At 35.3% G+C, this 115,343-nt stretch carries 107 protein-coding genes, 2 tRNA genes and 9 pseudogenes (2 of these 118 only partly in view); 54 read left to right on the top strand and 64 right to left on the bottom strand.

Features of this window, described 5'->3' with window-relative positions; all coding sequences use genetic code 11:
* From AAGD74_RS06080 to AAGD74_RS06055, 6 genes are all read left to right on the top strand, one after another.
* Nucleotides 1-646, top strand: partial view of a nitronate monooxygenase gene (locus tag AAGD74_RS06080; RefSeq protein WP_341810614.1) — the 3' portion only. 383 nt of this gene lie to the left of the window's left edge; only the last 646 of its 1,029 coding nucleotides appear in the window; its start codon lies beyond the left edge, outside the window; it ends in the stop codon at nt 644-646.
* A gap of 123 nt (nt 647-769) precedes the next feature.
* Nucleotides 770-2,170, top strand: a complete 1,401-nt coding sequence (locus AAGD74_RS06075) for a hypothetical protein (RefSeq protein WP_341810613.1) — start codon at nt 770-772, stop codon at nt 2,168-2,170.
* Nucleotides 2,171-2,264: 94 nt separating this feature from the next.
* Nucleotides 2,265-2,639 carry a hypothetical protein gene (locus tag AAGD74_RS06070; RefSeq protein WP_006279398.1) on the top strand — a complete coding sequence of 125 codons (375 nt, stop codon included), beginning with the start codon at nt 2,265-2,267 and terminating at the stop codon, nt 2,637-2,639.
* A gap of 44 nt (nt 2,640-2,683) precedes the next feature.
* Entirely contained in the window at nt 2,684-5,038 is a 2,355-nt protein-coding gene (locus tag AAGD74_RS06065; protein ID WP_338482658.1) for a type VI secretion protein, read from the top strand.
* The gene (locus AAGD74_RS06060; protein WP_341810612.1) at nt 5,019-7,829 is read left to right on the top strand and encodes a hypothetical protein; all 2,811 of its coding nucleotides are present in this window, start codon (nt 5,019-5,021) and stop codon (nt 7,827-7,829) included. The genes AAGD74_RS06065 and AAGD74_RS06060 overlap by 20 nt, the downstream gene beginning before the upstream one ends.
* Before the next feature lie 121 nt (nt 7,830-7,950).
* Nucleotides 7,951-8,436 (top strand): hypothetical protein, encoded by a 486-nt coding sequence (locus AAGD74_RS06055; RefSeq protein ID WP_236514438.1) that lies wholly within the window; start codon nt 7,951-7,953, stop codon nt 8,434-8,436.
* Here the strand turns inward: AAGD74_RS06055 and AAGD74_RS06050 are convergent.
* Nucleotides 8,433-8,924: an SH3 domain-containing protein gene (locus tag AAGD74_RS06050; protein ID WP_007551030.1), complete on the bottom strand. Its 492-nt coding sequence runs from the start codon at nt 8,922-8,924 to the stop codon at nt 8,433-8,435. The genes AAGD74_RS06055 and AAGD74_RS06050 overlap by 4 nt on opposite strands.
* A 70-nt stretch (nt 8,925-8,994) precedes the next feature.
* Here AAGD74_RS06050 and AAGD74_RS06045 point away from each other — a divergent pair, with 70 nt between their 5' ends.
* On the top strand, nt 8,995-10,359 hold the full coding sequence (locus AAGD74_RS06045; RefSeq protein WP_341810775.1) for a pyruvate dehydrogenase complex dihydrolipoamide acetyltransferase: 1,365 nt from the start codon (nt 8,995-8,997) through the stop codon (nt 10,357-10,359).
* Between the two features lie 93 nt (nt 10,360-10,452).
* Here AAGD74_RS06045 and AAGD74_RS06040 read toward each other — a convergent pair whose 3' ends face one another.
* Nucleotides 10,453-11,835, bottom strand: coding sequence for an IS66-like element ISWen3 family transposase (locus tag AAGD74_RS06040; protein WP_007548562.1), 1,383 nt, complete (start codon nt 11,833-11,835; stop codon nt 10,453-10,455).
* Nucleotides 11,836-11,918: 83 nt separating this feature from the next.
* Here AAGD74_RS06040 and AAGD74_RS06035 point away from each other — a divergent pair, with 83 nt between their 5' ends.
* On the top strand, nt 11,919-12,743 hold the full coding sequence (locus AAGD74_RS06035) for a hypothetical protein (RefSeq protein WP_007550761.1): 825 nt from the start codon (nt 11,919-11,921) through the stop codon (nt 12,741-12,743).
* 45 nt (nt 12,744-12,788) lie between these two features.
* On the opposite strand, the gene AAGD74_RS06030 is transcribed toward AAGD74_RS06035, so the two are convergent.
* The gene (locus tag AAGD74_RS06030) at nt 12,789-14,009 is read right to left on the bottom strand and encodes a P-loop NTPase fold protein (RefSeq protein WP_077190565.1); all 1,221 of its coding nucleotides are present in this window, start codon (nt 14,007-14,009) and stop codon (nt 12,789-12,791) included.
* A 3-nt stretch (nt 14,010-14,012) separates the two neighbouring features.
* Nucleotides 14,013-14,618 (bottom strand): recombination mediator RecR, encoded by a 606-nt coding sequence (gene recR, locus AAGD74_RS06025; protein ID WP_010963080.1) that lies wholly within the window; start codon nt 14,616-14,618, stop codon nt 14,013-14,015.
* A 357-nt stretch (nt 14,619-14,975) separates the two neighbouring features.
* Between recR and AAGD74_RS06020 the strand changes: the two are divergent.
* The 4 genes and pseudogenes from AAGD74_RS06020 to AAGD74_RS07330 form a co-directional block, all read left to right on the top strand.
* Nucleotides 14,976-15,628 (top strand): annotated as a pseudogene (locus AAGD74_RS06020) (IS630 family transposase); the annotation flags it as partial.
* Nucleotides 15,629-15,700: 72 nt separating this feature from the next.
* A complete protein-coding gene (locus tag AAGD74_RS06015) occupies nt 15,701-15,955 on the top strand; it encodes a transposase (protein WP_251371788.1) in 255 nt (84 codons plus the stop codon).
* An 89-nt stretch (nt 15,956-16,044) separates the two neighbouring features.
* Nucleotides 16,045-16,449 carry an IS3 family transposase gene (locus tag AAGD74_RS06010; RefSeq protein WP_338482321.1) on the top strand — a complete coding sequence of 135 codons (405 nt, stop codon included), beginning with the start codon at nt 16,045-16,047 and terminating at the stop codon, nt 16,447-16,449.
* Nucleotides 16,450-16,602: 153 nt separating this feature from the next.
* A complete protein-coding gene (locus AAGD74_RS07330; RefSeq protein WP_081600772.1) occupies nt 16,603-16,767 on the top strand; it encodes an IS3 family transposase in 165 nt (54 codons plus the stop codon).
* Nucleotides 16,768-17,007: 240 nt separating this feature from the next.
* Here the strand turns inward: AAGD74_RS07330 and AAGD74_RS06005 are convergent, their stop codons facing one another.
* The 3 genes from AAGD74_RS06005 to rpmE all read right to left on the bottom strand — a co-directional run bounded on the left by AAGD74_RS06005 (nt 17,008) and on the right by rpmE (nt 19,591).
* Nucleotides 17,008-18,471: a hypothetical protein gene (locus tag AAGD74_RS06005; RefSeq protein ID WP_186809127.1), complete on the bottom strand. Its 1,464-nt coding sequence runs from the start codon at nt 18,469-18,471 to the stop codon at nt 17,008-17,010.
* An 83-nt stretch (nt 18,472-18,554) separates the two neighbouring features.
* On the bottom strand, nt 18,555-19,349 hold the full coding sequence (locus AAGD74_RS06000; RefSeq protein ID WP_077188301.1) for an NAD kinase: 795 nt from the start codon (nt 19,347-19,349) through the stop codon (nt 18,555-18,557).
* 38 nt (nt 19,350-19,387) lie between these two features.
* A complete protein-coding gene (rpmE, locus tag AAGD74_RS05995) occupies nt 19,388-19,591 on the bottom strand; it encodes a 50S ribosomal protein L31 (protein WP_007548602.1) in 204 nt (67 codons plus the stop codon).
* 128 nt (nt 19,592-19,719) lie between these two features.
* Between rpmE and fabD the strand changes: the two genes are divergently transcribed.
* Nucleotides 19,720-20,700 carry an ACP S-malonyltransferase gene (fabD, locus tag AAGD74_RS05990; RefSeq protein ID WP_155969147.1) on the top strand — a complete coding sequence of 327 codons (981 nt, stop codon included), beginning with the start codon at nt 19,720-19,722 and terminating at the stop codon, nt 20,698-20,700.
* A gap of 39 nt (nt 20,701-20,739) precedes the next feature.
* Here fabD and gpmI read toward each other — a convergent pair whose 3' ends face one another.
* From gpmI to AAGD74_RS05970, 4 genes are all read right to left on the bottom strand, one after another.
* Complete coding sequence (gene gpmI / locus AAGD74_RS05985; RefSeq protein ID WP_341810611.1) at nt 20,740-22,260, bottom strand: 2,3-bisphosphoglycerate-independent phosphoglycerate mutase; 1,521 nt, start codon at nt 22,258-22,260, stop codon at nt 20,740-20,742.
* 33 nt (nt 22,261-22,293) lie between these two features.
* A tRNA-Asn gene (locus tag AAGD74_RS05980) sits at nt 22,294-22,365 on the bottom strand.
* Between the two features lie 843 nt (nt 22,366-23,208).
* Nucleotides 23,209-23,946: a hypothetical protein gene (locus tag AAGD74_RS05975; protein WP_012673220.1), complete on the bottom strand. Its 738-nt coding sequence runs from the start codon at nt 23,944-23,946 to the stop codon at nt 23,209-23,211.
* Between the two features lie 869 nt (nt 23,947-24,815).
* Nucleotides 24,816-25,952 carry a cysteine desulfurase family protein gene (locus tag AAGD74_RS05970; protein WP_338482438.1) on the bottom strand — a complete coding sequence of 379 codons (1,137 nt, stop codon included), beginning with the start codon at nt 25,950-25,952 and terminating at the stop codon, nt 24,816-24,818.
* Between the two features lie 155 nt (nt 25,953-26,107).
* Here AAGD74_RS05970 and AAGD74_RS05965 point away from each other — a divergent pair, with 155 nt between their 5' ends.
* Nucleotides 26,108-26,806: an alpha/beta hydrolase gene (locus AAGD74_RS05965; protein ID WP_341810610.1), complete on the top strand. Its 699-nt coding sequence runs from the start codon at nt 26,108-26,110 to the stop codon at nt 26,804-26,806.
* 238 nt (nt 26,807-27,044) lie between these two features.
* Here the strand turns inward: AAGD74_RS05965 and AAGD74_RS05960 are convergent, their stop codons facing one another.
* Entirely contained in the window at nt 27,045-27,719 is a 675-nt protein-coding gene (locus tag AAGD74_RS05960) for an ABC transporter ATP-binding protein (RefSeq protein ID WP_077188294.1), read from the bottom strand.
* Between the two features lie 194 nt (nt 27,720-27,913).
* The gene (locus AAGD74_RS05955; protein WP_265040754.1) at nt 27,914-28,369 is read right to left on the bottom strand and encodes a HesB/IscA family protein; all 456 of its coding nucleotides are present in this window, start codon (nt 28,367-28,369) and stop codon (nt 27,914-27,916) included.
* 47 nt (nt 28,370-28,416) lie between these two features.
* Here AAGD74_RS05955 and AAGD74_RS05950 point away from each other — a divergent pair, with 47 nt between their 5' ends.
* From AAGD74_RS05950 to tnpC, 3 genes and pseudogenes are all read left to right on the top strand, one after another.
* Nucleotides 28,417-29,616, top strand: a complete 1,200-nt coding sequence (locus AAGD74_RS05950) for a deoxyguanosinetriphosphate triphosphohydrolase (RefSeq protein ID WP_341810609.1) — start codon at nt 28,417-28,419, stop codon at nt 29,614-29,616.
* Nucleotides 29,616-30,698, top strand: coding sequence for a bifunctional diaminohydroxyphosphoribosylaminopyrimidine deaminase/5-amino-6-(5-phosphoribosylamino)uracil reductase RibD (gene ribD / locus AAGD74_RS05945; protein ID WP_338482442.1), 1,083 nt, complete (start codon nt 29,616-29,618; stop codon nt 30,696-30,698). The genes AAGD74_RS05950 and ribD overlap by 1 nt, the downstream gene beginning before the upstream one ends.
* A 112-nt stretch (nt 30,699-30,810) precedes the next feature.
* Nucleotides 30,811-32,182: pseudogene (gene tnpC, locus AAGD74_RS05940) on the top strand (IS66 family transposase).
* A gap of 143 nt (nt 32,183-32,325) precedes the next feature.
* Here the strand turns inward: tnpC and rpe are convergent.
* The gene (gene rpe, locus AAGD74_RS05935) at nt 32,326-33,006 is read right to left on the bottom strand and encodes a ribulose-phosphate 3-epimerase (protein ID WP_077188290.1); all 681 of its coding nucleotides are present in this window, start codon (nt 33,004-33,006) and stop codon (nt 32,326-32,328) included.
* Between the two features lie 102 nt (nt 33,007-33,108).
* Complete coding sequence (locus AAGD74_RS05930) at nt 33,109-33,537, bottom strand: zinc-ribbon domain-containing protein (protein ID WP_236515113.1); 429 nt, start codon at nt 33,535-33,537, stop codon at nt 33,109-33,111.
* A gap of 75 nt (nt 33,538-33,612) precedes the next feature.
* On the opposite strand from AAGD74_RS05930, the gene dapD reads away from it, so the two are divergent.
* Complete coding sequence (dapD, locus tag AAGD74_RS05925; protein ID WP_077188288.1) at nt 33,613-34,443, top strand: 2,3,4,5-tetrahydropyridine-2,6-dicarboxylate N-succinyltransferase; 831 nt, start codon at nt 33,613-33,615, stop codon at nt 34,441-34,443.
* A gap of 6 nt (nt 34,444-34,449) precedes the next feature.
* Here dapD and AAGD74_RS05920 read toward each other — a convergent pair whose 3' ends face one another.
* A complete protein-coding gene (locus tag AAGD74_RS05920) occupies nt 34,450-34,734 on the bottom strand; it encodes a DUF2610 domain-containing protein (protein ID WP_010962783.1) in 285 nt (94 codons plus the stop codon).
* Nucleotides 34,735-35,106: a hypothetical protein gene (locus AAGD74_RS05915; RefSeq protein WP_077188297.1), complete on the bottom strand. Its 372-nt coding sequence runs from the start codon at nt 35,104-35,106 to the stop codon at nt 34,735-34,737.
* A gap of 101 nt (nt 35,107-35,207) precedes the next feature.
* Here AAGD74_RS05915 and AAGD74_RS05910 point away from each other — a divergent pair, with 101 nt between their 5' ends.
* Nucleotides 35,208-36,257, top strand: a complete 1,050-nt coding sequence (locus AAGD74_RS05910) for a class I SAM-dependent methyltransferase (RefSeq protein WP_338482445.1) — start codon at nt 35,208-35,210, stop codon at nt 36,255-36,257.
* Between the two features lie 70 nt (nt 36,258-36,327).
* Here AAGD74_RS05910 and AAGD74_RS05905 read toward each other — a convergent pair.
* Both AAGD74_RS05905 and AAGD74_RS05900 read right to left on the bottom strand, forming a co-directional pair.
* Nucleotides 36,328-37,160, bottom strand: a pseudogene (locus tag AAGD74_RS05905) (IS5 family transposase).
* A 71-nt stretch (nt 37,161-37,231) separates the two neighbouring features.
* A protein-coding gene (locus AAGD74_RS05900; RefSeq protein WP_265029945.1) for an IS630 family transposase occupies nt 37,232-38,243 on the bottom strand; the annotation gives its coding sequence in 2 pieces (ribosomal slippage) (nt 37,232-37,780 and nt 37,782-38,243; 1,011 coding nt in all).
* Nucleotides 38,244-38,341: 98 nt separating this feature from the next.
* Here AAGD74_RS05900 and AAGD74_RS05895 point away from each other — a divergent pair.
* Nucleotides 38,342-39,174, top strand: a protein-coding gene (locus AAGD74_RS05895; protein ID WP_341810592.1) for an IS5-like element ISWpi1 family transposase whose coding sequence is annotated in 2 segments (ribosomal slippage) — nt 38,342-38,711 and nt 38,711-39,174 — 834 coding nt in all. Because the reading frame shifts where the segments join, the coding sequence is not laid out codon by codon here.
* Nucleotides 39,175-39,550: 376 nt separating this feature from the next.
* Here AAGD74_RS05895 and AAGD74_RS05890 read toward each other — a convergent pair.
* The 5 genes from AAGD74_RS05890 to AAGD74_RS05870 all read right to left on the bottom strand — a co-directional run bounded on the left by AAGD74_RS05890 (nt 39,551) and on the right by AAGD74_RS05870 (nt 46,096).
* On the bottom strand, nt 39,551-41,518 hold the full coding sequence (locus tag AAGD74_RS05890) for a porin (protein ID WP_338976770.1): 1,968 nt from the start codon (nt 41,516-41,518) through the stop codon (nt 39,551-39,553).
* A 207-nt stretch (nt 41,519-41,725) separates the two neighbouring features.
* Nucleotides 41,726-42,547 carry a 3'-5' exonuclease gene (locus tag AAGD74_RS05885; RefSeq protein WP_341810608.1) on the bottom strand — a complete coding sequence of 274 codons (822 nt, stop codon included), beginning with the start codon at nt 42,545-42,547 and terminating at the stop codon, nt 41,726-41,728.
* A complete protein-coding gene (gene era, locus AAGD74_RS05880) occupies nt 42,540-43,424 on the bottom strand; it encodes a GTPase Era (protein WP_077188232.1) in 885 nt (294 codons plus the stop codon). Before era ends, AAGD74_RS05885 begins: the two co-directional genes overlap by 8 nt.
* Nucleotides 43,425-43,674: 250 nt before the next feature.
* The gene (gene cydB, locus AAGD74_RS05875; RefSeq protein ID WP_015589177.1) at nt 43,675-44,697 is read right to left on the bottom strand and encodes a cytochrome d ubiquinol oxidase subunit II; all 1,023 of its coding nucleotides are present in this window, start codon (nt 44,695-44,697) and stop codon (nt 43,675-43,677) included.
* Complete coding sequence (locus AAGD74_RS05870; protein WP_338482490.1) at nt 44,690-46,096, bottom strand: cytochrome ubiquinol oxidase subunit I; 1,407 nt, start codon at nt 46,094-46,096, stop codon at nt 44,690-44,692. The genes cydB and AAGD74_RS05870 overlap by 8 nt, the downstream gene beginning before the upstream one ends.
* A 765-nt stretch (nt 46,097-46,861) precedes the next feature.
* Between AAGD74_RS05870 and AAGD74_RS05865 the strand changes: the two genes are divergently transcribed.
* Nucleotides 46,862-47,479 (top strand): superoxide dismutase, encoded by a 618-nt coding sequence (locus tag AAGD74_RS05865; protein WP_151807956.1) that lies wholly within the window; start codon nt 46,862-46,864, stop codon nt 47,477-47,479.
* Nucleotide 47,480: 1 nt separating this feature from the next.
* Nucleotides 47,481-48,752 (top strand): pitrilysin family protein, encoded by a 1,272-nt coding sequence (locus AAGD74_RS05860; RefSeq protein WP_338482488.1) that lies wholly within the window; start codon nt 47,481-47,483, stop codon nt 48,750-48,752.
* Nucleotides 48,753-48,758: 6 nt separating this feature from the next.
* On the opposite strand, the gene AAGD74_RS05855 is transcribed toward AAGD74_RS05860, so the two are convergent.
* The 3 genes from AAGD74_RS05855 to nuoE form a co-directional block, all read right to left on the bottom strand.
* Complete coding sequence (locus tag AAGD74_RS05855; protein WP_010082444.1) at nt 48,759-49,076, bottom strand: hypothetical protein; 318 nt, start codon at nt 49,074-49,076, stop codon at nt 48,759-48,761.
* Between the two features lie 191 nt (nt 49,077-49,267).
* Complete coding sequence (gene tgt / locus AAGD74_RS05850) at nt 49,268-50,482, bottom strand: tRNA guanosine(34) transglycosylase Tgt (RefSeq protein WP_010082445.1); 1,215 nt, start codon at nt 50,480-50,482, stop codon at nt 49,268-49,270.
* Nucleotides 50,483-50,983 carry an NADH-quinone oxidoreductase subunit NuoE gene (gene nuoE / locus AAGD74_RS05845; protein WP_010962799.1) on the bottom strand — a complete coding sequence of 167 codons (501 nt, stop codon included), beginning with the start codon at nt 50,981-50,983 and terminating at the stop codon, nt 50,483-50,485. It lies immediately after the preceding gene.
* Between the two features lie 224 nt (nt 50,984-51,207).
* Between nuoE and AAGD74_RS05840 the strand changes: the two are divergent.
* Nucleotides 51,208-52,524: pseudogene (locus AAGD74_RS05840) on the top strand (hypothetical protein); the annotation flags it as partial.
* A 58-nt stretch (nt 52,525-52,582) separates the two neighbouring features.
* Nucleotides 52,583-53,415 (top strand): IS5-like element ISWpi1 family transposase gene (locus tag AAGD74_RS05835; protein WP_236514306.1). Its coding sequence is split into 2 segments (ribosomal slippage): nt 52,583-52,952 and nt 52,952-53,415, totalling 834 coding nucleotides; the frame shifts between segments, so codons are not numbered across the junction.
* 314 nt (nt 53,416-53,729) lie between these two features.
* Here the strand turns inward: AAGD74_RS05835 and AAGD74_RS05830 are convergent.
* The 6 genes from AAGD74_RS05830 to AAGD74_RS05805 form a co-directional block, all read right to left on the bottom strand.
* On the bottom strand, nt 53,730-54,149 hold the full coding sequence (locus AAGD74_RS05830; protein WP_077188498.1) for a YqaA family protein: 420 nt from the start codon (nt 54,147-54,149) through the stop codon (nt 53,730-53,732).
* A 6-nt stretch (nt 54,150-54,155) separates the two neighbouring features.
* Nucleotides 54,156-55,529 (bottom strand): cysteine--tRNA ligase, encoded by a 1,374-nt coding sequence (cysS, locus tag AAGD74_RS05825; protein ID WP_236515131.1) that lies wholly within the window; start codon nt 55,527-55,529, stop codon nt 54,156-54,158.
* Nucleotides 55,522-56,178: an exopolysaccharide biosynthesis protein gene (locus tag AAGD74_RS05820; protein WP_015588796.1), complete on the bottom strand. Its 657-nt coding sequence runs from the start codon at nt 56,176-56,178 to the stop codon at nt 55,522-55,524. The genes cysS and AAGD74_RS05820 overlap by 8 nt, the downstream gene beginning before the upstream one ends.
* 90 nt (nt 56,179-56,268) lie before the next feature.
* Complete coding sequence (locus AAGD74_RS05815; protein WP_010962397.1) at nt 56,269-56,925, bottom strand: exopolysaccharide biosynthesis protein; 657 nt, start codon at nt 56,923-56,925, stop codon at nt 56,269-56,271.
* A gap of 166 nt (nt 56,926-57,091) precedes the next feature.
* On the bottom strand, nt 57,092-57,259 hold the full coding sequence (tatA, locus tag AAGD74_RS05810) for a twin-arginine translocase TatA/TatE family subunit (protein WP_338482705.1): 168 nt from the start codon (nt 57,257-57,259) through the stop codon (nt 57,092-57,094).
* A 128-nt stretch (nt 57,260-57,387) separates the two neighbouring features.
* The gene (locus AAGD74_RS05805) at nt 57,388-58,161 is read right to left on the bottom strand and encodes an ABC transporter ATP-binding protein (RefSeq protein ID WP_341810606.1); all 774 of its coding nucleotides are present in this window, start codon (nt 58,159-58,161) and stop codon (nt 57,388-57,390) included.
* Between the two features lie 147 nt (nt 58,162-58,308).
* Here AAGD74_RS05805 and AAGD74_RS05800 point away from each other — a divergent pair.
* Nucleotides 58,309-58,385: transfer RNA gene (locus AAGD74_RS05800), tRNA-Arg, on the top strand.
* Nucleotides 58,386-58,486: 101 nt separating this feature from the next.
* Here AAGD74_RS05800 and uvrC read toward each other — a convergent pair.
* The 11 genes from uvrC to def all read right to left on the bottom strand — a co-directional run bounded on the left by uvrC (nt 58,487) and on the right by def (nt 70,754).
* Nucleotides 58,487-60,304, bottom strand: coding sequence for an excinuclease ABC subunit UvrC (gene uvrC, locus AAGD74_RS05795; protein WP_338482707.1), 1,818 nt, complete (start codon nt 60,302-60,304; stop codon nt 58,487-58,489).
* Nucleotides 60,288-62,405 carry a glycine--tRNA ligase subunit beta gene (gene glyS / locus AAGD74_RS05790; protein ID WP_338482708.1) on the bottom strand — a complete coding sequence of 706 codons (2,118 nt, stop codon included), beginning with the start codon at nt 62,403-62,405 and terminating at the stop codon, nt 60,288-60,290. The genes uvrC and glyS overlap by 17 nt, the downstream gene beginning before the upstream one ends.
* Before the next feature lie 3 nt (nt 62,406-62,408).
* Nucleotides 62,409-63,248 carry a glycine--tRNA ligase subunit alpha gene (locus AAGD74_RS05785; protein WP_077188493.1) on the bottom strand — a complete coding sequence of 280 codons (840 nt, stop codon included), beginning with the start codon at nt 63,246-63,248 and terminating at the stop codon, nt 62,409-62,411.
* Nucleotides 63,249-63,292: 44 nt separating this feature from the next.
* Nucleotides 63,293-64,051, bottom strand: coding sequence for a hypothetical protein (locus AAGD74_RS05780; protein WP_006279670.1), 759 nt, complete (start codon nt 64,049-64,051; stop codon nt 63,293-63,295).
* Nucleotides 64,052-64,197: 146 nt separating this feature from the next.
* A complete protein-coding gene (hemB, locus tag AAGD74_RS05775) occupies nt 64,198-65,193 on the bottom strand; it encodes a porphobilinogen synthase (RefSeq protein WP_264705545.1) in 996 nt (331 codons plus the stop codon).
* The gene (gene nuoH, locus AAGD74_RS05770) at nt 65,186-66,211 is read right to left on the bottom strand and encodes an NADH-quinone oxidoreductase subunit NuoH (protein ID WP_236515135.1); all 1,026 of its coding nucleotides are present in this window, start codon (nt 66,209-66,211) and stop codon (nt 65,186-65,188) included. Before nuoH ends, hemB begins: the two co-directional genes overlap by 8 nt.
* Nucleotides 66,195-68,264, bottom strand: a complete 2,070-nt coding sequence (gene nuoG / locus AAGD74_RS05765) for an NADH-quinone oxidoreductase subunit NuoG (RefSeq protein ID WP_338482710.1) — start codon at nt 68,262-68,264, stop codon at nt 66,195-66,197. Before nuoG ends, nuoH begins: the two co-directional genes overlap by 17 nt.
* Nucleotides 68,249-68,461, bottom strand: coding sequence for a hypothetical protein (locus AAGD74_RS05760; RefSeq protein ID WP_338482711.1), 213 nt, complete (start codon nt 68,459-68,461; stop codon nt 68,249-68,251). Before AAGD74_RS05760 ends, nuoG begins: the two co-directional genes overlap by 16 nt.
* Nucleotides 68,462-68,527: 66 nt before the next feature.
* Nucleotides 68,528-68,734 (bottom strand): hypothetical protein, encoded by a 207-nt coding sequence (locus AAGD74_RS05755; protein ID WP_338976968.1) that lies wholly within the window; start codon nt 68,732-68,734, stop codon nt 68,528-68,530.
* A gap of 669 nt (nt 68,735-69,403) precedes the next feature.
* On the bottom strand, nt 69,404-70,225 hold the full coding sequence (locus AAGD74_RS05750; RefSeq protein WP_338482713.1) for a uracil-DNA glycosylase: 822 nt from the start codon (nt 70,223-70,225) through the stop codon (nt 69,404-69,406).
* Nucleotides 70,215-70,754 carry a peptide deformylase gene (def, locus tag AAGD74_RS05745; protein ID WP_006279678.1) on the bottom strand — a complete coding sequence of 180 codons (540 nt, stop codon included), beginning with the start codon at nt 70,752-70,754 and terminating at the stop codon, nt 70,215-70,217. The genes AAGD74_RS05750 and def overlap by 11 nt, the downstream gene beginning before the upstream one ends.
* Before the next feature lie 138 nt (nt 70,755-70,892).
* On the opposite strand from def, the gene ftsA reads away from it, so the two are divergent.
* Both ftsA and map read left to right on the top strand, forming a co-directional pair.
* Nucleotides 70,893-72,131: a cell division protein FtsA gene (gene ftsA / locus AAGD74_RS05740; RefSeq protein WP_338482714.1), complete on the top strand. Its 1,239-nt coding sequence runs from the start codon at nt 70,893-70,895 to the stop codon at nt 72,129-72,131.
* A gap of 132 nt (nt 72,132-72,263) precedes the next feature.
* A complete protein-coding gene (map, locus tag AAGD74_RS05735) occupies nt 72,264-73,046 on the top strand; it encodes a type I methionyl aminopeptidase (RefSeq protein ID WP_006279681.1) in 783 nt (260 codons plus the stop codon).
* Between the two features lie 27 nt (nt 73,047-73,073).
* Here the strand turns inward: map and AAGD74_RS05730 are convergent.
* Nucleotides 73,074-74,147, bottom strand: a pseudogene (locus AAGD74_RS05730) (MFS transporter); the annotation flags it as partial.
* Nucleotides 74,148-74,205: 58 nt separating this feature from the next.
* On the opposite strand from AAGD74_RS05730, the gene AAGD74_RS05725 reads away from it, so the two are divergent.
* From AAGD74_RS05725 to AAGD74_RS05715, 3 genes are all read left to right on the top strand, one after another.
* Nucleotides 74,206-75,038, top strand: a protein-coding gene (locus AAGD74_RS05725) for an IS5-like element ISWpi1 family transposase (protein ID WP_341810605.1) whose coding sequence is annotated in 2 segments (ribosomal slippage) — nt 74,206-74,575 and nt 74,575-75,038 — 834 coding nt in all. Because the reading frame shifts where the segments join, the coding sequence is not laid out codon by codon here.
* 422 nt (nt 75,039-75,460) lie between these two features.
* Nucleotides 75,461-76,405, top strand: coding sequence for a 16S rRNA (cytosine(1402)-N(4))-methyltransferase RsmH (gene rsmH, locus AAGD74_RS05720; RefSeq protein WP_006279684.1), 945 nt, complete (start codon nt 75,461-75,463; stop codon nt 76,403-76,405).
* Complete coding sequence (locus tag AAGD74_RS05715; RefSeq protein ID WP_006279685.1) at nt 76,402-76,707, top strand: hypothetical protein; 306 nt, start codon at nt 76,402-76,404, stop codon at nt 76,705-76,707. Before rsmH ends, AAGD74_RS05715 begins: the two co-directional genes overlap by 4 nt.
* A gap of 51 nt (nt 76,708-76,758) precedes the next feature.
* Here AAGD74_RS05715 and AAGD74_RS05710 read toward each other — a convergent pair whose 3' ends face one another.
* The gene (locus AAGD74_RS05710) at nt 76,759-77,058 is read right to left on the bottom strand and encodes an NADH dehydrogenase ubiquinone Fe-S protein 4 (RefSeq protein WP_006279686.1); all 300 of its coding nucleotides are present in this window, start codon (nt 77,056-77,058) and stop codon (nt 76,759-76,761) included.
* Between the two features lie 145 nt (nt 77,059-77,203).
* On the opposite strand from AAGD74_RS05710, the gene AAGD74_RS05705 reads away from it, so the two are divergent.
* Both AAGD74_RS05705 and pth read left to right on the top strand, forming a co-directional pair.
* Nucleotides 77,204-77,815 carry a 50S ribosomal protein L25/general stress protein Ctc gene (locus AAGD74_RS05705; RefSeq protein ID WP_338482721.1) on the top strand — a complete coding sequence of 204 codons (612 nt, stop codon included), beginning with the start codon at nt 77,204-77,206 and terminating at the stop codon, nt 77,813-77,815.
* Nucleotides 77,815-78,363 carry an aminoacyl-tRNA hydrolase gene (pth, locus tag AAGD74_RS05700; protein ID WP_338482722.1) on the top strand — a complete coding sequence of 183 codons (549 nt, stop codon included), beginning with the start codon at nt 77,815-77,817 and terminating at the stop codon, nt 78,361-78,363. The genes AAGD74_RS05705 and pth overlap by 1 nt, the downstream gene beginning before the upstream one ends.
* On the opposite strand, the gene AAGD74_RS05695 is transcribed toward pth, so the two are convergent.
* Nucleotides 78,347-79,330, bottom strand: a complete 984-nt coding sequence (locus tag AAGD74_RS05695; RefSeq protein WP_341810604.1) for an IS481-like element ISWpi4 family transposase — start codon at nt 79,328-79,330, stop codon at nt 78,347-78,349. The genes pth and AAGD74_RS05695 overlap by 17 nt on opposite strands.
* Nucleotides 79,331-79,343: 13 nt before the next feature.
* On the opposite strand from AAGD74_RS05695, the gene AAGD74_RS05690 reads away from it, so the two are divergent.
* Nucleotides 79,344-79,583 carry a hypothetical protein gene (locus AAGD74_RS05690; RefSeq protein WP_341810603.1) on the top strand — a complete coding sequence of 80 codons (240 nt, stop codon included), beginning with the start codon at nt 79,344-79,346 and terminating at the stop codon, nt 79,581-79,583.
* Nucleotides 79,584-79,775: 192 nt separating this feature from the next.
* Here the strand turns inward: AAGD74_RS05690 and ubiH are convergent, their stop codons facing one another.
* On the bottom strand, nt 79,776-80,924 hold the full coding sequence (gene ubiH, locus AAGD74_RS05685; RefSeq protein WP_077188488.1) for a 2-octaprenyl-6-methoxyphenyl hydroxylase: 1,149 nt from the start codon (nt 80,922-80,924) through the stop codon (nt 79,776-79,778).
* A 540-nt stretch (nt 80,925-81,464) separates the two neighbouring features.
* Complete coding sequence (locus AAGD74_RS05680; protein ID WP_338482200.1) at nt 81,465-82,415, bottom strand: IS481 family transposase; 951 nt, start codon at nt 82,413-82,415, stop codon at nt 81,465-81,467.
* Between the two features lie 52 nt (nt 82,416-82,467).
* On the opposite strand from AAGD74_RS05680, the pseudogene AAGD74_RS05675 reads away from it, so the two are divergent.
* Nucleotides 82,468-82,887: pseudogene (locus tag AAGD74_RS05675) on the top strand (IS5-like element ISWpi1 family transposase); the annotation flags it as partial.
* A gap of 210 nt (nt 82,888-83,097) precedes the next feature.
* Here AAGD74_RS05675 and AAGD74_RS05670 read toward each other — a convergent pair.
* Both AAGD74_RS05670 and AAGD74_RS05665 read right to left on the bottom strand, forming a co-directional pair.
* Nucleotides 83,098-84,102: an Mrp/NBP35 family ATP-binding protein gene (locus tag AAGD74_RS05670; protein ID WP_338482725.1), complete on the bottom strand. Its 1,005-nt coding sequence runs from the start codon at nt 84,100-84,102 to the stop codon at nt 83,098-83,100.
* A gap of 7 nt (nt 84,103-84,109) precedes the next feature.
* The gene (locus AAGD74_RS05665) at nt 84,110-84,508 is read right to left on the bottom strand and encodes a hypothetical protein (protein WP_077188486.1); all 399 of its coding nucleotides are present in this window, start codon (nt 84,506-84,508) and stop codon (nt 84,110-84,112) included.
* 474 nt (nt 84,509-84,982) lie between these two features.
* Here AAGD74_RS05665 and AAGD74_RS05660 point away from each other — a divergent pair, with 474 nt between their 5' ends.
* From AAGD74_RS05660 to AAGD74_RS05630, 7 genes and pseudogenes are all read left to right on the top strand, one after another.
* Nucleotides 84,983-85,246 carry a transposase gene (locus tag AAGD74_RS05660; protein WP_338482282.1) on the top strand — a complete coding sequence of 88 codons (264 nt, stop codon included), beginning with the start codon at nt 84,983-84,985 and terminating at the stop codon, nt 85,244-85,246.
* Between the two features lie 51 nt (nt 85,247-85,297).
* The gene (locus tag AAGD74_RS07325) at nt 85,298-85,720 is read left to right on the top strand and encodes an IS3 family transposase (RefSeq protein ID WP_410529912.1); all 423 of its coding nucleotides are present in this window, start codon (nt 85,298-85,300) and stop codon (nt 85,718-85,720) included.
* A 3-nt stretch (nt 85,721-85,723) separates the two neighbouring features.
* Nucleotides 85,724-85,885: a DDE-type integrase/transposase/recombinase gene (locus tag AAGD74_RS05650; protein ID WP_010082071.1), complete on the top strand. Its 162-nt coding sequence runs from the start codon at nt 85,724-85,726 to the stop codon at nt 85,883-85,885.
* Entirely contained in the window at nt 85,878-86,042 is a 165-nt protein-coding gene (locus tag AAGD74_RS05645; RefSeq protein WP_010082072.1) for an IS3 family transposase, read from the top strand. The genes AAGD74_RS05650 and AAGD74_RS05645 overlap by 8 nt, the downstream gene beginning before the upstream one ends.
* Before the next feature lie 58 nt (nt 86,043-86,100).
* A pseudogene (locus tag AAGD74_RS05640) lies at nt 86,101-86,758 on the top strand (IS5 family transposase); the annotation flags it as partial.
* 364 nt (nt 86,759-87,122) lie between these two features.
* Nucleotides 87,123-87,272 (top strand): transposase, encoded by a 150-nt coding sequence (locus tag AAGD74_RS05635; protein WP_410529902.1) that lies wholly within the window; start codon nt 87,123-87,125, stop codon nt 87,270-87,272.
* Between the two features lie 27 nt (nt 87,273-87,299).
* Nucleotides 87,300-88,132, top strand: a protein-coding gene (locus tag AAGD74_RS05630; RefSeq protein ID WP_236514306.1) for an IS5-like element ISWpi1 family transposase whose coding sequence is annotated in 2 segments (ribosomal slippage) — nt 87,300-87,669 and nt 87,669-88,132 — 834 coding nt in all. Because the reading frame shifts where the segments join, the coding sequence is not laid out codon by codon here.
* Nucleotides 88,133-88,261: 129 nt separating this feature from the next.
* On the opposite strand, the gene AAGD74_RS05625 is transcribed toward AAGD74_RS05630, so the two are convergent.
* Complete coding sequence (locus tag AAGD74_RS05625) at nt 88,262-90,178, bottom strand: ATP-dependent helicase (protein WP_341810602.1); 1,917 nt, start codon at nt 90,176-90,178, stop codon at nt 88,262-88,264.
* A 392-nt stretch (nt 90,179-90,570) separates the two neighbouring features.
* Between AAGD74_RS05625 and AAGD74_RS05620 the strand changes: the two genes are divergently transcribed.
* The 8 genes from AAGD74_RS05620 to ccmE are packed head-to-tail and all read left to right on the top strand — an operon-like array spanning nt 90,571 to nt 97,687.
* A complete protein-coding gene (locus AAGD74_RS05620; protein ID WP_006279581.1) occupies nt 90,571-91,158 on the top strand; it encodes an NADH-quinone oxidoreductase subunit J in 588 nt (195 codons plus the stop codon).
* Complete coding sequence (gene nuoK / locus AAGD74_RS05615) at nt 91,149-91,457, top strand: NADH-quinone oxidoreductase subunit NuoK (protein ID WP_006012916.1); 309 nt, start codon at nt 91,149-91,151, stop codon at nt 91,455-91,457. The genes AAGD74_RS05620 and nuoK overlap by 10 nt, the downstream gene beginning before the upstream one ends.
* A gap of 4 nt (nt 91,458-91,461) precedes the next feature.
* The gene (gene nuoL, locus AAGD74_RS05610; RefSeq protein ID WP_049973600.1) at nt 91,462-93,309 is read left to right on the top strand and encodes an NADH-quinone oxidoreductase subunit L; all 1,848 of its coding nucleotides are present in this window, start codon (nt 91,462-91,464) and stop codon (nt 93,307-93,309) included.
* Nucleotides 93,310-93,312: 3 nt separating this feature from the next.
* The gene (locus AAGD74_RS05605) at nt 93,313-94,755 is read left to right on the top strand and encodes an NADH-quinone oxidoreductase subunit M (RefSeq protein ID WP_338482630.1); all 1,443 of its coding nucleotides are present in this window, start codon (nt 93,313-93,315) and stop codon (nt 94,753-94,755) included.
* The gene (locus tag AAGD74_RS05600) at nt 94,752-96,116 is read left to right on the top strand and encodes an NADH-quinone oxidoreductase subunit N (protein WP_236514391.1); all 1,365 of its coding nucleotides are present in this window, start codon (nt 94,752-94,754) and stop codon (nt 96,114-96,116) included. Before AAGD74_RS05605 ends, AAGD74_RS05600 begins: the two co-directional genes overlap by 4 nt.
* A gap of 17 nt (nt 96,117-96,133) precedes the next feature.
* Entirely contained in the window at nt 96,134-97,177 is a 1,044-nt protein-coding gene (locus AAGD74_RS05595; RefSeq protein WP_006279586.1) for a biotin--[acetyl-CoA-carboxylase] ligase, read from the top strand.
* Nucleotides 97,174-97,311 carry a hypothetical protein gene (locus AAGD74_RS05590; RefSeq protein WP_006279587.1) on the top strand — a complete coding sequence of 46 codons (138 nt, stop codon included), beginning with the start codon at nt 97,174-97,176 and terminating at the stop codon, nt 97,309-97,311. Before AAGD74_RS05595 ends, AAGD74_RS05590 begins: the two co-directional genes overlap by 4 nt.
* Nucleotides 97,295-97,687: a cytochrome c maturation protein CcmE gene (ccmE, locus tag AAGD74_RS05585; RefSeq protein WP_006279588.1), complete on the top strand. Its 393-nt coding sequence runs from the start codon at nt 97,295-97,297 to the stop codon at nt 97,685-97,687. Before AAGD74_RS05590 ends, ccmE begins: the two co-directional genes overlap by 17 nt.
* Nucleotides 97,688-97,761: 74 nt before the next feature.
* Here ccmE and AAGD74_RS05580 read toward each other — a convergent pair whose 3' ends face one another.
* From AAGD74_RS05580 to AAGD74_RS05570, 3 genes are all read right to left on the bottom strand, one after another.
* Nucleotides 97,762-98,205: a hypothetical protein gene (locus AAGD74_RS05580; protein ID WP_341810601.1), complete on the bottom strand. Its 444-nt coding sequence runs from the start codon at nt 98,203-98,205 to the stop codon at nt 97,762-97,764.
* A 46-nt stretch (nt 98,206-98,251) separates the two neighbouring features.
* Complete coding sequence (locus AAGD74_RS05575; protein WP_077188373.1) at nt 98,252-98,638, bottom strand: hypothetical protein; 387 nt, start codon at nt 98,636-98,638, stop codon at nt 98,252-98,254.
* 143 nt (nt 98,639-98,781) lie between these two features.
* A complete protein-coding gene (locus tag AAGD74_RS05570; RefSeq protein WP_265029924.1) occupies nt 98,782-99,153 on the bottom strand; it encodes a hypothetical protein in 372 nt (123 codons plus the stop codon).
* Between the two features lie 150 nt (nt 99,154-99,303).
* Here AAGD74_RS05570 and AAGD74_RS05565 point away from each other — a divergent pair.
* Nucleotides 99,304-100,136 (top strand): IS5-like element ISWpi1 family transposase gene (locus AAGD74_RS05565; RefSeq protein ID WP_236514306.1). Its coding sequence is split into 2 segments (ribosomal slippage): nt 99,304-99,673 and nt 99,673-100,136, totalling 834 coding nucleotides; the frame shifts between segments, so codons are not numbered across the junction.
* A 10-nt stretch (nt 100,137-100,146) separates the two neighbouring features.
* Here AAGD74_RS05565 and AAGD74_RS05560 read toward each other — a convergent pair.
* Together AAGD74_RS05560 and AAGD74_RS05555 are read right to left on the bottom strand one after the other, a co-directional pair.
* Nucleotides 100,147-100,242, bottom strand: a pseudogene (locus AAGD74_RS05560) (TIGR02217 family protein); the annotation flags it as partial.
* 190 nt (nt 100,243-100,432) lie between these two features.
* A complete protein-coding gene (locus AAGD74_RS05555; protein WP_341810600.1) occupies nt 100,433-101,191 on the bottom strand; it encodes a DsbA family protein in 759 nt (252 codons plus the stop codon).
* Nucleotides 101,192-101,617: 426 nt separating this feature from the next.
* Here AAGD74_RS05555 and AAGD74_RS05550 point away from each other — a divergent pair, with 426 nt between their 5' ends.
* The 3 genes from AAGD74_RS05550 (at nt 101,618) to AAGD74_RS05540 (ending at nt 105,491) form a co-directional block, all read left to right on the top strand.
* Nucleotides 101,618-103,498 carry a DUF3857 domain-containing protein gene (locus AAGD74_RS05550; RefSeq protein WP_338482626.1) on the top strand — a complete coding sequence of 627 codons (1,881 nt, stop codon included), beginning with the start codon at nt 101,618-101,620 and terminating at the stop codon, nt 103,496-103,498.
* A gap of 47 nt (nt 103,499-103,545) precedes the next feature.
* Complete coding sequence (locus AAGD74_RS05545) at nt 103,546-105,024, top strand: UbiD family decarboxylase (RefSeq protein WP_077188460.1); 1,479 nt, start codon at nt 103,546-103,548, stop codon at nt 105,022-105,024.
* 290 nt (nt 105,025-105,314) lie between these two features.
* Nucleotides 105,315-105,491 (top strand): hypothetical protein, encoded by a 177-nt coding sequence (locus AAGD74_RS05540; RefSeq protein WP_179945710.1) that lies wholly within the window; start codon nt 105,315-105,317, stop codon nt 105,489-105,491.
* Here AAGD74_RS05540 and AAGD74_RS05535 read toward each other — a convergent pair.
* Both AAGD74_RS05535 and AAGD74_RS05530 read right to left on the bottom strand, forming a co-directional pair.
* Nucleotides 105,488-106,438, bottom strand: a complete 951-nt coding sequence (locus AAGD74_RS05535; RefSeq protein WP_338482200.1) for an IS481 family transposase — start codon at nt 106,436-106,438, stop codon at nt 105,488-105,490. The genes AAGD74_RS05540 and AAGD74_RS05535 overlap by 4 nt on opposite strands.
* Nucleotides 106,439-106,491: 53 nt before the next feature.
* Nucleotides 106,492-107,120: pseudogene (locus tag AAGD74_RS05530) on the bottom strand (IS5-like element ISWpi1 family transposase); the annotation flags it as partial.
* 286 nt (nt 107,121-107,406) lie between these two features.
* Here AAGD74_RS05530 and AAGD74_RS05525 point away from each other — a divergent pair.
* On the top strand, nt 107,407-108,789 hold the full coding sequence (locus tag AAGD74_RS05525) for an IS66-like element ISWen3 family transposase (protein ID WP_007548562.1): 1,383 nt from the start codon (nt 107,407-107,409) through the stop codon (nt 108,787-108,789).
* Between the two features lie 308 nt (nt 108,790-109,097).
* Here the strand turns inward: AAGD74_RS05525 and ubiA are convergent, their stop codons facing one another.
* The 5 genes from ubiA to AAGD74_RS05500 form a co-directional block, all read right to left on the bottom strand.
* Nucleotides 109,098-109,955, bottom strand: a complete 858-nt coding sequence (gene ubiA / locus AAGD74_RS05520) for a 4-hydroxybenzoate octaprenyltransferase (RefSeq protein WP_077188461.1) — start codon at nt 109,953-109,955, stop codon at nt 109,098-109,100.
* 3 nt (nt 109,956-109,958) lie between these two features.
* Nucleotides 109,959-110,357 carry a ribosome-binding factor A gene (locus tag AAGD74_RS05515; RefSeq protein ID WP_006279769.1) on the bottom strand — a complete coding sequence of 133 codons (399 nt, stop codon included), beginning with the start codon at nt 110,355-110,357 and terminating at the stop codon, nt 109,959-109,961.
* Nucleotides 110,358-110,366: 9 nt separating this feature from the next.
* Complete coding sequence (infB, locus tag AAGD74_RS05510) at nt 110,367-112,691, bottom strand: translation initiation factor IF-2 (protein ID WP_338976928.1); 2,325 nt, start codon at nt 112,689-112,691, stop codon at nt 110,367-110,369.
* Nucleotides 112,692-112,700: 9 nt separating this feature from the next.
* On the bottom strand, nt 112,701-114,272 hold the full coding sequence (gene nusA / locus AAGD74_RS05505; RefSeq protein WP_006279771.1) for a transcription termination factor NusA: 1,572 nt from the start codon (nt 114,270-114,272) through the stop codon (nt 112,701-112,703).
* 88 nt (nt 114,273-114,360) lie between these two features.
* Nucleotides 114,361-115,343: the final stretch of an efflux RND transporter permease subunit gene (locus AAGD74_RS05500; RefSeq protein ID WP_320157274.1), read on the bottom strand. The gene runs 2,083 nt beyond the window's last position; only the last 983 of its 3,066 coding nucleotides appear in the window; its start codon lies beyond the right edge, outside the window; the stop codon is at nt 114,361-114,363.

Genomic DNA, 115,343 nt, shown 5'->3' with positions numbered 1-115,343 from the left:
GAAAAGGTTAGTAAAAATGGGAGTAGATGCATTAATAATAGAAGGAATGGAAGCAGGTGGGCATATAGGTCCAGTTAGCACTTCTGTTCTTGCACAAGAGATATTGCCTCATTTTAAAAATGAACAAATACCAGTGTTTGTTGCAGGTGGAATAGGAAGAGGTGAAATGATAGTTAATTACCTGGAAATGGGAGCAAGTGGCTGTCAAATAGGTACATTATTTGTCTGCACTAATGAGTCAATTGCCCACAAAAATTTTAAGGAAGTGTTTATTAAATCGGCCGCACGTAATGCAATACCTTCTGTACAGATAAGTGCTGATTTTCCTGTAATTCCTGTAAGAGCTATAGCCAACAAAGCAAGCGATGACTTCATGAAGCGTCAAAAAGAAGTTATTGATGAATACCAAAAGGGACAGATCTCAAAAGAAGATGGGCAGCTTGAAATAGAAAAGTTCTGGGCTGGAGCTTTAAGAAGGGCAGTGATTGAAGGAGATGTTGAAACAGGATCTTTAATGGCCGGCCAAAGTGTTGGCATGGTTGATAGGGAAAAGCCTGTAAAAGAAGTAGTGGATATGTTAGTTCAACAAGCAAAGAATCATATTAATAGCAAATCTGTAGAAGTAGAAAGCCCAGAAAGCAAATAGTTAAGCGACCTTCCAATAAGCAAGTTGCCGCAATTATTTATAATATGGCATAATTGCCCAGTTTTAATGTAAAATTAACGCTAAAGAGGTATCTATACATTTTATTATGTATGGAGGAATGTTATGCACAGTCCCTTTAAAAAACCTAAGAGTAAGGAAGGAGATATTAACCAACAATTGAGCAACACTATATACAAAAAGGTAACAGCAGAAAATTATCAAGAAAATCAAGATGAGACTTCCAAAGAATGCAAAAGGTTGTTCAAGCAGGGAGCTAGTCCTAAAACATTGGCTGAATTGGAAAAAATACTGAGAGAACGACAAAATGAGCAGGCTATTGCAAAACACTTAGAGTCATCCAAGCAAGGAACTAGTCCTGAAGCATTAGCTGAGTTAGAAAAATCAGTGGGGAAAAAAAGAGAACATTATAATAATTATATCCAACACTTTCTTCCAGCGTTGAAAGCAGAAATAACAGAGTCAAAAAAACTAGACTCAAAAAAAAAGGCAGCAATAGTACAAACAATTTGGGATATTACTAACAGGAGCAGCAGTGTAAGCTCAATACCAAATGCTGTTGAAGAAAATATTGAAGATCAAATGCAGCTAAAACATATTGAAGAGCAAAACAACACACAAGAAACACCCTTGAATGTAGCTGAGAAAAAAAGTGGTGATAATAAAATACTTAGTAATTCAGATGTTACAGAGGAAGTGTTTGAAAAATATAGCAAGGTTGTGAAAGAAATAGAGGAGAAGCAAACTTCTAAACTCAGTAGTGGCAATGACTCAGATAGTGGAATAGACTCACCTGGACTGAGTGAAAAAAACTCGATATCACCAATAAATAGTAGAAAAAACAGTTTAACATCAATAGCAAGCACTTCATCTGAGGAAAGTTTAAACTCAACATCGAGCTCTGTTGAAGGAGATAATGGCTTACAACCAGAGGATGAAGGAGAGACAAAATTAGCACACCTAACTAAAACAAGGTCCAAAGGGCCAAGTGGACGAAGATCTCCTTCTAAATATAATAAAAAGATTGAAGATCAAGTTGAGAAAGAGTCACCACAGGTGTCATCCCAGTGCGTGACACTGGGATCCAGAGAAAAAGAAAGTATGGATACAAATAGTCAAACTACTCAGATGACAGGCAGCCAGGCAAAAGATTCAATGCAACCCGAAGAAAAAAGGGACAGAAAAAACGCCATTACAATCGTGCAGAAATTTCCTTTGAATAAGAAAAAGGGTGAAGATACTCCACTTGAAAAACAACCCAATAACAGAAATCTTCACGTTGCATTTGTAGCAGGTTGTGCTCTCTCCACAATAGGGTGCATTGTTGCAGGAGCAATGACATCAGGGTTGATAGGAGCAGGACTACTTGCTATGGTTGCAGTGCTTGCTATAGCAGCAGTAGCTGAATTGCATTCAAACTTCCTATCAAGTAAATTAACATCCATTAATGTGAGTCCTCTTGTTGATGATAAGAGCTTACAGCATGTTCGCAGCGGTAAAAATTAAATATGTGTTACTTGTAGTGGATAAGTGAATTCAGTTCTTGCCTATTGATATAAAAGTTGTTATATTTGAGGAATGTTTAAAAGGTGTTTAGTTGATGCGCATTCAATTGAATAAAGTTTTGGTTTTTATAGCCTTATTAAGTTTCATTTTTGCATCATATTCTAGCGAAGCAAGTTCGGCGAGTGATGAATTAAAGGGTATACAAGAAACGGTAAAAAATTTTATTTCTTCATTTTCAGTTAAAGATACTGTAGAAAATATGAGTCCTTCAACAATCATAGGGTTGTGTATAGCTGCAGTGATACTTGCAGTAGTGTTCAGAGGTCTAATCTTTTTTATGATAATGTTTGGTGTACTGGTCCTGGTGTTCGGTAGTACAGAAAAGGCAACAGACTACTTAAAAGAAAAATTTAACTTTGCAAAAGATATAAAATTACAATCCGATAGCGAAAAAAAAGATAAAAATTAAGATAGTATTTTTATCTTTTTTAATTATCTTTATTGAATACGCATATGCAGTTAAAAGTACCAACAGTTAACTCTAAGCTTAAAAAAAAGAACAACTTAGCATTACTAGAAAGCATTGATTTAGATTTTGTTCCTTATGCTTGTCATTACGATGAAGAAACCATACTAACAAAACAGGGAGAATTGTTAAAAATAATCAAGTTAGAAGATTATTCTTCTGTTGATAACTACAGCGACCTCAGAACTGAAATTAGAAAAAGCATATCAAAAAATATTAATAGCCTGTATTTTACCGTTTGGATTCATACCGTTAGAAAGCGCAATAAACTGAGCTTGAAATGGAATAAAACTGAAGACTTCTCTGACAACCTACATTCAACGTGGTTTAATAAACTAACTGATAGTAAATTACAGTATATAAATGAACTATACATTGTAATATTGTTTAGCGATTTTGGCAAGCATACTAATAATTCGTTTTTTTTCAATAGAATAAAGAATAAGCATAAGTTGTCTTTACAAGAAAGCCATCAGGAGTTGCAAAAGATAACTGACGTAATTCAAAATGATTTAGGACCTTTTGGAGCTAAAAAACTGAGTCTAAGGTTTAGTGAAGGTAAAATATATTCTGAAATGATAGAATTTCTCCACTATATTGTTACATTAACGCACAAAGATTATCCAATACATGAAAGGGACCTGTCGCAATATATTAGAAATTTTAAAATAGCTTTTGGTTTCAATACGTTTCAAACAATATTTGAAAATCAACAGAAATTTGGCTCTATTTTCAGCATAAAAGAATACCGGGAAATCTCTTTAGGTAATATAGATAGATGCTTGCAGCTTGAATCTGAATTTATCATTACAGAAATAATGATATTTACTAGTAATAACAAAGCAATAAAAGAATTTAAAAAACAAATCAACATGCTGCAAATTAGTGAGGATAATACCTTACTTAAAAGCTCAGGAATTGAAGAAATAATAGAGCTTGAAAAGACCTCTAGTATAGACTTCTGCCAACAGAAAATTATTTTTACAATATTTGCAGATGATAGGAATAAGTTAGCTGAAAGTATTAGTGATTTATCTTCTATAATGTCATTAGTTGGCTTCATGATGTTTAGAACTGATTTACATATGGAAAGTCATTTTTGGGCACAACTTCCAGGCAATTTTGCTTTTATTACGCAACCGAAAAATATCTTAACAAAATACGCTTGCAGCTTTGCTATGCTGCACGATTTTACGTCAGGTACATTAAAAGGAAGAAGGTGGAAAGAAGCGGTAATGATTTTTTTCTCAAAAAAAGGAAATCCTTACTTCTTTAATTTTCATGGAAAAAGAAATAATGGCCATACTACGATACTCGGAGCTCCAAATTCAGGCAGAACTTCACTCATTAATTTTCTATTATCAGAATCAAGAAAGTTTAACCCAAGAATTGTCATATTGGATAACACTGGAAAATCAATAATTTTTACTAAAGCAGTGAGTGGTAAATATTACATAATCGATCCAAAATATAAGGACAAAAGCCTAAAATTTAATCCACTAAACATTGAAGATAGTGCTTCCAATCGCAATATGTTGGTTGAACTGATCAGAAGAATGGTAGCCGATACGAGCTTGGTGGACGTAGAAGAAAAGATAAGAAAAATTGTGGATTCTATATTTGCTATACCCAAGGAATCACGTTCTATTTCACAAATTTCTGAGGTGCTCTTGCTCCTTGGGGGTAAGATAAGTAGATGGTGTGACGATGGTGACTTTGCTTACTTATTTCAAGATGGTAATGAATCAGATATTGACTGGGAAACAAAAATTATATCTCTCAACACCGCAAACCTTACAAAACAAAAGGAATGTATGTCCGTGATACTTTACTATTTTTTATATTCTTTTGAGGCAAAATGTGATGGCTCGCCTGCAATACTTGTTTTGGATGAAGCATGGGAGATAAGTAATATTTTTCCTACAGAGAAAGAGTTTGATAACTGGATGCAAAGAATGACGGAACTAAATGTTGCAGTAATCCTAAGTACTGAAAATTTAAATCTCGCATTTGCTAGCAAATTTACTCAATATTTAGATAAACATGTTGATACAAGAATCTTGATGCCGAACGTCAATGCAAATAGATTATACATGAAAGCATTTTCTTTATCAAAAGAGGAGCTGAATATAATTCTGCAGACGCCAACGCAGGAAGGTTTATTTTTGATAAAACAGTATAAAGGATTAGTAACTTTAAATTTAGATTTAAAGAATATGCAAGAAATACATGTACTTTCAGCTAACAAAGAGACGATAAAGTATATGTACGAGGCAATAAAGGAAAAAGGAGAAGAAGTTAATGAGTGGTTACCGGTATTTTATGAGAAGTGTAAGGCTTAATTTCTTATTGATATTTTTTTTGATACTTGGTCTTTCGTATCAAGGATATGCTGATTGTCCAACATTTGTAGAAAGTAATACTTGGTTGGAAGCAATAGTTGGTGGAGATTGGGTAAAGGAAATTAAGGTGCAAGCAATAAAAGATCAAGGAGTTGATGGTTACTTTAATCCCAAAATTAGAGTATGTGCTTATGATGGACAAAGTTATTGTTATGACTTACAAAGTGGGGAATCCTGCCGCCAGATATATGGAACGCAAGGTACAGGAGCTGGAGTTTCTGCTGCAGCTTTTATTGATTGGGAAGGGGATAAAACAAAAGCTGGAGGAGAAATTGCTCGGGGTCTTAAATGGGAATGGGCAGACGGTGTTACTGATGAGGAAAAAAGAAGATTCGCTAACTCTCCTAAAATATGTGCTTGCAGTCAAAAAGGGGCTTGTATGTCAGGAATTTCTTCATGGGGTTCTAGAGTATTTTCGGGTGAGAATATTTTTCGTTCTGGGGAGATGGAAAAAGTCTGTGATACCTGCTACCAAACGGCAGTAAAATGTGCTCCCGTGCCACTTGCACCTAGTCCCCCTCCATTTTGCGAGCAACTTGCAATGTCACCTCCACAAGTTAGAATTGTTCCTATAACAGATAAAGACAATGATTACTTTAATCCTAAGGTTAAGGTAATCATTGGTGATCTGAAAGGAAGAGACGGAGAGATTGGAGAAAAATTAGATTTCCCTAAAGGGTATGGAGAAAATAAAGCTGAGTGGCGCTCTATTTTAGACAAAGATGGCATCACGTACTACTTCAAAACCTATAGAAAAAAGGGCCAGCTCTGTGCTGAATACCTTGGAACTCAAAGTATAAATGAACAAAATCCACAGTTCGTCCGCTGTTTTCCTGCACCACCTGCTCCAGAACCTGAGATAGTGGAGATAGTAAATAAAAATACATTGAAAGTAGAAATGAAGATGAGTGAGAGCACTTGTGCTAAAGCACATGGAACCTATAGTAATGGTTCCTGTACTTTTAATGTTAATACTGACCTCAACCATCCTATAAACATTGGCCCCCTATCTTTAAAAGTAGTAAAACCAGCAATAGTAGCAAAAACAACTGATAGTAATATTGATAATATTATAGAAGGTATATTAGAAAGTAATCCGCAACAATTTAAAGTTCTGAAAGAATATGGCTATGTTCCTGATGTGCAAATTAAATGTTCTAAAGGCGGAAGTTTTTATAGTTTTAATGATTTTGAGAAAAAGTTAAAAGACAAATCTATTCAATGTGAATTTAATAACTCTGGGCAGCCGGAGATAGAAGTAAAGTATAAAGGAAATTCTAACAGTAAAATGCTTTGTCTTTCTGGATGGCAGCCAGAACCAGAGGAGTTTGTTCTTAAAAGAGAAAATAAAATAATACCACTAAAATTAATGGGAACAAGATATACTAAATACAATGCTGTTTACTCCAAGGAATCAAATCAGTTCTATTATCTTCCAAGCAAGGAAATAGTTTACCCTTTGAAAGAAACTCAAGAGAGGTTGGATAAAATAATATTTAATAAGCAAGAGTATGTTTTCTTCCCTGATGAAAATGAGCAGAAGAAGGGAGAATGCAGTTACTGTGTAAAAAGAAATGATGAGATAGACGATACATTTAAATCTAGTAAAGGACTGAAAGTAGTATACAAATTGACGGATGTAGAGCATAGAGAAAAATGTAATCAAGGTGATGATGGTTGTATCTGCTTTACTGGAACATGCAGCCGTTCAACACGATATGTAGACAAAGAAAACACTCAACCTTTTTATACAAAGATTTCACAAAATACAAATGGCGTTGTCACACAACAAGAAGCACCAATTAAAGCAAACAGAACGGAGGTCTTTTACGCTGATAAATTGTGTAGGTTCGATTTAGAAGGTCTCAAAAAGAAATTAAAAGAAAAATTAAAAGAGATAATCAAGGAACATCTGAAAAATAAGAAACCAGATCTTGAAAAAAATAATGAAAAATCCTATGATCATAAAAATAAAGATGTTTATACAGATGACTTATCAATAAAATTTGATCGTATTAAAATAGAAGCGTGGGGAAGTGGTGAAGCAGGTCATATACAAGGTAGTGGCTGTGACAATCAAAAATGCCATTCTACTGAAAGCAGAGTAGGGATGCCAGGAGATTATATTAAAGCTAAACTGAAAATCGATCCTAATTATCCTATAATTAAGGTGCAAGTCACAGAGGGAGGGGGTAACCAGGAAAGTAACCTCTCAGATAAGGACGGGGGACCTGTTTTCATAGAAATGTGCAATTCGCAGAAGCAACATTGCCAGCAACTGATTACTGTTGCAGGTGGAGGTGAGTATAGAACATACGGTGGTAAGGGTTATGAGGAAACAGTAATTCATAAGCAAGATTTAAAGCTAGAGGAGAAAATTGTAAAGGCAGATAAACTGAAGTCTACACAAGACAATCAAATAGCATATATAGAAAATGGTGAAATCAAGTATGAAACAGTAGAGTGTGGAAGTGGTTTGAGAAGCAGTAGATCTGGTGCAGGTGGCTGCATTAATAAAAGCAAAGGAATTTATGGTAAAGGCTCTCCAGGGTATGTGAAGATTAGACCTATTATAAAGGAATTTGACGAAGAAGAAATAAATGCTGCTATTAAAAAAGTAATAGAGGATCTATACGATCTTGAAACTATGACTGATTTTTTGGTAGGGGATCTTAACGTGAATATAAGTGGGATAATTAAAGAGGAACTCAAAAAAGAATTGTTAAGGTAAAAAGATATAACTCTGAAAATTATGCTCTCGTTTTAATAATTAATTAAAGTAAAGCATGTAGTAAATGGTGTAATTGCTGTATCTTAACAAAAAGGTATAACGAATGTAAGGAGGGTACTTTATGTCTCTAAAGAATAAAATTTCTGAGCTAATAGAACAACAATTTAGCATTAAATACCATGACAATTATTTGGCTTACGCTATACATAAGTGGGCTGCAAGCGAAATATCTAATTCTATTGCTTTTTGCATAATTGGTTGTGGAAATTGCAAGATTGGATATCAAGATGCTGCAAATTCGTTCAACATAACAAAAGAAGAAATTGAACAAGGCAATATTGCAAGCATAGAAAGTAAAATAAAAAATGAAGCTGAAAAATCAGGTAGCGAGTTTTCTGAGTTGATTTCTAGAGTGGATCAATCGCTAAAAGAGCAGAGTGAAAAGTCTATTGTACAAATTTTAGATTCATCCGCTGAGGAGATGTTAAGGAGTTTCTGTGATAACCCTGTACAGTCTCCAGAGCCTCAAGAACCCTCTGCTTCATCTGAAGAGCATGCTACAGAAGGCCCAGAAACTAGTGTTAATTCAGATCTTTTGTCAACCTAATCAACCCCATATATATGTTTTTTTTGTACCCATGCTTTGCGTTTTGGGGTGGAAAGAAAGCACCATTCTTCGTTGCATTTTTCTATCTTCATCACAACAAACTTGTCTATTTTCATAGTAATCTTGCTGTCTACACTCTGTTTTTGATATCCATAAGTATCTTCTTTTACAATCGCGTAGCGCTTATCACTAAGAAGATTGCCTTTGATCCATCCGCAGTCTTCATCTATATCGCAGACCTTTTTCCAACTCTCAAACTCTTCTATCACTTTCAGGGGCAGATTTTTGCAAGTGTATATCCATTTTACAGGATAGTGAAACCCTGGCCCCGTTCTCATGTTGATCTTATTTGATTTGGTTGAAACAAAGTTGTTAGCAAACAAGCTATGGCTAAATAATAAAAACAATAGGATAATAGTACTGAACCAAGATCCCAGTGTCACGCACTGGGATAACGTGAGGGATAGTGTAACAGACTTATTCATCATAATTCACGATTAGGTTGACATAAGATAAAGAGTAAATTAAAAATTGAATAGATCTTTAAATGCAAAATCAATGCCTATAGAAATATTAATGCCTGCTCTTTCACCGACAATGAGCAAAACTGGAGGAAAAATTGTAAAGTGGCATAAAAAAGAACAAGACAAAGTTGAAGTAGGCGACGTAATTGCTGAGATAGAGACTGATAAAGCCATAATGGAGTTTGAATCTATAGATGAAGGAGTTTTAGCAAAAATTTTAGTAACAGAAGGAACAAGTGGCGTGCCTGTAAATCAACCAATAGCTTTAATGCTGGAAGAAGGAGAAGATGAAAGTGCACTTGACAACTATACTTCAACTTCCATCAATAGTGCAGTTAAAAAGGAAGTGACAAAAAGTGCTGTTGATAATCAAAAATCAGAACACCGAGATTTAAACGGAAAGCCAATAAGTCATTCTTCGGTGTCATTCCAGCGCGTGACGCTGGAATCCAACCCCTCAATGTCATCCCAGTGCTTGACGCTGGGATCTGGAAAAGAAGAATGGATCCCAGTGTCAGCTACTCAGATGACAGAGGGTTATGCAGAAGGTAGAACAAAAATAAGCCCATTAGCTAAGAAAATAGCTCAAAATGAAGGGGTTAATGTGCAGCAATTAAAAGGTACAGGACCATATGGTCGCATAATTAAGGCTGATGTGTTGGAGTTTTTAGGCAGTGGTATACATACTGAAAGTCCTGAGAAAGATACCATAGTTGAAGTAAGCAACATGCGCCAAGTGATAGCACAGCGCCTGACTGAATCAAAACAGAATGTTCCACATTTTTATTTAACTGTAGATTGCCAGGTTGATAAGTTAATATCGTTAAAAAACGAGATTAACTCAGCAGATGAAAACAATAAAGTAACAATTAATGATCTAATCATAAAAGCTGCAGCTTTCAGCATGAAAAAATTTCCTGATATAAATTCTTCGTGGATAGATAATAAAATACTGAGATATTCAAATATAGATATTTCAATCGCTGTGGCACTTGAAGATGGGCTAATTACTCCTATAGTAAAAAATGCTGATAAAAAGGGTATTTTATCTATATCAAAAGAAGTGAAAGATTTAGTAAGCAGAGCAAGATCTGGAAAATTGAAACCTGAAGAGTTTCAAGGAGGAGGGTTTACTATCTCCAACTTAGGGATGTTTGGTATAAAAGCCTTCAGTGCTATAATCAATCCGCCGCAATCTTGCATTATGGCAGTTGGTGCATCTAAAAAACAACCAATTGTTATGAATGAGAAAATAGAAATAGCAGAAATAATGACAGTAACGCTCTCTGTTGACCATAGAGCAGTTGATGGGGCACTCGGAGCAAAGTTTTTAAATGCCTTTAAGCATTATATAGAGAATCCTCTGGTGATGCTTATTGAAACTGCGGTAATCTATTAGCATTGTTATTACAAAATTAATACCTCTAAGTTTATACTTTTATTAGTTAATAGGTTTAGAGGTAAAAAAATGGTATCCGTTCAGGAGAGTGGTTTAAGAAACAATAGATAGGAGATTTTGGAAAGGATTGAGACCCCTTTGTTTCCAAGTTAAGTATAATGAAATTATCCGCTCAAGGAATGTATTTCCCCGCTTTGATTGTGTAAAATATGAGTTTTTGCGATAAACGACATAATGCCGAATTTGCCGTTCAGCGTGGTTATTTGTCAGCGGAATATTTTCTGGGTCATCTAAAAATTTCCACATCATTCTTTCAGATCTCAGAACATTTTTTGCAACTCGAGAGGCTCCAATTGCTTCAGGTAAACGAGATATCTCCTTCAAGTAATACTTTGTACGTTTTCTTAATTTTCTGGCACGTCTGACAAACCTCAAAACATCTATCTCACTTTTTAGTAAAGCTTTTTTTAGTGCAAATAATTCAGTGGCCACGTTTCTCAAGTAACAACCCAGAACTTTAACTTCAATATTCCAACTATGTGCTAATCTTTCAAAATCTCTTGATAAATGTGCCCAACAGATTTGCCTGTTTTTATCGGCAAAATAATTGTATGCTGCATACCTGTCAGTTATTACCAAGCTATTGCGATTGCAGAATTTACTATTTTGTAAAACTTTCATTCCTCTTGACTCTGTAAATTTTACAAAACTTGCCGTATTGCTTGCAAACATCCAACACCAAGCGAGTTTACCTTTGTTATAATGGCTCGTTTCATCAATATGTAGAACTTTACTCCTACTTATCTCTTGTTCGATCTGCTCATACATTTTTTTGCATTTTGAAGCAACTCTATGTTCACTATTTGATATGCTACCGACGCTTATGTTCAAATTGAAGATATCATTTACGACACTCGCTATTTCGCGTTTTGAATTTTTGTAGAATCCGCTGAACGCTGCAATTATTGACTTAACCCTTGGACCAAATGTATCTGGCGTAACACCTTCCGGTAACTTGCTACTTCTTCTCTTTCCGCATCTCCGACAACGGCCATGTTCTAACTGATATTCCACTACATAAGGCTTGATTTCTGGAAGATCAACTTTCTGATGAATATATGGTTTTTCACATATTGCAATTTCTCCTCCGCATTCGCAAGTATTAGGCAACTCTATCTTTACTACTTTATCTGCATCCATGTTGGCGCGAAAACTTCCTTTATGACCAACCTGACCGCCAATATTCCTTTCGCTTTTCGGCTTATTCTTTTTTATTTTATACAACTCTTTGGAACTTGGTATTGATGAATTTTTTGAGCTTAAACCGAGTCTTTCTCTTAACTCAGCATTTTCTATCTTTAAAGCCTTATTTTCTGCTTTTAAACTTTCATTCTCTTTTTCCAATCTTTCTATTTTTGCTTCTAACCTTTCTATTTTTTGCTGTAAATTTTTGCAAAGTTCTAAAAGGTTTACCATATTACTTCACTTTTGCTCTATGATTATCTTTTTAGATCACCTTGTCTACCTTATTCTGCCACTCCGCTGAACGGATACAAAAAATGAATACTACAGTAGAAAAAAATAATCCAAAAATTTTTCCTCAAAATGAAGGAAAGATTAACTCAAAAGGCATGGTTGCCCCACCTGTTCCTCCGAAATCTTCCCAAGCTAAATTTGCTGGAATAAAAGCAATTTTTGAGCGAAATGTACCTCATTCTCAAGCAAATGATAGTAATAAAACAGTGAGTAGCAATCTTGGAAGAACATTTGGTCCAACAATGCAAAAACTCATGGAAGACAACATTCATAGCACTCCTAACAAACAACGCCGCAATTCAGGGGATAGTGGTATCAGTGATATTAGTAGCAGCACTTCTGATGATGAGGATAGAACAATAAAAGATAAAATGATGGAAAATGTTAAGCAGGATAACCATCAAAAAAGCTTTGATTTACATAAAGTACAAGCAACTGATGAATTAGAAACCGTAAAATTTCTCAAAACGCTAAGCAAGAAAGAAAGAGAAAAACTTGGTTTTTCTCCTAAACAGCAAAATAACCAAAAGGTTGAGACTAGCAAAAAAACTTATAATCCACTTGATTGGAATCCAATCTATCAAGGTAAAAAGCTCTTTAGCTTAGGCAATATGTCGAGTAATTCGTCTTCATGTAGTGAAAAAAGCAATATTTCAGATGTAAGCGATAAGTCTAATAATTCAAACATTGTTAGATGTAATATTACTAGGAGTAACAGTAAGGAAGACCTTCGTAAACCTGATGCTTCACATAATGACAAATCTGCAGGTAAAAAATTATCTAATGTCAATGTAAGCGAATTAATCAGAAAGTTTGAACAAGGTAATGACATAGTAAAAGGGCGTTAATCAAATGTTACCCTATCTTTGTATATGTAAAGGTAGGGTATCTTTTCAAAATAGTATATCCTTTATAGCTTTGTTAATTTTTGACTCCCTCTCTGCAAAAGCAGTTTCTAGAGAGGTTTTAAGTTTTTCCCATTCTTCTTGACCATTTAGAACTAAAGATTTATATTCATTTTCAATTTTTTCCAATGCTCTTTGATATGAAAAACCTAATTCCTCATATATATCAATATTTATCGATTGCAGTATTACCAAAAATGAAAACAAATTCGGATCAGGTAATTCTTCTCTTGTGTGATTCAGAAGACACAGCTTTATTTTTTTTACGCAGTATTCTATTGTTTTTAACGATAGTGACAGGCTTTCTGTATAAAATATAAAACTATCTACAATCAAATTTTTTGACTTTTTCGGTAATTTAATATTTTCAAATAGTTCTTTTGTAAATTTTTCTATCGGTTGTTTTGGCAAATGTAAAGAGAGATCAGTAAAAGATTTTAGGTCAAAATTTGGTCCAAGTATTGTGCTGATTGCTCTTTGTACATTACTCTTATCTTTACTTACAGAAATAATGAAAACCAGCCCCTCCACATCAAGCATATACTTTATAGATTCCAAAAAATCGACAACGAATTTAGGACGGCACACATCAAGATTATCCACCATTATATAAATGTTTTTGTCTTTTCTGATTTTATTAACCACATCCGCTAACTGTGTTTTAAAATCTCTAGTACTCTCTTTTCTTCTTTGGAGAAGACTTAATTCACTCAAGACAAAACCTATGTCTTTTTTATCAGCCTCTTTTGCAGCATCAAGAAATACTGAAAGCATAGCAAGTGGAGATTTACTGATCAGCTTTCCTAGTGTGTTTAGAGAAAATAGCTCTTGGTTTATGTTCTTGAACTGTTGTATAACACTTCTTTTTACTTTATACGATACAAATAAATCTTCAAATAGGAAATTTAAAAAAGAAGGCAGTGGTTGGTCCAATGCATTGATATCCCATGCACTATAATAAGCTGCAATTTCATTTTGCTGTTTTAACTCTTTTACCCATTCTTTCAAAAAAAACGTCTTGCCCCATCCATCATATCCTTCCAAAGATATTATTGTAAAAGACTGATCAATTGTTTTAATTATAGTGTTGAATTTACCTGAAAATTGCTTATAGTTTAGGTGGTCATTTTCCCAAGCCACCACTTTAAGTGGTGGCACTATTTTTTTCTTTTTGAATGTTATTAGCGATATAAGTTTTTTTAAGCACATGTCTTATTTTATATTTAACTCATATTCTTGTCTTGAAGTAAGTGCTATCCTCAGCGTTCCTTCATCAAGATAGTCAATTTCTCCGCCCATTGGTATGCCGCAAGCAAGGCGTGATATTTTCACATCCAAATTTTTTAGCAATTCAATTATATATTGTGCAGTAACTTGGCCCTCTAATGTCGGATTAATTGCGATAATTATCTCTTCAATTTTAGACTCTGTCACTCTTTTCAGAATAGTGTCAAGGTTGAGTTCTTTTGGACCTATGCCATTTATTGCAGACAATCTGCCACCCAAAACATGGTATAAACCTGAATATATATTTCCTTTTTCAAACGCCCATAGATCACCTAATTCTTCTACTACACACAGTAACTTAGTGTCACGTTTTGGGTTAGTACAAATAGAACAAGGTGACTTAGTATCTAGATTTCCGCAAACTTCACACTCTATTATAAGATCTGCTAGCTCTTTAATCAAAGATGCAAGTGGTAGCATAACTTTTTCTTTGTTTTGGAGTAAATGTATAACTAACCTGCGTGATGATGATGGCCCTAAACTTGGCAATTTAGAGAAAGCATGAACTAGATTCTTTATGTTAACGTTCATTCAATAAATTCAGAATAGGCAGTCAAATGGTAACATCAAACCCTTTGTAAAGAAAGTGGTAAGTTTCTCTTGATCCCACTTTGATCAGCTATAGAAAAAATTTTTTACTTTAACGAAAAAAATTACTTCCGCACACTTAAAGCCTGATTATAATAGACTTCTTGCATAACCCAAACTAAGTAGAAAAAAGGTATCATCCAAGTAGCTGACACTGGTTCCTTTATGACGGCAGTACCTTCTCCTGTCATCCGAGTAGCCGACTACTTGGATCCAGGAAATTTAACTCTACCAAGTATAGCTCTTTCCATAAAAGTCCGGATGTGATAGGATAAGGGTAGATGATGATAAGGAGGTTGAATGCCAGCAGCATATAGTTATGATTTAAGAAAAAAAGCAATGGAAGCGCTAGACGAAGGAGAAAGCAGAGAAACAGTGGCAGCAAGATTTAAGATTGGACGAACTACTTTATGGGAGTGGCAGCAAAGAAGAAAAGAAACAGGAGACTTTCAATCAAAAAAACTTGGAAATGGGGGTTACAATCACAAAATTACCGACTGGGGTACCTTTGCCAAATTTGCCAGAGAACACGGAGGAAAGACTCTATCGGAAATGGCTAAACTTTGGAACAACGTTAGTATCCAAACGATCTATCGAGCCCTTAAAAAAATTGGATTTACGCGCAAAAAAAGACATATGGATACAAGGAAAGAAACGAAGAAAAACGTGCTGAATTTTTGAAAATTATAGCGACAAAAGAACCTAAAAACTTAGTGTATATAGATGAGTCTGGCATTGATAACACCGAAGACTACCCCTACAGATATTGCCAGAAAGGACAGCGGTTTTATGCCTTAAAATCTGGAAAGAAAACTCAACGAATCAGTATGGTTGCAGCCTTAAGTGGAAGAAAGATAGTTGTTCCGTTAACCTTTGAAGGCCACTGTAATATGGATGTTTTTAATGGATGGTTTGAGCAATTTTTGACACCGATCTTGGAACCTGGACAGACTGACCTTACCCAGAAAAAGTGGAGAGAAAGAAAGGAGTTTTTTCGGGTAAAATAAAATTTTGGAGGATTAGAAATGGCAAGAGAATATACGGCAGAATTCAAATTGGAAGCTGTTAAGCTGGCAAATGAACAAAGAAAGGTAGGTCAACCAGTTGCAAAAGTAGCAAGAGATCTAGGAATAAGGGATAGTGTATTAGGAAAATGGATGAAGAAATATAACGAAAAAAAGTCAGCGGCAAATGCATTTCCAGATGTAGCACCTTATGACAAAGAGAGATTTGATTTACAGAAAGAGTTAGCAAAAGTAACAAGAGAAAGAGACATTTAAAAAAAAGCCCTGGCCAGTCAAAAAGAGTAAAATATTTTTTCATAAAAGAGCATAGTAAACACTATAAAGTGCAGGAATTATGTAGGGTTTTGAATGTATCTGCTAGTGGCTACTATAAGTGGACTACAAGGAAAATAAGCAGTAGAGAATCAGCAAATAAAGAGTTATTAGCAGATATTCAAAAAATATATCAAGCTTTTAAATGTAGATATGGAGCTCCTAAAATTCATGCTGAATTGAAGGCTTTGGGTAAAAGTTGCAATTTGAAAACGGTGCAAAGTATTATGCAGAAAAATGACATCAGGGCTATACTGAGAAGAAAGTTTAAAATTAAAAAACAACAAACAGATAATAGAGCTGTAGCTCCCAATATACTAGATCAAAACTTTATTGTTGATCAACCAAATAAAGTATGGGATTACTTACATCAAAACCAAGGAGGGATGGCTATATTTGGCAGCAATAATCGATCTATATTCACGCATGGTAGTTAATGAGCAGTTCAATAAATAAACAATAGGTTATGGACTCTTTATTAATGGCCGTTAACAAGCGTAAACCTGCCAAAAATCTACTATTACATAGTGATCAAGGTTCACAATATACTTTGCAAGGTTATCAATATCTCTTATCCATAAAAAACATAGATGAGTCATAAAGGTTGTTGTTACGACAATTCTGTTGTGGAAAGCTTCTTCAGTTCTCTAAAAAGGGAGTTACCAATAGACACCTCTCGGCACTCTAAACAGCATATCAAAACTGCTATATTTGAATATATAGAAATTTTTTATAACAAACAACGTCACTATTAACTATTGCATTCCTGAGCATTTTGATTCATCATTCTCTTTGTGAAAAACATTCCAAACTTTCTCTCCACTTTTTCTGGGTAAGGTCAGTCAGCTACTTGGATGACAGGGGAGGGAGGTGCTACCCTGACAATCGTCATCCCGCTACGTGTTAGCGGGATCTAGAGATATCGCGAATGAATCGCGGTATGACGGTCTGCAGCGGTATGACGTAGGGCTGCACTAGCTATATCATGCATTTTATTAACCGACACTATAAACAACATCCTTACAATTATGAGATTGAACCACAACTTGCTCAAGCGTTAAGCTGCTGCGTTTAGCGTCTTTACCGTGGTTTTCCCCAAGAACATTTGTTCTTTCGTGTTTTATTTCTTCAATGAATTTCTTGTTAACGCTTTCAGGGTCAATCTTTTCCTGCGAATATATAAGATTAGTGCAATTTGTTTTTCTATAATAATGTATGCCAAAACCCACAATGAGTAATGCAAGTATACCAGAACCTATAAGTAATGATAATCCTATGTTATTAGTCAAAGGGTTTTGGTAAAATTTTTGTACACCATTAACACCATGTGTTGCAAGTAGCCCTAGAGGAAACGCTATATTTGCAGCAACTACACCAGTAAATAATGCAGTAAATATTGGTCTGTCGTTAATTACTGATTTTATTTTATTAGTTCTAGTAATTACTTTTTCGTCAATGTTAGTGAAGCCTTGTTTAGCTTCCCAAGCATTAAGTACAAAATTTGAATGAGTGCCATTGCTATATTCCAGTCTTACAGATTTTATAGCTTTATCTTTTGGCTGGTGCTCCAACACCTCAGCTAAAATTTTATCCGCATCTTTTTTTTGAATGGAATGTTCTTCAGTATCTATAAATTGCCTTGTTGCAAAAAATATTGGACCAATTGTAAGCAATGCAGCAAGTGCGATAACTGGTATAGTGATATATTTTGGGCTGTTTGTAAAAAATGCAATAAATTTTGCTTTATCTTGTAAATATAATAAAGCTGCAGATATACTGAGTATAATAGCACTTGCACCAAAAATTATAAAACCCTTCTGCTGCATGGCATACTTTGCTCTTGGCAAGAATCTGTTTGTTTTTTTATTTGTTGTGCTACCTATATCAGAATTTAGTGACAAAGACTCTTCAGAGTCATCTTTGCTTTTATACGATGGTAAAGTATTTGAAGACGCACCTAAATCATCTTTTGAGTTTTGACCACCTATTCCACTGTCTAAACTCTTTTTCGAAGATTTTGCATTTGGGTCTATAGCTGCATAAATATGTTCTTCTGATCCATTACCAGATAATCCTCCTAAACCTAAACTTGCTGTTTGTGATACCCAATCATGAGTCTCACCTTTTGTTTCTTCTAGGGAAGGAGGTAGTACTTCAGTACTAAGACCAAACAAATTTTTGTCTTCTTTGTCTTGTAAACCTGGAGCTTTTGGCAAAATCGGTGGTGCTCCATCACCATCTTTTTGTCGATTTACAGATGCATAAGTAGGATCCACTTCCTCATCATCTGATTCTTCATGTGACATTCCCTGCACACGTGGTACTACATTCAGTACACTTGAGATAGCATTTCCTGCTTCTTCAGGGGATGGTGGATCTTTTAGTGTTATCTTGCTATTGTCACCTGTTTGTTCGTAAGAAGTTAATTTTACTGTTGATTTTTCGACTGACCCATGCATATTCACTCCAAAGTTAATTACTATGCTGCATTGATTACGCTATAGTTATTAAGATATAGTAAATACCAATTTACGGATAATTATTAGTATAGAAATTGTCTATCAAAGATTCTTTCATTCAGAGGGTAATCTTTGTCAAAAAGCAAAGTGATTGTGTTCTCATGGTCTTTTTGTATTTTTATCTGTGATATATCATGAAATTCTTTGTAATCTGATACTACAAGTGCTGGACGGTTTTTTGTGTCGTTAATGTCAATTTGTACGATTGTATCGTTTGATATTAACGCTCCATTCCAATGCCTTGGGTAATAGCTATTGATAGAGGTTAATGCAAGTAAATTTGAATTTAGCGGCAAGATTGGGCCACCGGCAGAGAAGTTATATGCAGTGCTACCTGTGGGAGTAGATAATATTACTCCGTCCCCTCTAAATTTTTCTACTTTTAGCTTATCATTAATAGTGATATTCATTTCTACTATTTGGTTTGCTTTTCTAAAAACATATACCTCGTTTACCGCTATGTAGTGATACCTCTTGCCACTTGTGTCTGTTGCTTCCATTTTTAGCAAAGTTAACTGAGTTGAAGTTGCATGTTCTATATGATCAATTAAATCTTCACTGCGGCTAAAGCATTTATTCATCAAAAACCCAACATTGCCGGTATTTACCCCATACACATGCATGTTTTTATTTTCTATAACGTAATTATGCAAGGTACGCAGCATAAAGCCATCACCGCCAACAACTATCAGTAGATCAATTTCGGACTTATTTTCTTCTGTTATATTGATAAAATTAAGTTTCTTTAATAGTTTAGACACTTCCTGCGATTTTGGTGATGGAGAAACAACATAGCCTATATTTTTGTATTTATGCATGCTTCAGTAAACTCTCTAAAACTTAAAGAGGAGGAAAATTAGAAAATGCTTCCATATTTATCGTTAAACTTAGCTAATTTGCTAGTTTTACTTGCTAACCCGCTTGTCAAACTTCCAGTCCATGCAGGGTGAGTAAGAGGATCTCTATCAAGTTTTACCCTATCTCCCTCCTTTCCATAAGTGGAACGAGTTTCAAACTCTTGACCGTCTGTCATAACTATAATAATTTTATGATAATTCATTGTTGTTTATAAATTTTTAGTCAGTTAATATTCTAGTGAACTTAATTCACTAAGTCAATCATTATTCTAAAATATTGACAAAAAATAAATAAAGTAGTATATTTAATAAGGAATAAATAATAACTATCATGATTTTTGCTTTCCCCGGTCAGGGCTCTCAGTTTGTAGGAATGGGAAAGAGCTTATATAGTGAGTTTTCTGTTGCAAGACAAGTATTTAATGAAGTAGATAGCATATTGGATAGAAAGCTGTCTCATTTAATCTTCAACGGTCCTATTGAAGAATTAACCATTACAGAAAACGCTCAGCCAGCTATAATGGCAGTATCAATTGCAATGCTACGTGTTATGGAGCATGTGTTTGGCAAATCTCTTTTCACTGATCACAATGTTAAATATGTTTGTGGGCATTCAGTTGGCGAATATACAGCGCTGTGTGCTGCAGGAGCGTTAACGCTTGAGTCTGCAATCAAGCTGCTGAAAGTTCGCAGCGAAGCAATGCATGAAGCTTCACTGAAATGTAAAGGCGGAATGGTTGCGTTGCTTGGAGCAGAGATAAATGAAGTGGAAGATATATTGAAATCAGTTCAAATTGACGGAATTTGTGAAATTGCAAACGATAACGGTGGCGGACAAGTGGTTATAAGTGGCACTAGAGAAGCTCTTGAAATGTTACCCGATTTATTCAAAAACTCGAGTGTGAGGAAACTAATTAAATTACAGGTTAGTGGGCCTTTTCATTCATCTCTTATGAAACCTGCTGATGAAAAAGTTTTGGAGTTTTTGAAGGGTATTAAAATAACCCGTCCTATAGTTCCTTTGATATCAAATGTTACAGCTAAAGAGGAGAGTGATCCCAAAGTTATAAAAACTTTACTCGCCAAGCAAGTTGTAAGCAGAGTGAAATGGAGAGAAATGGTTTTGTATATGTCAAGCCGTGGCATTAACAAATTTGTTGAAATTGGCCCTAATAAAGTTTTATCTAATTTGGTCAAAAGAATTGACCAATCTATCAGTACAAAAAATATAGATAGTATTGGTGATATTGACAGCTTCTTTAATGAATCATTAGTACTAACAGCGAAAAATTTAAAAGTTGGATTAAGTTAAAACACATCTATTTGATGTCATTCCGGTGCATAACGCTGCCTAGCTGGAATGACAGAGGGTAATGCAAGAAATCAACGAACTGCCTGTCATTTCGTTTGGTTTTTTAATTCCAAGTAGCTGTAAAATAGTAGGGGCAATGTCAGATAACCTTCCGTCTCTTAGTTTTAGATTATCGCAAGACACAATAAATGGCACTTTATTTAGAGTGTGTGCTGTATGAGGTGTATTATTTTCTTCATCGAACATACATTCCACGTTACCATGGTCTGCAGTAACAATTAATGCGGTGTTGCTTGACTTTTTAACAGCATTCAGCACTTTCGCAAGACAATCATCTACAGCTAGCACAGCTTTCTCGGCTGCTTTTATATTACCTGTATGCCCTACCATATCAGGATTAGCGTAATTTACAACTATCAGTGCGAATTCTTGGGAGTGAATTTTTTCTACAAGCTTTTCTGTGAGCTCGAAGGCTGACATTTCGGGCTGCAAATCGTAAGTTTGAACTTTTGGTGAGGGAATGAGTATTCTTTCTTCACCAGAGAAAGGTTCTTCTTTTCCACAATTGAAAAAGAAAGTCACATGAGCGTATTTCTCGGTTTCGGCGATACGTAATTGTCGTAATTTATTTTCTTCTATTGTTTGTCCTAGAGTATCAGCGAAAGAAGTAGGAGGAAAAATATAAGGAATTTTGAGATCTTCTTTATACTTCATCATACTTAAAATTGAAGAGAATTTTGCTACCTTAGCGTAATCTGTTTTGCCAAGCAAAATACTTGCTAATTGTATCATTCGATCAGCACGAAAGTTAGCCAACAGCACTCCATCTTCTGGTTTTATACCTTGATAATCACCTATTACTGCGGGCCTGATAAACTCATCAGTTATGTTATTTTGATAGTTATTCTCAATCAACGATACTGCATTATCATGACAAGGTGCCTTTGCAAATGCGATAGCCTCATAAGCTTCGATTGTTCTCTTCCACCTGTTGTCACGGTCCATAGCATAGTAACGCCCAGAAACAGTAGCAATTCTTGTGTCATTTCCCTTTATACTCTTTGTAAATTCTTGAATGCATTTTTTTCCTGAATTTGGCAATGTGTCTCTGCCATCTAAAAATGCATGTATCACCACTTTTATTCCATGCTGTGATATTTTATTTGCTAAAGTTGAAATATGCTTTTGATGCGAATGAACACCGCCATCTGACACTAATCCCATTATATGGCATACTCCGTTCTTACTTTTTAGATTACTAATAAAACTTTGTAGATTTGCATTGTTTTCTATTGTTCCAATCTCTTGATTAATGCGCTGAAGGCTTTGTATTACTACTCTACCACTGCCAATATTCATATGGCCAACTTCTGAATTACCTATTTGACCACCAGGTAACCCCACATCAGCTCCACAGGCGGATAAACTGCATTTTGGATAATTAGAGCTAATATATTGCCAACAGGGTGGATTTGCGTTGCTGATAGCGTTGTATTTATTATTCTCTATTCCATTTCCCCAGCCATCTAGTATACATAAAACCACTGATTTAATGTTCATATAAAATCAACACTAGAATTTGACAGAGAAACGCTCCCCGGGCCGGATTCGAACCAGCGACCAATTGGTTAACAGCCAACTGCTCTACCACTGAGCTACCGAGGAATAAACCGTTTTTAATTTACCATGTTGAACGTTGGTTGTAAACGTTTTTTGTGTAGACTTTAAGTCCAACTGGTCACAGAAACGAAAAAACTTACTTGACAAACTCCGCCAGCCCTCTTATCATGAAACTGAAGCTATTTATTTATCTTCGCAATCTGTGCAGGTTAATGACAAAAAACTTAGGGTATTTGGCGTCTCATGTTTAATTTTTCGCACTACGTGCACCGCATGTCTTTAAAAATTTTTAGGTTTTTACCTATATAAGCCGAAACGCGCTTACAAAGCGTTTAAGACAGCAAAAAACGTCAAATTGACAAGGGAGAATTTGAATACTAGCTATCCTAGGGTTTCTTTGCCTTTTTTCCTGCTTGGTAAATTTCTTAAACACTTGCGGTGTAGGTTAGTTGCAAGTTAAAAGCAGCTAAATCGCTCTTAATCAAGCGTTTTAGAATAAAAAAACGCCGATATTTTAGTACATGGTAAATAGCCAACCACCACGGGGCTTCTTTTGCCTTTTTTTTATTTAGTAAATTTCTTAAATATTTATGGCTAAAGCAATTTAAGAGACCGAAAATGGTGTCATTTCAGTGCCCCTGTAATGTCATCCCAGTGCCCTGACTACTTGGATCCAGGAATTTTATTAAGTTGGTGAGCATAAAAATAGCTGTTTTACGTTAAAATACAATGTTTTGATGATTATGGAAAGGCTGGATTCCAGTGCTTGGCACTGGAATGACATCCTCCCTTATGGAAATTGCTCTCAAATCACAATGTTCGTACAGCTATGGAATGAATCGCGGTATGACGATTCGCGGCGGTATGACGTCTGGCCTGCACTATAAGCTAATCATCATCTCCAAATATAGAGCTAATTTTTTTGCCCCCAGGAGAAAATTTATTAGTCCAACTGCTTTGCACTTTGGTTACGTCTTTAGTGGCAGTTTTATTGCTGTATTCCTTGATTTCCTTATCTATTCTCTCCATCATTTGTGAATCAAGGTAGCTCTTTTTCCATTGGCCAGTAGCAAGGAACACTTTGTTTAAGTCTTGAGTGCGGATTAAGTATTCTTTATCTTTAGGGTAAACCTCCTGCGCCCAAGCAAATAGCTCAAAATAGCGTGCAAATAATTCAGATGCACGTGATTTTGCAGTTTGATAAGCCTGTATCTCCTTAAATATAACTTGGCCGATAATTTTCTGCACAAGAATATTTGCTTGCTTTAGGTTCTGCTCAATATCCTGGTAAACTTTATGGAGGAATTCCTGCTCCAAATTTAAGTTCAGTTCATTTTCAACCATGTGTGAAAGTTCATGCACTATAATGTATGGGTTTGACTTCCTCAGTACAATAACATATCTATTTACACTGGAAGACCTGATTGTCTTACACACTCCCTCTTCCATATCCACTAATCCCTCTTGGTATATTTCAAATGAGAGCCTATTTTGCTTTATTAGTGATAAAGTGAGGTTTAATGTGTTTCTAAACTTCTCAAATTGATAGAGATATTCGACATACCGTATTGCATTTTCACTGCTTCCTACTTGAGTTGCTTGTTTTATTAAATTCCTGATTAGCATACCTTATTATTAAAGGAATTTTTTTTATACTCAAGAATTGATTGGCTACAAAGTGTTTTTAGGAAGCCTGATTGCATAGCTAAAGTAATTCATGTTTACTGATAACCGTCATAACGCGATTCATTCCATAGCTGTACGAACATTGTGATTTGAGAGCAATTTCCATAAGGGAGGATGTCATTCCAGTGCCAAGCACTGGAATCCAGCCTTTCCATAATCATCAAAACATTGTATTTTAACGTAAAACAGCTATTTTTATGCTCACCAACTTAATAAAATTCCTGGATCCAAGTAGTCAGGGCACTGGGATGACATTACAGGGGCACTGAAATGACACCATTTTCGGTCTCTTAAATTGCTTTAGCCATAAATATTTAAGAAATTTACTAAATAAAAAAAAGGCAAAAGAAGCCCCGTGGTGGTTGGCTATTTACTATGTACTAAAATATCGGCGTTTTTTTTATTCTAAAACGCTTGATTAAGAGCGATTTAGCTGCTTTTAACTTGCAACTAACCTACACCGCAAGTGTTTAAGAAATTTACTAAACAGGAAAAAAGGCAAAGAAACCCCGTAGTAGCTAGCATTCAAATTCTCCCTTGTCAATTTGACGTTTTTTGCTGTCTTAAACGCTTTGTAAGCGCGTTTCGGCTTATATAGGTAAAAACCTAAAAATTTTTAAAGACATGCGGTGCACGCAGTGCGAAAAATTAAACATGAGACGCCAAATACCCTAAGTTTTTTGTCATTAACCTGCACAGATTGCGAAGATAAATAAATAGCTTCACTGTTATGATAAGGGGGCTGGCGAAACTTGTAAAGGAATTTTTTACATCTAATTTATAGCTCCCTGCATGATATCACGTATTATCTATACCAAGGAGTTCTGCTTGTAGATATTATACCAACAATCCACTATTTTTTTTATGTCTTGTGGTTTAGTTTCTGGACCTATACTGATTCTAATTGAACACTCTGCTTGCTCTTTTGTTGCCCCCATTGCAAGCAAAACATGGGAAGGCTCAACTTTTCCAGAAGAACATGCGGAGCCATTACTAACTGCAATATGATTCAAGTCAAAATGCATAAGCTGCACATCACTCTTTACTCCTGGCATATAAATAAAACTTGTGTTTGGCAGCCTCTTAGAGTTTTTACCGAAGATTCTTATGTCACTGGCAAGATTTAATAATTCACACTCTAATTGATCACGTAGCTCCTTTACTTCATCCATTTTTGATAGAAGGTCTGGAATATTTTGCAGTGCAGCAGAAAGGCCTGCAATCGCAACAATATTTTCCGTACCACCACGAAATCCCTTCTCTTGTCCACCACCTATTATAATAGGTTCTATCGCAAGTTCTTTATTGAATATTAAAACTCCACTGCCTGCTACACCGCCAAATTTATGGGCGGATAAAGTGAGTAAATCCACTCCTAAATCTTCCACATTAACTTTAATTTTCCCAACACTTTGAGCAGTGTCAGTGTGGCAAATTGCTCCAAACTTGTGTACTATTTTAGCTATTTCCTCAATAGGTTGAATAACTCCGGTTTCGTTATTTGCCATCATAACTGAAACTATTGCTTTGTTTCCTTTAAGTTCGCTTAGAATTTTTTCTAGCTCTAAAAAGTCAACAATGCCCTCCTGATTAACAGGTATTATATATGGATTACATGCAGAATTAAGAATTGAAGGATGCTCTATAGCTGAAATTATATGCAGGTAGCCTGCTATTCCTCTCATAACAAGGTTATTCGCTTCAGTTGCACCAGACGTAAAAACTATTTCCTTATCACTTGAAACGCCAATAGCACCACGTACGTTATCTCTTGCATCCTGAAGAATCTTCCTCGCTTCTTGTCCTCTCTTATGTAGTGATGATGGATTGAGCGTTTGTTTTGACAAGACCTCAAATATACTTTTTTTTACATTTTCACTAATTGGAGCAGTTGCATTGTAATCAGCATATACGCAACCACTATTTTCTAAAGAGAATGGATTCATCTGTCACTTAAATAAGTTTACCATCAACTATAGCCATAACTATGTACGTTAGCTTTAACACGATAAAAAATTTATTGCAAAAACAGCGAAATTAATACATAATTAATAACTCACGTCATCAATACCTGTCAAGCAGGTTCTTATTAGGAGTTATCATGGTTGAAGTTTTTTTAAATAATGCAACAAGAAAGATAGAAGGTGAATACCACCAAAGCAAAGATGCCAACGCGCCGGTTGTGCTGGTTTTACATCATCATCCTCAATATGGTGGTAATATGGATAGTAAAATTGTACATAGTACATATACGTCTTTTATCGATAACAATTTTTCTGCATTGAAAATTAACTTTCGTGGTGTGGGAAAATCTACCGGAACTTTTGATAAGGGTATAGGAGAATTAACTGACGCTGCGGTAGCCATTGATTGGCTTCAGGAACATAATCCTAGCAATGTTCCAATTTGGATCGCTGGTTTTTCTTTTGGAGCATGGGTGGCTATGCAGCTAACAATGCGCCGCCCTGAGATAGTGGGTTTTATTGCTCTTTCTCTTCCGGTAACTAAGTACGATTTTTCTTTTCTTTCTCCCTGTCCAGTTTCTGGGCTTATAATACAAAGCAGTAATGATACAATCTCAGAAGAAAGCGATGTAACAGAATTAGCAAAAAGGTTGATAAATTCAGTAAGAAGTGATCACATGAAATACCATATAATGGATGATACTAATCACTTTCTAAAGGATAAAGAAGAGGAAGTGACTCAAATCGTGGACAATTATATAAAACTGCGCTTGAATGGTGCAACTATTTCTTTTCAAAAGGTCAAAAAAGAGGTAAGGGTAAAAGAATATGCCTAATCTTTACAAACAAGAGAAATGAGTGTAGTAATATAAATGAAAAGGTTTTGTTATGTTTAAAAAGCTGTTATTTTTTGTTTTAGCTGTGTTTATGTTATCGGGGTGTTCCCTAAGTAAACAGCGTAAGTTAAAAAGTCCGTGTATAAAAAGCAATGAAAGCATTTCATGCGAGTTGTACTCTGTTAATGATCATTGGTTAGATAAGTATAAGGCATAGAAATTATGCTATTTTTCCTATTCACAACTTCACTAATGATCGATCTCTCAATTGGAAAATGCAGTCTGCCTTTTCTGCAAGGAGATGATTGTGTGTTACTATAAGCATAGAGCTGTTATTTTCCTTTACGTATGAATGTAGCAGTAAAAACACGTTAAAAGAATTTGTTGGATCTAAGTTTCCTGTTGGCTCATCTGCAAGTAAAAGCTTTGGAGAATTTACAATGCTTCTTGCAATTGCAACTCTCTGCCTTTCCCCACCCGAAACTTCAGATACCATGCTACTTGCTTTGTTTTCCAGACCAAATTTTTCCAACATTGCTTGCGAATTTTTTTTTGCTTCAGCTTTGCTTTTTCCTGCAATGAGTTGAGGAAGCATAATATTTTCCAACACCGATAACTCTTGTAACAAATAGTGAAATTGATAAACAAAACTAAGAAAATTTCTTCTTACATGAGTTTTATGCTTATTACTGGCTTGTGTGCAATTTATTCCATCTATCGTAACTATACCTGAAGTTGGCTTATCCAATAAGCCTGCGATTTGCAATATAGTTGTTTTCCCTGCACCTGAATTGCCAATCAGCGCTACTACTTGCCCTCTTGTAACACTTAAGTTGATATCCTTTACAACAACAGAATTGTCCTTGAAGCTTTTATCTACAGAAGTTAGTTCTAGTGCTACATTACCACCCATGTTTAAAAGACCTATAACCATACAAATGTTGTGCTTGCATAGCAAATGATAGTGCATGACCAGTAAAAAAGAAATAGAAGAATAAACCTCAGTGTCAAGTATACAACTATATGAACGTTGTGACTTGAGAGCACCCTCCACCAGAGAAGAGTGTCATCCCAGTGCTTGACACTGGGATGACATCAAATTTTTGACTAAACTGAGAAGCTGTTGCCACAACCACACTGGGATTTAGCAAAGGCATTCTTTATTTGAAAACCAGAACCACTGAGATCCTCAGTATAATCTATAACTGAGTTATTTAAAAATTTTGCTGAACAATTATCAACCATTAATACAGGATTGCCATTTTCATCATTAATTACTATATCTTTACCTTTTTCGCTAAAACTGGAGTGGCTCCTATAGTCCTCGCTTTCTTCATCATCTTCATCTTCGTCATCAAACTCATCATCGTAATCATCGTCTTCATCATCCAAAGATAGATTTTTATTCATTTGATCCATAAGAAAATTGTATTTGAAGCCAGAACATCCACCACCTGAAACTGCAACCCGTAAAATGGAACTCTTATCCCCTTCCTGCTCTGCAAGAGAGTGGATTTTTTTTAGTGCATTATCAGTTAAGTTGATGTTGTAATTTGTTGACATAGTAACCACCGTTTATTATTGATAACTTATTATAGTAGAAATTTTACATGTCAAACAATAATTTTCTATTAAATTATGCATGTTTTCCAAGCAAAACAAAAGGGAGATACTTCAAAGAGCCAGAAGATGAGAATCGCAGCTGCTTTCAGCGTGATAGGGACCGTATCATTCACTCTAATGCGTTTAGAAAGTTGGAGTACAAAACACAAGTTTTTATCAATTATGAGCACGACTACTATCGCACTCGGCTTACTCATAGCCTTGAAGTTGCACAAATTGCAAGGTCCATTGCGCGTAGACTTGGCTTAAATGAGGATATCACTGAATGCATAGCGCTCGCACATGATCTTGGTCATCCTCCATTTGGTCATGCAGGTGAAGATGCTCTAAAGAAATCAGTTCAAGATTTGAATCTTGATAACGAGAAGTATGAGTTTGATCATAATGTTCAAGCTATAAGGATTTTAACTTATCTTGAACAAAAACATGCTGATTTTGATGGTATGAATCTAAGTTGGGAGGTGATTGAAGGAGTTGCAAAACATAACGTTCCCTTGCTTGGTCAAAACGCGGAGTCTTCTACAAGTAATCAGCTGTTATTAGAATACAACAAAAAATATGATCTAAAACTTGAAGAATTTTCAAGCATTGAAGCTCAAGTTGCTTCAATTGCCGATGATATTGCTTACAGTGTTCACGATCTTGATGATGCACTCAGGGCGAATTTAGTAACCATCGAAGATTTGCTGAATGTTCCTTTAATTGAAAAAATTTTTAAAGACATAAGGAGCAGATATTCAGAATTGCCTCAGAGCAAACTCATACATGAATCACTGAGTGGAACTATAGGAACTATGATAAGTGATGTTGTTTCTCAGACTGAAAGAAATATTGAAGATCACAAAATAAAAAGCGTAGAAGACGTAAGAAGTCTAAATAAAATGCTAGTCACATTTTCACCAGAAGTTGCGAATGCTACAAAAGAAATGAAAAGATTCAACATGGAGAAAATATACAGAAGCTATAAACTGAGTAGAACGATGAACAAAGCAAAACGCATAATACAGGAACTCTTTCAATGTTTTTATGAAAACCCAGGATTACTTCCCACAGAGTGGAGCAAACTCGCTTGTGAATCTCAGCGTTCAGTAATAATATGTGACTATATCTCAGGTATGACAGATAGATTTGCTATACACGAGCACAGAAGAATTTTTGATACCTCATACGAAATGACTTCTTTCTAATGACTGATGATCATTTCATGTCAATTGCATTAAGGCTTGCAGAAAAAAATCTTGGAAATGTTGCACCAAATCCTGCTGTCGGGTGTGTTATTGTAAAAGATGGTACAATTGTTAGTGAGGGATATACAGGGATTGGTGGGCGTCCGCATGCGGAGGTAGTCGCTTTGCAAAACGCTAAAGATTCAACTCATGGCGCAACTATATATATCACTCTTGAGCCATGTTGTCATCACGGAGTCACGGGGCCTTGCACTGCAAAAATCATAAAAGCTAGCATAAAAAGAGTAGTAATTGCAACTATTGACCCAGATAGTAGAGTTTCAGGCAGAGGCATGAAAGCTCTGAAAGAAGCAGGAATTGAAGTTGAGCAAGGTATTATGCAAAAAGAGGCAAAAGAACTGAATGTCGGTTTTTTCACCACTAAAGAATTACATAGACCATTTATAGCTTGCAAAGTCGCAACAACTCTTGACGGAAAAATCGCAACATTTACAGGCGATAGCAAATGGATAACAAGTGAAAATACGAGAAATTGGGTGCATGAGCTTAGAGCAAAATATGATGCAATTATGATTGGCAGCAATACTCTTATTAATGATGATCCACTCTTAACTTGCAGATTACCAGGACTTGGAAGTAGATCGCCAATAAGGCTAATTATAGATAGCCAAGGGAGATTAAAGGAAGAGCATAACATTGCAAAGACTGCAGACAAAGTAATAACTTGGGTCATCACAAATAAAGAAGTAGAGAAAAAAATAAAAAACATTAACTACTTAGTAGTTAATTCAAGCAACGCAGGTAAGGTTTGCCTAAAGGACATGGCATTAAAACTTGTTTCAGAAATTGGTATAACAAGATTATTAGTTGAAGGTGGAGGAGTGTTAATCACAGAACTATTAAAGTGTAATTTAATCGACAGGTTGATAATATGCCGCAGTGGTAAAATTTTAGGCAATGATGCCACTCCTTTTGTAGGAGATTTAGGGATTCAATTCATTAACAACTGTTATCAGTTTAAAAAAACAAAGATAATAGAGTTTGGTGAGGATATAGTTGAGGTTTGGGATAGGTCGTCATAATCCTTACATACTCAAACAGTAAAAAAAAGGTATCCGTTCAGCGGAGCGGTAAAATAAAAAGTAGACAAGGAGTGCTAAAAACATAATATCACAAGTAGTATGTGTGGTAAATATGTCTGATCTACTAGCTAGTCTTCTCAAGCTCTGTGAAAGCTTTAAAATAGAGATAGAGCAACTAAAAGCAGAGATAAAGAGGTTAGAGATAGAAAACGAAAATTTTAGATCTGAGAATAAGGCGCTAAGAATCGAAAATGCTGAATTGAAAGAAAGACTAGGTCTGAATTCACAAAATTCATCGATACCGAGCTCAAAAGAGTTATACAAGCTAAAGAAGAAAAAGAAAAAAAGTGACAGGAAAATAGGGGCACAGATTGGGCATGAAGGAAAGTATCGCCCTAAAATGGAAGCAGATGAAGTGGTGAAAATAGAGTTCTTGCGAGTGCGGAGGAGAAATTGCGATATCGAAAGAGCCATACATTCATCAAAAAGTTGATTTGCCAGAAATTAAGCCTTATGTTGTGGAATACCAATTACAGAATGGCCGCTGTTGCAAGTGTGGAAAAAGAAAAAGTAGCAGGCTACTAGAAGGTGTTACTGCGGATACATTTGGTCCAAAAGTTAAGTCAACAATCGCGGCGCTGAGCGGATTTTACAAGAACTCGAAAAGAGAAGTAGCAAATATTATAAAAAATATTTTCAACCTGGACATCAGTGTTGGTAGCGTGTCAAATAGCGAGGCTAGAGTTGCAGAAAAATGCCAAGAAGCATATGAGCAAATCGAGCAAGAAGTAAGTAAAAGTGAAGTTCTGCATATCGATGAAACGAGCCATTATAACAAAGGTAAACTTGGTTGGTGCTGGATGTTTGCCAGTAATACAGCAAGTTTTATAAAATTGACAGAGTCAAGAGGAATGAAGGTTTTACAAAATAGTAAGTTCTGCAATCGCAATAGCTTACGACAGGTACGCAGCATACAACTACTTTGCCGATAAGAACAGGCAAATCTGTTGGGCACATTTATCAAGAGATTTTGAAAGATTAGCACATAGTTGAAGTTAAAGTTCTGGGCTGTTACTTAAGAAACGTAGCCACTGAATTATTTGCACTAAAAAAGGCCTTGCTAAAAAATGAGATAGATGTTTTTAGATTTACCAGACGTGCCAGAAAATTGCGAAAACGTACAAGGTATTACTTGAAGCCGTTTACCTGAAGCAATTGGAGCTTCTCGAGTTGCAAAAAATATTTTGAAATCTGAAAGAATAATGTGGAATTTTTTAGATGACCCAGAAAACATTCCGCTGACAAACAACCATGCTGAACAGCAGATACGGCATTATGTCGTTTATCGCAAAAATTCATATTTTACCCAATCGAAGCGGGGAAATGCATTCCTTGAACGGATAATTTCATTATACTTGACATGGAAACAAAGGGGTCTCAATCCTTTCCAAAACCTCTTATCTATCATCTCTCACACCGCTTAGCTGAACGGATACAACCCAAGAAAGGTTTTTCTACGTCATACCGCCACGGTATCTCAGCATAGATTCCGCTAACGAGTAGCGGAATGACGAATTTGTTGTTTTTCAAATTGTAGGTAAACCTAAGCCACTTTAGCTATATAGGGTCACAACGATGGATTTTTAAGATCATTTACGGCCTTCTTAATATCTTCAGCCTTGAATATCGCCGATCCCGCAACTAAAATATCTGCACCTGCTTTTATTATATCAGCTGCGTTAAAAGAGTTAATTCCACCATCTACTGAAATTTGTGTTTTAAGGTTACGCTCTTGTATCATTTTTTTTATAGTAGATATCTTGTTCAACTGTGAATGAATAAATTCCTGCCCTCCAAAGCCAGGGTTGACTGTCATAATCAGCACAATATCTAGCTCATGTATTATATATTCAAGCACACTTGGGGAAGTTGAAGGAACAATTGAGACTCCAGCTTGAATCGGTTTTTTTGCGTCGTTTACATTTTTGTATGACTTTATCTTTCTTATCAACCTCTCAAGGTGTATCTCTGCTTCTGCATGTACAGTAATAATATCAGCACCAGCATTTATAAAGCTTTCAATGTGGTTACCAGGAGATTTGACCATTAAATGCACATCAAAAGGAAGATTGCTGTATTTACGTATTGCAGAGACAACGCTAGAACCAATTGTAATATTTGGAACGAAATTCCCATCCATAACGTCTATGTGTATGTAATCTACACCTAAATCGCTAATTTTTCTTACTTCTTCTCCTAATTTTGCAAAGTCTGCTGAAAGTATAGAAGGTGCAATTTTAATACTCATGAGCTGCCTTTTTTACTAAAAAATAACTTATTTTTAAACTCTGTCACCCTAAACACCATCTAAGTAGCTAGAGAAGCTGGATACCGATATCGGTATGCCTATTTAACTAGATCTTAAATTAGATAAAAAAAGGTAGTCTTGATAAAACTTATTTACAGCAAGTTTTTTTACATTTGGACTTTCTGTTTGTTCTTTTTTGTACCCTAATTTATAGCTTATTGAATCCTTGTATAAACTGATCGTTTTGTATGCTTTGTTCATCTCTCTAGGAAAGATGCCATTAGCAATTACAATGCATAACCCTGTAGCTGTTGCAAAAGCTAGAGTGGTAAATGCTAGATTTTGTAAAAAATTCCTTCCACTAACTTTTTTTTCCTGTATATTAGCAGAGTGCTGTTTGTTTGACACTTCTTCTAGATATTCATGCCATATGTGATTGCAGTGCGTACACTTTACCTTTCTTCCAGATGCACCAATTTGCTCGGGGGATACTAAGTAAGTTTTAGTACAACTATTACATTGTATTTTCATAGCACTTACATATAAAGTAGTAACAAGCTCAAATGATACAGAGCTACAAATTTAATATCAATATATATATAACAAATGGAAGGTTTGCAACTAAAAAAAACACAGAGTGAGATAGAAAATATTTGGAAAAATAGAGAAAAATTTAATGACTGTAATCTAAAGAAAACAGCAAGAATAGCAATTAAAGAGGTAATTGAGCTCCTTGATAGTGGCAAAATTAGAGTAGCAGAAAAGCTATCAAGTGGAGAATGGGTAGTACATAAGTGGATAAAGCAGGCAATATTATTACATTTTCTCACCGAAGAAAATAAAATAATAGATAATACTAATTGCTGGTTTGATAAGATCGGTAACAAGTTTAGTGAATGGAATGAGGAGAAATTTCGCCGGTTAAAAATTAGAGCAGTTCCTGGGTGTTTTGTTCGCCGATCTGCTTATATAGGTACAAATGTTGTTCTAATGCCAAGTTTTATCAACGTTGGTGCATATGTTGATTCAGGAACAATGATAGATACCTGGTCAACGATTGGTAGCTGTGCGCAAATAGGAAAAAACTGTCATATTTCCGGTGGAGTGGGAATAGGTGGAGTTCTTGAGCCTATTCAAGCTTCACCTGTCATTATAGAAGATAATTGCTTTATTGGAGCACGTAGCGAAGTGGCCGAGGGTGTGGTAGTGAGAGAAGGATCAGTCCTTGGCATAGGCGTGTTTATTGGGGCATCAACAAAGATTATTGATAGAGAAACTAGCAAGGTATTTTACGGCGAAGTGCCACCTTATTCTGTAGTGGTACCAGGGTCTATTCCATCTAAAAATAATATTTCAACCTATTGTGCAGTCATAGTAAAAAAAGTGGATGAAAAGACGAGATCGAAAATCTCTATAAATGAAATATTGAGGGATTAAACTATCTTACTCCTTGTCGTCACTTTTTTTATCATTATTACTAACCACAGTAATGGCATACGCGCATAACTCTGAGAAAGAGACTCCATTTTCTTGAGATAGTTTATATAATTTTTGTAGACTTTCTTTTACTTTATTAGGAATATTCCCTCCACGTTCTTTTACAAGCCAGGAATCTTGATGATGAATTGGATGAGCATCACTTTTTGGATTTCCTATGTATATTGCAAAAGGTGAACTTTGTCCTTTGAAGTCACATTGTACAGTAAATTTTTTTATAGATTCAGCCATCTAAAGACCTCTACTTTTCTTTTTGGTCGATTTTATAGCAGGTGGAAGAGGTGGTTTCTTTATAAAATCTTGTCTATTGACAACACTTTCTCTACCTTCCAAAGCTCGGCGAACATCAGCTCTGCTTAATTGCGACTCTTTTGCTACCTTCATTCCATGCTTTGCCATAATATTAGCATATGCTAGTACTTTTTTTACCAATGCTAGATCACCATCTAGCATTTGAACTAGCACTTGAAACACTTCCGCTAAAGTTAGCCCATCAGCATTTATAACCTTGTTTTCTATAAAATTGACAGCTTCTTCAAATTTGTATTCAATACTATCATCTTGAGCTATAAGGGCAACATAATCGGTGTTTTTGTCGTCCATAACTGAAGCACTATTACTCACAAACTTAAGTGTATACTATATATATAAATACTCTACTATTTTATATTATGGCACGCTATAGTTAAACATTTATTAATAACATGCTCACTTATATACACGAATTAATTGACAAAAGTCAAGGATCAATATCCATCAGTGATTTCATGAATGCCGTTTTGTACCATGAAAAATACGGCTATTATACAAGTAAATTACCGCTTGGTAAGGATGGTGATTTTACTACCGCACCTGAGATCAGCCAATTATTTGGTGAAGTAATTGCAGTTTGGATAATGCATACATGGGAAAAATTAGGAAAGCCATCAAAATTTTCTCTAGTTGAACTTGGGCCAGGCAAAGGAACACTCATTCACGATATAATAAGAGTCACTAAAAAATACAGCAGCTTTTTTAATTCGATGTTGATCCACTTAGTTGAAATAAGCCCTACTTTACGGAAGATACAAAAGGAAAAATTAAAAAGCTTAGATGTTAATTGGCACAAAAATATTGACAACCTACCAGAACAACCAACCATTTTTTTAGCAAATGAGTTCTTTGACGCTCTTCCGATAGATCAGTTTGTATATCATGATGAGGGGTGGTATGAAAATATGGTGACAAAACAAGATGATGGCAGTCTCTTGGTGTCATGCCAGTGCGTGACACTGGAATCCAGAAAAAAAGAATCATGGATTCCAGTGTCAGCTACTCAGATGACAAATGGAAAATTTTTTAATGGTGCAGTGGTGGAAATATGTTCAGTTGGGGTTGAAATATTAAAAAAACTTGAGAAGAAGATATATAATAATAAAGGAGCTGCTTTGATTGTAGATTACGGTTATGTATACCCCGCATATAAGAGCACTTTGCAATCGATAAAACAACATAAGTATGCTAATTTTCTTGAGAATGTTGGTAATAGTGATATTACCGCACTTGTGAACTTTCAAGCGTTAAGAGATTCATTAAAGCATGTAGATTGTGAGATTTTAACTCAAAGGGAATTTTTATATCTTTTTGGCATAAAAGAAAGAACCCAGGCTTTAATGAAAAGCGCAAGTGATGAACAAAAGAATAGGATCTTTAGTGCATTCTTAAGGTTGACTGAAAATATGGGCACTCTTTTTAAAGCAATGCTATTGATATAGCTAACCCAAGAAAGGTTTCCCTACGTCATACCGCCGCGATATCTCAGAGGTTGTCCGGAAACTAGTAAATTCAAGCATATTCCCTCTTTAACATAACCCTACTCATAGCTAGGTATATGAAATTCTCAGTGGATGTTGTGAGTAAATCATACTCCTTCGATAGCCTTCTATTCCTATTAACCCAAGCAAAAGTCCTTTCTACAACCCATCTTCTTGGCTGTACTTTAAACCCTTGTTCTCTTGTTGGTAGTAGCTCAGGTGGCGTATCTTTGTGCACCCAAAATCTACATGGAGGCCTTGTAACAATTTCAATATCTATGTCATATTCTTCCTTTATGTGATTCTTTAAATTTCTTCCTTGGTATCCCATGTCAGCCCACATTTTTTTAACTTTAGTATATTTTGTTCTCATATTGTTTAATGCTATTTTAATACCATCTCTATCATTTTCGTTAGCAGCGCCTACGTAACAACCTAGTATAAAACCCTGAGTGTCTGTAATTATATGCCTTTTTCTACCCTTTACTTTTTTACTTCCATCATAGCCTTTGATCCCCCCTTTTCTGTAGTCTTTACAGATTGACTATCTACTATACAGGCACTCGGCTGCTCATTCCTTCCTATTTTTCTTCTACTATATTTTGTAATTTCATAATTCATTTTCTCAAAAATTCCCTGCTTCTTCCATTGCCTGAACTGCTCATACACAGTCTTCCATAGCGGAAAATCATTTGGTAAATACCGCCATTGACACCCTGTACGCAATACATAGAAAATTGCTTCTAATATTTCTCTTTTGCTATACTTTGGCGGCCTTCCTCCTTTCTTGTATGATACTCTGAAGTGTTTTTCTATTCTTGCCCATTCCCTTTCGCTTAGATCTGTTGGATACTTTTTTCTCATCTTTACCCCGTACTAAAATTTCAGATATTATAGCCTTTTACTTGTTTCCGGACAACCTCTCATACCAATTCTCATTGTTGTCCAGTCAAATAGGAAACATTGCAGAGTTGTTTAGTTGTGGAGCTGGCAAGAGAAGTAATAAATTTGCACAAAGCACCCTCAAGTAGAGCAATTGTATCGTATATTTTATTGCGCAAAATGTTCTGTTTTATATATAACCAAAGCCTCTCAACAGGATTTAGCTCAGGTGAGTATGGAGGTAGGTATATAATGTCGATATTTTTAGGTACCTTTAAATTTTTTGACCTATGCCAACTAGCACAGTCCATAACGAGAAAAGCCTCTCGTGTTTCTAGATATTGCGAAATTTGCTCAAGAAATATGTTCATGCAATCAGTGTTGACATTTGGTGCAAATAAGCTAGAACTCTCTCCATTTCTAGGATTAACTGCACTATAGAGATAGAAATTTTGCCTACCTAATTTTGTTTTAACCTGTGTTCTAATCCCCTTTTTAAACCACCCATGTCCAACTTTTGAATGTGTGCCAAACCGTGATTCATCAAAGAAAAATAGCTCTTTTTCTGGATACTTGCTAATAGCTCCATTGAGATTTTTTTTTGAATTCCTCTTGTTTGCTTTTATCTTGTCCATTATGAACTGGTCTTGGTGTAATATATGAGAATTTCATCTTTTGCATATGGCGGTGTACTGTAGATTTGCTGATATTTAATCCGAACTTTTCCTGGATTCTTATTCTCATTTCTTTAATGGTGATATTAGGATTTTCTTCTATCCACTCTTCAATTTGCTGTAGTTGAGCCTGATTTAATTTAGTTTTTCTACGACGTTGTGAAGGAGCAAACAGTTTTTCTTCTCTGCCAATTTTCAAGAGTTTTACCCACGAAGTTAGTGCGCTTCTTGAAATGCAATATATTTTTGCTACAGCCGTTATACTGTACTTTTTTGCTGCAATTACAGCATTTAGTTTTTTTGAAACATATGCATTATTCCTTACTTTCTTCAGCATTTCTTTTGCTGATTCTACTACTTTTTCATCCAATAATTTTGATCTTAATGCCATTTAAACCTCGCTATTTTACTTACTTCAGTATGGCTTTTCTTCCATCATTGTCCATCTGTTTGCCCTGTAATGGGAATTGGTATTAGTACGGGGTAAAGATGAGAAAAAAGTATCCAACAGATCTAAGCGAAAGGGAATGGGCAAGAATAGAAAAACGCTTCAGAGTATCATACAAGAAAGGAGGAAGGCCGCCAAAGTATAGCAAAAGAGAAATATTAGAAGCAATTTTCTATGTATTGCGTACAGGGTGTCAATGGCGGTATTTACCAAATGATTTTCCGCTATGGAAGACTGTGTATGAGCAGTTCAGGCAATGGAAGAAGCAGGGAATTTTTGAGAAAATGAATTATGAAATTACAAAATATAGTAGAAGAAAAATAGGAAGGAATGAGCAGCCGAGTGCCTGTATAGTAGATAGTCAATCTGTAAAGACTACAGAAAAGGGGGGATCAAAGGCTATGATGGAAGTAAAAAAGTAAAGGGTAGAAAAAGGCATATAATTACAGACACTCAGGGTTTTATACTAGGTTGTTACGTAGGCGCTGCTAACGAAAATGATAGAGATGGTATTAAAATAGCATTAAACAATATGAGAACAAAATATACTAAAGTTAAAAAAATGTGGGCTGACATGGGATACCAAGGAAGAAATTTAAAGAATCACATAAAGGAAGAATATGACATAGATATTGAAATTGTTACAAGGCCTCCATGTAGATTTTGGGTGCACAAAGATACGCCACCTGAGCTACTACCAACAAGAGAACAAGGGTTTAAAGTACAGCCAAGAAGATGGGTTGTAGAAAGGACTTTTGCTTGGGTTAATAGGAATAGAAGGCTATCGAAGGAGTATGATTTACTCACAACATCCACTGAGAATTTCATATACCTAGCTATGAGTAGGGTTATGTTAAAGAGGGAATATGCTTGAATTTACTAGTTTCCGGACAACCTCTAAGTAGCCATAAAGCGTCATTCCGGTGACCATAGGGTGTCATTCCAGTGCTTGACACTGGAATCCAGGAAATTTTGCTTGTAAGTAAGCAAACTGATTTGGTGAGCATAAAAAGTGGCTGATCTTATGCTGAATAAACGCTTTTGATGAAGTTGCATGGAAAGCTGGATCCCAGTGTCAAGCACTGGGATGACATCCTTCTTGGTGGAGTGTCCTCAAATCACAATGTTCGTACAGTTGTGTGTCACGCACTGGGATGACAGGAGAGAGGACACCATATGTTTATTTGATCGACAAATAAACACTAACAGACAAGAATACACCACAGTTAACTGTGGTGTGTACTGGCTGGTTAGAAAGAAAACTTCACACCAGTAAGAAGGAGAATTCCTTGGTTAGAAGGTACATCAGCATCAGACTCATCTTTCAGCTTACCTGTTTCGTTAGTCATAAAATAATGGAGAGCTGCGTAAGGAACAAATTTGCTCTTACTGCATGCAGGAGACAGATCATATTGAACGCCAAGTGCACCATCATGAAGCATATCTTTGTCATTCATTCTGCTGCCAAAATACGTCAAACTTGTGTAGATATTCTCATGTTGATACCCAGCTCCTACAGTCCAATACATGGTATCTATACTATCTTTAACAAATTGAGCTTTCAGCCCTTCCACTCTTTTGCCATCAGTAGCATCTTTACTATCAATTTCCGTATAGGTATCACCAATTAATTTTTTAATACCCTTCGGTTGACCAGATTTGCCCAAGTATGCAAAAGAGGCAGCAAATTTTACGCCTTGATCTTCATTAATCTTATAATCAGCGCTTACACCCAAATTAACACCCATAAGGTCATTGTACTCTACATATTCATTATAAACATGCTTATCTTTATTTAGTTTTTTTGCTTGACCATACTCACCAACTGCAGAAGTTTTAACTTTTACATTATATTTATCAAAGTCATATTCATATGATGCACCAGCACTTACTATGTGCTCATAGTCTGGACCGACATGCCTTATCTTATCTTTTACCTTACCGTTTTTCTCTTCTTTTTCTTTCACAATAAACAAGCTACTATCATAACGAGGTGCATAACTGATGCCAAACCTTGCGCCCATATAATTTGGTGAGTAGTAAGCAACTCTAAATGGCAGTGTAGTCATAACGCCTTTGTTATATTTCCCTGCCATACGGAAAGAGAATTTTTCACTTTCACTCGAAAAACTTTCAGTGTAAAGACGTGGTGTTACATAAAATGGAAAGCTAGCAGCGCTTCCTTCTAAGTTCACTTTTCTGAACCAGTCACTATCTGCAGCTCCGTCAACAGTCGCAATTCTTGTTGCATCAAGCCTCATCAGAGCCTCAGGACCAAATTGGTAACCAAGCTTCACGTCACCATATTTTGAGTTAACAAACACATGCGCACTTCTGCCTTTTGCAGCATAAACACCCTGTGAAGCTCCCTTACCTTCGGTCACTGGGACATGAAACTGCACGTCAGCACCATAAAGAAGACCTAAATCTTCATTCTTATTTTCTGCTCTGAGGTGCAATATTGCATCAGCAATCATACCCATATCGTTGCTGTAATCACCAATATTTCCTATTCCTTCATAGAATATTGGATTTGCTCCTTTTGTTATATCTGGAGTGGCATTATAATACTCTGTAGATCTGTTTGGCATAACGTTATAACGTTTATAATCTGCGCCACTTGGTCCAGCTTTGCCATAACCTTGAGCATCAACAACACCACCAAAAGTTATTCTTAAATTACTTTGCCCTTGATTGGTATCGATAATATCAACTCCACCAACTGAAACAACAGGACTTGCCTTACCTTTTTCCTCTGTATTTTTGTTAATAACTTTTATATCCTTCTTTACATCTTTAGCTTCAACTTTAGCATTCTTAGTTTTAGAACGCTTAGTTTTTGAAACTTTACCTTTTTCTATATTAGAATTCTTAGCGTTTAGAGCTTTCGCTTTTGAATCCTCTATAAGCTTTGCTTTTTTCTCATTTGCTAGCCTGATCTCCTCTTTTTTCTTCTGCTCGGCTGCTAATCTCATCTCTTCCTTTTTCTTAAGCTCTTCAGCTTTTTTTCTTGGATCAGCATTACATATTCTGTCCATCTTTTCTTTCAGTTTTTTATTTGATGTTTTCATAACTTCTGTTTTTCCAGAAGTTTTTGTGCTCTCTTGCTTTTTTATTTCCTTCATACTCTCATCAGGAAAGTCAGCTGCAAAACTGCTGAAAGAACATAAAGTTAATAAAGAAACTAGAGCAGTTCTAGTATACATAGACTTTTTCATGAAGTGCCCCCAAAAAATTTCGAAATCATATCTTAAATGTAAATAGTATAAAAATGTTGAAAATTCAACTTAAAGCAACCTTATAACGAAAATAAAAGTAAAATGCAATACCTTAAAAGCAACTTTCTTAATATGCTCAACGTGTATATTAACCAAAATTTAGTACAGAGGTTCGCTTGCTAGTGCATTATAACTCGACTATTTATTCTATGGAAGTAAAATTTTTCCACCACAAGTTATTTGCCATTCTTCTTTAAATTTCTTTAGGTATTCTTTTTTTTCGCACTCTAAAAGCAGCTCTTCCACACTTTTGTTGTAGCTTTCAGTAGTAATCCGTCCCTGATGATGCATGAACCTTAAGTAAATCAAATAAGTGTTAATTACATCTGTTTCACAATAATCTCGAATCTCTTGTATCTTGCCGCTATCGTATAAGTCCATAACTTGTGACCCATCAACTCCAATCTTACCAGGAAGATTAAATGCTGCACAAACTTCGTTCATTTTTACTTTCGCAGAAGCTCCAAAATCAGAGAGGGATTCAAGCAAATCACAATGCCAATCACTGCTATATCTCTGATTGTAACTATTCCACTTATCGCCAGCTTTATGAAAATATTCTGCTTGAATGCCATGGACCATAGCACGATACTTCAGCACTGGTATATCAAAAGTGCGTCCGTTGAACGAAACTAATCTTGGCTTTTTCTCTGATATGTAGTTAAAAAATCCTTTCACTAGCTCCTTTTCACTAGAATTTAGTGTGCCTCCAGATCTTATTTCTTGCAGTGTGAACACCTCATAACCACTCTGGTAGCTTATATTGCAAAGTAAAAAACTAATAACTACAACAAGGTGAAAAGGCTGACGCAGAAAAGAGTTTTGCCCGTTTGTTATTTCAAGATGATATTTTGTTAATGCATCCCTCTTCTCTTCTACACTACTATCATCACTAATATTGAGTAAATTTTTGCAGGAATGTACATCTGGTATAGTTTCAATATCAAATACCAATAAAGAATTAAGCATTGCCTATATACTCCTCCGGACGGTCGATCCAAGGTCGCACTTTCACAAATAAAAAGAGGTGTACCTTGCACTCAAATAATTTTTCTAGTTCAGCACGCGCTTCGATATTAATTTTTTTAATATTACTGCCATCTTTTCCTAGTACTATTTTTTTATGATTATCTTTCAACACAAATATGATCTGTTTGATGACTAAACTCTTATCTTTTTTTTCCTCAAATTGTTCAGTTATAACAGCTGTAGAGTATGGCAATTCTTCACGCAAGTTCAAGAATAATTTTTCTCTCGTAATTTCTGCTGATAAAAAATTTGTCGAGGAATCGGTTATTTGATCTTCTTCATAAAACCAGGGGCTCACCGATGCAACTTCAGACAAGTAATTCATCAAATCAGAAAGTCCATCATTCTTTAATGCTGATATCATAAAAACCTTTTCAAATTTATAAAGCAAATTCAGATGCTCATGCGCCATCTTTAATTCAGGCCTTTTTACCAAATCAGTTTTATTGATAACCAAAATGCATCTGCCTTTTGTGCGCTGCAGCCGCATAAATATAGTCTTAATTCTTTCTATATTTTTCAAATAATTGCTTACATCAACAAGCAACAAAGTGATGTCACTATCCTTAACTGCCGACCATGCAGATTTGACTAAAGCTTTTTCAAGTTTTGTTTCTGCTGAGAAAATTCCTGGGGAGTCAGTAAAGACAACTTGTGTGTTGTTGCATGTTGCAACACCCCTTATTTGCGTCCTTGTTGTTTGCACTTTAGGGGTGACAATTGCAATTTTCTTGCCTATGATGCTGTTAATTAATGTAGACTTCCCAGCATTTGGTAAGCCAGCTATGGTTACAAATAAGCATTTTTGTTCTTTCACAAAGAAAATTATAAAGAAAACTGAATGCCCGCGTCAAGCTACTTATATGACAAGAAGGATGACAGAACCCTTTTTGGTTAGCATGCAAAAAGGAAAAAAACTTATTCTACAAATTAAAAATACAATATACTCAAAAACTTTTCAGAAAATCCATAGGAGGGTTTGCTAATGAAGGTTCTTGAGTTGACGCCATTGCCAGAACGACTGCTTGATTTAAGGGTAACGTTTTAACCATAAGGTCACTAACTCCTTAATATGTGTGTTCATAATTTGATTTTCCACGAAAGACATAATAGCAATAACCAGTGTAAGTTAAAATGATTGGTAAAAGCGGTATTATAACAATGAGCATTAAAGATAAACTTGGCCCAGAAGCAGCTGCATCCAGAATGGTATATTGAAAAGGTATAATCCATGGGTAGATACTAATTCCTAAACCTAAATATCCCATAAAAAAAATAGCAATACTGAGAAAGAATGGACGGTACTCCCGTTTAGTATTCTGAAGATCAAACCACAGCATGAAAAATAGCCAAGATGTGAGTAATGGAATAGAAAATAAATAATAAAAATTTGGCATACTAAACCAAAAGTTTTTAATACGTTCATTTAAAAATGGTGTCACTACACTCACTAGTCCCATGAAAATACCTACAAAACCAAGCGTATAAGAAGCAACCTTGCGTGCCCATTCTTGTGTTATATTTTCTGTCTTCATTATGAGCCATGTAGAACCTAAAAGTGCATATCCAAATATCACAGCAATGCCTGTCATTACACTAAAAGCACTTGCCCAATCAAATTGGCCACCAGAAAAGTTGCGTCCGTTTACTTCTACACCATGTATAAATGCACCTAAAATCATGCCTTGGCAAAATGCAGCACCAAGTGACCCAAAATGAAAGGCATAATCCCATAATCGCCTGTATTTTCCTTCTGCCTTAAAACGAAACTCAAAGGATACTCCGCGCACTATAAGGCCAAGCAGCATAATAATGATTGGAATATAAAAAGCAGGCATTAATATTGAATATGCAAGAGGAAAAGCAGCAAACAACCCTCCACCAACCAATACCAACCATGTTTCGTTTCCATCCCAAAATGGTGCAATTGAGCTTATCATGTGATCACGGCATTTATCTGACGGTGCAAAAGGAAGTAAAATACCAATACCTAAATCAAACCCATCCATTAAAATATACAGTAAAACAGCTATGGCAATTAGTAATCCCCAGATTAGGGGTAAATTAATTAAGGAAGAAAAATCAAACATGATTGTTGTCCTTTCCAGATGTACCAGCATCAATCACTGAAGCTCCAATACCGTGTTTATAAAATTGCTCTTCTTCTTTAATGACAGGAATTCCTTTGTATATAAGTTTCAGAATATAGTAACTACCTGCTCCAAATATAAGGGTATACATAACGATAAATGCAATCAAAGACCATGCAACCTGAGGACCGGTAATCGCAGATGAAAATGATTCAATTGTGCGCATAATTCCATATACAGTGTAAGGTTGACGGCCAATTTCAGTAGTAAACCAACCTGCAAGTAACGCTATGAACCCAGACGGCATCATTGATATCCACCATCCATGTAAGAAACAACTTTGGAATAATTTGCCACGAAGATACTGTATAACACTTACTGACCCAATTATGATCATTAAAATTCCAACTCCAACCATTATACGGAAGGACCAGAATACCCATACTACAGGTGGTCTATCTTCTTTTTTCCATTCCTTTAATCCTTTTACTTGTCCTAAAAAATCATGTGTTAAGATCAAGCTGGCAAGATTAGGAATTTTTATCTCGTAGTGATTAATTTCATTTTGCTGATCCGGATAAGCAAATAAAAGTAAGCCAGCCCCTTTTTCGGTTTCCCATATACCTTCCATTGCAGCAATCTTAGCAGGTTGATGCTTTAGTGTATTTAATCCATGCCTATCTCCCATGAACAGCTGAAATGGTGCAGCTAAAGCTACCATAATGGTTGCCATACCAAGCATAATTCTTGCTTGAGGAGCATGTCGTTTTCTCCAAAGATAAAATGCTCCTACACCACCAACCACAAAAGCTGTTGTAAGATAGGCTGCTGTTACCATATGAATAAAGCGATAAGGGAAAGAAGGATTAAAAATAATCTCTAACCAATTGGTTGGATATAGGAGACCATTCTCACCAATCGTGAATCCAGCGGGTGTTTGCATCCAACTGTTGGCCGCAATAATCCAAAAAGCTGAAATAAGCGTTCCCACTGCAACAATACAAGTAGAAGCAAAGTGCATACGAGAACTTACTCTATTCCATCCAAATAGCATAATACTCAAAAAAGATGCCTCCAGAAAAAAGGCTGTTAAAACCTCAAAGGAAAATAGAGGGCCGAGAACATTGGCTATGCGGTCAGAAAAAATCGACCAATTGGTACCAAGTTGATATGACATTACAACTCCAGATACCACTCCCATGCCAAAAGCAACGGCAAAAATCTTGATCCAGAATTTATAAACATCACGGAAACGTGTATCACCAGTCTTAAGCCAACACCATTCCAAAAAGGCTAGAAAACTTGCAAGCCCGATCGTGAAAGCAGGAAATATAATGTGAAAGCCTATTGTGAAGGCAAACTGAATTCGAGCTAATAATAAAGGATCAAATTTAAACATTTTACCTAATACCCATGTATTACAAATAATAGCCAAATCTGCCTATAATTCAATCCATTTTTTCACAAAATTGACCTTATCCAGAAAAAGTAGAGAGAAAGTTAAGACGTTTTTGTCATGAGAATAAATTGTGCAGGAATACAACTGTTCTCCCTTGTCATACCGTCACGGTATCTCTAGATCCCGCTAACACGTAGCGGAATGACGATTGTCAGGCCAGCGCCCCTATGATGTCATCCCAGTGTCAGCTACTCGGATGACATCATCCTTTTTTTGGGATTCCAGCGTCACGCGCTGGAATGACACCTTCCGTATAAACATTAAGAAATTTACTAAGCGGAGAAAAAGGCAAAAGAAACCCTAGGGTAGCTAGTTATTCACTATCCATTTTTTAAGTTGGCGTTTTTTTATGTTTTAAACGCTTTATAAGCGCGTTTCAGCTTATGTAGGTAGAAATTTTATAAGACATAAGGTGCACATAGTGCAAAAAATTAAACATGAGACGCCAGATACGTGAGTTTTTTTGTCATTTAATCTGTACAGAGAAGATAAATAAATAGCTTCAGTTTCATGATAAGGGGGTTGGCGAAGGGTGTAAAGTAACTTTTGCATTTAATCCATTTCTATGGCTTATATGATAATCGTTATTGTAGTATAATTTAGAATAATGCAATAGATACCTAAATGTTTTAGCTATTAATTATATGTTGCACAAAAGCATATATTGCCCTACCATCCAAGTAGGTTAGAAATAAAGAGGTTTTTATGAGTTTTACTTTACCTGAATTACCATACGATAAAACAGCTTTGGAGCCTTATATATCTGCAAAAACCTTAGATTTTCATTATGATAAGCACCATAAAGGATATTTAAATAAACTCAACGAGCTAGTTGAAAATACGGATTATCAACATGTAAAAATTGAGGAATTAATAACAAAAGTGCATGGTAATAGCGGCAACTTGCCTATATTTAATAATGCAGCACAAGTTTGGAATCACACTTTTTATTGGAATTCAATGAAAAAAAATGGTGGTGGTAAGCCTAAAGATGGTAGTCTTCTAGCAAAAAAAATTCAAGACGATATCGGTGGCTTTGATAAATTTTATGAAGAATTTTCGAGTCATGGAGTAAGCCAGTTTGGCAGTGGATGGGTATGGTTAGTGCTCGAAAAAGGTAGGTTAGGAAAGCTCAAAATCACCAAGACTCCAAATGCAGATTTGCCAATAATTTATGGCCAAGTGCCACTACTCACTATGGATGTGTGGGAGCACGCCTATTATTTAGATTGTCAAAACCGTAGAATTGACTACATAAAAGTTTTCCTTGACCATTTAATTAATTGGGATTTTGCAGAAGAGAATTTAAAAAAGAACACATAAGATGAATGTACCCCAGGTAACAAAATTAGATAATGGTCTGCGCATAATAACTGAGCAGGTGCGTGATGTTGATTCCGTAGCTTTAAGCATACGAGTTGGTGTTGGCAGTAGAGCGGAAAGTGCAAATCAAAATGGAATATCCCATTTTCTAGAACACATGGCTTTCAAAGGGACGAAGACAAGAACTGCATTTGAAATTGCAAAAGCTTTTGATGACATAGGTGGGGTTTTCAACGCCAGCACTGGTAGGGAAAGCACCACCTATTATGCAAAAGTCCTCAAGAAAGACATAAAAACTGGTATTGATATATTAATAGATATATTGATGAATTCCACGTTTCCAGAAGATGAATTGGAACGTGAGAAGGGTGTTGTAATACAAGAGATTTTTCAAACTAATGATTCACCAAGTGACATTATTTTCGACAAATATTTTGAGGCAGCTTATAAAGACCAACCATTTGGTAGGTCAATCTTAGGCACGCAAAATACTGTAAAATCTTTTACTCGAGGAGATATAGATAATTACATAAATGAGCATTACTTTGGTGAGAATATGCTATTTGCCGTTGCAGGAAATGTTGAACATGAAGAAGTTGTTGCATTAACCAAAGATTTTCTCTCAAAGATTCATTCTAAAAAGCTGAAAAAAAGCCAAAATGCGAGCTGTACTGGTGGTGAGTATTTAGAACATCGTAAATTAGATCAGGTACACTTGCTAATTGGTCTACCTAGTGTTTCTCGCCATGACGATAAATATCACACGTTTCAAGTGCTTGATTCTATATTAGGGAGCGGAATGTCATCACGTTTATTCCAGGAAGTAAGGGAAAAGCAGGGATTAGCTTACTCTGTTTATTCATTTAATTCCAGCTATACTAATACAGGAATGTTTTCCATTTTTGCTGGTACAGACAGTAGTAACTTAGATAAGCTTTTAAAATCTATAACGACAGAGTTGAAGAAGTTGTCTACAGATGATCTGAAGGAAGAAGAAGTAAATAGAGTGAAAGAGCGAGTAAAATCCCAAATTTTAATGTCACGCGAAAGTGTTAGCTCACGTGCTGAAACATTGGGACACTACTACGGTAACTATAATAGGTACATCAGTAAAAATGAATTAATAGAAAAAATTAGTGCAGTTACCACTGCTAACGTAAAAAAAGCAGCAGAAGAATTGTTATCTCAGCATGAAAAAACCACTCTAGCTGCAATTGGAGAAATTGAATCATTGCCAAGTTACGATAAAGTGGTTTCTATGCTTAAAGCTTAGTGTACTTTAATTATGTTGCTTAAGCTCACTAAAAAGTTCAATGAACGGTTGCAAAATCCTTTCTATAAAAAGTTTGCTTTCTGGTTCATCGCGTATATTACTTATCAGTTTATTCAAAGTTTTCTCGCTGTTTCGTAAAAATAAATAGCTTTCTACTGCTTGCACACCAGACAAGACAGTCAAAATTCCTCCTATCACTAGACAAGCAGCTATAGCAGGTACGGTACCCACTGCAATTGCAGTTGCGATTAATGATAACCCAGCTAAGAATGTAACGGCTGAAACGCAAAACGCTATTTGATGTTTTTCTTTATTGTTAACCATAAATACCTCACAAAAACTATATTTTTAACATACCAGTGTTGTCATGTATTGTCAAGTTTTTAAAGAAGATTAAAAAATGCAACGCACATGTGCAAAAAACGCTAACTATGGATTAGCCAAGGAAGAAAGAGTAGGAAGAGGAAGGCTTTTTCTGTTTTAGGGAATATAAAATAAGCGTAGAAAAATATGAACTAGGTGTATAATTCACAGTGTAGTGGTGTCTCACTAATCCAATTATTTTTCTCCCGATCTAGCCTATCATCTAATATAGCCTGCCTTATTGATGCCATTAACTTATTCATAAAGAAAATATTATGAATGGTAACGAGCGTGTAAGCCAGGAGCTCTTTAGCTTTCAGTAAATGGTGTATATAAGCTCTTGAATGTTTTCTGCAGGTAAAACATAAACAGTCACTTTCAATTGGGTTGTTGTCCAGCTCAAATCGTTGATTCCGCAAATTAATATGCTCTTTGCACTTTGAAGAAATAGAATTTCTGTTTTTTACTTTAACAAGTGCGCCACCATGCCTTGCTAAGCGGGTTGGATGCACGCAATCAAACGTGTCAATTCCAAGCTCTACTCCGCGAAAGATGTCCACAATTCCACCAATACCAAGCAAATGAGTAGGCCTGTCTTTTTTCAGGTGGTCCATAGTGAAAGAAACTACATCATGCATCTGCTCTTTACTTTGACCAAGTGATCCACCTATTGCTTGACCAAAAAATGGCAAATCGTTGATAAAATCACAACTTTCTCTACGTAAATCTTGATACACTCCGCCTTGACTAATTCCATACAGTGCCTGCTTGCCATTATTGTTTTTTTCAAATTCATTTAAAGAACGTTCAGCCCATCTGTGGCTCATGAGCATTGATTTTGCTGTGTATTCTTTGCTTACGTGAAATGGAGTGCATTCATCTAAAACTAGGATTAAATCTGCACCTAATTTCTGTTGAATTTGTACAGATTTTTCAGGAGTTAAGCAATAAATTTTACCATTAATGTAAGAACGAAAAATTGCCCCATCCTCATTAATTTTGATCAAAGTTTTTTGTTTTTTTCTTATTCCTTTTATCTCTTCCGAAACTGATCCGTGGCCTAAGCTAAATATCTGATATCCACCTGAGTCAGTTAGCATTGGCCCATTCCATCCTATCATCTTGCGCAAACCACCAAGTTTTGCAACAGTATTCTCTCCTGGTTGAAGCATTAGGTGATAGGTGTTGGAAAGTATGATTTGGGTACCAGCTTCACTTATTCTTTCAATATCTGCAGCTTTAATTGCAGCTTTTGTTGCGCAGAATATAAAAGCGGGGGTTTCTACGCTTCCATTTGGAGTTTTAATTGTTCCAACTCTTGCAGAACCTGATTGCTTGATTCTCTTGAATGAAAATTCTTCTTTCATCTATTTGCCTGAAAGTTCTGTTATGATGTTTTCTACTTTCTCAGGAGTAAGATTTTCATAGAAGTCATTATTGATCTGCACAACGGGAGCATTAACGCATGCACCTAGGCATTCAACTTCTTTTAAGGTGAACAAATTATCTTTAGTAGTCTCACCGATATTGATTCCAAGTTTTTTTTTAAAGGTATTTAAAACTTCTTCACTATTGCACAACCAGCAAGGAGTTGTTCTACAAATTTGTATTAGATATTTGCCTACTGGTTTTAAATTATACATGGTGTAAAAATTTGCCACTTCATATACACGAATATGTGGAATATGCAGCATATCAGCAACATAACGCATAGCAGATTCAGAAACCCATCCGCATTGCTCTTGAACCAGATATAGTAAAGGCATAACAGCACTACCTTCTCTACCTTTGGGATACATCTCTATAAACTTTCCCGCTTTCTTGAGGTTTTCTGATGTAAAACTAAACTGCTCTTCTTTTTCTATCATTCATGAGACTCGTGTAAACTTTAACAGATTATACCTGTAGAACCAATGATTGCAATTGTTGGTTTTTTGAGAAATAGCATAAAGCTTCTTAGCCCTCTTCAAGCTTATATTTACCTTTTAGTATAAAATATTATATTAATTTTTTAATTTTAGTTAAAATTTTCATTGACATTAACACACAGGAGTAATCATAATAGCATTTTATTAATATTTTAAATAAAATTATGTCTATATTAAGAAGATTACTCGGGATCAACTCAAATACACCGGAAATTAAAGAAGCGATAGGTTTTAATCCAACAAACGTAGAATTAATTGAGGGGAATGGAGTTGCTTACGGACTCAGCTATCAAGATAATGGTAATGGGAGCAGTAAAGTAAAATTACTTATTAGTCCATTATATCAATCAAAAACATACGAATGTGGTACAAATATCAGCGTAGCAAATGAATTCAAAGATCAATTATCTCTCACATTAATAGAAGATTCAGCTGAAATAGATAAAGTTGGAGTTATCTTTCCTGAAGAAGGAATTAGCGAAGAAGGAGAAAAATGCGTTAAAGGCTTATCTTTTAACACTTACGGAATTAAACAATCAGTTAATACTCCTTCAGTTGAACATTTAGATAAAAGAAAATTACAAAAGAATATTGATAATAATAGTCTTGCAAATGTGGGCAATAGTTGCTTTCAACCAAGAGCAGTGAAAGTTGGTAATGGTGACGTAATTGTAATCGCCCATAACTTAAAGGATCAAACTTTAGTTTCTTGGTACTTAAAGTCAAGCGAGAGAGGAAAATTTAAGGTATTGACTGGAGAAAAAGGTGTTACAGAAAGAAAATTGTTCAATTTTGATAATCAGGGGCAATTGGCATTAAATGGAAACACGATGCTTTATTCGCAAGTGAGCAAAAGGATTACTAAGGAAAATCAAGAGGTGAGAAAAACACGTATTTTTAAATTTGATATGGCTAAAGTGATTCAGGGTCTGAAGGATGGAGTTAATGGCTTTTTACTTGGTAATCGAAAAGGTCAAATAGATAATAAAGCACTATCTCTTTCTAGAGAACATGAAATAAGCTTTTTGCAGTATGTTGAACAAACGGAAGGAAATGATCTAGTTGCTTTTCTTGAAAATGACCAATCAGCTAATGAGCAGAGGTTACATATAGCAACTCTACTTAAAAATGGATCAGTGTCAGATTTTCCTATCTATCAATTTACAGATCCTATAGAGCAATTATATATTAAAGGCAACGGTCAGGGTGGTTTTATCGTAACTGCGGTAAGTGGAGAAAATATTGTAACTTTTAATCAAAACGGCTCTGGAAAATCTTCTGAAGCAACAATAATACCGGCAAATAGCATCAAAACTCTCAGTGATTTTGTTAATATCATTAACGGTCGATTAACGCCAGATATTATTTCTAGTAGTACCGTGGCTCCTATAACTGTTGCAGAAACGGTTGTGACTTCTAAGAAAACGCCGACTGCTGCAATTACTAGCACAGCAGAAACCGACGCTGTGAAGACTACTAAGAGGTTGTCCGGAAACAAGTAAAAGGCTATAATATCTGAAATTTTAGTACGGGGTAAAGATGAGAAAAAAGTATCCAACAGATCTAAGCGAAAGGGAATGGGCAAGAATAGAAAAACACTTCAGAGTATCATACAAGAAAGGAGGAAGGCCGCCAAAGTATAGCAAAAGAGAAATATTAGAAGCAATTTTCTATGTATTGCGTACAGGGTGTCAATGGCGGTATTTACCAAATGATTTTCCGCTATGGAAGACTGTGTATGAGCAGTTCAGGCAATGGAAGAAGCAGGGAATTTTTGAGAAAATGAATTATGAAATTACAAAATATAGTAGAAGAAAAATAGGAAGGAATGAGCAGCCGAGTGCCTGTATAGTAGATAGTCAATCTGTAAAGACTACAGAAAAGGGGGGATCAAAGGCTATGATGGAAGTAAAAAAGTAAAGGGTAGAAAAAGGCATATAATTACAGACACTCAGGGTTTTATACTAGGTTGTTACGTAGGCGCTGCTAACGAAAATGATAGAGATGGTATTAAAATAGCATTAAACAATATGAGAACAAAATATACTAAAGTTAAAAAAATGTGGGCTGACATGGGATACCAAGGAAGAAATTTAAAGAATCACATAAAGGAAGAATATGACATAGATATTGAAATTGTTACAAGGCCTCCATGTAGATTTTGGGTGCACAAAGATACGCCACCTGAGCTACTACCAACAAGAGAACAAGGGTTTAAAGTACAGCCAAGAAGATGGGTTGTAGAAAGGACTTTTGCTTGGGTTAATAGGAATAGAAGGCTATCGAAGGAGTATGATTTACTCACAACATCCACTGAGAATTTCATATACCTAGCTATGAGTAGGGTTATGTTAAAGAGGGAATATGCTTGAATTTACTAGTTTCCGGACAACCTCTTAGTGACTACCTGAAAGAATATGAAGAAGAAGCAGAAAAACTGCTTGACTTTGAATCCAAATATAAAAGTGACTGTTATACTAAAACAACATTTGTAATTTGGAAAATTACAAATGTCCTACCTTGCTCCTGATGATATTTGTATAAGAGAAATTTTTTCAAATAAAGTTACTTTTAGCTCATGGTGCATCCTTATAACTATTGAAATTTTGCATTTAATTTATAGCTCCGCTTCTATCAGGGCATAGGATGACAGAAGTGGGCTTTAATAGCTGTAGTACTATAGCTGTTATACGCCAAAAGTAAGTATTAGATATAACAAATAGAAGAAATTAGATAGAATGATTAAAGGGGCAAGGATATAAAGGTTTAACTTAAAATAACCTGATAAAATTTGAATCACACTTCCAAGTGCTGGCACCCACGAAAGTAATGCAACTGCACAAATCAGTAGATTTCTTACGATTTTTGGTGTTTTATGCTCGTTCTCTAGTTTGTGGTATGATTTTCGTATAGAGATTGTTATTCTACCTAAGTACCAGTTAACTATTCCACCAAGGCTTGATCCTAGTACTCCAAAAAATAACATAAGTAGTGGAGTGTGATACGACCTGAAATAAAGCATGGTATTGAACACAAAACCTTGATGTATGGGTAAGACTAATGATGATACTAGACTATCTGTGAATAACAGGAAGTAGTTTTCCATATGAATTTACCAGGTTGTTGTACCATCTTCATTGTCAGAAATTGTAATCCCCATTTGTTTCAACTGATTTCTTATTTTGTCTGCAGTATCGTAATTTTTATTTTTTTTTGCAATTTTTCTTAAGTCTATCAACCTTTCTATTTCTTGATGATTTACATCCACAGCAAACCACTTTTCATAACTTGACTCAAGAAGACCAATAAATCTGGCACTCTTAACAAAACTCTCAGTTAATTTAAGCTTTTCACTTTCATTACTCATTTTGTTGATTTTTGCAGCCATTTCATGTAATATAGCTAGAGCTTCAGGGATGTTTAAGTCGTTTTTTAAAGCGTCTATAAAATCTTTAGAAATCTCTGCGTTACTTTCATCAATATTCGTTATATCTAAACCACGTAATAACCGATAAAATTTGTTTAAGGTTTCCTGTGCATCAGAAATAACGTTTTCTGTCCAATCAAGTGGTTTTCTGTAGTGAGTTTTGAGCAGTGCATAGCGTATTACTTCACCCTTTATTCCACTATCTAGCAAATCCCTTACTTTGACTATATTAAATAAGGACTTGCTCATTTTTTCTTCATTTACTGTAAGAAAGCCGTTATGTATCCAGTATTTTGCAAACATTGATCCAGCAAATGCGGACTTACTCTGTGCAATTTCATTTTCATGGTGAGGAAATTGTAAATCTATGCCGCCACCATGAATATCAAAATCTTTGCCAAGGTAAGCATATGACATTGCTGAGCATTCTATATGCCATCCAGGCCTGCCCTCTCCCCATGGGCTATTCCAATAACTTGAAAGTTTGTAGTCAATATCATTTGCAGGCTTCCACAGCACAAAATCTCCAGGGTGCTTTTTATTTTCATTAACTTCAACTCTGCTACCTGGAACCAATTCATCAGTTTTTTTTCCTGATAAAGCACCATATTCATGGTAAGATTCTATATTAAAATACACGTGTTTGTCAGATTCGTAAGCGTGGCCTGATTGCAGTAAATGTTCAATTAATTTTATAATATAATCTACGTTTTCCGTTGCTTTTGGCTCGTGTGTTGGCTCTTTACAATTTATGCTTTCCATATCATCATGAAAAGCTTTAATGTAATATGTGGTTATACTTTCTATGTTGCTATTTTTCTCGCTTGCTGCATTAATTATCTTATCATCAATGTCGGTTATGTTACGCACATAGGTAACTTTGCCATAACAAAACTTGAGTAGCTGAAATAACACATCATACACAACAACAGATCGTGCATTGCCTATATGTGCTGTGTCATATACTGTTGGTCCGCAAACATACATTTTCACATGATCTTTATCGGTTGGTGTAAAAAGTTCCTTTTTTTTTGTTAAGGTGTTGTAAAGCCTAACCATATACAAAGCTTTTGAGAAAAGAAAATGCCCCAATTATAAGTTGTGGCCCTTTGACTACTACAACAAGAGTAAGCAATAACCCACACAATGATATTAGAACTCCCAATATGGATAGAAACCCATCTTTACTCATGATACCAAGCGAAATAAGAGTCGTACCAATTGCAGGAATGAAGTTAGTAAGAGGTAGTGGAAGAGCTATTGATAACGCACAAAGCAGCATTATAAAAGCTAAAATTTTTTCACCGGGCCCATAGAAAATAAAAGACATTCTTGGTCTCATGAACTTTTCTATTTTTTTTAATGCTGGAGAAGTTTTCTCTACCACAAAAGCTAGTGTTGAACGCTGAAAAGACCTTCTTTCCAACCAATGCGGCATCCAAGGAGAATCAAATCCAAATAGAAGCTGCAGTGAGAATAAGATTAAAGGTATAGAAAGAATAGTTGTATAACCAGGTGGAACCGGTATAGGCACCGATAGCGGCAAGGAGAAGATGATTATTAAAATACCAAAACCACGCTCATGCAAAGCTGTTTTAATGTCAAACAAAGTTACTTTATCGCTATCATTGTTATTGGTATCTGCAACTTCTTTTAGAATATCAGAAGCTAATTTATCACTTTTAGTCAACTTATCATTTTTTGACACGAAAAACCTTTGATAAAAATAATTCTTAACACAATTATTGTTTTATTTCAATATGCATTATTCATTTTGCGCTAGTAATTCGTTCTTTTGTTAAAGTGTTGTAAAGCTTTTAAGAAGAGAAAGTGCTCCGGTTATAAGTTGTGGTCCTTTGACTATTACAACAAGAGTAAGCAACAACGCGCACAATGATACTAAAACTCCCAATATGGATAGAAACCCGTCTTTACTCATAATGCTAAGTGAAATAAGAGTTGTGCCAATTGCAGGAAGGAAGTGAGTAAAAGGTAATGGAAGAGCTATTATTATTGCACAAAGCAACATCATAAAAGCCAGAATCTTCTCACCAGGCCCATAGAAAATGAAAGACAGTCTTGGCTTCATGAATTTTTCTATTTTTTCTAATACAGGGGAAGTTTTCTCTACCACAAGAGCTAGTGTTGAACGCTGAAAAGATCTTCTTTCTAGCCAACTGGGCATCCAAGGAGAATCAAATCCAAATAGAAGCTGCAGTGAGAATAAGATTAAAGGTATAGAAAGAATAGTTGTATAACCAGGTGGAACCGGTATAGGCACCGATAGCGGCAAGGAGAAGATGATTATTAAAATACCAAAACCGCGCTCATGCAAAGCTGTTTTAATGTCAAACAAAGTTACTTTATTGCTATCATTGTTATTGGTATCTGCAACCTCTTTTAGAATATCAGAAGCTAGTTTTTTATCTTTAGTTAGTTTCTCACTTTTTTGCACAATTATCCTTTAATAAAATATTCCTCTTAAGCTAACATAGTTGTTGCTGTATTTCAATATTTGTTATTTATTTCATACCAACACTTCATCTCTTTCATTCTTTAACCTGACTAAGTTTTTAAACAGATGACATGCACTAAGGTGCATGTCACGAAGTATGAGGACGCTAACGATCTGGTTCATTAGACGATAATTTTTCTGAGTCCTTAAGCCCCTGTTTAAGGTTTTTGATGCCTTTTCCTAAATCACCCATAACTTGCGGTAATCTGCCTGCACCAAACAGAACTAAAATTATTATTAAGACTAGAAACAATTGCCATGGTCCTAAACTCATTTTCACCTCCATTTAAAATATTGACCTTTAAATATTAAAACTTGACTGAAGTCAAGTAACACATAGATTATATCACCTTTATTTAATTATAAATCAAGGTTTTTTAATTATTTTATAACAATCCCAAACTAGATTATTTTCTTGCAGCGAATAAGTGGAAACTTTTCGCTTAACTGTGGAGTAGAAGAGAGCTCACTAAAAAACTTTGCTAGCGTATCATCTTTAGGCTTATGGTATATATCGCTAGAAACTCCTGATTGAATAATTTTACCATTTTTCATTACGTAGATAAAATCTGCAACTTTCAATGCTTCTTGCGGGTCATGAGTTACCATTAGCACAGGGATATTTTTACTTCTAAAAAGGGACAATATATGTTGTCTTATTCGGCACTTGAGCAGTATATCTAAATTAGAAAATGGTTCATCTAACAACACAACATCAGGGTTTTGTGCCATCACTCTTGCTATTGCAACTAATTGTTGCTGTCCTCCAGATAAGGCGTTAGGGTACATATTTTCATATTTTTCTATATTGAGTAACTTCAAGATTTCCAATGCAATTAGGTGCTTTTCTCTCTTGGAAGAGCTGCGGATAGCAAAGGTTATATTTTCTACTACTGTTTTATGAGGAAATAATGCAGAATGCTGAAAAATCAATCCGATATTTCTATGCTCTATAGCGACTGATGCCTTATTACTTGCAACTAACCTATCATTCATAAAAATAGTTCCAGATTTTGGATTTTCTATCCCCGCAATTAATTTCAAAATTGTTGACTTGCCACAGCCAGAATGCCCCAATAAACATGCAACATTTCCTTTCTTTACTTTAATGTTTATATTGCTTAAAGCAAAGTCGTTTTGATTGTTATAGAAATAACCAATATTGTTAACTAGCATTAATCTTACTTAAACCATGTTATTAAATATAATAGCATTATACTCAAGAAGTACAGAAATGTTTTTTGTCGTCATAAATTGGTTATGCAAGAAATCTAGAAAAGAAAGGATTTTTTGCTATAACTTTACATGAATGGTAGGAAACACGGGACTATAGCTCAGCAGGATAGAGCGTTGGACTCCTAATCCGAAGGTCGTGCGTTCGAATCGCACTAGTCCCACCACATTGCTTCACAAATTTTATGGAGATTTTTTTTCACAAATACGCACACCTTTTTTTGCGGTTTTAAGATATAAATTCCCTAATAATAAAACGGGTTTTGTGTCATTCCAGTACTCCTCTCTTATAATTCACGTATTTAAGAATGACTTCTGCTAAACCTTTACTAATTCCAGGTACGTTTTGAATTTCAGCCAGAGAAGCTTTGCTTATATTTTTCACTGAACCAAAATAAGACATCAACGCTTTTTTTCTTTTGTTGCCAATGCCGGGTATTTTGCTTAATTGTGAAACTATAAACTGTTTATCGCGTTTTTTTCTATGTGAAGTTATCGCAAAACGGTGGGCTTCATTACGCAGCGATTGTAAGTAAAGCATGACTTTGCTGTCATTTGCCAGACTGAATTCTTCCCTGCCCAGCATATAAAATCTTTCATTTCCTGCGTTACGATCAGGACCTTTTGCCATACAAGCAAAAGGAACGTTTATATTCAATACTTCCAGTACATTCTGTACTATGGAAACATGTCCTGGTCCACCATCAATCAGTAAAAAATCAGGTATTATGCCTTTTATATTGCCGGAGAAACGTCTGGTTAGCACTTCCCTCATCATTTTATAGTCATCGCCTGAAAATTTTTCCTTTATAGTAAATTTTCTGTACTCACTTTTTAAAAAACCCTCCTGCCCTGCAACAACCATTACACCAATTTGTTGGTTTCCAAATATATGGCTATTGTCATAAACCTCAATACGCTTTGGAATATTTGGTAACAAGAAGATTTTGCTAAGCTCCTCAAGCTTTTCTAGGTTATTCCTATAATCGATAAGCTTCTGCTCTAAGCTATGCTGAGAGTTATCATAAACAAATTTCAATAAATCACGCTCTTTTTTATTCTTTGCATGCAGAACTTTTACTGGCTTTTGAGCAACCTTATATAGTGCTTGTTCTATAATTTCCTTATCCACAATAGAATCTGGAACGTAAATTTGTATTGGAGGTATGTTAGCTGAATTATAAAAATTGACCAAAAAGGTGGATAAAATTTCATCATTTGAGTGATCACCACAGTTCTCGGGAAAGTAAGGAGTGCTGCCGTAGTTGTCTTTATTTCTGAACGATAACACACTAATACATGCTAGATCCTCTTCACGTACAATACTGAAGAAATCTGCATCTTTTTCAAAAGAAAAATCCGTGTGCTGTATTTGAATTTGCTCAAGAAACTTTACCCGATCTCTATATATAGCAGCAAGCTCATAGTTTTCTTCACTGCTGCACTTTCTCATTGTGAAAAGTAACTGTTCTTTCACTTCCTTATTTCTTCCAAGCAATGTATTTCGTGCCTGTTTTACTGATTGGCAGTAGTCGTCTTTTGTGATTTTGTTTATGCATGGTGCTGAGCAGCGCTTAATTTGATATTCAATACATGGTCTTTTTGTTGAGGAAAAGTATTGATCTGAACATACTCTTAGGAGAAAAGCTTTTTGCAACGACAATATAGTTTGCTTAACAGCAGCGGCAGATGTAAAGGGACCATAATAATGAAACTCATTTTTCTTAAATTTGCCTCTATATTTTGCTATTCTTGGATAATCGTGCTTGGAAATTGTTATATAAGGATAAAATTTTCCATCCTTGAGCACAATATTATAAAGTGGTTTCAATGATTTTATTAGCTGTGCTTCAAGAAGCAGTGCTTCGATTTCATTCTCAGTGATGAATATTTCAACCTTAATAACCTGTAAGAGCATAACTCTAATTCGTTCAGAAAGGTTTTCGAATTGAAGGTAGTCGGATAATCTCGACTTTAAGTTTTTTGCTTTTCCAACATATAAAACTTTATTCTTATCTCCGACCATCTTATACACGCCACAGGACTGTGGAGATGATTTGATTTGTTCTTTATATTGCCTGAGCATTTATCCATTGCTTAACCTGTATGAGGTTAAAATCTGCTACTAAATGAAAGATGGAAACTACATTTTCAAGCAAAGATAATCTGTTTCTTCTCAGCTTATCAGAATCACAGTTAATCTTTATACTGTCCATAAACTGATTGATAAACGGAGCAAAACCAGCAAGTTCATCAAGTGCTACATTAAAGTGGTTATTTTTTATCGCTTGTTTTATGTTTTTACAAGCAGTTATAGCACAATTTGATAGCGCAATTTCTTCACTTTCAATCAAAAACCTCTTACCGTAAGATGCACTATAAGTAGTGCCATCACTTTTCCTTGCTTTGCTCATCATGTTACTGACTCTTTTGTAAGTGCTTAGAATTTGTTCACCTTCTGGAGTACTAAGATAACGATCCAATATAACAGTTTGCTTTTCTGCTGTCAGCAGATCATTAATATCGATTTTATATAGTATTGAATCTACAACATCTTGCCTTATATCTCTATTTTTTAAAATAACCTTGAATCTTTCTAAGCAAAATCTAAATACTAGTTCTGAAATTTGTTTTCTATTCGGCTTATCAACTGACGCTGTATTTTTATTAAATAGAAGCCTTGAATATAAAGATACTGACTTGTCTATCATTAGCCTAATTAGAACATGCAAATTATTTTCAAGTATTGTCCTAATTATACCAATTGTCATTCTCCGCAAACCAAATTGATCATACGAACCAGAGATTTTCTCACCTGCTGCAATTAAACCAACTAAGCTATCCACTTTGTCTGCAATTGACACAGCAATTGCAGAAGGAGATTTAGGACACTCCTGCTCTGGCCCGATTGGCTTATAATGCTCAGTTATAGCTTCCACTATTTCTCTATCTTCTTGAAAATAAGAAGCATAATATCCACCCATTACTCCTTGTAATTCTGGAAACTCTCTTACTATCGATGTTGCCAAATCAGCTTTTGCCAAATATGCAGCACGTTCAACTTTTATCAGCGAAGCATGTGGAATAAATATAGCTATATACTTTGACAAAGCCGTAATACGCTTCACCTTTTCCCCCACGCTGCCAAGTGAAGCATGAAATAATATTGAACCTAATCTTTTGACATAATAATCTAGATTTTCCTTTTTATCTTGAGATATTAAAAATTGGGCATCAGCAAGACGTGCTTCTAATATTCTTTCGTGTCCTTTAACAACTTCACCATTGTTGACGTTGACAACAGTGACAAAGTGTGAAATTCTCTTTCCATTACTTAAAGCAAGGTATTTTTGTTGTGTATTAACTATACTAAGTATTACTTCCTTCGGTAATCCAAATGACTTTTCTTGATTCACTTCACCAAACAGTACGATTGGCCACTCTATAAGCCCTGTCAATTCATTTAGTAAATAATCATTTTTCTCAAGTTGTAAATTCTGCTCTTTTGTGAATTTATTAATCTGATCTAGTATAAATTGCTTTCTTTTGTCCATTTGGAGAATTACACTGTTTTTTTCTAGCAATTCAAAATAGTCTTTAGGTGTTTTAACAGTAAGCGCCGTACCACTTGAGAGAAATCGATGGCCATATGTTGTGTTAGATGCTGTAATCCCTGCAAAAGATACAGGTATTATTTCATCATTTAAAATGCATAAAATGTTTTTAATTGGCCTAACCCACCTTTCTTTTCCTTTGCCCCATCTCATACTTTTTGGCCAAGAGAAATTTTTTAATATTTCTCCTAGTTGATTTTTAAGAAACTCTTGAATGTTAAATGAGCAGCTTTCTCTTTTAATGAAGTAAAAATCTTCATTATTTACTTTTCGAACGAGCAAATCTTCTTCATTTTTCTGATATTTTCTTAAAAAACCTTCGATAGCACTTTTTGGTGCGTTAATGTTTGGTCCCTTAACTTCGTTATTGGAATCCTTTAGCTCCAAAGCATTTATGTTGTCGACAAATAGGGTAATGCGACGTGCCGTTATAAAAACCTCCATTGATGTAAATTTTACATTATTTTTGTTAAAAACATTGGCAATACAGCTCTTAACTTGAACTGTAGCTGAATTCTGCATTCTCGGTGGTATTTCTTCTGAAAGGCACTCAAATAACAACTGCAACGACATACGCTATTTACTCATGTACAATTCACAACATTTTTTTGTTAGCTCTCTAACTTTACCAATATAAGCTGTACGTTCATTCACACCAAGCACACCTCTTGCATCAAGCAGATTAAGTAGGTGACTAGTTTTAATACATTGGTCATAAGCTGCCATTGGTAGCTCCTTTTCAATAAGGAACTTACACAATTTTTCCGTATCTTCGAATTGCTGCTGTACCACTTTAGTATCATAATAATCTAACGCTAGATAAGAAAATTCATATTCTCTTTGTTTAAAAATATCTCCGTAAGTTACACCGTTATCGTTCCAAATTATATCGTAAACATTATCTACACCTTGTATGCACATTGCTAAACGTTCCAACCCATATGCCACCTCACCAGGAATCATCTTGCAGTCAATCCCTCCAACTTGCTGTATATAAGTAAGCTGTGTTACTTCCATTCCATTGCATGTAACTTCCCATCCAAGTCCTGATGCACCAACACTTGGGTTTTCCCAATCATCTTCAACAAACTTAATATCATATTTTTCTGTAGATATGCCAAGAGCTTTTAAGCTATCTAAATAGACGTCTTGTAAATTATTACCAGATGGCTTTATTATAACTTGATATTGGTGATGTTGATACAAGCGATTAGGATTATCACTATAGCGCCCATCTGATGGCCTAATTACTGGTTGTAGATATGCAATTTTTGTCGGTTTTGTATCAATTGCAGACATAATTGTTGCAGGATGTAATGTACCAGCACCAACTTCAGATGTGTATGGGTGAAGTATAACGCACCCTTCACCAGCCCAAAAATCTTGTAACTCTTTTATTATACTTTGTAAGTTCACACAAATTGTACACTTTTTATACTAAATATATAAATAAATAAGTACTATTCAATATTTATTTTTTTTGCAGCACTATGTAAATAATCACCTAAAACTGCTGAACTTTCCCTCACATACTGAATTATGCTTTTATTTAGGACAATTGCATCACGCATAGTTAAATCGCAGAATATAAATGCTGTTAAATACAGTAAAATCACCGCATAAAATGTGTGAAAAATCCCCTCAAATGTAATTGACATTGCATTATTATAGCTGAGCTGTATTGAACTTATTGGCCATGGTTTTATCACTTCTACGACATTAAAAAATACGTAAGGTATCATAAGAAAAAAGAAAAAGTGCATAAAATCATTAAACCAAAATGGGCATTGAAACATCTGCTTACATATATTCCCATAGAGTTTACTTACAGCATAATAAATTGACATTATTGCTGGCATTGAAAGTGCTACAGTCAGTACTTGCCCTGACGCTATTTGTATTACTATTTCTTCACCACTGTTTGCTGAAGGGTCTTGAGCATGAAAAATAAATATTCCAATTAATTGCATTACTAACATAACTATTGCCAATTTTGTAAAAACAGCAGCTACAACTATTCCTGAGTCTGGCATTTTATATAGTAAGTATTCGCCTCCATATGTAAGAATTAATATAACATCGACAATAAATAATATTAAAAAAGAAGACCAATAGTTCTGCCAACTTGGTAAATATCCTATTCCTAAAAGAGAGCTTACTGTTTTGGCAGGAAAAACCTTACCTAGCATCTTTCCCAAAAATTTAAAAAAAATCCCCATGTTCTAAGTAACACTTGGTTTATATTATTTATAATACTGTATTGTAACGGACTTATCAACAACTTAAAACATGTATTGGAAAACTTTAAGTAATATGCAGCAACAGTAGAAGAACGTGCGCCAAAAATTTAATAATTTTATAGGGCTTATGCACTTAAATTTTTTGCAATATCAAGTGCAGCGTAAGTGAATATTGCACTTGCACCCGCACGTTTGAAACCAATCAAAGATTCATAAATCACCTTGTCATAATCTAGCCAGCCATTATTTGCAGCAGCTTTTATCATTGCGTACTCACCGCTTACTTGGTAAGCAAAAATCGGAAAATTAAACTTATCACTTGCTGTTTTGATAATATCCAAATATAGCATACCCGGTTTAACCATAATAAAATCTGCACCTTCATTTATATCCATTTCAATTTCGCACATTGCTTCGCGCGCATTTTTATAATCCATTTGATAACCACTTTTGTCTATAGAATGTGATAGCCCACATGAACCAACGACTTGCCTGAATGGAGCATAGAAGCTAGAGCAGTATTTCACTGCATAAGATAATATTAATACGTCTTGAAAGTTGTTATCATCTAATGATTTTCTGATTCTTCCTATTCTACCATCCATCATATCAGAAGGAGCAACTATATCACATCCTGCTTTCGCTAAAGCAAACGCTTGCTTACACAGCACTGATATAGTTTCATCGTTTTCTACATCCATCTGATTATCTTTTAAAATGCCGTCATGGCCGTGAATAGTGTATGGATCCAATGCAACGTCTGCAATAATACCAATTTCAGGTACCTTTAATTTTACAGCACAAATTGCTCTGCAGATTAAGTTGTCAGAATTATATGCTTCCTCAGCGTTTTCAGATTTTAGTTTACTATCAACTACAGGAAAAATTGCAACAGCATTAATCCCTAAATCTTTAGCTTCCTTAACTATAGACACTAATCCATCTATTGAATAACACTTTACGCCTGGTAAGCCAGAAATTGGTTCAGTTGTTTCTTCTCTGTCATGAACAAACAGAGGAAGAACCAGATCATTTACTGATAAACTATTTTCACTTGTTAAATTGCGAACCCATTTGCTCGAGCGCCTGCGTCTTAATCTTGTATTTGGGAAATTAAACATTGGATCCAGGCAAATTCCCAGTAAAGAGCAACACCCCTGAAATGAGTATCACCCAAAACACTGATATTGGTAAAAATACTTTCCAACCAAGGCGCATTAGCTGATCATATCGATAACGAGGTATTGTTGCTCTAATCCAAATAAATACGAATAAAAGTATAACTATCTTCAAAACGAACCAAATCAAACCTGGAATTTTATAAAGCAAACCAAGCTCTAACGGAGGATACCATCCCCCCAGAAAGAATATTGTCATCATAGCACTTGCTAAAATCATATTTGCATATTCTCCAAGAAAAAAGAGGGCAAAAGGCATGGATGAATATTCAACGTTATATCCAGAGACAAGCTCTGCTTCAGCTTCTGGTAAATCAAATGGGTGACGATTAGTTTCTGCAAGCAAAGAAATAAAAAATATTATTCCTATAGGCATTAGTAGTAAATCAACCCAAAATGGCATATTATGTTTTGCCACTACCATTTCTCCAAGATTCAATGTTCCAGTGGTAATAACGACTGTAGCAACTATTAAGCCTATTGAAACTTCATATGAAATCATCTGAGCAGCCGACCGTATAGCGCCAAGAAATGCATAATTAGAATTGCTTGACCAGCCTGCAATAATTACGCCGTATACTCCCAGCGACGATATAGCTAGCACATAAAGCACTCCAACATTAATATTTGCTATAACCTTAGGAATCACTACTTGCTGGCCATTTTTTACAATTACTTCAGCACCAAACGGTATAACTGCCCAGGCAATTAATGCCAAGATAAAGGTAAGCATTGGAGCCATAATGAACAGTATGGTGCTCGCTCTAAATGGTATTATCGGCTCCTTAATCAGGAGCTTAATAGCATCTGCAAATGGCTGCAATAGCCCAAAAGGTCCAACTACACTTGGGCCGTGCCTCAGTTGAATTGCAGCAAGGACCTTACGCTCAAAGTATGTCAAATATGCAACTGAAAGTAGTAGCGGTACTAAAATAAATAAAATATTAACTAGCGTGTTCATAAAAAGCTTTAGTACAATCTGCCATTATTTTTGAAGCGCGACTTATTGAATCCGTCATATAAAAATTACACTCCTTTAAAGTAAAAGGTGTATTACTTAAGCTTATTTCACCGCTGCTGATTGGTACCCATGTGTTTTTTACCACTTGATCAGCATTTCTAAACTGTGGACCGATAGTATCTAATTTTTTTCTCACGTCAAATAAACTATCATATGGTAAGCAAAGATCCAAATATTGCGAGAGATTTTTAATAATTAACCAATCCTCCTTTGCTTCACCTGGAGGAAATACAGCTAAATTTGTTCTTTGCACTCGACCTTCAGTGTTTACATAAGTTGCATATTTTTCTGTATATGCAGCACCAGGCAAGATAACATCTGCCACATGTGCACCCTTATCACCGTGATGACCTTGATAAATTACAAATGTATTTTCTAATTTTGATGTATCAATTTCATCTGCACCAAGAAGATAAACCACTTCTATTTCACCACTTTCTGCATGTTCCAATATTTGATTAATATCCCTTTCGCCTTTTTTAGGAACAAACCCAGTATCTAGCCCACCAACTCTTGCTGCAGCTTTATGCAGCATATTAAAGCCATTCCAGTCATCTCTGACCATGTTAAATTTTTCTGCAATTTTGCCAGCTAGAACTAGAACTGATTCAGAATCGTCTCTTACTAATGCATCTTGACCGATAATCAGCATAGGGCTCTGAGCAGCACTCAGCAGCTCACAGAACTTATGATTTCCATTTGCTATTTCACTCAAAATATCAGGATTATCGCCCAATTTCTCAACATGATACAAATATTCAATGTTAGGACCAACACTTGCAACAGGAAAGTTGCCCTGTAAATATCTCTTTCTCAATCTTACGTTAATAATCGGTGCTTCTATCCTTGGATTTGTATTTATAAGCAGACATAAATCTGCATTTTCTATACCTTCAATAGTGGTATTGAACACATACGATCCACGATTACTTGGTATAAGCTTTGCACCATCTTGCCTACAGTCTATATTCCCCGAGCCGAGCTTCTGCATCACTTCTTTGAGTAGAAGCATAGACTCACAATCTGCTAAATCACCTGCAATTGCAGCTATTTTATTTGATTTTGTATTCTTTAATTGCTTTGCAGCAACAGTTAATGCTTCATTCCAATCAACTGGGGCTAATTTACCATCTTTTTTTATATAAGGTCGATCAAGACGCTGAACTTTTAGTCCATCATAGGCAAAGCGGGTTTTATCTGATATCCATTCTTCATTTACCTCTTCGCTCAGCCTTGGTAATATCCTCATAACCTCCGGGCCACGATAATCAACTCTAATTGCGCTGCCCACAGCATCTAGCACATCTATAGTCTCACAATGTGATAGCTCCCATGGACGCGCTGTAAAGGAGTAAGGCTTTGAAGTTAAAGCCCCTACCGGGCAGAGATCTATGATATTTCCAGATAATTCAGAACTAATATGCCTTTTTATGTAAGTGCTAATCTCTACATTTTCTCCCCTTCCGATTCCTCCAAGTTCATTTGTACCTGCAACATCAGACAAAAATCTAACACACCGAGTGCAATGAATGCATCGATTCATCGCAGTCTCAATCAGTGGTCCGAAGTGTTTTTTTGGCACAGCCCTCTTATGCTCATCAAGTCTGCTGGTTCCTTTCCCATAAGCCATCGTGATATCTTGCAAATCGCATTCACCACCTTGATCGCAAATTGGGCAATCAAGCGGGTGGTTAATTAGCAAAAACTCAAGCACACCTTCACGTGCTTTTTTAACCTTAGGGGTATCAGTGTGAATAACCATCCCTTCTGCAACTGGCATTGCACAAGAGGCTACTGGTTTTGGAGGTCCACCCTCCACTTCAACCAAACACATTCTGCAATTACCAGCAATTGCTAAACGCTCATGATAACAAAAACGTGGAATTTCAACGCCCACGACTTCACAAGCTTGAATTATAGTGAGCCCATGCTCTACTTCACATTCCTTAGAATTAATAGTAACTTTAACCACAACTATTATACAGCTTCCCACTTTATAGGATTGCCGCTTACCTCATCTTCAACCAGATTGCCGTTGTCATATTGAGCAGACATATAATTCATGCGCGAATCACGATCTATATATCTAACAGGTTTTACCGGTTTATCTTTATACATTTTTTCCTCAGCTTTCTTACGCTGAGTAGGGTTATTTTTACTAGCTGTCTTTGCTTTCCCACCTGCTGCCATATAAACTCCTAAAAACTTTTCATTCTATTTTAACACTTAAGTATATAGCGTCAATATTTAATAACTTTAAAATTTCAATAGATCTATTATTATAATCATTTTACAATCATTGTTTAAATAAAAAGTTACCCCTTGATGCCATTCCAGCGCATGACGCACACCTGTACGAACATTGCAATTTGCAGGCAATTTGCGTGGCAGATTCAAGTAGCTGACACTGGTTTCCATCCAAAACAGCAGTAGCTCTTTTGGTGTCATTTCAGTGCTTGACACTGAAATCCAGGATTTTGATTGGATACTGAGTTGGTAAGCATAAAAGTATAGCTAACGCGAGCTCTACGTCATACCGCGATTTATTCGCGGTATCTCAAAGCATAGATCCCGCTAACAAGCAGCGGGATGACGATTGTCGTTTAGCTATAAACATTAAGAAATTTACCAAACGGAAAAAAAGGCAAAAGAAGCCCTGGGGTTATTATCCGCTTTAAAATATTGGCGTTTTTTATGTTTTAAACGCTTGACAAGCGAAATTCAGCTGCTTTTAATTGCAACTAACTTACGCTGCAAATGTTTAAGAAATTTACTAAGCAGAAAAAAAGACAAAGGACCCCCGAGTTAGCTAGTCTTTTACTATCTCTGTCGAGTATTGGCATTTTTTGATGTCTTGTAACGCTTTATAAGCGCGTTCAGCTTATTTAGATAAAAATCTAGATGTAGATGAAGTTTTGTAAAGACATACAGTATCTATATACTGCAAAAAATTGAACATAAGACGCCGATACATTAAGTAATCCTTACCTTTTAATCTGCAGATTGGCGAAAGCAAATACAATAGCTTCACTATCATGATAAGGGCGCTGGCGAAGGGTGTCAAGTAAGTTTTTTCGTTTCTAACGATTGTTAACATGCTGCAAAAAACTATGCAAGAGGTCTACCACTTTATTAGGTATTTGTGCAGTTATTGGTGTTATCAAGATACTCCCTAATCTTCTTCAAGTCCTCCCAGGCTAAACGTTTTTGTGCCGGTTGACGAAGTAGGTAAGCTGGATGAAATATAGCGGCTGTGGTGATTGAATTGGACAAATATTGGTTAGTGTACGTATGAAATCTGCCACGCAAATTCGATATAGTTTTTGTGCTGTCAAGAAGGCTATAACATGCGATTCCCCCGATCAAAATTAAAATTTGTGGTGAAACTAGTGCAACGTGTTTTTCGACAAATGGTCTGCACATATCAAGCTCTAGGTCGGTTGGCTTTCTATTGCCAGGTGGACGCCAAAATACAGTATTGCTTATGTATACCTTAGTGCGATCAAGATTGATTGCATTTAACATCTTATCGAGCAACATTCCACTTGCACCACAAAATGGTATGCCTTGAAGGTCTTCATTTGCTCCTGGAGCTTCACCAACGAGCATAACTTTTGCGTTTGGATTACCATCGGAAAAGACAGTATTAGTTGCAGTTTTTTTTATTTCACAACCTTCAAATGACTTCACTACACTTCTTAGTTCATCCACACTATTACATTTGCTTGCAAGTTTCCTTGCTTCGATTATCCAGTCACTTGGAAACATGTCTTTTCCATCTTTAGTGTCATCCCAGCGCATATCTGCATCTTTCTTCTTGGTCCCAGTTTGGATAACAGAGGGTTGTACACTCTCTTTGCTCTCCAGCTTTTTTTCCTCTTCACCCTCCATTAGTGTGCAATCAACGCCCACTTCATGGTAAAATTTTAATAATTCTAGGTCTTTATTGCTCATAATGCTTTTTAACCTTTTGTGCTTTTTTCATGGCCATATCATACTTTAATTTAGATAAATGTCTAATATATAATATGCCGTTTAAGTGATCTAATTCATGCTGAATACACCTTGCAAGCCAACCACTAGCTTTTAGCGTCTGTTCTTCGTTATTTAAGTCTCTGTATTTCACAGTTAAATACTTTGGACGCTTAATTTCATAGCTTTGCTCTGGAATTGAAAGGCACCCTTCCTTGAGAGTCACTTGTTCATCAGATAATTCCGTAATTTCTGGATTAATCATGCAAAATTTGCCAATTGATTCATATCCTGCTGGCTCATTTTCAATTGTTTCTAGCTGAACATCCACAACAAAAATTCTCTTTAACACTCCAACTTGCACTGCAGCAAGGCCAAGACCTTCTGCATCATACATAGTTTCGAACATGTCGTTTACTAATTCTTTAATTTTATCGTTTATATCTGTTACTTCACTGGCACGTGTGATTAGTCTTTCATCAGGGGCAATTACAATTGGTAATATGGACATAAAAATTATAATTCTATGTTTTGCTTTTCCTTTTGTCCAGAATTTAGTGTATATTAAAATGTTGCTATATCTATAATAGAAATATAAATTATTAAAGAAAGCTACAATTTAAATGAAATTGCGTAATAAGGTTAACTAATGTACTCTGCAGTAATAGCAAAACCAAAGAGAAACGTTTTTGCTGTTTTAGACATAGGTACAACAAAGATTATTTGTCTAATCGTTAAGATAAATAGCAACTTCAGCTATAAAGTAACAGGAACGGGTTATAAGATTGCAGAAGGTGTAAACGGTGGATCAATAACTAATGTAAAACACGCAAATTACTCCATCTCATCAACTATAGGTTTAGCTGAACAAGTATCAGAAGAAACCATAGATCAGATATATGTGAACATTGCTGGATGTGGCATCTCATCTTTCAATGTACATAATGAAATTATTGCAGCTAACCATGAGATTTCTGAGCGTGATATAAGACGTGTAGTTTTTCAAACATTTGAGAAATATATTGAAGACAATGTTATCATTCACAATATACCACTAAAATATCACTTAGATGACATGACTGACATAAAAGAAGTTGGTGGATTGTACGGAAAAAGACTATCTGCTGATGTTAATGTTGTCACTGCTTCGCGTCCAGCGCTTACCAATATTGAAAACTGTATTACCAATAATGGTGGATTAAATATGGCAGGTTGTATTGCTTCTGCATATTCTGCAGGTCTTGCCTGTCTGAGTGGAGATGAAAAAGAGCTCGGGACTGCTATTGTTGATATAGGCGGTGGGTGCACTGCAATTGGAATTTTCAAAAGAGGGAAACTTGTGTATGCAAGCAGCGTTCCAATTGGTGGTGTTCATATCACTCGAGATATTGCTTACGGGCTATGCACAAGCATAGAACGTGCAGAGTATATAAAAATACTGTATGGCAGCACTATCGTAACTTCAATAGATGAGAATGAGTACATTACAATGCAAAACAACGAAAATGATGAACCTACTCAAGTATTCAAATCTGAGCTTATTAACATCATAAGACCAAGAGTTGAAGAAATACTTGAAATGGTAAGAGAGCAATTTCAAGAGCAGAAAGGTCCAATTAATAAAGTAGTGATCACAGGTGGAACTAGTCAACTCACAAGCATGAAGGAAATTGCAGGCTATATATTCAATAAGCAAGTTCGAATTGGGTGCCCTGAGTCTTGTAGCGGTCTTGATGGCGAATATGATAAAAATCCTGTATTTTCTGCTGCTATAGGCTCTATAAAGCTAATAGTTGACACTTTTTATAAAAATAATTCTGGTATTTTAGGTCAGGATGGTAAAATGAGTAAATTGTATAATTGGGTTAAATCAAAAGTTACAGTCTAGATTTCTGTTTTACCACCTTTCATACAAATGACTTGACACTAGGATCCATAGGACTTATTTTTATAATATGTAAAATTATTATGTTTATGTACTTGCGAGTAAGCGTACCAATTACAATAAGACATGGAAAATATGAACATAACTATACACTCACAAGAAGATTTTGAATTTATGCGCAAGGCTGGCAGGCTTGCTGCTGAAACTCTTGATTTCATTGCACCGTACGTAAAGGTAGGGGTGACAACTAATGAGTTAAATGATCTATGTCATGATTTTATAATTAATGCAGGTGCAATTCCAGCACCACTAAACTATAGGGGGTATCCAAAATCGATTTGCACTTCAAAAAATGCAGTTGTGTGCCATGGTGTTCCCGATAATAAACCACTTAAAGATGGAGATATTTTAAATATTGATGTCACGGTGATTTTAAATGGCTGGCATGGTGATACAAGTCGCATGTTTTGGGTTGGCAAGCCATCAATAAAAGCAAAACGCTTGTGTGACGCTACTTATCATGCATTGATGGAAGCAATCAAACAAGTTAAGCCCGGCAATAAGTTAAATGAAATAGGGCTTGCTATAGAGAAATATATTAGAGATTTTGGATATTCTATCGTACGCAGCTACTGCGGACATGGTATAGGAAAAGTCTTTCATGCTCCACCAAATGTAGTGCATTTCTATGATCAAGATGAAAATCTCGTCTTGAAGGAAGGTATGTTCTTTACAATAGAGCCAATGATTAATGCTGGAAAACATGAGACTCTGCTCAGTAAACTCGATGATTGGACAGTGACAACACGCGATCTTTCACTTTCTGCTCAATTTGAACATACGCTCGGAGTAACAAAAGATGGTGCTGAAATATTCACATTATCACCTAAAAATTGGCACTTCCCGCCTTATAATTAGATTTTTTTAAATTCTGCTATACTGCAACTATACTTGGTTTACTTTGGGTAATTTTGAAGAAAGCTCACCCTTAATTTGCGATATAGCAACTAGCCCAATTAATGCACAGAAAATCATGTAAAAACTAGCTGAAGTCTCTTGTCCTGTAACCTTGATAATTGTTGTGCATATAAATGGTGCAAAGCCGCCAAAAAATCCAGCAGCTATATTTCTTGATAAACCAAATCCACTGTACCGAACCTTTGTTGGAAATAATTCGCACATAAGTGCACTGACAGGACCAAGCGATGCAGCTATTGGAATTATAAAAAGAATGTGTGCCAGCAAGTAATTGCCACTACATAACATTGAAAAAACTGGATAACTCACTATTACAAAAGCTATAAATGCAAATTTCATAACTTTTTCTCTTCCTACCTTATCAGAAAGTATTGCAAACAATATTGTCAATCCTCCGAGCGCAATTTGACTCAGTATTTCCACTATATGATTAAAATGAGTATTTACTGTTAATATTTTATTCGTAAGCACATTGAAAAATACCAAATATATATAGAGAGACGCATTTTCAACCAAGTCAATACCTATTGATATTAGAACAGGCTTTTTGTAATTGTTTAATAACTCTTTTAGTGGCAATTTAGACGGATTTTTTTGTCTTTTATACTCTGGGCTTTCATCAAGTATATATCTCATATATATGCTAATTAATCCCATTGCTAAACTGAAAATGAAAGGTAATCTCCACCCCTAAGATTCAAAATCAGATACTTTTTTGCATATGAGTACCGCTATCAGGCTTAATACTGAACCAAAAATTGCGCTTAATACTTCAATGCTGCCAAAAAATCCTTTTTTGTTTTTAGAAGCATGTTCTATTAAAAATGGTGCATTTCCTGCTTCTCCTCCAAGAGATATACCCTGCAATAATCTTAAACACACTACCAGCATTGACGCTAGTATTCCAATGCTTTGATAACCTGGAACAAAAGCAATTAATACGGTTGATAAAGTCATTAATATAATCGAGAGCAATAAGGCAACTCTTCTGCCATGCTTATCACCAATGTGACCAAATATAGCAGCGCCGATTGGTCTCAGAGGTTGTCCGGAAACAAGTAAAAGGCTATAATATCTGAAATTTTAGTACGGGGTAAAGATGAGAAAAAAGTATCCAACAGATCTAAGCGAAAGGGAATGGGCAAGAATAGAAAAACACTTCAGAGTATCATACAAGAAAGGAGGAAGGCCGCCAAAGTATAGCAAAAGAGAAATATTAGAAGCAATTTTCTATGTATTGCGTACAGGGTGTCAATGGCGGTATTTACCAAATGATTTTCCGCTATGGAAGACTGTGTATGAGCAGTTCAGGCAATGGAAGAAGCAGGGAATTTTTGAGAAAATGAATTATGAAATTACAAAATATAGTAGAAGAAAAATAGGAAGGAATGAGCAGCCGAGTGCCTGTATAGTAGATAGTCAATCTGTAAAGACTACAGAAAAGGGGGGATCAAAGGCTATGATGGAAGTAAAAAAGTAAAGGGTAGAAAAAGGCATATAATTACAGACACTCAGGGTTTTATACTAGGTTGTTACGTAGGCGCTGCTAACGAAAATGATAGAGATGGTATTAAAATAGCATTAAACAATATGAGAACAAAATATACTAAAGTTAAAAAAATGTGGGCTGACATGGGATACCAAGGAAGAAATTTAAAGAATCACATAAAGGAAGAATATGACATAGATATTGAAATTGTTACAAGGCCTCCATGTAGATTTTGGGTGCACAAAGATACGCTACCTGAGCTACTACCAACAAGAGAACAAGGGTTTAAAGTACAGCCAAGAAGATGGGTTGTAGAAAGGACTTTTGCTTGGGTTAATAGGAATAGAAGGCTATCGAAGGAGTATGATTTACTCACAACATCCACTGAGAATTTCATATACCTAGCTATGAGTAGGGTTATGTTAAAGAGGGAATATGCTTGAATTTACTAGTTTCCGGACAACCTCTCATTAAGAAACCCACTGCAAACACTCCAAAAGCTTTCAATACGCTGGTTAGTTGATCATCTGATGGAAAAAACACACCACCTATTATGTTTATTAAGTGGCCAAAAAGCATGTGGTCATACCACAATAAAGTGTTACAAATCAAACTCGAGAATATTGCTTTTGTTATTTGCTGCATAATCTTCTATAGTTTGTTTAGTATTTAGTAATATACATTACTTTTTTTTATATAATAGAAAAATTTGAACATTATACTAATAATGGTATCTTATTAAATCTTAATATTTTTATATCATTGACTATATTCAAGTATTTTTATATTATTGCCTATATATTTCCATATGTTTCAGTGGGAAGCTATTTTTATTTGTATGCACAGAGTCTCTTGATGGAGCACTATGACACACACTCCAGTTTTGTTAAAAGAGATGCTATCACTACTATCACCGCAGGATGGTGGCATATACGTGGACGCCACATTTGGAGCTGGAGGGTATAGCAAAGCAATATTGGAGTCAGCTGATTGCAAAGTATATGCAATTGATAGAGATGAAACGGTAACTAAGTTTTATGATGATTTAAGCGTTAGATATCCAGATAGAATAAAACTATTCATTGAGAAGTTTAGTAATATTAAAAGTATACTAAGCAGCGTTGAGCCATCTCCTGTCATCCCAGTACTTGATACTGGAAAAAATAACTGGTCACGCGCTGGAATGACATCAAACGGGGTGGATGGAGTGGTCTTTGACATCGGAGTTTCATCTATGCAGCTTGATAACGGAGATAGAGGGTTCTCATTTTTACATGATGGTCCACTCGATATGAGCATGGATAACTCTTCTTATATAAACGCTTCAACGTTTGTTAACGCTTTACGCGAAGAAGAAATCGCAAATACTATATATAACTACGGAGGCGAACGTCATTCTCGCAAAATTGCAAGAGCAATAATAAATGCACGGAAGAAGAAAACTATCAAAACTACATTTGAGCTTGCGGATATTGTACGTTCCGTGGTATTTCGTGGAAAAAGCAAAATTGATCCTGCAACCAGAACATTTCAGGCAATCAGAATATGGGTAAACGATGAGCTGGGAGAACTTGAAAAGGGTATTAAAGCTGCATCTGAGATTTTAAGTGAGAATGGCAAATTAATTGTCGTCACCTTTCATTCCTTAGAAGATCGTATAGTCAAAACTTTTTTTAAAGATTTATGTGCTACTGATTGCAAGACATTCTCTCTGCTAAATAAAAAAGTGATCGAAGCAAGCATAGAAGAAGTAAGTGCAAATCCGCGTTCACGCTCAGCAAAACTAAGAGCTATACAGAGGTTGTCGTGAGAACTTTCTGCATCATCTCAATAGCTGTGTTTTTTCTTAGCATTGTAGGATTATTTAAGGTAAAATTACATGTTCAGTCGTTAAATAGAGAGCTAATAAAAATAAAAAGTGAAATTAATTTAGTGCAAAGTGATATAAAAGTTTTACAAGCAGAATGGAGCTATTTGAATAATCCAAAAAGACTTGCAAGCCTTGTAAAGAAATACCTGAAAAATAACTCTTTAATACTGGCTAGCCAGGTTAAAAATCTTGACTCTTTAAATGGCCGCAGTGTGTTAGCACAACTTAAAACCCAGAGTTAAATTGGTTATACTAAGCTTTATCTTTTACAGATAAGCACACCACAATAAACCTTACTTTAGTATGAAATTGCTTGCGTAAGATTTTGGCAGCCTCTTAACATTTTTTGGCATTTCAATTATGTATTTAACGTTGCATTTTTTTGCGTAGAATACTGCTTTTTCAAGAGAATCAAACTTTAATACAATCTGTTTTTTGGGATCTTTTGAGCCAACCCACCCCATCAAAGGTTCAATGTAGTAGGAGCCAGATTCAATTTTTAGGTGCCAGAAATTTGTATTACCTAAACCAGATTGTGTTGCAGTTCTTGTTGGTTTATAAATCCTAAAAACTACTTTATCGTCAATGCCCATAGTTCTTGTTAAATAAGTTTAAATATATATCTAAATAAATCCTTTCACAAACAATTAGTATGAAAGAATGAAGTTTGAAATAAATATTTTTATGTTATATTATTATTAAATTATATTAAAAGGATTAGCTGAATAGGAGTAATCGATGACGCAACAGGAAATAGCAACAATTAATGCAGAGTTACGTAACGTGACAAAAACAAAAGCGGTGCATTCTCTAAGGAAGAAAGGAAACATCCCTGGAATAATATATGGAAAGGGCCATGATAATGTAAATTTGACATTGTCTGCAAAGGAATTCACGAAGCAATATAAATCAGGTTCTCTTTCTGCACATTTGATAGAGCTGAATATTTCGGGCAAAAAGGAATATGCTCTTGTTCGCGATATCCAATTGCATGTAGTAAAGGATACTGTGCAACATGTTGATTTTCAATTTGTTGATAAAGGCAGTGAAATTAAAATAGACATACCTCTATCATTTGTGAATGAAAGTAAAGCCCCAGGGATCAAGTTAGGTGGAGTGCTTAATGTTTTGTGTCGTTCTATTGCTGTTAAATGCTCTCCTGATAAAATACCTCAGGTTATTGAAGTTGATTTATCCGGTAAAATGATTGGCCAGTCTATACATATTAATGATGTAAAATTACCAGAAGGTGTTAAGTTTGTAGCCCATGAAGAAGAAAATTTTACCATTGTTACAATTTCTGCTGCCGATAGTGACGTTGAAGAACCTCAAGCAGAAACAGAAGAATAGTGCACCTGATAGTTGGGCTTGGTAACCCTGGTAGTCAATATGAGTTAACTCATCATAATATCGGCTTCATCACCGTTGATGCAATCTGCAAATATTGGGGTTTTCAGTTGTTCTCTAAAAAAGCCGATTATCTGATAACCTCTGGCATAATTAATGATAATAAAATCATGTTAATAAAGCCTTATTCATTTATGAATAATTCAGGCATCCCTGTTGCAAAAATACGAAACTTTTACAAATTATCGCTAGATAATATCGTTGTCATACACGATGACGCTGATTTGGAACTTGGAAGAATAAAAATAAAGAAAGATGGTAGCTCTGCTGGACATAATGGACTTAAATCCATAGATAGTTTTATTGGCAACGATTATTGGCGCTTGAGATTTGGAGTGGGTAGACCTGAAGATCAAAGAAGCTTAGCAGATTATGTGTTATCAAAATTTTCAAATTTTGATAATGTTACTCCCTTAGTGGAAAAAATAGCAAAAAATATACACTTAATGCTGCAAGGAGATAATACAGCTTTTATCAATTTGATTGTATAATATTACGAAACACAGGAAAAGTGTATGGTCCCAGAGTGTGATGGTGTGGATTTAGTATGAACAATTCAGGAGATTTTGTCCACTGTAAAGATATAAACTCAAAAGGTGTAAGACCCTTAAGAGTTTTGAGTCTTTTAGCATAATTGTAGGCCATAACAAAGTCATAAAGATGCTCTTTGAGTTGCTGGTGAGACTGATAGTAATACTTCTTAACAGTGGCATTCTTTAAAGTTTTGTTCATACGCTCGACTTGCCCATTTGTCCAAGGATAGCTAACTTTTGTTAGACGGTGTTCAATGTCATTTTCTTCACAAGCTCTATCAAATATATGTTGAAAAGCGTATTTATGGCGTTTTTGGTTGGTAAATTGTACACTGTTATCTGTCAAAATAGTGTGGATTTTATATGGTAAAATTTTAATCAAATTACGTAGAAACTCAGCAGCTATAGGTTTTGTAGCACTTTTATGCAACTCAACATACGTAAATTTGGATGTTCTATCTATTGCAACAAACAAATATAACTTTCCTTCTTCTGTTCTGACTTCTGCAATATCAATATGGAAATAGCCTATAGGATATTGTTTGAATTTCTTTTTTGGTTTAACTTCGCCATCAACATCTGGTAGTCTGCTAATGCTGTGCCTCTGTAAGCAACGATGTAGACTAGAGCGAGTCAAGTGTGGGATTGAGGTTTGCAAAGCGTAGAGACAATCATCTAATGGCAATAGAGTATGCTTACGAAATGCAACAATTACAGCCTCCTCTTCTAAAGTTAAAACAGTTGATCTTGCATGCTTCGGACCCATATCAGCGTCTTTGGCAAAAGACCGTTTTCTCCATTTAATGATAGTTTTTGGATTAAGGTTATAGTACCTGGAGAGTTTTGCTATGCTCTCTTTACTATTTTGTATTGCTCTACGAATTGTCTCTGTTGTTTTGGCGCACCCATGTAATATTTGTCCCATAATTCCTCCTTTGATGGTATTGTTTTCTCATATTTTATCATACCATCACACTCTGGGACCATACATCCCCCCCCCTCCCCCCCCTAATTCCTATATCAAACCTTTCTTTACTAGATTATATAGTCAATATAAAAAGCCATATAAAATTGCTTCCACTGCTGCCATGAGGAAATTGCTTATTCTTGCTAACTCTTTAGTCAGAGATGACAGGGTTTTTACTGAGGAATATAACTCTCTGTCTGTTTCTATCTAAGAGCCAGTATAGCTGTGGATAAGCACGTTTATACAGATAAAAGTACTTATCCACAGCTACATCAATTTTTCTATTGACTTTTAACACAACTGCTAAACAGATACATTCGTCATCCCGCTACGTGTTAGCGGCCAAGATACCGCGGCGGTATGACGTGGGAAACCTGACTTGCATTAACTATAAAATAGTGATTTATATAAATCCCATAGCATGCCGAATGAAGCGTTTTTTGAGGAAATTTGAATTTTCAACTGCAATCAAGCCAAGATTTCTTAGTGCTTTAGCGCAGAATATTCTGTTGGAAAACATCCTATTTAATCCATCAGTTGCAAGCGCCATTGTAAAATTATCAAAGTATCTGTTACGTGAAATTTTCTTTAATAAATAACTACTGCCAACATCAATACCAGATGCTTTTGCGGCAACTACGTGCTTTATAATACTTTCTACATCTCTAATTCCAAGATTAAGCCCTTGACCTGCAACTGGATGAATTGAATGTGCTGCATCGCCGATAAGCAAAACTCTACCCTTATATAACTTTTTTGCGAAAACAAAACTTAAAGGATAAAGTTTTCTTTCACCCTCTAGTTTTATCTTTCCTAAATAAGAACCAAATCTTTTTTTAAGCTCTATAATAAATTCTTCTTCAGACAGATCCATTAGCATTTTTGAAATTCCAGATTTTTCTGTCCAAACTATCGAAGAAGTATAGCCATCCTTTATCGGTAGAATTGCAAATGGACCGCCAGGAAAAAAACGCTCTACAGCTAAGTTTTGGTGATGCAGTTCATGCTTTACATTAAATACTATGCTACTTTGTTTATAGTCAAATTTCACTGTCGGTATAGAAAATAACTCTGGTAATTTAGAGTTTTTGCCTTCAGCGCAGATAAGTAGCGATGATATTAATTCCTGGTTATTATCAAGAATCACTTCCACATATCCTGAATCACAAGCAATTGTTTTATAGGAATGTGGAGAGTATATATTCAGTTTATTTAGAAAATTATTGTTGATTGCATTCCATATAGTAGCATTGTTGATAACATAACCCATTGGCTCTTCGCTAACCATTTTATGATTGTAATGCACAGTAACCGCATCTAATATGCATATATCAAGTATTGGCTCAGCTTCACTTTCCACAAACTGCCAAATCCCTAACTTTTCCAATATTTTTTTCGAGCCTTGAGAAATAGCAAATGCTCGATTATCATCTACTACACGTGGTAGACTATTTTTTTCAATCACAGCTACAGACACAGAGTCACAACTGAGGCCAATGGCAGTAATAAGACCAAGTAACCCACCACCTGAAATGATTACATCATAATTCATTTTATTTACGCTAATTGTAAAATTATATTTTATCTGTTTTGAAAATAGTTTAAACAAACTTTATATATAAATTAAATTTTTTAGATCCCAGTGTCAGCTACTTGGATGACATCTAAAGACACTCCACCTTGTCATTCCAGCACGTAACGAACAACTGTACGAACATTTTGCGAAGGCAGTGTGTTAAATGCTATGGCCGGTTTTGCCTCAAACATAAAGGTGTCATCCCAGTGCTTGACACTGGGATGGCTTTGTTGCATCGCTAGCTATGATGGATTAAAGATAAAAAAGGTGGAGAATATCAGTAGCTTATTATTCTGGTATTTACAACAAGAACGGTCAGTGAATACCTAAATTTGAGTAAAAGAAATTTCACTACCACTCACTAATCCGGCTAAAATTCAAGAATTTCAATGCTTTAGCTATTTTCAATAGAATTAAATTTATTAATATAAATAACAAATTACTATTCTTAAATTTGATCAGATTGATTGCAAAAAAACAAGATTTTCAATAAGTTGCTTATAATCCTAATTATAGTTAGATGTATGGTCCCAGAGTGTGATGGTGTGGATTTAGTATAAATAATTCTGGAGACTGTGTCCACTGATAACATATAAATTCATAAGGAGTAAGACCCTTAAGAGTTTTGAGTCTCTTTGCATAATTATAAGCCATAACAAAGTTATAAAGGTGTTCTTTAAGTTGCTGGTGCGATTGATAGTAATACTTCTTAACTGTAGCATCCTTTAAAGTTTTATTCATACGCTCGACTTGCCCATTCGTCCAAGGATGGCTAACTTTTGTCAAACGATGTTCAATAACATTCTCTTCGCAAACTCTATCAAATATATGTTGGAAAGCATACTTATGACGCTTCTGGTTTGTAAATTGTATACCGTTATCTGTCAAAATAGTATGGATTTTATACGGTAAAATTCTAATCAAATTACGTAAGAACTCAGCAGCTATGGGTTTTGTAGCACTGTTACACAACTCAACATAGGTAAATTTGGATGTCCTATCAATAGCAACAAACAAATGTAATTTGCCCTCCTCAGTTCTAACTTCAGCAATATCAATATGAAAGTAACCGATAGGATATTGTTTGAATTTCTTTTTTGACTTAACTTCTCCATCAACAGTTGGTAATCTGCTAATGTTGTGTCTTTGTAAACAACGATGCAAGCTAGAGCGAGTCAAATGCGGAATTGTAGACTGCAGAGCGTAAAGGCAATCATCTAGTGGCAGTAGTGTATACTTGCGAAATGTAACTATTATAGCTTCCTCTTCTAGCGTTAAAACAGTTGATCTTGGATGCTTTGGACCCATATCAGCATCTTTCGTAAATGAACGTTTTCTCCACTTAATAATAGTTTTTGGATTAAGGTTATAATGCTTGGAGAGTTTTGCTATGCTCTCTTTTCTATTTTGTATTGCTCTACGAATCGTCTGTGTTGTTTTGGCGCACCCATGTAATATCTGTCCCATAATGACTCCTTAAATGATGATGATAGTATACCATCACTCTCTGGGACCATACAAGGGTTTTATACTAGGTTGTTACGTAGGCGCTGCTAACGAAAATGATAGAGATGGTATTAAAATAGCATTAAACAATATGAGAACAAAATATACTAAAGTTAAAAAAATGTGGGCTGACATGGGATACCAAGGAAGAAATTTAAAGAATCACATAAAGGAAGAATATGACATAGATATTGAAATTGTTACAAGGCCTCCATGTAGATTTTGGGTGCACAAAGATACGCCACCTGAGCTACTACCAACAAGAGAACAAGGGTTTAAAGTACAGCCAAGAAGATGGGTTGTAGAAAGGACTTTTGCTTGGGTTAATAGGAATAGAAGGCTATCGAAGGAGTATGATTTACTCACAACATCCACTGAGAATTTCATATACCTAGCTATGAGTAGGGTTATGTTAAAGAGGGAATATGCTTGAATTTACTAGTTTCCGGACAACCTCTTAGCCTTTCATAAGTAGCGATGCAACAAAGCCCACTGGGATCCATTCTTCTTTTTTTCTGGATTCCAGCGTCACGCGCTGGAATGACAAAAGCTGCTAATTTTTCATGTAAATAATGGTTATGCAAGCAGTCTATTTTGTAACTAACAAAAGAGGACTTTGATTCGCATGTTTCTCACGCTTATTCTATTGTTTAACTATACTTTGAGCAATGTCTTCATAAATCTCTGCCAAATCCTGACTTAGCATTAAAGGATTTCCGCAATCAGAAGCATGGCATATTTGTGGATCTAGAGGAACTCTGCCTAGAAGTTTGATGCCCAGCTCCTCAGACATTTTTTTTGCACCGTCTTTTCCAAATATGTATATTTTTGAGCCGCTTTGAATGAAATAACTCATATTTTCTACAATGCCAATAACCGGTACGCTGAGCTTTGTAAACATATCATAAATTTTGCGAGCATCGATTAAAGAGAGCTCCTGTGGAGTTGAAACTATTATCGCCCCAGTTAAGTTAAAATTTTCCATAAGACTTAAATGCACATCGCCAGTTCCAGGTGGTGTATCAATTATCAAATACTCTATATCGGACCATTTTGTTCCCATTAGCAGACTATAAAGTGCTTTTGTAATCATAGGTCCGCGCCATATTGCTGCACGATCTTTATCGATAAAATAGCCAATTGAAATAGTATGCAGTCCATACTTTTCTATAGGCATTGCTTTACTATCCTGTATTTCTGGCTTTAATTTTTCAGCGCCAAGCATTTTAGGAATTGAAGGACCATATATATCTGCATCAACCAGCGCAACTTTATGTTTCAACTTTGCTAATGAGAGAGCAAGATTTAGCGCAACTGTGGACTTGCCCACACCGCCTTTACCAGAGGCTACAACGATTATATTTTTCACTCCTTCGATATGTAATTTAGCTTTTTGTTGCCCAGTTTGTTTTTGACCAGTAGCAACCACGGTCACTTTTGTCACCCCCGGTATAGCTTTAACAGCTTGCTCACAATTTTTTCTTAATTCTTCATTTGCTTGCGTGTTACCGGCAACTTCAAGCACAAAACCAACATCTTGACCTTTAATAATAATTGAGGATATTATGCCAAGAGCGGTCACATCTTTACCGCTTTTTTGCTCTATGACTTTTTTTAAGTTCTCTCTTACAATTTTTTCGTTGATCATTAGCCTTTTAGGTGATTTCTTCCTGAAGTCGTTTAATCTCAGCTTGAGGAAGGCCGGTTGTCTGAGAGATAATATCAATAGAGATGTCAGCCTTAAGTAGGTTTTTTGCTACTTCAATCTTTCCCTCATCAAGTTTTTTAGCGAGGATGCCTTCTTCTTTCCGCAGATCCATTATTCTTTCTTCATATGCTACTAAATCTTTTTCATTCCAGCTAAACCTGTCTAATTCATCGTAGGCTAACTTTATTATTGGTGCTTTTTCTGCTATTTTCCTTAAGTCTTCTTCCGTAGTTTCATCTGCATATTGTTGTCTAAGTGAAGAAGGTCGCCCCTCCTCACTCGACTTCAAAACCGTACGTGAGACTTTGCGCCTCATACGGCTTCTCTCCAATTTGGTGCTTTTCATGCACACCTCCTGTGTAATTCATCGTGACAATGTCCATGTAACAAAGATAAGTTTTTGATCATGTTGTTTCGTCTATTCCGGTCTTTGTGATGTATTTCTATTGTATCATCACTTTTAAACCATAGTCTACAATTATCACATTTACTTTGTTGTAACTTCAATAGTTTTATTACTCTTAATGGCTTATCTGGTATTTTTCTCAGACGTTTACCCCAATATACCCAATCACCATCATATGGAGATCTGGTTTTTTGCACTTTGATATGTCGTTTAATATCATGATCGCTGTGTATAATAAGATGTATCTTGTTACTTGTCATAAAACGCCAGTTATCGTTATTATACTTTTTAAAGTATTTTCTTTTTATCCAGCATTTCCCTTTGTTTGGGTGCCTAAAGACTGACCTTACCCAGAAAAAGTGGAGAGAAAGAAAAGAGTTTTTTTGGGTAAAATAAAATTTTGGAGGATTAGAAATGGTAAGAGAATATACGGCAGAATTCAAATTGGAAGCTGTTAAGCTGGCAAATGAACAAAGAAAGGTAGGTCAACCAGTTGCAAAAGTAGCAAGAGATCTAGGAATAAGAGATAGTGTATTAGGAAAATGGATGAAGAAATATAACGAAAAAAAGTCAGCGGCAAATGCATTTCCAGGTAGAGGTAACATGGCTCCTTACAACAAAGAGAGGTTTGATTTACAAAGAGAGTTAGCAAGAGTAACAAGGGAAAGAGACATTTAAAAAAAAGCCCTGGCCAGTCAAAAAGAGTAAAATATTTTTTTATAAAAGAGCATAGTAACTGCTATAAAGTACAGGAATTATGTAGGATTTTCTGCTAGTGGCTACTATAAGTGGACTACAAGGAAAATAAGCAGTAGAGAATCAGCAAATAAAGAGTTATTAGCAGATATTCAAAAAATATATCAAGCTTTTAAATGTAGATATGGAGCTCCTAAAATTCATGCTGAATTGAAGGCTTTGGGTAAAAGTTGCAATTTGAAAACGGTGCAAAGTATTATGCAGAAAAATGACATCAGGGCTATACTGAGAAGAAAGTTTAAAATTAAAAAACAACAAACAGATAATAGAGCTGTAGCTCCCAATATACTAGATCAAAACTTTATTGTTGATCAACCAAATAAAGTATGGGATTACTTACATCAAAACCAAGGAGGGATGGCTATATTTGGCAGCAATAATTCTCACGTATGGTAGTTAATGAGTAGTGCAATAAATAAACAATTGGTTATGAACTCTTTATTAATGGCCATTAATAGGCGTAAACCTGTTAAAAATCTACTGCTGCACAGTGACCAAGGTTCACAATATACTGCGCAAGGGTATCAATATCTCTTAGCTGTAAAGAATATAGATGAGTAATAAAGGCTGTTGTTACGACAATTCTGTTGCAGAAAGCTTCTTTAGCTCATTGAAAAGAGAAATACTTATTGATACTTCACAACACTCTGCTCAACAAACTAGAACTGCAATATTTGAATACATAGAAATTTTTTATAACAAACAACGTCACTATTAGAGGTTGTCCACAAACCAAGGAATACGTAGTATATAAAGAAAGAATATTGAGGTAAGAGATGAGGAAAAAATATCCAACAGATTTAAGTAAAAGGGAATGGGCAAGAATAGAAAAACACTTCAGAGTATCGTACAAGAAAGGAGGAAGGCCACCAAAATACAGTAAGTGTGAGATAGTAAATGCAATTCTTTATATACTGCGCACAGGATGTCAATGGCGCTATTTACCACACGATTTTCCGCCGTGGAAGGCTGTGCATGAACAGTTTAGAAGATGGAAAAAGCAGGGAATTTTTGAGAAAATGAACTATGATATCACTAAATATAGTAGGTCAAAAATGGGAAGCCGAGCGCATGCATAGTGGACAGTCAATCGGTAAAAACCACGGAAAAAGGGGGGGCAAAGGTTATGATGGTGCGAAAAAGGTAAAGGGGAGAAAAAGACATATAATCACAGATACTCAAGGATTTGTGCTTGGTTGCTATGTAGGAGCTGCAAGCGAAAATGACAGAGATGGGGTGAAGATGGCATTGGACAATATGAAGGAAAAATACAGCAATATTAAGAAAATGTGGGCTGATATGGGATACCAAGGAAAAGATTTAAAGGATTACGTAAAGAGAGAATATGGGATAGATATTGAAATTGTCAAAAGGCCTCCATGTAGGTTTTGGGTGCATAAAGATACACCACTAGAACTATTGCCACAACGGGATGGCTTTGTTGCATCGCTACTTATGAAAGGCTAACTATAGTTAGGATTATAAGTAACCTATTGAAAATCTTGTTTTTTTGCAATCAATCTGATCAAATTTAAGAATAGTAATTTATTATTTACATTAATAAATTTAATTCTATTGAAAATAGCTAAAGCATTGAAATTCTTGAATTTTAGCCGGATTAGTGAGTGGTAGTGAAATTTCTTTTACTCAAATTTAGGTATTCACTGACCGTTCTTGTTATAAATACCAGAATAATAAGCTACTGATATTCTCCATCTTTTTTATCTTTATCCATCATAGCTAGCGATGCAACAAAGCCCAACGGGATCCTGGATTTTCAGTACAGCCGAGAAGGTGGGTGGTAGAGAGGACTTTTGCTTGGATCAATAGAAATAGAAGGCTATCAAAGGAGTACGATTTACTTACAACATCTACTGAAAGTTTCATATATCTGGCTATGAGTAAAGTTATGTTAAGAGGTTGTCCGGAAACAAGTAAAAGGCTATAATATCTGAAATTTTAGTACGGGGTAAAGATGAGAAAAAAGTATCCAACAGATCTAAGCGAAAGGGAATGGGCAAGAATAGAAAAACACTTCAGAGTATCATACAAGAAAGGAGGAAGGCCGCCAAAGTATAGCAAAAGAGAAATATTAGAAGCAATTTTCTATGTATTGCGTACAGGGTGTCAATGGCGGTATTTACCAAATGATTTTCCGCTATGGAAGACTGTGTATGAGCAGTTCAGGCAATGGAAGAAGCAGGGAATTTTTGAGAAAATGAATTATGAAATTACAAAATATAGTAGAAGAAAAATAGGAAGGAATGAGCAGCCGAGTGCCTGTATAGTAGATAGTCAATCTGTAAAGACTACAGAAAAGGGGGGATCAAAGGCTATGATGGAAGTAAAAAAGTAAAGGGTAGAAAAAGGCATATAATTACAGACACTCAGGGTTTTATACTAGGTTGTTACGTAGGCGCTGCTAACGAAAATGATAGAGATGGTATTAAAATAGCATTAAACAATATGAGAACAAAATATACTAAAGTTAAAAAAATGTGGGCTGACATGGGATACCAAGGAAGAAATTTAAAGAATCACATAAAGGAAGAATATGACATAGATATTGAAATTGTTACAAGGCCTCCATGTAGATTTTGGGTGCACAAAGATACGCCACCTGAGCTACTACCAACAAGAGAACAAGGGTTTAAAGTACAGCCAAGAAGATGGGTTGTAGAAAGGACTTTTGCTTGGGTTAATAGGAATAGAAGGCTATCGAAGGAGTATGATTTACTCACAACATCCACTGAGAATTTCATATACCTAGCTATGAGTAGGGTTATGTTAAAGAGGGAATATGCTTGAATTTACTTGTTTCCGGACAACCTCTGAGATTGAAGAATTAAGTGTGAACGGTTACAGAATTTTTGCCAGGAGAAACATATAGTTGAAGTAATTCAGATTTGTAAGATATGTTTATCTGCAATTATAGCTTCAACAGTAGGCAATGTTGCTTTTAATTACCTCAACATTTTCTCTTGGCAATTCTTTAATGAACCGAGAAGTGCGCATCGGTTGCCACTGGTTGTTAATTTCCCTCCTATCTGCACATGAAATGATTAACCTTTCCTTTGCCCTGGTTATGCCAACATATGCAAGTCTTCTTTCTTCTTCTAAAGCTTTACCACTTTTGTCATCAAAAGATCTTTGATGAGGAAATAATCCCTCTTCCCAACCAGGTAGAAACACGCACGGGAATTCAAGTCCTTTGGCTGCATGAAGAGTCATAACATATACGGTGTCATCGTTATTCATATTATCCACTTCCATCACCAGACTTATATGCTCCAAGAAAGTTGTGGCATTATCGAAATTTTTTAAAGATGAGATGAGCTCTTTAACATTTTCTATTCGTGCTAAGCCTGTTACCTCCTCATTTTCAAGCATTTCAATATATCCTGATTGGTTTGCTACGATTTTAACGAATTCATGCAGTGGTTTTACGCTTACTATTTCTTCCCAAGCTTTAATTTTATTTAAAAAATCGTTGAGTGAGAGTTTAATTCTTTCGGTTACCTGATTACTATTAACTAATATTTTTGCTGCCTCAAAAAAAGAAATTTTGTTATCCTGAGCAGTCGTGTATATTTTCTTTAGAGTTGTAGCTCCTATGCTTCTTTTTGGCCGATTTACTATCCTTTCGAAAGCTAAGTCATCGTTATTGTTTGTAACAAGTCTTAAATATGCAATTATATCCCTGACTTCCTGACGTTCGTAGAATTTTACGCCACTTATAATCTTGTAGGGAATTGAATATTTTATAAAATACTCTTCGAGAACTCTAGTTTGAAAAGTGGCCCTTACCAGCACTGCAATGTCACTAAATCTGTATTTATTGAGTTTCAATATCTGTTCGCTTATGAACCTTGCTTCAGCTTTCCCATCCCATAATTTTATTAGATTTACCTTTTCCCCTTCAATGTTTGTTGTCCACAATTTTTTTTCTAAGCGAGTCTTATTGTGATTGATAACATATGACGCAGTTGCAAGTATGTGGGATGTTGACCTGTAGTTACACTCTAGTTTAACGGTTTTTGCATTTTTAAAATCATCAGAAAACTTCAAAATATTTTCAACTTCTGCACCACGCCAACTATATATCGACTGGTCATCATCTCCTACACAGCAAATATTTGAGTGCTCTTTTGCAAGGTATTTTAGCCAAAGATATTGTATCGCATTTGTATCTTGATATTCATCTACCATGACATATTTAAACTTGTTTTGGTAGTAGGACAGAACTTCGGTCTTTTGATTAAGGAGCTGTATGTTATATAGCAATAAGTCACCAAAATCGACAGAATTAAGGAATTTCAACCTTTCCTGATACTGGTGATAGACCTTGAGTGCAGTTACATATACTGGCCTAAATGATTGAATATCTTCCACTTCAGATGGCAATAAGCACTTCTCTTTCCATTGCTGAATAATATTCATAATGGTCTTACATTTTTCTGATAGGTAATCAGGATTTATTTCATTGATAATATTTTTTATTACCTGTAATTGGTCATCCACACCAATGATTGTAAAATTGGGGTTTAAGCCCACAATTTCTGCGTGCATGCGCAAAATTTTTGCTGCAATTGCATGGAAAGTGCCAAGCCATGGTATGTTTGTGCCCGTTAGCTCAAGTACCCTTGATACCATCTCATTTGCTGCTTTATTTGTAAATGTAACTGCTAATATCTCATCAGAATAAGCGTGACCGTTTCTAATTATGTGTGCTATTCTTGAAGTAATCGTTCTTGTTTTTCCCGTCCCGGCTCCTGCCAGTATCAAAACTGGTCCATCTATGTTAGTTACAGCTGATTGTTGTTCTGGATTTAGCAGTGAGAGATAATCGTTCATCGTAGCCCTATAGATTATAACTTCGTAAAGTTAAACCTATGATTGAAATATTGTAAAGGTTTTATTGAATAGAACAGTTAAAGAATGCTTCACTCAAGTACTACATATTTAAACGTAGGTTTTACATCTATTTTGTTTTAGTAGTTTCAGGTGTATGTCGAGTAACAACAACTTGATTTGAGGTATTGGCACCAGAACTTCTGCTTGTTGGGTGGATAAGTGGAGTTTGGAATGGCTTATATGTACGCCTTCATTTCTATTTCTTCAGCTTTATAATAATTTAAAATGGAGCTGGAGCTTTGTAGTACAATGTTTTCAAACGTTTAATATAATATTGACTTTACCACGATAGTCACTTTAAATTAGTAACTATTGTTGCAGTTAAAGTATCGATGCCTTTTTTCTTTTATTTTTTTGCAATTCTCAGCATTTTATCTGCTGTATGCGTAATTAGTGTAAGAAATCCTGTGCATGCAGTATTATTTTTAATTTTCACCTTCGTTAACTCTGCAGTTCTTTTCATTCTCCTTGGAGCTGAGTTCATTGCTATGATGGTGATGATAGTATACATCGGTGCGGTTGCGGTGTTGTTCCTCTTTGTAGTTATGATGCTCGATATTGACTACATAAGGTTGCGCCAGGGTTTTGCAAAGCATTGCACTCTTGGTGCTATGTTGTGTGTTGTGTTTTTTCTAGTCATCAGCTTTGTAATCCGCAGCTCAGCACCGAATATAAGCAATGTTATAAACTATAATACCAATAATGTGAAAGCTATTGGTAATTTGCTGTATACCGACTACATGTACGCTTTTCATCTTTCTGGTATTCTGCTGCTTGTTGCAATTGTCGGTGCAATTGCTCTTACTTTGCAGGACAAGAAAAAAGGAGTTAAAAAACAGAATGTATTAAAGCAATTGACACAATCTTCATCTGTAAAATTGATTAAGGCTAAATTTGGAAAAGGAGTAGAATGGAAATAGGATTAAATCACTTTTTGATAGTTGCTGCTGTTTTGTTCACTATTGGAGTGTGCGGTATTTTCATCAACCGTAAGAGCATAATCAATATATTGTTATCAATAGAAATATTATTGCTGGCAATTAATATCAACTTAGTTGCTTTTTCTGCCTTTATGAATGATATAGTTGGGCAAATTTTTGTGATGTTTGTGTTGACTGTTGCGGCAGCAGAGTCAGGAGTTGGGCTTGCAATATTGGTTGTATATTATAGAAGCCGTGGCAATATAGATGTTGAACAAGCAAATTTAATGAAAGAATGAAAGTATGATGGATATACTGAAATTAATAGTATTTTTGCCACTTTTTGGTTCGCTATTTGCAGCACTTTTTAGAAAAAGTCAGTTAGTTACAACGGCAGGGATTGGAATATCTGCAGTTTTATCTTGGTATGTTTTTCTCACCTTCTCTGAAAATTATCACTTGAGTTTATTTCCTTTGTTTTCATTGAGCATCTTAAAAGTAAATTGGGCAATTAGTGTGGATGCTCTCTCATCCTTAATGCTTATTGTTATTACCACCGTTTCACTGGTAGTACATCTCTACTCTATCGGTTATATGGAGCATGATAAGGGGAAGTCGAGGTTTTTTTCTTACCTATCGCTATTTACGTTTTGCATGATTGTGCTGGTTGTAAGCGATAATTTCGTGCAGCTTTTTTTTGGCTGGGAAGGGGTTGGCCTATGTTCTTATTTACTCATAGGATTTTGGTTCCAAAAATATTCTGCAAATAATGCAGCAATTAAAGCATTTGTTGTGAATAGGGTAGGAGACTTTGCACTATTGATTGGAATCTTTCTTATTTATTATACATTTCACTCTTTGAATTTTACTGAAGTTTTTGACACAACTGATCTTCTTGGCACGCAGAACATTAGGGCATTCTGCTGTGAATTCAAAGTAACTCATATAATATGCATATTACTTTTTATTGGCTGTATGGGTAAATCTGCACAGCTTGGTTTACATGTTTGGTTGCCAGATGCAATGGAAGGGCCAACTCCTGTTTCTGCACTTATTCACGCAGCAACGATGGTAACAGCAGGTATATTTTTAGTAGCAAAGTGTTCTCCATTGTTTGAGTTATCAAATGTGGCACGAGAATTAATAGTTATCGTTGGAGCACTCACTGCTTTTTTTGCAGCCACCGTTGCAATTACTCAGAACGATATAAAGAAAATAATTGCTTATTCAACCTGCAGTCAACTTGGTTATATGTTCATGGCATGTGGGCTTTCTGCTTACAATGTTGCTATTTTTCATTTAATGACACACGCTTTTTTTAAAGCTCTACTATTTCTTGGTGCTGGCAATGTGATTCATGCAATGCATCATGAGCAAAACATTCAGAAAATGGGAAATTGCTGGAAGAAAATCCCTTGCACTTACGCTCTCATGTGGATTGGATCTCTTGCGCTTTCTGGGATATTCCCATTTGCAGGTTTTTATTCAAAGGATTTGATAATTGAACATGCTTATAGCACGGATAGCTTTGCTTTTGTAATAAGCTTAGTTGTTGCATTCTTCACAGCGTTTTACTCTTGGAGGTTATTGCTTCTTGTGTTCCACAGCCAAAAACAAAGTAAAATTAATATACATGAGGCACCAAAGATTATGCTTATACCATTACTGATACTCGCTTTTGGATCAGTATTTTCTGGAATATGGGGAGCAAATATTTTGAACATAACTAGTAATGCGTTTTGGAAATCAAGTTTAGTGATGATTGATGAGCATGGAGTTCATAATTTCTTTATAAAACTACTGCCAACCTTAACAAGCCTAAGTGGAATAGCACTTGCGTACCTAATTTACCAATATCAAGTAATTAGGCAAATTAAGAGTAAATTTTTACTTAAGTTTTTGCAGAATAAATGGTACTTTGATGAGGTGTATGAGTTTGTTATAATTGCACCGATAAGGTTTATATCTAGGCTTCTATGGAAGTTTGATGTTAAGGCTATTGATTCATTTGGACCAAATGGTGTTGTAAGGTTGGTTAATGAATGTTCAAAAAGTTCTATAAAGTTACAAACTGGTTATATATTTGATTATGCATTTATTATGTTTGTTACTTTAATAATCGGTGCTTTATATATTATTGGAATTAAATAGAAGGTGTTGTTACTTAGTATATTTTTGCTTCCACTGATAGGAGCATTGATTTTATCCTTAATCAGGATTAATCATCAATCTATATACTTAAGATTCCTTGCCCTATTTTTTGCTGTACTTCCATTTTTGCTTAGCATTGTAGCTTGTATAGAATTTGATTATAACGATGCGGACTTTCAGTTTGTCAGCTACCCAATTAGAAATGTTGGAATAGGGATAGATGGTATATCGTTGCTTTTCCTTCTGCTTACAACTTTCTTGTTTGTAATTTGTATACTCTACAACTGCAAAATGAGTTATACGACCCTAAAAGCCTATATGGCATTATTTCTACTGCTTGAGAGTGTTGTAGTCGGTTTTTTCGTTTCACTGAATGCTATAAGCTTTTATGTGTTTTTTGAAGCTGTTTTAATACCAATGTTCTTTATTATTGGCATTTGGGGAGGAAAACACAGGGTATATGCAACGTTTAAGTTGTTTCTTTATACATTAACTGGCTCATTATTATTTCTACTTGGATTGGTGTACATCTATAGCACTTTTGGGACGTTTAATATACAAAAATTAGCTACATTAGTGCCAAGCCTTGATCTTGAAGTGCAGTCATTGCTGTGGATTGCATTTTTTATTTCTTTTGCAATAAAAGTACCGATGTTTCCATTTCACACTTGGCTTCCTGATGCGCATGTACAATCACCAACTTCTGGATCTGTGATTTTAGCTGGCTTGCTTATTAAAATGGGAGGATATGGATTTTTAAGGTTTTCTATTCCAATGCTTCCTCAGGCAAGTTTGTATTTTTCAAATTTCGTTGTTGTGCTGAGCATTATTGCGGTGATATATGCTTCGCTAGTTGCGTTTGCTCAAGATGATATAAAGAAGTTAATAGCTTATTCTTCAATAGCACATATGGGGATCGTTACTGCTGGCCTCTTTTCATTTTGTGAGGAAGGAGTACTGGGTAGCATATTTCAAATGATTAGTCATGGCCTTATTTCTGCTGCTTTATTTTTGTGTGTTGGAATGCTATATACTCGAACTGGAACTTTGGAGATTGCAAAATATTTTGGCATAGTAAACACAATGCCAAAATTTGGTTTTATGTTCATTTTATTTTCAATGGCTTCAATAGGGCTACCTGGAACATCTGGATTCATAGGTGAGTTTTTGGCTATGGTTGGAATGTTTAAGAGCATAGGGTTTTTTACAGGATTTATCGCACTTGGCACTATTTTAAGCGCAGTTTATATGCTGAATTTATGTAAGCAAATAATATGGGGGGTTAGCTATTCTAAATTATTAAATAACCGTTTGGATAGCATAGAATTTTCTGTCTTAATTCTGCTTGCAGTGTTTGTTATTTTGCTTGGATTTTACCCAACCCTTGCACTGAATTATTTGAAGCCATGTATGGCAAATTTGTTAGTCAAATATAATGCGCTATGAATTATATACAGATATTGCCGGAAACGTTCTCTATTATCTCCTCGTTCGTGTTGCTGCTGCTTGGGATTATATTTAACCGCCGAACTATCAACTTATTAGCACTTGGCTGCACAGTGGTAACTTTGATTATTTTAATTCTTTCGGCAGAAAACAATGAAATTTTTCTCTTTAATTCGTTGTTAAAACTCAATTTATACATCAGGTCAGCCCAAGGGTTAATTCTCAGCACAGGAATTTTAATACTTTTGATGCTGAATTTATCAAAATATGACTATAAGTATGAATTTTCAATGCTGATTCTTTTTGCGCTATTTGGCATGATAACTTTGGTTTCAGCAAATAGTCTGATTTCTTTTTATTTAGCTTTTGAGTTGATGAGTATATCTTTGTATGTTCTTGCGAGCTTTAATAAAGATTCGATTTATTCATGTGAAGCAGGAGTGAAATATTTTACACTCAGTGCATTATCTTCCTGTATTATGCTATATGGAATGTCGCTGCTTTATGGATATACAGGACAAGTCAATTTCTCTGAGCTCGGTTCATTCTTGCAAAACCATCAGATAACTTATGGAATAGTTTTTGGGTTAGTCTTTGTCCTAATTGGTTTGTGTTTCAAGCTTGCTATTGCTCCTTTTCATATGTGGGCTCCAGATGTCTACCAAGGTGCACCTACCATAGTAACTGCGTTTTTTTCTACGGCCCCAAAAGCTGCACTTGTAACATTTTTAATTCGATTGATGAATGAAGAGTTAGTAAATGTAAAAAGTTATGTTCAGCCTATTTTCTTATACGTTTCAGCATTGTCTGTGCTTATCTCAGCTTTTGGGGCCTTACGTCAGCAAAACTTAAAAAGGCTGCTTGCTTACAGTTCAATTGGTCACATTGGTTTTATATTTGCTTCACTTTCTATTTTTACACAAGCAGGAACAGATAGTGCCTTAATGTATCTGGTGATATATATCATCACAAGCATAGGGCTATTCTCATATCTCGTACAAATTGACGATGACGATTGTGATATTGCAAATTTATCTGGTATAGGGAAGAAACGCCCAATTGTAGCATTTCATCTTTCTGTGCTGTTACTCTCAATGTCGGGAATACCTCCACTTGCAGGTTTTATCGCTAAATTTTTTATATTCAAAAGTTTAATAAATTCTGGCTTTATCAGCCTGTCCTTGATCCTTGTAATAGCAAGTGTTGTATCGTGTTACTATTATCTAAATATCATAAAAGCTATGTATTTTGATAAAGCTAGTGGTAATAAGGTTGCTTATTCTAAGGGTCTATTCATTATCACTTCAGTGGCTTCACTGATCAACCTCGTTCTTTTCTTGTACGTTTTACTCACTCATTGAACTAAAGGACTGACAAGGTGATCCCTGAGGGCTTTCATATTCATCATTACAAAGAAGTTTCAAGCACTAATAAAGAAGCGTTGGATTTAATTGATAAAGGAATATCAAATGAAACTATTATTGTTGCTGATAAACAAACAGAGGGTAGAGGGCGTACCGGAAAAAGTTGGATTTCTCCAGAGGGTAATTTTTATGCGAGTTTGGTAATAAACCTCTTTAACGATTATCTGAATGAAAGCCAGCTTTCGGTGTCATTCCAGCGCGTGACGCTGGAATCTAGAAATCAAGAAGAATGGTCAAGCACACAACTGTACAAACGTTGTGGTATTCCCACCAAGGATGATGTCATCCCAGTGCCCAGACACTGGGATCCAGAAAACTTAATTACAAATGGGCACATCAGGCAACTGTGTAATAAGAACTGGATTCCAGTGTCACGCACTGGAATGACACCACATACCACCTGCAAATTGCAATGTTCGCATAGTTATGTGTCAAGCACTGGGGAAAGTACTGGGATGATAGAAAGAGGTTTAATGAATCAAGTTAGCAAATTAACAGAATTGACTTTTGTTACTGCTCTTGCTGTTGGAAATGCTATACTGTCATTTATAAATGGTCTAAATCTCCAGTATAAGTGGCCAAATGATGTCCTTATTGATGGCAAGAAAATAAGTGGAATATTACTTGAAAAAAGATCCAATTCGAATTGGATCATTATAGGAATTGGAATTAATGTCAATCATGCACCACTTCCAGGAACAACGTGCATTAGCAATTACGGTGAATCTGTGTCTAACATGGATCTGTTAAAGGAATTAATAATAAATTTTAATAAGCTAAGAAAGCAATGGCTATTTGACGGGTTTTATGCTATAAGAGAAATGTGGTTAAAAAAAGCATTCAAAATGAATGAGCAAATCAGTGTAAAGTTAGCTGACAAATTGTATGAAGGAATCTTTGCTGATATAGATGAAAGTGGTAAATTGGTGTTGCAGCAAAAGGATGGAAGCTTAATTTATTTTGATGCAGGTGAGTTATTTATTGATAATGCATTATGAATACATATGTAATTTTTGCTTACCTTATTAGTTTTACGCTGATTGCTGGAGAGCTAATTTTTACCATTTCTTGCTATACTAAAAGTAGAAAAATTCTAGAAAGCCTGAAAGATAATCATGAAGAAGAAACATAAGCGATTACTTATAACTTCAGGAATTTTCTGCTTTTTAAGCTGCATAGTCTTTTTTATTTTAACAACGCTCAAAGAAAACATCTCATTTTTCTATACAGTAAGTGAGGCAATAGTTTTACAAAATAGTCAAAAACTAATCCGTGTTGGTGGAATGGTTGTTGAAAATAGCGTGATACGGAGCGAAAGTGAAGTAATTTTTCAAATGACAGATTTTAACAAAAGCGTTGTGGTAAAATATCAAGGGATACTTCCACCAATGTTTTCAGAAAAAAGTGGTGTTGTTGTGCAAGGTAAAATGTTTGATAATAGTACTTTTCTTGCAGATACAGTGTTTGCAAAACATGATGAGAACTATATGCCGAAAGTTTTAAAATAGATTTCCTAACTCAGCTATATTAAAATAGCATATGGAGAAGGTAATAGCCTGATATCAGGCTATTACCTTTTTTATTAAATCAATCCGTTCTCTTCACCAGTAATATGGAGTAATGGAGGAGCTTCTCCAATATCTGGAATCGAATTCCTAAGATCTGCAAGTTCACTATCTATACTACTTGTCTTGCTGTCTATACTATCTATGGTTGATGATAATTGTGTTATTATACCACTTTGAATTGCACTATCCATATTTTCGTCATACTTATTAATGCTGTTTATCAAGCCATCATAAAAATTTTTAAGGTGCTTTATGGTCAATGTAATTTGTGGCATCTTATCAATCTCTTCTTGTGTCATATCTTTAGTTATATCAAATTCTTCCTTTGTTTTACCACTGACAATCTTCTTTATTACTGGCTTTTCGAAGCTTGGTTTATCAAACGCCGGTTTCTGAAGTTGCAATGCATTATTTGATTCAACTTCTTCACTAGAATATAATTTTATATTTTTATTCATAATAGTTACCTCCTATAAAAAAACTACTTATCTTTATAAATCATTACTATACAAATAACAGTGAGTCATTATTAATATCTACTATTGTAAAATCTGGAGCTTCTGCAATGCCTGGCATATCGTCCTTGATTTGCTTGAGCATCTCAATCATTTCCTTGTTCTGTTTACTCTGCTCGTCAAGCTTACCCCTTTCTTCTGTTAGCATGTCATTTAATTGACTGATAGAGTTGCTATTGTTATGCAATACATCATCCAATTCAGGAACGAATTTCGTGTTCAGCTCTGCGATTAATTTATCTAAAGCTTTGTGGACATAACCAAGCTGCGCTGGATTTCGCGCAACTGTTTCATCATAACCTTTAGGTTTGGTGTTAACTTCTATTTTGCTTATTACTTTAAGTTCGTTTTTGCTTTCTTGTTTACTATTATTCATGCTAACTCCTATAAAAAATTATAATTTTAAAATTAATCCAGCTACATTGAAATGGTATGTGAAAAAAGTAATAGCCTAGTGGGTTATTACTTGCTCATTTGGTGTATGTTATCTAAAATCATCTCGAGATTACGTCTTTGTATCTATAGTATATCTTCTGCCTGTGTTGGCGAGAAGTATGGCATATCTTCCTTAATTTTAGTGATGCTCTCCGTTATTTCTTTTGTTTCCTTACCTATATTATCTATAATTGTTGATAATGGGTTTATTATATCATTTTCAATACTAGAACTTATACTGTCATTGTATTCGTTGATATTGTTTACCAGGTTATCATAAAAAACTTTAAATCTAACAACATTTACCATCATTTTTTCATCAATTTCTGCAGTATTGATATCGTTGGTGAGATCAACCACTTTTTGTGCTCTATCCTGAAATTGCGGAATTTTCGGTTTTTCGAATGTAGGTTTGACAAATTTAGGTTTTTGAAGTTGTTGCATTTCTTCAGTCATACGGTCTCCTATAAAAAGTTAAAAAGTAAAAATTTTAATTATGCAAGTATTGACGAATCATAAGGATATATATCGCCATCTTCTGCTGTAAGAGGTTGTCCGGAAACAAGTAAAAGGCTATAATATCTGAAATTTTAGTACGGGGTAAAGATGAGAAAAAAGTATCCAACAGATCTAAGCGAAAGGGAATGGGCAAGAATAGAAAAACACTTCAGAGTATCATACAAGAAAGGAGGAAGGCCGCCAAAGTATAGCAAAAGAGAAATATTAGAAGCAATTTTCTATGTATTGCGTACAGGGTGTCAATGGCGGTATTTACCAAATGATTTTCCGCTATGGAAGACTGTGTATGAGCAGTTCAGGCAATGGAAGAAGCAGGGAATTTTTGAGAAAATGAATTATGAAATTACAAAATATAGTAGAAGAAAAATAGGAAGGAATGAGCAGCCGAGTGCCTGTATAGTAGATAGTCAATCTGTAAAGACTACAGAAAAGGGGGGATCAAAGGCTATGATGGAAGTAAAAAAGTAAAGGGTAGAAAAAGGCATATAATTACAGACACTCAGGGTTTTATACTAGGTTGTTACGTAGGCGCTGCTAACGAAAATGATAGAGATGGTATTAAAATAGCATTAAACAATATGAGAACAAAATATACTAAAGTTAAAAAAATGTGGGCTGACATGGGATACCAAGGAAGAAATTTAAAGAATCACATAAAGGAAGAATATGACATAGATATTGAAATTGTTACAAGGCCTCCATGTAGATTTTGGGTGCACAAAGATACGCCACCTGAGCTACTACCAACAAGAGAACAAGGGTTTAAAGTACAGCCAAGAAGATGGGTTGTAGAAAGGACTTTTGCTTGGGTTAATAGGAATAGAAGGCTATCGAAGGAGTATGATTTACTCACAACATCCACTGAGAATTTCATATACCTAGCTATGAGTAGGGTTATGTTAAAGAGGGAATATGCTTGAATTTACTTGTTTCCGGACAACCTCTTACAACGTCAGTGGAAAATTCCGGTCCTCCAGTGGAACCATAAGATATATTTTCTGGAAATCTAATTTCTGTGAATGACATATGTCCTCCTGAGAAAGTAAAATAGTTTGGTTGAAGAAAATGTTGTAATTTGAAAGCGTTTCACATAGTAAATGACGCCATGGAAAGTGGATGAGACCACTGAGTTAAACTGCTGTCATACCCACAATTACTACACTCAGGTTCATTTGAGTTGTCAAGCAAAAAAATAAAATTTTATGGCAAATTGAAACTAGCCTTGCTTGTGACTTAATTCATCTACTTTTTTGCGTAATACATTCAAATCAGTTGCTCCTACAAACAGGCTATCTCCAATTATTAAAAAAGGTGTACCACCTACTCCCAAATCTCTTACTAGAAGCCTACTGTTGTTTATCATTTGCTCAATTTTGTCCGCGTTATCTTTTATGGAATCATTAAAATCGTCCTCATCAATCCCTATGTTTTTCACTATATCCAATACGCTTTCGTCTGAAAATTCTCCTTTGTGACTTAAAGCAGCATGGTGAAAATCGAAATATTTTTCTTTATCGAGAAAATAGACAGCTAAAGCACTTTTTGCTGCCTTTAAAGAAGCGTTACCAAGTATTGGAGCATCCCTAAAGATATACTTAATTTTGCCGTCGTTAATTAACTGCTTTATATCATTCTTTATAGCTTTGCAATGTCCACAAGAATAGTCAAGGAAGCCTACAGCTATAACACTACTATTTTCATTTCCGGAGTAAGGATAAGTAAGGTCAAATATTTGATCCTTGTATTGTGAAATTTTACTTTTGGTTACATTATCTCGAGCAGCGTAACTACTTTTAATCGACTCCTCTTTGAGAGTTTTTATGATCTTATCAAAATTTCTACTTATATAATTATCTAATTTCTCACCTATATAATCATCGTTTAGCATTTGGCTGCGATTTGAGAGCCAATTATTTATTATCGGCAAGCTTGCTATTGCTATTATTAAAATTAATAAAAACGATACCCTAGACATACAATTTATTTAAAAACCTACAACATAAAACTTTTAGTATACATTTATCTGTATATTAAAAGAAGCATCTAATGTTAATACATAAAAACATTTGTATCAAGTGTATTTTATAGCCAATTTTGCTGCAAGTACAAACTTTACGTACAATGAAACTCAAGCACATTACCACAAAGTTCATCAGAAGACTTGGTGATGAGGGTGGTGAAACATTTTGGTAGTTGATTATCTTATAACTGCCATGTATAATGCTAACAAACGCGGCGATAAATATTGGTAAAAAAAAGGAAATAGCCATTCTAGGAAGTAAGCTTCTCTTTTTCCCATTTGCTGAGTTTATTGCAGTGTATGGTCGCGTCGTGTGGGTGTAATAAAACAATTTTTCAGTTAATATGCAGATAATTTTAAATATTCTATATGAGTGTCATAATGAAATTTTTAAAAACTCTTTTTAACTTAACATTGTTAGTGTTTTTTATAACTCCTCCAGTTGAAGCAAGGTGGACTAAGTATGAAGATGCTCCCATTGAGATCAAAATTTCTAATAGTACCATTAATATTAATGGGGATGGTACTTATGAATTAGAATCAGAACTCCAAGCAAAAGTACTCAAGGAATCTGGGCGTAGTGCATTCTCCCCATACAGTCTTATTTATAATGGTGATAGTGCAGACCTCACTATTTTAGAAGCTAAAACAGCTTACAATGGGAGGGAATACGTAGTCGCTAAAAACATGATAGAGGACAAGGCGTTGGCTAGTCCTCAAGGTTTCGATCAGCTAAGGCAAGTAACCATATCATTTCCTAAAATGACAATTGGTGCAGAAGTATATCTAAAATATAAACAAATTCATAAAAAAGTTCCTATTGATAATTTTTATGGTTTGCACTTTTCTTATTATGGGCGGTATTTTCAAGCAGAGAATACTAAAATCAATTCTGAGTTGCCTCTAGAGATTAGAGTGAATGATCCAAGAAACGTATTAAAGATCGCTGAGGAGAAAAAGAATGGTGTACATTCTATAAGCATTACTTTAAAAAAGGCAATTTATGAAGGTTTGATAAATGAGCCACATAATGGAATATTGAATTTTAAGCACAATACTTGGGTATCACTGTCAAGCCTATCTAAATGGGAGGATTTAGCAAAAAAATTAGCTCCTGGATATTATAACGTCATTACTCAGCCACTTCCTACAATTTTTACGGCCATAGCAGAATCTGCTGCCAATGAGAGTACTGATGAAGAGAAAATTAACGTTGTTACTTCTTTGTTGAATGAGAAAATTCAATACACGGGAGATTGGCGTACAGTGTCAGGACGATTTTTTCCAAGAGATTTAGAGAAAATTGCTGATTATCAAACTGGAGATTGTAAGGATTTTTCTGTTAGTACGGCTGCTATTTTACAAAAACTTGGTTACAGAGTTCAACCTACTCTAGTTATGAGAGGAATTACTATCATTCCTAATTCCGAAGCATTACCTAATCTGGGTAATTTTAATCATACGATGCTCAGAGTAACAAATAAAGGTGGAAAAATATATTGGATTGATCCGACTGATAAGGTTAGTATGGCACAAGGTATTTTTCCAGATGTTGCTGACAAAGTTGCTTTAGTATTGGATTCTAAAGAAGTTAGCTACACAAAAATTCCTGCTGTACAAGCTGAAAATTCAAAAATTATATCCCATAGTGAATTAACTATACAAGATAATGTTGTAAACGAACGTGGTCAGCTTACTATGCAAGGGGAGTCAGCTATGAGCTTAGCAAGTGCTGGATTATATTACTCAAACGAGCAGTTAAGAGATTCTGTTTTTTATATAATTAGTGGGGTATATCTTAATGAAAAAGAAAAGAAATTCTTAGAATTGCCTGATCTTACTTCGCGTAATGTAGAGGATCTTACAATTAAGTATGAATTACAACAAAAAAATAAAGTTTTTAGGACGAACCTAGGACTTGTTTTAACTTTAGAAAATAATTTGCTTAATGGTGTCGTAAATACAGTTTCTGACCAAGTGTCAGACATTTTTATAGGTACTCCTCATACTCGTGAAACGCATACGGTAATAAAAGACATTGCGATTAAAAACTGTGCAGAATTGAATTTTGAAATAAATTCTCCATGGTTATATGTAAATAGGTCATGTAAACATCAAAATGGCAGCACAGAATTAAATGATATAGTAGCTATACAGAAAAGCTTTATTACCAATGAAGAGTTAAACACTACTGAATATAAAAACTTAAAAAGCGAGCTGGAGAATAATTTTTCTAGAGCCTCTATAATAATAAGTGAATAGGTTGTGCTGGGAAAAACACTTCTTAAAAGACTTAAAATCTTTAAAATATGTACAACAACTTACGTGACTTCATTAAAGCCTTAGAGGAAAAAAAAGATCTGATTAGGATTAAGGAGGAGGTTTCAACTGTTCTTGAAATGACAGAAATTCACCGCAGAGTTTTGTCAAACAAAGGACCAGCTATCATCTTTGAAAATGTTGTCACAGAAAACGGCAAAAATTCGATTCCAGTTTTAGTGAATTTATTCGGTACTATTGAAAGAATTGCCTTGGGACTGAACATAAATCCTGGTGAGCTAAGAGATCTTGGTAAACTTTTAGCATTTTTGCAATCACCTGAGCCGCCAAAAAACTTTAAAGATGCTATAAAAATGTTTCCTTTGTTGAAAGTCGTGTTATCGATGCGAAGTAAAGTCGTGAGCAAGGCTCCATGTCAAGAGGTAGTGCTAACCGGAGATGAAGTGGACCTAAGTCTACTGCCCATTCAAACATGCTGGCCAAATGAACCTGCACCACTTATTACCTGGCCAATTGTGGTAACGAAAGGACCCACGAAAGAAAAGCAAGATAATTTTAATCTTGGAATATATCGTATGCAGGTTATAGATAAAAAAACAACACTAATGCGTTGGCTTGCACATCGTGGTGGTGCAGGTCACCACAAACGATGGAAAGAGAAGGAACAAAATATGAAATTTCCTGCTGCTGCTGTGATTGGTAGTGATCCTGCAACGATTATTGCTGCGGTAACTCCAGTGCCAGAAACATTGTCAGAATACCAATTTGCTGGACTACTGCGAAAGAAGCCGCTTGAGCTTGTAAATTGTAAGACTGTTCCACTTCAAGTACCAGCTCACGCGGAAATCGTTCTGGAAGGCTATGTGAGTTTGGATAGCTATCAAGACGAAGGGCCATACGGAGACCACACTGGCTACTATAATTCTGTTGAGCAATTTCCTGAGTTTAATATTACTGCAATTACTATGCGCAAAAATCCAATTTATCTCAGCACTTTCACTGGCAAGCCACCTGATGAACCATCGATTCTTGGTGAAGCACTCAATGAAATTTTTGTGCCCATTCTTATTAATCAATTTCCAGAGATAGTGGACTTTTATCTGCCGCCGGAAGGTTGCTCATATAGAATAGCGGTAGTGTCGATAAAAAAATCCTATCCAGGGCAGGCAAAAAGAATTGTTATGGGCATACTTTCTTTTCTAAAGCAGTTTTTATACACGAAGTTTATTATCGTTGTTGATAATGATATAAATGTACGTGATTGGAAGGAAGTAATGTGGGCAATGTCAACGAGGATGGACCCTGTGCGTGATACAATCATGATAGAAAGTGTACCTATTGATTATTTAGACTTTGCTTCCCCTGAAAGTGGACTTGGAGGTAAAATGGGATTTGATGCGACAAATAAAATCCCGCCTGAAACCAAACGAGAATGGGGAAAGAAAATTAAAATGAGTGAGGAAATAGTAAGAAAAGTCACGGAAAAGTGGGAGGAATATATGGACTAGACTTCTTGCATAAAAGCAGAAAAAAGTTTGGCGTTTTTTATAATGCCGTAATTAGCATTAACTGATAATTGTGATTTAAGTTCGTCACAGTGCCCTTTTTTTGTCATCCTATAGCTATACCGCCGCGGTATCTCTTAGCCGCTAACAAGTAGTGGGATGACGAGCTTATCGTCATCCTGCCGCGAACCGTCATACCGCGATTCATTCGCGGTATCTCAGCCGCTAACAAGCAGCGGGATACTTAGGGATGACGGTTGTTGTTTAGCTGTAAATATTAAGAAATTTACCAAATGAAAAAAAAGGCAAAAGAAGCCCTGGGGTTATTATCCGCTTTAAAATATTGGCGTTTTTTATGTTTTAAACGCTTGACAAGCGAGATTCAGCCGCTTTTAATTGCAACTAACTTACGCTGCAAATGTTTAAGAAATTTACTAAGCAGAAAAAAAGACAAAGAATCCCCGAGTTAGATGTATGGTCCCAGAGTGTGATGGTGTGGATTTAGTATAAATAATTCTGGAGACTGTGTCCACTGATAACATATAAATTCATAAGGAGTAAGACCCTTAAGAGTTTTGAGTCTCTTTGCATAATTATAAGCCATAACAAAGTTATAAAGGTGTTCTTTAAGTTGCTGGTGCGATTGATAGTAATACTTCTTAACTGTAGCATCCTTTAAAGTTTTATTCATACGCTCGACTTGCCCATTCGTCCAAGGATGGCTAACTTTTGTCAAACGATGTTCAATAACATTCTCTTCGCAAACTCTATCAAATATATGTTGGAAAGCATACTTATGACGCTTCTGGTTTGTAAATTGTATACCGTTATCTGTCAAAATAGTATGGATTTTATACGGTAAAATTCTAATCAAATTACGTAAGAACTCAGCAGCTATGGGTTTTGTAGCACTGTTACACAACTCAACATAGGTAAATTTGGATGTCCTATCAATAGCAACAAACAAATGTAATTTGCCCTCCTCAGTTCTAACTTCAGCAATATCAATATGAAAGTAACCGATAGGATATTGTTTGAATTTCTTTTTTGACTTAACTTCTCCATCAACAGTTGGTAATCTGCTAATGTTGTGTCTTTGTAAACAACGATGCAAGCTAGAGCGAGTCAAATGCGGAATTGTAGACTGCAGAGCGTAAAGGCAATCATCTAGTGGCAGTAGTGTATACTTGCGAAATGTAACTATTATAGCTTCCTCTTCTAGCGTTAAAACAGTTGATCTTGGATGCTTTGGACCCATATCAGCATCTTTCGTAAATGAACGTTTTCTCCACTTAATAATAGTTTTTGGATTAAGGTTATAATGCTTGGAGAGTTTTGCTATGCTCTCTTTTCTATTTTGTATTGCTCTACGAATCGTCTGTGTTGTTTTGGCGCACCCATGTAATATCTGTCCCATAATGACTCCTTAAATGATGATGATAGTATACCATCACTCTCTGGGACCATACACACCCAAAATCTACATGGAGGCCTTGTAACAATTTCAATATCTATGTCATATTCTTCCTTTATGTGATTCTTTAAATTTCTTCCTTGGTATCCCATGTCAGCCCACATTTTTTTAACTTTAGTATATTTTGTTCTCATATTGTTTAATGCTATTTTAATACCATCTCTATCATTTTCGTTAGCAGCGCCTACGTAACAACCTAGTATAAAACCCTGAGTGTCTGTAATTATATGCCTTTTTCTACCCTTTACTTTTTTACTTCCATCATAGCCTTTGATCCCCCCTTTTCTGTAGTCTTTACAGATTGACTATCTACTATACAGGCACTCGGCTGCTCATTCCTTCCTATTTTTCTTCTACTATATTTTGTAATTTCATAATTCATTTTCTCAAAAATTCCCTGCTTCTTCCATTGCCTGAACTGCTCATACACAGTCTTCCATAGCGGAAAATCATTTGGTAAATACCGCCATTGACACCCTGTACGCAATACATAGAAAATTGCTTCTAATATTTCTCTTTTGCTATACTTTGGCGGCCTTCCTCCTTTCTTGTATGATACTCTGAAGTGTTTTTCTATTCTTGCCCATTCCCTTTCGCTTAGATCTGTTGGATACTTTTTTCTCATCTTTACCCCGTACTAAAATTTCAGATATTATAGCCTTTTACTTGTTTCCGGACAACCTCTTAGCTAGTCTTTTACTATCTCTGTCGAGTATTGGCATTTTTTGATGTCTTGTAACGCTTTATAAGCGCGTTCAGCTTATTTAGATAAAAATCTAGATGTAGATGAAGTTTTGTAAAGACATACAGTATCTATATACTGCAAAAAATTGGTATCCGTTCAGCGGAGTGGCAGAATAAGGTAGACAAGGTGATCTAAAAAGATAATCATAGAGCAAAAGTGAAGTAATATGGTAAACCTTTTAGAACTTTGCAAAAATTTACAGCAAAAAATAGAAAGGTTAGAAGCAAAAATAGAAAGATTGGAAAAAGAGAATGAAAGTTTAAAAGCAGAAAATAAGGCTTTAAAGATAGAAAATGCTGAGTTAAGAGAAAGACTCGGTTTAAGCTCAAAAAATTCATCAATACCAAGTTCCAAAGAGTTGTATAAAATAAAAAAGAATAAGCCGAAAAGCGAAAGGAATATTGGCGGTCAGGTTGGTCATAAAGGAAGTTTTCGCGCCAACATGGATGCAGATAAAGTAGTAAAGATAGAGTTGCCTAATACTTGCGAATGCGGAGGAGAAATTGCAATATGTGAAAAACCATATATTCATCAGAAAGTTGATCTTCCAGAAATCAAGCCTTATGTAGTGGAATATCAGTTAGAACATGGCCGTTGTCGGAGATGCGGAAAGAGAAGAAGTAGCAAGTTACCGGAAGGTGTTACGCCAGATACATTTGGTCCAAGGGTTAAGTCAATAATTGCAGCGTTCAGCGGATTCTACAAAAATTCAAAACGCGAAATAGCGAGTGTCGTAAATGATATCTTCAATTTGAACATAAGCGTCGGTAGCATATCAAATAGTGAACATAGAGTTGCTTCAAAATGCAAAAAAATGTATGAGCAGATCGAACAAGAGATAAGTAGGAGTAAAGTTCTACATATTGATGAAACGAGCCATTATAACAAAGGTAAACTCGCTTGGTGTTGGATGTTTGCAAGCAATACGGCAAGTTTTGTAAAATTTACAGAGTCAAGAGGAATGAAAGTTTTACAAAATAGTAAATTCTGCAATCGCAATAGCTTGGTAATAACTGACAGGTATGCAGCATACAATTATTTTGCCGATAAAAACAGGCAAATCTGTTGGGCACATTTATCAAGAGATTTTGAAAGATTAGCACATAGTTGGAATATTGAAGTTAAAGTTCTGGGTTGTTACTTGAGAAACGTGGCCACTGAATTATTTGCACTAAAAAAAGCTTTACTAAAAAGTGAGATAGATGTTTTGAGGTTTGTCAGACGTGCCAGAAAATTAAGAAAACGTACAAAGTATTACTTGAAGGAGATATCTCGTTTACCTGAAGCAATTGGAGCCTCTCGAGTTGCAAAAAATGTTCTGAGATCTGAAAGAATGATGTGGAAATTTTTAGATGACCCAGAAAATATTCCGCTGACAAATAACCACGCTGAACGGCAAATTCGGCATTATGTCGTTTATCGCAAAAACTCATATTTTACACAATCAAAGCGGGGAAATACATTCCTTGAGCGGATAATTTCATTATACTTAACTTGGAAACAAAGGGGTCTCAATCCTTTCCAAAATCTCCTATCTATTGTTTCTTAAACCACTCTCCTGAACGGATACGAAAAGATAATTTCATTATACTTAATTTGGAAACAAAGGAGGCTGAACCCTTTTCAAAACCTTCTATCTATTGTTTCTTAAACCACTCTGCTGAACGGAGACAAAAATTGAACATAAGACGCCGATACATTAAGTAATCCTTACCTTTTAATCTGCAGATTGGCGAAAGCAAATACAATAGCTTCAGTTTCATGATAAGAGGGCTGGCGGAGTTTGTCAAGCAAGTTTTTTTGTTTCTGCGGGCTACCTGAGTCTATTGATTTCATTAGAGCCGAAACTCTTGAGACCTAGGTGATAATTCTATCTAAAAGAATGCCGAAAAAGAGCAGCAACCCTACGTAGGAGTTATTTTTAAATATGGACATGCATTGACTGGGATCGTCAGGATTGAAATTTTTGTATTGGCGGTGAAATATGAACCCTACAGCAAGTAGAGCAATATAAAAAATGTTATTTAATGATGATAAAATACCAGCATATAGCCACGTCATAAGAGATATTAAATAAAATCTTTTCAACCAAGATTTTGTTGTATCACCAAAATATAATGCGGTAGATTTCATCCCGAGTTTTTCATCATCTTTTTTATCTTGATGGGCGTATATGGTGTCATAGCTAAGTGTCCAAAAGACGCATCCTATATAAAACAGCAAGGATTCTATACTGATCTGGTTTGTTATTGCTGCTGAGCCCATGAGCGATCCCATATTGAAGGTAAACCCTAAGAACAATTGTGGCCACCAAACATACCGCTTTAATAAAGGGTAAGTAGCTATCATACACATTGAGATTATTCCAAGTATGAGTGTAGTTTTATTAGTTAATAATAAGATTACCAGGGCAATAGACAGTAACAGTGAAAGTAAAGCTAAAGCCTGCTTTATGTTTAATGCACCACTTGCAAGTGGCCTATATTTTGTTCGTTCAACGTGCGCATCTATTTCCCTATCGAAAATGTCATTGATTATGCACCCTGCGGGTCTCATTAAAAATGCACCTATAGTAAACAAAACAAGGAGAAAAAGAACCTGATACGATAGAGAAGTTGAGGCTAAAAGAATACCGCTCAAACTGGGAAATAGCACAAGCCACAAACCCGTTAAACTGTGCAACCTCATTAATGAAAAGTAACGATTGAAATGCATTAATTAAGTGTGATTATGTAATATTTTGCTTACATTAACAAAATTATCGAACGCTAAGTCAGGCTTGAAAACTAGTTCAGGTATAAATCGCAAATCAACATAACACAATATAGATTTACGTATTGACCATGCAGATTGGTTCATTTCATTAACAACAGTATTAATATCACAATTATTCTCAGAAGGATCTCCAGTGCGTCTTTTTTCTGGATCTAAGTAGTCAGCTACTTGAATATTCAATGAAGATAACACAATATATACATCTGCTTTTTTCAAATCTTTACTTAATTTTACGTCAGATACCGCTACATTTTTATTGAACACCTTACCTTCCATTAGGACTCTTGATATCGCTCTATGCAATACCGATGCTATTTTTAGGTTTCTAATTTCCTTTTTCATATCCAGCTACTATAATACCCTTTCTTCTTGCACTAATTGATAAGCTTCTAAAATATCTCCAACTTTAATATCGATATTACCCTCTAGTGATACTCCGCATTCAAAGTTTACACCTACTTCTTTAACATCATCTTTAAATCTACGTAGTGCTTTTAACTTTCCTTCATGCACCAATTTGCCACCACGCATTACCTTAATTAAAGAATCTTTTCTTATGACTCCATCACTTACGTAACATCCAATGATATTACCAGCTTTAGATACGTTAAATATTTGCCTCACAGATGCAAAGCCAACACGAACCTCTCGTGTAACAGGCTTTAACATTTTAGTTAAATACATTCTCATGTCGTCAATGAGCTCGTATATTATGTTATAAGTATGTATTTCTACACCTTTTTGTTTTGCCAAGTCCCTTATTTTTGAATCCACTTTTACATTAAAAGCTAAAATTACTGCACTTGATGCTTCTGCAAGCAGCACATCTGAATCTGTTATCCCTCCTACTGCTTTGTGTAGGATATTTAATTTCACTTGGTCTTTACCGAGTTTATCAATTGAACTTGATATTGCTTCAATAGAACCAGTTACATCGCACTTTAAAACTACAGATAGTTCTTCTGTTTCGCTGTTATTACGACTGAATATATCTAAATTATTGTCGCCCAAATCTTCTTTCTTTTTCTTGATTAACTCTAGCCTGTATTCAACAATTTCACGCGCCTGCTTTTCAGAATTTATAACAACAAATTTATCTCCAGCATTTGGCACACCATTTAGACCAGTAATTTCAATTGGAGCGGAGGGTAGTGCTGCTTTTTCTCTTTGACCGAGGTGATTAACCATACTACGTACTTTGCTGTATGTTGTACCAACTACCAATATATCACCAACCTTTAACGTTCCTTCCTCAACTATCAATGTGGCTGATATTCCTTTCGCTTTATCTATTTTGGATTCTATTACCCATCCAAGTGCTCGACAATCTTCTATTGCTTCTAGCTTCATTAATTCAGCGATTAACAAAATCGTCTCTTCTAGTTTATCTAAATTAGTTTTCTTTTTTGCTGATACTGGCACAATCATAACATCACCACCAAGCCCTTCAGGGATGAGATCATATTGAGGCAAACTATTAATTATTTTTTCTACATCACCAGGCTCAGATTTATCAATTTTATTAATAGCAACTATAATGGAAACATTTGCTGCTTTTGCATGATTTATTGCTTCAACTGTTTGTTTCATGATTCCATCGTCAGCTGCAACTACTATTACAACTATATTAGTAATATTGGCACCACGTGCACGCATCGCAGTGAACGCTTCATGTCCTGGTGTATCAATAAAGGTAATTTTTTGCTTATCTTTTGTCGTTATTTGATAAGCACCTATGTGTTGAGTTATGCCACCTGACTCTCTTTCTGCAACATTAGATTCACGAAATACATCGAGCAATGAGGTTTTACCATGATCGACGTGTCCCATAAAAGTGACGATTGGTGGTTTAGGTTTTTTAGGCAGGCTTTCTCTGCCTTCTATAAAAAATAAATCTTTTTCTCTGTTGGTATCGCTCACTCGTTTAGCCATATGATTAAATTTTTCCACTATTTCACATGCTATATCTGGATCCACCAGATCATCTACTCTATAACTCTCACCGACTTCTTCTTTGAACATTTTTAGCACACTCTTGCTATCTTCTGCCATGCGAATAGATAACTCCCTGATAGTTATTTTGTCTGGTATAATAACTTCTCTTGATATATTTTTACCCTTGGTAAACTTTGACTTTCTACTTCTTATACCAAATCTTTGCTTAAATACAGGGGGTTGTTCAGTTTTTTCATCTATTGCCTGTGCAATTACCAGTTTAGAATGCTTAGAATATATATCTTTGTTGACTTTAGAAGACTTTTTATCGTCGCCCTCATAGTCAATATTATCTTCTTTTAGTTCAACTAAGTGAGTATCACTTAAAACTTGCTTATTTATTTCTTTAGATAAAGTGTCCGCTTCATTTTTCTCGTCAATCTCTTTATTGCTGTCTTCTTTTGCTGTTTTCTCTTTTTCTTCTCTCTGATTTTTTTCTTTCAGCAAAGCAGCATTCTGCACAGCATTAATGCGGAAAATTTGTTCTTTCTCTGTTAAAGAACCTAATTTACTCTCGTCAAATAAATTATGTTCTTCTGCATCATGAGATTTTTTTCTTCTTTTTTTTACTATTGTAGCTCCAGTACTTGGGCTAGTTGAAGAGTTTAAATTGAGGTCTAATTTAAGCTTGCTTAAGCCTTGGAGCGTTAATTTTTTATTACTGATATCTTCATTATTCATATTATTTTATTATATTAACCCAAGCTTTTTACGTGCTTCTATGATTATTGAGTCTACTGTATCTTTTAGATTTTCTGAATTCATCTTATTATCAGCTGAGGAAGAGAGTATGCTGCAAAACTCATAACTTGATAAATCTGCTATGTCCTCTAAAGTCTTAATATCATGTTTACTAAGAGCAATTTTATTGTCTATTGATAAAGTTAAATTGATTACATCATCTTCCATACCTAGACTTTTTAGCTCTTCTATTTTTCTATCATTTTCTGCTTTCAGATACTTGTTTGCTCTATTGTGAAGTTCGTTTGCAATATCCTCATTAAAGCCCTCTATTGAAGCAAGCTCTTTAATTGAAGCGCTGGATATATCTTCTACGCTTGAAAAACCTTCTGTCACCAATAGCTGACCCATAATCTCTTCTAAGTTTAAAGCTTCAGCAAATAAAGCTGAACATTGACTAAGTTCTTTACTTCGCCTTTCTGATTCTTGCTGAGTGCTTAATATCTCAATTTTCCATCCAACAAGCTCTGAAGCTAATCTTACATTCTGGCCCTTTTTTCCTATAGCTAAACTCAATTGATCTTCAGCAACTATTAATTCTATGCAATTTTCATTTTCATCAATAATAACCTTCGATACTTCTGCAGGAGTAATGGCTTTAATAACAAATTGACCCAAATCTGAGGAGTAATTTATAACGTCAATTTTTTCACCATTTAATTCGTGTATAATGGTTTTTATTCTATCTCCCTTAACTCCAACACAAGCACCTACTGGATCAATGTTCTTGTCAGGAGAGAAAACAGCAACCTTAGACCTTGAGCCGGCGTCTCTAGCTATACCTTTAATTGTTACTAACCCATCAGCAATTTCTGGTATTTCTTGATTTAATAATGCCTCTAAAAAGCCTTCATGAGTCCTAGAAAGAATAATTTGACGTCCATCATCAGAGCGCTTAACAGTCTGTATATAAGTTTTAACCTTATCGCCTTCACGAAATGATTCACCACCGGTTAAATTTCGTAATGGAAGATATGCCTTAGTGCCATTTATGTCTATAATAAGATCTGAATATTCTACTTGTTTAACAATACCATACCTTATTTCTCCCACCTTATCTTTAAATTCCTCATATTGCTTTTTTGACTCTTCATCTTTAATTATTTGAGCAATTTTTTGCTGGGCAATTCTTGCTGAAGCAAGATCAGTGTTAAGAGAGAGTAATTCACTAACAGTATCTCCAATTTTTGCATCTTCTTTTATTAATTTAGCTTGTGTCAGCGTAATTGATTCATACTCAGTATTCTCTTCTCTATTTGATTCGTCATCAATAACTTTTAGTTTTCTGTATGAAGTAACTTTGCCTGTGTTTCTATCTATATTAACTACAATTTTACTTTTGCTACCATATTTTTGATAAGCCACTGCTTCTATAGCACTTTCTAGTGCCTTTATTACAACATCAAAATCTAAACCTTTTTGAAGTGAAAGCTCTCCTGCTGTTTTTATTACATCAAGGCTTCCAACTATGTTATTCTTGTTACTTTTCTGCTTAACACTGCTTTTACGATTAGCAATCATAATAAATAAATCCAATGTAATTAGTTATAATTATAGCTCCAACGGGCAAAGAACACTATCTTAAATGTTAAATGATTGCTAATTTAAGTCAAGTTTTTTCATGTCTTTGTATAACAAGCAACGCAGGAGTAAAGAATAAAGTTAAAACCGTTGCAACCAATATTCCACTTGCTATGGTTGTTGAAATGTCAACCCACCACTGGCTTGATGGAGCATCATATGTGATTTGTAGCGTAAAAAAATTGATATTTAACCTGGTAATCATCGGTATTAAACCAAGAACTGTGGTTGCAACGGTAAGCAATATTGGCCTAACGCGAGAAATTGCAGCGTTTATTACACATCGCTTGATGTCATTTTTGTGTACCTTAATTTGGTGATGAAAGGCATCAAGTAATAGTATGTTATTATTCACTATAATTCCCGCCAAAGCAATTATCCCCACTCCACACATAACAACTACGAAAACTTGTTGGATAAGAAAGAAAACAAAAAACACACATGTTGTGGATAAAAACACTGCTGTCATTACGATAAATGTATGGTATACATTATTAAACTGTGTCACTAATACCAATATCATTAGTGTAATCGCTAATATAAAAGCCTTTAACAAAAATGCTCCTGATTTTTGTTGATCTTCTTTGTCGCCTTTAAAATCAATTTTTACTCCCTTGTCCCAATCCTGGGCAATAGAATTCTGAATGAACTTTACTCTTTCATCAACAAGATAGCCAGTATCAACGTCAGCAGAGATTGTCACTATGCGTAATCCATCAATCCTGTTTAGTTTGTTTACCTTTTTTTCGGGAGCATATTTTACTATATTGCTCATAGGATACGGGCCATTAACTGTATTGATAAAAAGATTGTCTATAGTCTTCATGTTGCGATCCTTTCCAGGGAAACGGAGTACAATATCGATTTCTTCATCCGTGTTATTTGGTCTATATTTTCCAATCAACACTCCATTTGTAACCATCTTTATAAAATCGCCAATGGTTGCAACACTTACTTCAGAGCTTGTAGCCTTACTCTTATCAACACTCATATTCCACTCTATTTCAGGTG

It is taken from the genome of Wolbachia endosymbiont (group A) of Campoletis raptor (assembly GCF_964026755.1).
Classification (GTDB): Bacteria; Pseudomonadota; Alphaproteobacteria; order Rickettsiales; family Anaplasmataceae; genus Wolbachia; species Wolbachia pipientis.
The sequence above is the reverse complement of the archived record's forward strand: the minus strand, read 5'-3'. Positions and strand labels throughout refer to the sequence as shown.

Coding starts and splice junctions, on each gene's coding strand:
- ubiA (WP_077188461.1), bottom strand. CDS start 109,955: ATGCATTTCAATCGTTACTTTTCATTAATGAGGTTGCACAGTTTAACG.
- AAGD74_RS06000 (WP_077188301.1), bottom strand. CDS start 19,349: ATGCATAAATACAAAAATATAGGCTATGTTGTTTCTCCATCACCAAAA.
- AAGD74_RS05620 (WP_006279581.1), top strand. CDS start 90,571: ATGCCTTTTTTCTTTTATTTTTTTGCAATTCTCAGCATTTTATCTGCT.
- AAGD74_RS05870 (WP_338482490.1), bottom strand. CDS start 46,096: ATGTTTAAATTTGATCCTTTATTATTAGCTCGAATTCAGTTTGCCTTC.
- AAGD74_RS06030 (WP_077190565.1), bottom strand. CDS start 14,009: ATGTGCTTAAAAAAACTTATATCGCTAATAACATTCAAAAAGAAAAAA.
- AAGD74_RS05830 (WP_077188498.1), bottom strand. CDS start 54,149: ATGGAAAACTACTTCCTGTTATTCACAGATAGTCTAGTATCATCATTA.
- AAGD74_RS05525 (WP_007548562.1), top strand. CDS start 107,407: ATGGTAAACCTTTTAGAACTTTGCAAAAATTTACAGCAAAAAATAGAA.
- AAGD74_RS05960 (WP_077188294.1), bottom strand. CDS start 27,719: ATGGGTGGTAATGTAGCACTAGAACTAACTTCTGTAGATAAAAGCTTC.
- rpe (WP_077188290.1), bottom strand. CDS start 33,006: ATGAGTATTAAAATTGCACCTTCTATACTTTCAGCAGACTTTGCAAAA.
- ubiH (WP_077188488.1), bottom strand. CDS start 80,924: ATGAATTATGATGTAATCATTTCAGGTGGTGGGTTACTTGGTCTTATT.
- AAGD74_RS06070 (WP_006279398.1), top strand. CDS start 2,265: ATGCGCATTCAATTGAATAAAGTTTTGGTTTTTATAGCCTTATTAAGT.
- nusA (WP_006279771.1), bottom strand. CDS start 114,272: ATGATTGCTAATCGTAAAAGCAGTGTTAAGCAGAAAAGTAACAAGAAT.
- AAGD74_RS05550 (WP_338482626.1), top strand. CDS start 101,618: ATGAAATTTTTAAAAACTCTTTTTAACTTAACATTGTTAGTGTTTTTT.
- AAGD74_RS05555 (WP_341810600.1), bottom strand. CDS start 101,191: ATGTCTAGGGTATCGTTTTTATTAATTTTAATAATAGCAATAGCAAGC.
- AAGD74_RS05680 (WP_338482200.1), bottom strand. CDS start 82,415: ATGGGACAGATATTACATGGGTGCGCCAAAACAACACAGACGATTCGT.
- AAGD74_RS05570 (WP_265029924.1), bottom strand. CDS start 99,153: ATGACTGAAGAAATGCAACAACTTCAAAAACCTAAATTTGTCAAACCT.
- recR (WP_010963080.1), bottom strand. CDS start 14,618: ATGAACGTTAACATAAAGAATCTAGTTCATGCTTTCTCTAAATTGCCA.
- AAGD74_RS05950 (WP_341810609.1), top strand. CDS start 28,417: ATGTCAAACAATAATTTTCTATTAAATTATGCATGTTTTCCAAGCAAA.
- glyS (WP_338482708.1), bottom strand. CDS start 62,405: ATGTCGTTGCAGTTGTTATTTGAGTGCCTTTCAGAAGAAATACCACCG.
- AAGD74_RS05760 (WP_338482711.1), bottom strand. CDS start 68,461: ATGGCAGCAGGTGGGAAAGCAAAGACAGCTAGTAAAAATAACCCTACT.
- rpmE (WP_007548602.1), bottom strand. CDS start 19,591: ATGAATTATCATAAAATTATTATAGTTATGACAGACGGTCAAGAGTTT.
- AAGD74_RS05860 (WP_338482488.1), top strand. CDS start 47,481: ATGAATGTACCCCAGGTAACAAAATTAGATAATGGTCTGCGCATAATA.
- AAGD74_RS06040 (WP_007548562.1), bottom strand. CDS start 11,835: ATGGTAAACCTTTTAGAACTTTGCAAAAATTTACAGCAAAAAATAGAA.
- AAGD74_RS05885 (WP_341810608.1), bottom strand. CDS start 42,547: ATGCTTAATTCTTTATTGGTATTTGATATTGAAACTATACCAGATGTA.
- infB (WP_338976928.1), bottom strand. CDS start 112,691: ATGAATAATGAAGATATCAGTAATAAAAAATTAACGCTCCAAGGCTTA.
- def (WP_006279678.1), bottom strand. CDS start 70,754: ATGTCCATATTACCAATTGTAATTGCCCCTGATGAAAGACTAATCACA.
- ftsA (WP_338482714.1), top strand. CDS start 70,893: ATGTACTCTGCAGTAATAGCAAAACCAAAGAGAAACGTTTTTGCTGTT.
- cysS (WP_236515131.1), bottom strand. CDS start 55,529: ATGGTTAGGCTTTACAACACCTTAACAAAAAAAAAGGAACTTTTTACA.
- uvrC (WP_338482707.1), bottom strand. CDS start 60,304: ATGCTCAGGCAATATAAAGAACAAATCAAATCATCTCCACAGTCCTGT.
- AAGD74_RS06015 (WP_251371788.1), top strand. CDS start 15,701: ATGGCAAGAGAATATACGGCAGAATTCAAATTGGAAGCTGTTAAGCTG.
- nuoH (WP_236515135.1), bottom strand. CDS start 66,211: ATGAACACGCTAGTTAATATTTTATTTATTTTAGTACCGCTACTACTT.
- AAGD74_RS05625 (WP_341810602.1), bottom strand. CDS start 90,178: ATGAACGATTATCTCTCACTGCTAAATCCAGAACAACAATCAGCTGTA.
- AAGD74_RS06055 (WP_236514438.1), top strand. CDS start 7,951: ATGTCTCTAAAGAATAAAATTTCTGAGCTAATAGAACAACAATTTAGC.
- AAGD74_RS05575 (WP_077188373.1), bottom strand. CDS start 98,638: ATGAATAATAGTAAACAAGAAAGCAAAAACGAACTTAAAGTAATAAGC.
- AAGD74_RS06065 (WP_338482658.1), top strand. CDS start 2,684: ATGCAGTTAAAAGTACCAACAGTTAACTCTAAGCTTAAAAAAAAGAAC.
- AAGD74_RS06060 (WP_341810612.1), top strand. CDS start 5,019: ATGAGAAGTGTAAGGCTTAATTTCTTATTGATATTTTTTTTGATACTT.
- AAGD74_RS05540 (WP_179945710.1), top strand. CDS start 105,315: ATGAAAAAAAAGGCAAAAGAAGCCCTGGGGTTATTATCCGCTTTAAAA.
- AAGD74_RS05920 (WP_010962783.1), bottom strand. CDS start 34,734: ATGGCTGAATCTATAAAAAAATTTACTGTACAATGTGACTTCAAAGGA.
- nuoE (WP_010962799.1), bottom strand. CDS start 50,983: ATGATAGAAAAAGAAGAGCAGTTTAGTTTTACATCAGAAAACCTCAAG.
- AAGD74_RS05515 (WP_006279769.1), bottom strand. CDS start 110,357: ATGAAAAAGGAAATTAGAAACCTAAAAATAGCATCGGTATTGCATAGA.
- AAGD74_RS06075 (WP_341810613.1), top strand. CDS start 770: ATGCACAGTCCCTTTAAAAAACCTAAGAGTAAGGAAGGAGATATTAAC.
- nuoK (WP_006012916.1), top strand. CDS start 91,149: ATGGAAATAGGATTAAATCACTTTTTGATAGTTGCTGCTGTTTTGTTC.
- AAGD74_RS05545 (WP_077188460.1), top strand. CDS start 103,546: ATGTACAACAACTTACGTGACTTCATTAAAGCCTTAGAGGAAAAAAAA.
- AAGD74_RS05965 (WP_341810610.1), top strand. CDS start 26,108: ATGGTTGAAGTTTTTTTAAATAATGCAACAAGAAAGATAGAAGGTGAA.
- AAGD74_RS05670 (WP_338482725.1), bottom strand. CDS start 84,102: ATGATCAACGAAAAAATTGTAAGAGAGAACTTAAAAAAAGTCATAGAG.
- AAGD74_RS05645 (WP_010082072.1), top strand. CDS start 85,878: ATGAGTAATAAAGGCTGTTGTTACGACAATTCTGTTGCAGAAAGCTTC.
- AAGD74_RS06035 (WP_007550761.1), top strand. CDS start 11,919: ATGAATACTACAGTAGAAAAAAATAATCCAAAAATTTTTCCTCAAAAT.
- AAGD74_RS05750 (WP_338482713.1), bottom strand. CDS start 70,225: ATGAGCAATAAAGACCTAGAATTATTAAAATTTTACCATGAAGTGGGC.
- ribD (WP_338482442.1), top strand. CDS start 29,616: ATGACTGATGATCATTTCATGTCAATTGCATTAAGGCTTGCAGAAAAA.
- gpmI (WP_341810611.1), bottom strand. CDS start 22,260: ATGAACATTAAATCAGTGGTTTTATGTATACTAGATGGCTGGGGAAAT.
- fabD (WP_155969147.1), top strand. CDS start 19,720: ATGATTTTTGCTTTCCCCGGTCAGGGCTCTCAGTTTGTAGGAATGGGA.
- AAGD74_RS05690 (WP_341810603.1), top strand. CDS start 79,344: ATGGTATTGTTTTCTCATATTTTATCATACCATCACACTCTGGGACCA.
- AAGD74_RS05865 (WP_151807956.1), top strand. CDS start 46,862: ATGAGTTTTACTTTACCTGAATTACCATACGATAAAACAGCTTTGGAG.
- AAGD74_RS05590 (WP_006279587.1), top strand. CDS start 97,174: ATGAATACATATGTAATTTTTGCTTACCTTATTAGTTTTACGCTGATT.
- tatA (WP_338482705.1), bottom strand. CDS start 57,259: ATGAGTTTAGGACCATGGCAATTGTTTCTAGTCTTAATAATAATTTTA.
- AAGD74_RS06045 (WP_341810775.1), top strand. CDS start 8,995: ATGCCTATAGAAATATTAATGCCTGCTCTTTCACCGACAATGAGCAAA.
- nuoL (WP_049973600.1), top strand. CDS start 91,462: ATGATGGATATACTGAAATTAATAGTATTTTTGCCACTTTTTGGTTCG.
- AAGD74_RS05930 (WP_236515113.1), bottom strand. CDS start 33,537: ATGAAAATACAATGTAATAGTTGTACTAAAACTTACTTAGTATCCCCC.
- AAGD74_RS05855 (WP_010082444.1), bottom strand. CDS start 49,076: ATGGTTAACAATAAAGAAAAACATCAAATAGCGTTTTGCGTTTCAGCC.
- AAGD74_RS05780 (WP_006279670.1), bottom strand. CDS start 64,051: ATGGGGATTTTTTTTAAATTTTTGGGAAAGATGCTAGGTAAGGTTTTT.
- map (WP_006279681.1), top strand. CDS start 72,264: ATGAACATAACTATACACTCACAAGAAGATTTTGAATTTATGCGCAAG.
- ccmE (WP_006279588.1), top strand. CDS start 97,295: ATGAAGAAGAAACATAAGCGATTACTTATAACTTCAGGAATTTTCTGC.
- AAGD74_RS05695 (WP_341810604.1), bottom strand. CDS start 79,330: ATGGGACAAATATTACATGGGTGCGCCAAAACAACAGAGACAATTCGT.
- AAGD74_RS05710 (WP_006279686.1), bottom strand. CDS start 77,058: ATGGGCATTGACGATAAAGTAGTTTTTAGGATTTATAAACCAACAAGA.
- AAGD74_RS05580 (WP_341810601.1), bottom strand. CDS start 98,205: ATGAATAAAAATATAAAATTATATTCTAGTGAAGAAGTTGAATCAAAT.
- AAGD74_RS06005 (WP_186809127.1), bottom strand. CDS start 18,471: ATGCATGGGTCAGTCGAAAAATCAACAGTAAAATTAACTTCTTACGAA.
- AAGD74_RS05705 (WP_338482721.1), top strand. CDS start 77,204: ATGACGCAACAGGAAATAGCAACAATTAATGCAGAGTTACGTAACGTG.
- hemB (WP_264705545.1), bottom strand. CDS start 65,193: ATGTTTAATTTCCCAAATACAAGATTAAGACGCAGGCGCTCGAGCAAA.
- AAGD74_RS05535 (WP_338482200.1), bottom strand. CDS start 106,438: ATGGGACAGATATTACATGGGTGCGCCAAAACAACACAGACGATTCGT.
- cydB (WP_015589177.1), bottom strand. CDS start 44,697: ATGTTTGATTTTTCTTCCTTAATTAATTTACCCCTAATCTGGGGATTA.
- AAGD74_RS05660 (WP_338482282.1), top strand. CDS start 84,983: ATGGTAAGAGAATATACGGCAGAATTCAAATTGGAAGCTGTTAAGCTG.
- AAGD74_RS05805 (WP_341810606.1), bottom strand. CDS start 58,161: ATGCTAGTTAACAATATTGGTTATTTCTATAACAATCAAAACGACTTT.
- AAGD74_RS07330 (WP_081600772.1), top strand. CDS start 16,603: ATGAGTCATAAAGGTTGTTGTTACGACAATTCTGTTGTGGAAAGCTTC.
- dapD (WP_077188288.1), top strand. CDS start 33,613: ATGGAAGGTTTGCAACTAAAAAAAACACAGAGTGAGATAGAAAATATT.
- AAGD74_RS05915 (WP_077188297.1), bottom strand. CDS start 35,106: ATGGACGACAAAAACACCGATTATGTTGCCCTTATAGCTCAAGATGAT.
- AAGD74_RS05910 (WP_338482445.1), top strand. CDS start 35,208: ATGCTCACTTATATACACGAATTAATTGACAAAAGTCAAGGATCAATA.
- AAGD74_RS05955 (WP_265040754.1), bottom strand. CDS start 28,369: ATGTCAACAAATTACAACATCAACTTAACTGATAATGCACTAAAAAAA.
- AAGD74_RS05890 (WP_338976770.1), bottom strand. CDS start 41,518: ATGAAAAAGTCTATGTATACTAGAACTGCTCTAGTTTCTTTATTAACT.
- AAGD74_RS06050 (WP_007551030.1), bottom strand. CDS start 8,924: ATGATGAATAAGTCTGTTACACTATCCCTCACGTTATCCCAGTGCGTG.
- AAGD74_RS05600 (WP_236514391.1), top strand. CDS start 94,752: ATGAATTATATACAGATATTGCCGGAAACGTTCTCTATTATCTCCTCG.
- AAGD74_RS05975 (WP_012673220.1), bottom strand. CDS start 23,946: ATGCTAATCAGGAATTTAATAAAACAAGCAACTCAAGTAGGAAGCAGT.
- AAGD74_RS05970 (WP_338482438.1), bottom strand. CDS start 25,952: ATGAATCCATTCTCTTTAGAAAATAGTGGTTGCGTATATGCTGATTAC.
- AAGD74_RS05650 (WP_010082071.1), top strand. CDS start 85,724: ATGAGTAGTGCAATAAATAAACAATTGGTTATGAACTCTTTATTAATG.
- AAGD74_RS05665 (WP_077188486.1), bottom strand. CDS start 84,508: ATGAAAAGCACCAAATTGGAGAGAAGCCGTATGAGGCGCAAAGTCTCA.
- rsmH (WP_006279684.1), top strand. CDS start 75,461: ATGACACACACTCCAGTTTTGTTAAAAGAGATGCTATCACTACTATCA.
- tgt (WP_010082445.1), bottom strand. CDS start 50,482: ATGAAAGAAGAATTTTCATTCAAGAGAATCAAGCAATCAGGTTCTGCA.